Below are 115,343 nucleotides of genomic sequence, written 5' to 3'. Positions count from 1 at the left end.
AGCTGCCTGCCCTTCGCGAACGCCGTGAAGATATTCCTTTGCTGGCACGTCACTTTGCCGACCGTCAGGCAGAGATCAACGGACTACCCCGCACGGAATTTTCGGCAGATGCCCTGAACTTCCTTTCCCGTTTGCCTTATCCGGGAAATATCCGTGAATTGAAGAACCTTGTGGAGCGTACGATTCTCGTCAGCGGGAAGCCGACACTGGATGCTTCGGATTTCGATGCACAATATCTGCGTCATGATGAACCGGTGAAGGCCTCGGAATCATCGTCTCTGGCAGGCATGACGCTGGATGAAATAGAGCGTCAGACTATTTTGCAGGCACTCGATCGCCATAAGGGAAATCTCAGTCAGGTAGCTATGACACTCGGCATCAGTCGTGCCGCGCTCTATCGCCGACTGGAAAAGTTTAATATAACGGTTAATGAAAAGTGATTTAATCATTAACTCCTAATCACTACTATCGTGAGAATAAAGTTCTATTTCTCCATACTTGTCCTCTTCCTCCTGGGGTTAGGTGGTGCTCTTCTCTACTTGGCGAAGGGGATGCAGATATTGCATCTTTACATTGTAGAGGGGATCATTGCGTGTATCCTGGTGTTTTTGGTTGTCTTTTACCGTAAAATCGTGAAGCCGATGAATATTATCGGCAGCGGTATGGAATTGCTGCGCGAACAGGATTTCAGCAGCAGGCTCAGCAAAGTAGGGCAATACGAGTCGGACCGCATTGTAAATGTGTTCAACCGTATGATGGAGCAATTGAAGAACGAACGTTTGCGCTTGCGCGAGCAAAATCATTTTCTAGACTTGCTAATCCAGGCTTCGCCAATGGGAGTTGTCATTACCACACTGAACGGTGAAATATCCCAGCTTAATCCGATGGGATTGAAGATGATGGGAGTACGCCTGGAAGAGATTATGGGAAAGAAAATAGAGAATATAGACTCTCCTTTAGCTGAAGAACTGGCGAATATCTCAAAAGATCAGACGGCAGTGGTGCGTCTGAATGACTCGAATATCTATAAGTGTACCCATTCCTCTTTTATCGACAGAGGTTTTCATCATCCTTTCTATCTGATAGAGAAGATGACGGACGAGGTGATGCGTGCTGAAAAGAAAGCGTATGAGAAGGTGATCCGTATGATTGCGCACGAGGTGAACAATACGACGGCGGGTATTACATCTACTCTCGATACCGTGGAGCAAGCCCTTTCCACCGAAGAGGATATGGAGGATATCTGCGATGTAATGCGCGTTTGTACCGAACGTTGCTTCTCCATGAGCCGCTTTATCACCCGTTTTGCCGATGTCGTGAAGATTCCTGAGCCCACCTTGGTTACGGGCAAACTGAATGAATTGGCCTCAATGTGTAAACGCTTTATGGAGGGTATGTGCAATGACCGGAATATTCTTCTCTGGCTGGAATGTGATCCGAAGCTGGAACCGGTACGCTTTGACGCGGCATTGCTGGAACAGGTGTTGGTGAATATTATCAAGAATGCTGCGGAAAGTATCGAACATGCACCCGAAGGAACGATCCAGCAGGGTAGGGTTGTAGTCCGTACAATTGCTCCTACCACGATTGAAGTGGTAGATAATGGCCCTGGGATAACAAAAGAGACTGAAGCAAAGCTCTTCAGTCCTTTCTTTTCTACCAAACCGAACGGGCAGGGAATCGGTCTGGTGTTTATTCGCGAGGTGCTTACCCGTCATGGGTGTACGTTCTCTTTACGCACGTACAGTGATGGGTTGACACGGTTCCGCATTATTTTTCCGTAAATGATAATTTACCAGCGTAGCGCTGGAGCAAGGTTCTCCTTCGGCGTGCAAGTAATCTTTCAGACACGGATGACACGGATGACGCGAATTCTTTTTTCCTTCGGTGTGATATGCCGATATGTATAGCGCAGCTTTAAAAATCCGCGTCATCCGTGTCATCCGCGTCTAAAAGATTAAAGTCCGCATTCGTCCGCCTCATCCGCGTCGTCCGCGTACCAATTCTTTCACCCGCTAAATTATCATTTATCTTTCTTCCAATCCTTAGCATACTCATCCAGTATCCTTTTTATTCCCTGGCCGATGACCACATAGTCCTTTTCGTTCAGGTTGGCAAGCGAGGCGCGTATGCTCCATTCCGGACCATCGAAACCACCGCCGTTCAGCAGGACGAGAGACGTTTCTTTCGCCAGGCGGAATACGACGTTCAGCGGGCTGTAGGTACGTTTCAGGTATTCTACGAAATCATCTCCATAGAATTTCTTTGCCCATACCAGCATGTCGATCTCTGTATAATACCCTACACGGAGTGGGTCTTTTATCAACGTGAATCCCGTATTATCCCACAAGGCATACAGACGTTTTTCAATGATTTCCATCATCTTCAGTTTATATTTATTTTCCTTATCTAGCAGGGCGAAGGAAGCGAATAAACTCATTTGCATCTGTTGGGGTAATGACAGGCCGGCGGTATGGTTTAGTGCAACCTGTCGGCTGTCAGCTACCATACGGTCGATGAACTTCATTTTTTCGGGATGCAGAGTCAGACTTGAGTAACGGCGGTTCAGCGCATTGCGTTTATCTTCCGGCAGGCGGGCGATTTGCTTGTCGTAGATGTTGTCTTCGTGCAGGGCGATGACGGCATCACGCCAACCGGTAGCTCCGAAATATTTGGAGAAGGAATATACGCAAAGCGTATTGTGTGGCAGTTCAGCCATGAATGAGCGGAAGTGCGGGCTGAATGTGCCGTATACATCATCCGTGATAACCATCAGGTTGGGGTTATCATTCTTCACGATATCGACAATGCGTGCCATCGTCTCCGGGCTGAGGGCGTAACTGGGCGGATTGCTGGGATTGGTCACGAAGAGCGCTTTGATGGCGGGATTTTTCAGGCGGTCGATGTCCTTGTCATTGTATTGCCAGAGGTGGAATCCGTCATCCGTCATGCGGTCGGCATGCAGTTCTATCATGTTGAACTGGTAGCGACTCAGTTGCGGAATTTCAATGTAGGGGGTGAATGCGGGCACCATCAGGGCGATGCCGTCACCTTTATCCAGCAGGAAGTTCTCCTGGAGGGAGTCGAAGAGGTAACACATGGCGGCGGTTCCGCCTTCGGTGGCAAAGAGGTCGAATGTGCCGTGTGGAGGGCGGTTATCGCACATTTCTTGCGACAGATAATCTTGCACCAGTATTTCGGTGAAGTGCAGGATGCGGTCGGGCACAGGGTACTGGTCGCCGATGACGGCTTCTGTCCATTCATGCACCAGGGAGTCGGGATCGGCGGCATGTTGCATTAACAGGTAGTTATAGGTTTGCTCCAGGAGTTTGGCACCGTGGGCGGCGTTGTTCTTTTTGAGGAAGGCTTCGAAGCGGGAGGCAATGCCTTCTTTTTGAGGAATTCCGGCGATACCTTCGGGGAGGTTCATGACGCGGCGACATTCTTCCAGTCCGAACTGTCCCAGGAGGAAGAAAGCTTCGCGAGGGATGGTAGCTATCCAGTTAGGATTACCGCGTCCGGCGTTCAGCATCGTGCGGGCAGTTTTCTTCAGGCTTTCATCGGCCATATCGATCAATTGGTTTTTCAGCTCGAATGGGCTGATCGTTTCCATTTTCTTTTCAAAATTCTTGGTATCCATATAGTTAAGTTTTTAATTGTTATTATATTATTTCTTTGGTGCGACAAACTAATCTCCGGGATGCAAGAAACTAATCCCGGAGATGCATAAAACTATTCATACTATAATTGTTCTTGTTTCTTACAACAGTTATGTTGATATCTTACAATAGTTATATTTCTTTCTTACAACAACTGTTGTATGAATAAAAAGATGCCTCTTGAAGATTAGTTTCTTGCCTTGTAGCGATTAGTTTCTTGCATGCCGCATATTAGTTGCCTGCCACGCACTCCGGGTTAAATCAGGAGTACGATGACGACACCCCATATTATTAATAAGGTGTTGCCCACAGCATACGTTACCGTATAACCCAGCGCAGGCGTTTCGCTTTCCACTGCATCTTGTATTGCTCCCAGTGCGGCTGTCGTTGTACGTGCTCCGGCACAGCATCCCAGTGTTATTGCAGGGTGGAACTTGAAGACGTACTTACCCAGTAGTAAACCGATGATTAACGGCAGGGTAGTAGCTATGGCACCTACAATGAATAAACTGAGTCCGACATCCCGGAAACCCTGTACGAAACTCGGTCCGGCAGCTATTCCCACTACAGCGATGAACATATTTAGCCCTACATTATTCAGTACCCACAGGGAAGCTTCGGGGATACGTCCGAACGTAGGATGCTTGCTGCGCAGCCAACCGAAGAATAATCCGGCTATCAATGCGCCGCCGCTCGTACTCAGACTGATGGGGACACCACCGATGTGGATGGATAATGCACCGAACAAACCACCTATCAGAATACCTAATCCAACGAATATCATATCCGTTTGGTGGGTAGGCCGATCCACATATCCTATTTGTACAGCGGCACTTTCCACTTCTTGCTTGGTGCCTACTACTTCGATGACGTCGCCGGCATCCAATTTGGTCTGTGCCAATACGGGTATTTCAATTCCCGCACGCTTGATGCTGCGGATACTGACGCCATGCATGAATTTGTGCCGGCGGATATTCGCCACTGTCTTTCCGGCGAACGTTTTCTTTGTGACTGTGACAGGTAACGTCTCTGCCGGGAAATCAAGCAACTGTGCGTCCTGTATTTCATTGCCTATCCAGTCCTCTTCGCCGATAACGAATTCACGGCGTCCGCTGAGAACTACTTCGTCTCCTATATTCAATACGGTATTCGGGGATACATCCCGAACGACTCCTTGCTTACGCAGGCGCTCTACGAACAGGCGTTTGCCATCTTTCTGGAAGTACATTTCCAGGTCGATTACCCGACGGCCTTGTTTGAACCATTCGTTCTCTATCTTGTAGGCGCGGAAGGTTACGGGGCGTGCGGCGTGCATGAAGCCCGGTTCGTCTGCCTCGGAACTACCCATTTTGGCTTCCAGTTCTTTGCAGGCAGCTTTAACTTTCTCCAGTCCGCCCAATAGTTTGGGACCGAGGGAGGAGAGTACCCAGGCTGAACCTGCCGTACCGAAAACGTAAGTCACAGCGTATGATACGGGGATGATATTGATATAACTTTGACGTTGCGCTTCGTCCAGTCCCATGTTTGCCATGGTGTCTTCGGCTACTCCGATGACGGCGGAGATGGTCTGCGAACCTGCCAGTAATCCGGCGGCTTCACCGGGATTGTAGCCCATCACGAGGGCTAGAAGCCAGGTTACCACTAATACCGATACACACATCAGTACGGCAAATCCTACCTGGGGAAGTCCGTCCTTTTTCAGTCCGCGGAAGAACTGCGGCCCTACTTTATATCCGACGGCGAACAGAAAGAGAAGAAAGAACACGGATTTGATGGGACCTGGCACGTCAATCTTTAACTGTCCTACCAATACGCCTACAAGCAATACGCTTGTGACCGTCCCCAAGCTGAACTTTCCGATGCGTAGCTTGCCAAGCCAAAACCCCAGAAACAGGGTGAGGAATATGGCAAGTTCGGGGCGCTCCCTAAGCTGGTTTATTATCCATTCCATAATTAAGTTGTTTAGGTTATTAATTGTTTTTCGATGCTTTTCGCGTCGTTTAAGATATATACAACAGCCTGCAAAAGGAAGTGTTTCGTACAAAAGTGGTTTTTTAGAACATTTATTGAGTAAAACCGAACTTTCTAAAAAAGTTTTCTTTCGTAACTTTGCGGGCGCAGAAGAAGGGTAAATGATAATTTAGCGGGTGAAAGATTACTTGCACGCTGAAGGAGAACCTTGCTCCAGCGCTACGCTGGTAAATTATCATTTATCTTTCAACATTATATAAATAGGTATGAGGTTTACTTTTTTAAGGATTTTATTGTTCATCAGCCTTTGCTGGATGAGTTTGCCCCTGTGGGCACAATATATGGTACAAGGTGTTGTCACAGACTCGTTAACTCGTGAGCCTCTGCCTTATACATCTGTGTATCTGAAAGGTACTACCGAGGGAGGTATGACCAACGACAAAGGACAGTTTTCTTTCAAGACCTATCGTCCCCAAGCCGTGCTGGTGATTTCTGCCGTTGGATATAATGAGTATACCCGCCTCATTCACCCGGCACGCAATGTTCGCTTCAACATCGCCCTTTCTCCGGCAACATATGCGCTGAACGAGGTGGTAGTGAAACCCAAACGGGAGCGGTATAAGAAAAAAGATAATCCCGCCGTGGAATTTGTGCGACAAATGATAGAACATCGGGATGACTATTCGCCCAAAGAGTTGGACTTCTGGCAACGGGATCGTTATGAGAAGATGACCTTTGCCATCAACAATTTCGACAGCGTAAAGCAACAGAAGTGGCTTTATCGTAAATTCAAGTTCCTGACGGACTATGTGGATACTTCCGCCGTTACGGGAAAGCCCGTGCTTGCCGTTTCCAACCGTGAGCTGCTGGCTACGGACTATTACCGCAAATCTCCCAAAAGCCAGAAACAGCGCGTACATGCCCGCCGACAGGCCGGTGTGGATGAGATGCTTTCGCAGCAAGGCATGGAGCAAGCTATCAGTGTGACGATGACAGATGTAGATATTTATGAGAACAACATCACGCTGTTTACCAATAAGTTCGTGAGTCCACTCTCTTCCCTGGGGCCTTCATTCTATAAATATTATCTGATGGATACGCTTACGATAGCGGGTCAGCCTTGTGTGGATCTGACGTTCGTACCCTTCAATTCCGAGTCCTTCGGTTTTACGGGACACTTGTACGTTACTTTGGATAGTACCTATTTTGTGCGTCGTGCCACCATGAACTTTCCACAGAAAATCAATCTGAATTTTGTGGATTATATGTCTCTTGAACAGAACTTTACCCGTGGGGCAGACGGTACGCGCCAGTTGGCTGACGAGCATATCACCACCGAATTCAAGCTGGTGGACAACAGTGACGGTATCTATGCCAAGCGGGATGTATATTACAGGAACTATGTGTATAAACCTTCTGCGGATGCCCTTTCGGCCTTTAAGAAGCCGGAAAAAGTGATTGAGCCGGCCGAAGCAACGCATCGCACGGAAGCTTACTGGGACGATAACCGTCAGGTGGAAGTCAGCAAGAAGGAAACTTCCGTTGATAAAATGATGGCGCAGCTTCGCACGTATCCTGTCTATTACTGGACGGAGAAGACCTTGAAAGTGTTGTTTACCGGATACATACCCGCACCTAAAGAGAAAGAACCCCTGTTCTATATAGGTATGATGAATACCACCATAAGCGGTAACACCCTGGAAGGTGTGCGTCTGCGTGCGGGAGGTATGACTACGGCATGGCTGAATCCACACCTCTTTTATAAGGGATATATGGCGTATGGTTTTAAAGACCATCGGATGAAGGGAATGGCGGAAGTGGAATACTCTTTCCATAAGAAGAAGGAGTATGCCAACGAATTTCCTATTCACTCTTTGAAAGCACGATATACCTCGGATGTAAACCAATACGGACAACATTACCTCTATACCAGTCAGGACAACGTATTCCTGAGCTTGAAGCGCCAGAAGGACGACCGGATAGGCTATCAGCGCAAGGCGGAACTGACTTATAACAATGAGTTCCATTCCGGTTTCTCCTTTCAGCTCACATCCCGCTTCCGGCAGGATGAGTCTTCGTATCTTATCCCTTTCCTGAAACAGGATGAGATGGCAACGCCCGTGAAGAAAATATCGAATACCGAGTTTGAAGTAAAATTGCGTTATGCGCCGAATGAAAAATTCTTTCAGACGCAATGGAACCGCTTTCCGGTATCGCTGGATGCTCCGGTCTTCTCGCTTTCGCATACGATGGCTGCAAAAGGAATGTTGGGCGGTGATTATACCTATCAATATACAGAGGCAGGTTTTCAGAAACGTTTCTGGTTTTCGGCCTTTGGCTATACGGACGTTATCCTGAAAGCTGGAAAAGTTTGGAATAAAGTACCTTTCCCGCTACTGATTATCCCGAACGCTAACCTCTCTTATACCATTCAGCCGGAGTCTTACTCCCTGATGAATGCCATGGAGTTTATGAACGATGAATATGCTTCGTGGGACGTTACTTACTATCTAAATGGCTTTTTGTTCAACCGCGTACCTTTGCTGAAAAAGTTGAAATGGCGTGAAGTCCTTTCGTTTCGGGGATTGTACGGGAATTTGAGCGACAAAAATAATCCGACAGTCAGCAATGACCTTTTTCGTTTTCCCGCTACAACCTCTTATATGGGCGATACTCCTTATATGGAAGTGGGTGTCGGTGTGGAGAATATTTTGAAGGTTCTCCGTTTCGATTATGTCTGGCGATTAACTTACAGAAATCTGCCTGGAATTGATAAATCCGGTCTTAGAATCAGTCTGCACATGACCTTTTAACTTAAATCTTACTAACAGAACATTAAATCGGATAAAAAGACGAGTCTCAATTGAACAAAATAGCCTAAATTTGAGCAATTTTTTAAACTTTAAAAGATACAATGGCAATGAAAGAAAACATTAAGCCGGCAACTGGTCGTTTGGGTGTACTGGTAGTCGGAGTGGGTGGCGCGGTCTCAACCACCATGATAACGGGTACATTGGCTGCTCGTAAGGGACTGGCAAAACCTATTGGGTCTATTACACAGATGGCCACAATACGCATGGAGAACAACGACGAAAAGCTGATTAAGGACGTAGTGCCTTTGGCAGATTTGAACGACATTGTTTTCGGCGGATGGGATATCTTCCCTGATAATGCATACGAAGCTGCGATGTATGCAGAAGTTCTGAAAGAAAAAGACTTAAATCTGGTAAAAGAGGAATTGCAAGCTATCAAACCGATGCCTGCTGCCTTTGACCACAACTTTGCAAAACGTCTGAATGGTACGTACATCAAACAGGCTGCCACCCGTTGGGAAATGATGGAGCAACTGCGTGAGGATATCCGTAACTTCAAGGCTGCCAACAACTGCGAACGTATTGCCGTGCTGTGGGCTGCAAGTACTGAAATCTACGTTCCGTTGTGTAAAGAACACGAGTCGCTTGCTGCTTTGGAAGAAGCAATGAAGGCTAATAACACGGAAGTGATTTCTCCGAGTATGTGCTATGCTTATGCTGCAATTGCAGAAGGTGCTCCGTTCATTATGGGTGCTCCTAACTTGTGCGTAGATACTCCGGCAATGTGGGAATTCTCTAAGAAGATGAATGTGCCCATCTCCGGTAAGGACTTCAAGAGTGGACAGACACTGATGAAAACAGTGCTCGCTCCGATGTTCAAGACTCGTATGCTGGGTGTAAGCGGTTGGTTCTCTACCAACATCCTGGGTAACCGTGACGGCGAAGTGCTCGATCAACCCGAAAACTTCAAAACAAAAGAAGTCAGCAAGTTGTCTGTTATCGATAACATCTTCGAACCTGAAAAATATCCCGATCTCTATGGTGATGTTTACCACAAGGTTCGTATCAACTACTATCCTCCCCGTAAAGATAATAAGGAAGCATGGGATAACATCGACATCTTCGGATGGATGGGGTACCCGATGGAAATCAAAGTAAACTTCCTGTGCCGTGACTCTATTCTTGCAGCTCCTATTGCACTCGACCTCGTTATTTTCAGTGATCTGGCATTGCGTGCAGGTATGTCTGGAATCCAGACTTGGTTGTCATTCTTCTGCAAGAGCCCGATGCACGACTTTGAGCATGAACCGATTCATGATCTGTTCACTCAATGGAGAATGGTGAAAGAAACAATCCGTACGATGGTGGGTGAAAAATCACCGAGCTATCTGGATTAATAAATAATAATAAGGTGATAAGGTGGTAGAGTGATAAAGTGGTGATGTAGTATTACTTTACCGCTTTACCACTTTATCACCTTATCACTCTTTTATATCTTTTTTCAATGAGGAGACCTTCCTTCTTCCCTGTCCTGATAGGCACGGGCTTCGGCTCAGGCTTTTCTCCCTTTGCTCCGGGCACGGCGGGCGCTTTACTCGCTACGCTAATCTGGTTCGGACTTTCTTTACTCATATCAGAAACTTGTCTGTTGTGGACGACTGTCGCATTGATATCTCTGTTCACCGTAGCCGGAATCTGGGCTACCGACCGTCTGGAACCCTACTGGGGTGAAGATCCGTCGCGCGTGGTGGTGGATGAGATGGTAGGTGTGTGGATCACGCTCCTGGCAGCTCCGGCAGGTCATATCTGGTATGGACTGGCAGCATTTGTTTTGTTCCGCTTTTTTGATATTCTGAAACCGCTGGGCATCCGGCGGATGGAAAATCTTCCGGGTGGAGTGGGAGTGATGATGGACGACGTATTGGCAGGAGTGTATGGTTTCATTGTTTTAATTGTGGCGAGATGGTTGATGGAGTAGAAGAACAGAGTCGGTTTGCAGGTTGGCGCAGGGAAGTGTGGCTTTTCATGAAGGCGCAGCTTTCTGCACAGATAGCTACTGTGATCGATTTTCTGATTACTATTCTTTTGGTGAAATTATTTGGTATATATTATTTGTATGCCACATTTATAGGTTCCGTGATTGGCGGTATTGTCAATTGTGTAATCAACTATGAATGGGTATTTAAGGCGGAAGACTGCAAGAAGATACATGTGGGGTTGAAGTATTTCATTGTCTGGGGTGGGAGCATCCTTATCAATACATGGGGTACTTTTGCTTTGACGGAATGGCTGGCAGGAATGAAATGGGTGAACGGCTTGCTGGGATACTACGTCTATGACGTGTTTATCTTGTCAAAAATAATGGTTGCCCTGCTGGTTGCATTTTTCTGGAACTATTATTTGCAACGGGTCTTCGTCTACCGGAACCACGACTTAAAAAGATTTCTGAAACAACGTTTGGAGAAAAAATAGAATGAACATGAATTACAGAGATTGGCTGCAGCAGGTGATATACAAGATTATCAATCCCGTTGTGCGCGGCATGATTAAAATTGGCATTACGCCTAACTTTATTACTACTACCGGGTTGATTCTTAATATTGTGGCTGCCGGTATATTTATTTATGCAGGGTTAGTGACGGATTCAGAAGAAGACCTTTCCTTAGTGGGGTGGACAGGCGGACTGATACTCTTTGCCGGGTTGTTTGACATGATGGACGGCCGCGTGGCGCGTCTTGGCAATATGTCTTCCACCTTCGGGGCATTGTACGATTCGGTGCTAGACCGTTACAGTGAACTGTTTACTTTGTTCGGCATATCCTATTATCTTATATTGCAGGGTTATTTCTGGGGTTCCATTATCACTTTTCTTGCTTTGATCGGTTCGCTGATGGTAAGTTACGTACGCGCACGTGCCGAAGGGCTGGGACTGGAATGTAAAGTAGGTATTATGCAACGCCCTGAGCGAGTGGTGCTGACCAGTCTGGGAGCTTTGTTTTGCGGTATATTTTCCGATTGCACACTCTTCGACCCGATGTTAATCCTGATTGTTCCTCTGGCAATCATTGCCGTATTGGCTAATCTGACGGCTTTTGTCCGTCTGGCACATTGCTATAAACTTTTGAATAAATGATAAAAAGATATTTTCCTTCGGTGAGGGAGACGGTATTGCTGGTAGTCATTATGCTGATTTTTCTGTTGCTGACGGCTACTTTTATCGGACTTCGCATGGAGCATTTTCTAATGGCGGGATTGTTTCTGGTTTTGTTCTTTGCAGGAAGGACAACCCGTAAGCTGGCAGTGGCTTTGCTGCCTTTTGTTATCTTCGGAATTTCATACGACTGGATGCGGGTGTATCCCAATTATCAGGTAAATCCTATCGATGTACAGGGTTTGTATGAAGCGGAGAAATCCCTTTTCGGTATATCCCTGAATGGAGATACGCTGATTCCCTGTGAATTTTTTGCCATACATCACTGGCCGGTAGCTGATTTCTTTGCCGGGGTGTTCTATCTCTGCTGGGTGCCTGTGCCTATAGCTTTCGGTTTGTGGCTTTATCTGAAGGGAGATCGCCGGATGTATCTCCGTTTTGCCATGGTCTTTCTGTTGGTCAATCTTATTGGCTTTGCCGGATATTATGTTCATCCTGCCGCTCCCCCTTGGTATGCTATGAACTATGGGTTCGAGGCAATGCTGGATACTCCGGGAAATGTGGCGGGGTTGGGACGCTTTGACGAACTGCTGGGATGCACGGTTTTCGACTCTATCTATGGGCGTAATGCAAATGTATTTGCAGCCGTCCCTTCGCTGCATGCGGCATATATGGTTGTGGCGTTGGCTTATGCTATTATGAATCGCTGCAAGGGCTGGCTGATAGCATTGTTCGCGTTTATCATGGTGGGTATCTGGTGTACGGCTATTTATTCGGGACATCATTACCTGATTGATGTATTACTGGGAATATTCTGTGCTCTCCTGGGCATCTTTGTCTTTGAAAAAGGATTGATGAAATGGGGAGTATTCAAGCGCTTCTTCGAACGTTATAGTAAATATATCCGTTAATGAATAATTTCGTTTTTTGCAGTCCTACCGAATTTGTATTCGGTAAGGCTACGGAAATGCAAGTCGGTGCACTGGCACGGAAACATGGTGCGCGGAAAGTGATGATCGTGTACGGCGGCGGTTCTGTTGTACGGAGTGGCTTGCTGGATAGGGTGAAGCAATCCTTGCAGGAAGCAGGGATTGAATATTGTTTGATGGGTGGCGTGCAGCCGAATCCAGTGGATACGAAAGTGTATGAAGGCATTGAATTCTGCCGTCGTGAACAGGCTGATATGTTGTTGCCTGTGGGTGGTGGTTCTGTCATTGATACAGCCAAAGCTATAGCGGCAGGTGTGCTTTATGAAGGTGACTTCTGGGATTTCTATATCGGAAAGGCTAAAGTGACTAAAGCGCTGAAAGTAGCTGTTGTGCTGACTATTCCTGCTGCCGGAAGTGAAGGTTCCGGTAATACGGTTATAACGAAACTGGACGGTTTGCAGAAACTAAGTTTGCGTGTACCGGAAGTTTTGCGTCCGGTATTCTCTATTATGAATCCGGAACTTACTTATACTTTGCCGCCCTTTCAGACAGCCTGCGGTGTAGCTGATATGATGGCTCATATCATGGAACGTTATTTTACGAACACTCAGGAGGTGGAAATTGGAGATCGCCTTTGTGAAGGCACTTTGATGGCTATCATCAATGAAGCTCCCAAGGTAATGAGAAATCCCGAAGATTACGGTGCGCGTGCCAACTTGATGTGGGCGGGCATGATTGCGCATAATGGTACTTGTGGCGTAGGTTGTGAAGAAGATTGGGCTTCGCACTTCCTGGAGCATGAAATCAGTGCTATTTATGGTGTTACTCATGGTGCTGGGTTATCAGTTATTTTCCCTGCCTGGATGACGTGGATGATAGAACATAATGTGGGAAAGATTGCCCAATATGCCGTTCGTGTATGGGGTGTTCCTGAATCAGAAGATAAGAAAGCGGTTGCTTTGGAGGGTATTGGTAAGCTGAAAGTTTTCTTTAGTTCTCTTGGTCTGCCTGTGACATTTAAAGAACTGGGTATTGAAAATCCTGATATTGATCGTCTGGCGGATAGTCTGCACCGCAATAAAGGAGAGTTGGTAGGGAATTATGTGAAGTTGACAATGCAGGACAGCAAAGAGATTTATCACCTTGCATGTGCAGGGGAGTGTTGGTGAGGAAAACAAAAAAGACGGCGAAGTTTCTGATTTACTTCGCCGTCTTTCTTATTTAATTTCGAATTCTTCCTTCATGTCAATCTCTTCCCCTTGCGGGTCGTAGAATACATATTCCAGGAACGCGAGTTTCTGGCTTGGAATAATCTTGATACCAAATCCGTATTTCATCTGCCATTTCCGTTTCAGGGAAACGAGTCCTTGGTTGATGTAAGCAGCAATATACGGGTGGATGTGTAACGAGAATTTCTTAATCTTCAATTTGTTGACTAAGTAATCAATTTTACTCTCTAAAGTGTCCGTAAAGAGGATGGACGACTTGATTGTGCCTTTTCCGAAACAGGTGGGACAGATTTCTGTGGTATTGACATCCATTGCCGGGCGCACACGCTGGCGAGTAATCTGCATCAGTCCGAATTTGCTGAGCGGTAGGATGTTGTGTCTTGCCCTGTCTTTCTGCATGTTGGCACACATACGTTCGTAAAGCTTTTGTCTGTTTTCGGCTTCGTTCATATCAATGAAGTCCACCACAATGATACCACCCATATCTCTCAGTCGCAGCTGGCGAGCCAGTTCGTCGGCAGCTCCCAGATTCACTTCGAGTGCGTTGGCCTCCTGTCCGTTGGCATTTTTGGTGCGGTTACCGCTGTTCACGTCTACTACGTGAAGCGCCTCAGTATGCTCAATAATCAGGTAGGCACCACTCTTGTATGAAACCGTCTTGCCAAACGAAGACTTGATCTGCTTGGTGATACCGAAATTGTCGTAAATGGGGAGTTGTCCTTTATACAGTTTTACGATTCCTGCCCGGTCAGGGGCGATAAGAGTTACGTAATCCTTGATTTCGTGGAACACGGCTTCGTCGTTGACGTGGATGTTCTCGAAAGAAGGATTGAACAAGTCGCGCAATAAGCCTACGGCACGGCTGGTTTCTTCGTAAATCAATGTCGGGAATTTAGTAGCTTTCTGTATTTTGGTGACAGCATCTTCCCAGTGCTTTAATAAAACTTTAAGCTCTCCGTCGAGCTCGGCTACGCGTTTCCCTTCGGCAACGGTGCGGACGATCACTCCGAAATTCTTCGGTTTGATACTCATCAGCAATTGTTTGAGGCGGGCGCGTTCTTCGCTCGATTTAATTTTTTGTGATACGGAAACCTTGTCGTTGAAAGGTATCAGCACCAGGTATCTTCCGGCAAATGAGATTTCGGAAGTCAGGCGCGGACCTTTGGTAGAGATGGGCTCCTTGACAATTTGCACCACTACTTCTTGTCCCACCTTGAGTGTATTGGCTACGGTGCCATCCTTTTCAAGATCGGGAAGTATGGTTGCTTTGGTGATTTGCGGTAGTTTCTTTTTATCGCTTAAAGTTTGCTTTACGTACTTCTCTAACGAGTTAAATTGAGGACCTAAGTCCAGATAATGAAGAAAAGCATCTTTCTCGTAACCCACGTCCACGAAGCAGGCATTCAGGCCGGGCATCAATTTCTTGATTCGTCCCAAATACATGTTACCCACCGAGAAAGAAAGATTTCTTCCTTCGCTTTGAAGTTCCACCAGGCTCTTGTCTTCGAGCAGGGCGATGGAGACCTCTTTGGGCTGTACGTCTACAACGAGTTCGCTTGTCACAATTTTTTCTTGCTTTTTTAGGTTCTAAAGTCAGCGAGGGGACAAATAGCCCTGCCGACTACAATTTGTTACTTAAACAAAGAACAAACTCGCGAGACAAATAGCTTCACAAGTTTGTTCTTTATTTCTGTCCTTCAGACTAAAAATTACTTTTTGCTTTTATGTCTGTTCTTTCTTAGTCTTTTTTTACGCTTGTGCGTAGACATTTTATGTCTTTTTTTCTTCTTTCCGCTAGGCATAGCTTCAATAATTTAATAGGTTAATACTCTTGTTTATTATTTCTTCACGGAGATGGTGAATGTTTTTGCAGGCTTAAATGCCGGAATATTGTGTTCCGGAATGATAATCGTAGTATTCTTTGAGATGTTACGAGCAGTTTTCTGTGCTCTTTTCTTCACTACGAAGCTACCAAACCCGCGGAGGTAAACATTTTCATCTTTTGATAAAGATGCTTTTACTGTGTCCATGAACGCTTCAACCGTAGTAAGCACTGTTACTTTGTCAATCCCGGTGTTCTTTGTAATTTCGTTTACAATATCAGCTTTAGTCATTTTTCTTTAAAAAAAATATTATTACTATAGTTTCCTAATTTTTTGGACTGCAAATATATAGCTTTTTGCGCTCTCTAAAAAATATATTCTGGACAATTTTCTAAAAAAGTCTTTTGATTAAGGTTTGTTGGGCGAAAAAGAACTATTTTTGTGCTGTAGGAAGGGCTACACGCTTTTATATTAGGGATATAGCCATGAATTGCGAAGAAGGTAGCCGTCCGAGGCGAAAGATGTTGCCCTTTTTAGACTTTTATAACTATCTGTAATAGAGATGAATATATTTAGTGAGAAATTGATAGCCTGGTATGCCGAAAACAAGCGTGAATTGCCTTGGCGGGATACCACTGACCCTTATATTATATGGATTTCAGAGATTATACTGCAACAGACCCGGGTAGCGCAGGGTTATGATTATTTTTTGCGTTTTATCCATCGTTTTCCTAATGTGACAGCCTTGGCTGAGGCACCGGAAGATGAGGTGATGAAATGCTGGCAGGGACTGGGGTATTATTCCCGCGCACGCAATCTGCATGCGGCGGCAAAAAGCATGAATGGTGTTTTTCCGGCTACTTATGAAGGGGTGCGTGCGTTGAAGGGGGTAGGGGACTATACTGCTGCGGCTATTTGCTCATCTGCCTACGGTATGCCTTATGCAGTGGTGGACGGGAATGTCTATCGTGTGCTTTCCCGCTATTTCGGCATCGATACGCCAGTGGACAGTACGGAAGGCAAGAAATTGTTTGCTGCTTTGGCAGATGAGATGATGGATAAATCGCAGCCTGCTGTCTACAATCAGGCGATAATGGATTTCGGTGCCATACAGTGTACGCCGCAATCACCGAATTGCCTGTTTTGCCCTTTGGCCGACAGTTGCTCCGCCTTGAAGGAGGGTACGATAACGAAGTTGCCCGTAAAGCAGCATAAGACGAAAACCACCAATCGTTATTTCAACTATATATATGTACGTGTGGGCGCGTGTACCTACTTACATAAGCGGACGAAGGATGATATCTGGAAAAATCTTTTCGAATTTCCGCTGATAGAAACAGAAGCGCCTGTGACGGAAGAAGAGTTTCATGAATTGCCGCAGGTACGTGCGCTTTTTGCAGACGGGGAGGTTTCGGGATTGCGTTTAATCAGTGGAAATGTGAAGCATGTGCTCTCCCACAGGGTGATTTATGCCAATTTCTATGAAGTTGTTTTACCGGAAAATTCCACTTCTCTTTCTGCCTTCCAGCGGGTGAAAATAGAGGATTTGGAGCAGTATGCGGTCTCTCGTCTGGTGCATGCCTTTCTGGAGAAATATCTATAAAAGTTGCGCTAACTCTTGCATTGTGTGATTATTCTGTTTAATTTTGGCAGCAAATTCAAATAAAAAGAAAAAAGGCTTATGTCAGTAAATAAAGTAATATTGATTGGAAATGTAGGTAGAGACCCTGAAGTAAGATACCTTGATTCCGGTATCGCTGTGGCTTCTTTGCCTTTGGCTACTACAGACCGTGCATACACATTGGCTAACGGTACGCAAGTACCCGAACGGACGGAATGGCACAATCTGGTACTTTGGCGCGGACTGGCAGAAACAGCCGAAAAATATGTGCATAAAGGAGATAAACTTTATGTGGAAGGCAAAATCCGTACCCGTTCATACGATGACCAGACCGGCGCAAAGCGCTATGTTACGGAAATCTTTGTGGACTCTATGGAAATGCTGAGCCCCAGAGGAACAGCTGCACCGGGTGCTGCCGCTCCGCAACCAGGTGTGTCACAAGGTGCTCCTGCACAACCTATGGCGCAATCGCAGGCAACTCCTGCACAAGATAATACAACGGACGATTTACCGTTCTAATTGTTTAACTAAAACCAAGATCTTTGGACCCAGACGCTTATTTATGCCAGTTGGCAAATGTTTTTAATGGTATATCCGTACATAGCCCTACTATTTCGGCAATCATCGCCATTGTGTTGGCAGGTTTGCTGTTGCTCGTATCCGGCTTTGCCTCAGCTTCAGAAATAGCCTTTTTCTCTCTTTCTCCGTCCGACCTGAATGCCATTGACGAGAGGAAACATCCCTCAGACGAGAAAATTCGTAAACTCCTGGATGACACGGAAAGGTTGTTGGCAACCATCCTGATAACAAACAATTTTGTGAATGTGACCATTATTATGCTCTGTAACTTCTTCTTTATGAGTGTGTTTGAGTTCCATTCTCCTATTGCGGAATTTCTGATACTGACCGTCATCCTAACCTTCCTTCTGCTTCTTTTCGGTGAAATCATGCCGAAGATTTATTCAGCCCAGAAGACGTTGGCTTTCTGCCGCTTCTCCGCTCCGGGTATTTGGATGTTTCGTTCCCTTTTTTATCCGGTAGCTTCTATGCTGGTACGTTCCACTTCGTTCCTGAATAAGCATTTTGCCCGTAAAAACCATAATATTTCGGTAGACGAACTTTCCCATGCCCTTGAATTGACGGATAAGGAGGAACTGAAAGAAGAGAATAATATTCTGGAAGGTATCATTCGTTTTGGCGGTGAAACGGCGAAGGAGGTGATGACTTCCCGTCTGGACGTAGTCGATCTGGATATTCGTACTCCTTTCAAGGATGTATTGCAATGTATTATCGAAAATGCTTACTCCCGTATCCCTATTTATTCCGAGAACCGGGATAATATCAAAGGTATCTTATATATCAAGGACTTGTTGCCCCATTTGAATAAGGTGGACTTCCGTTGGCAATCGCTGATACGTCCTGCCTATTTTGTTCCGGAAACTAAGATGATTGACGATTTGCTGCGTGATTTTCAGGCCAATAAGATTCATATAGCCATTGTGGTTGATGAATTTGGCGGTACGTCGGGAATTGTGACGATGGAGGATATCATCGAGGAGATAGTCGGAGAGATTCATGACGAATATGATGACGAAGAACGTACGTATGCAGTGTTGAACGATCATACGTGGGTGTTTGAAGCCAAAACGCAGTTGACGGACTTTTATAAGATTACGAAGGTGGATGAGGAAGTCTTTGATGAGGTGGCGGGTGATTCCGATACGCTTGCAGGATTATTGCTGGAGCTGAAAGGTGAATTCCCGGTCTTGCATGAAAAGGTTACTTACGATCACTATGAGTTTGAAGTCCTGGAGATGGATAACCGTCGTATTCTTAAAGTGAAGTTCACTATCAATACTCCTCCGTCGGATTCCGATAAGAAAGATTGATTTATAAAATAATATGTCTCTTTTCATACAACATACGTATCCTTCATATAAGTGGGGAGTCTGGAAGATGGATGAAGCACTGGATGAACTGCTGAGTATGCTTCCGCAACAAGAAACATATCAGGAAGGGTTGCAACGTTTCTCTGCTGAACATCGCCGGTTGGAATGGCTGTCGGTTCGTGTGTTGCTATTCACTCTGTTGGGAGAGGAAAAGGAAGTTGCTTACTATCCCAGCGGGAAGCCGTATCTGGCAGATAAATCTGCATCCATCAGTATTTCTCATACACGCGGGTATGTATCGGTGATTATCGGTGAAGCCGGTAAGGAAGTGGGCATTGATATAGAACAATACGGTGAACGGGTACATAAGGTGGCGCATAAATATATGCGTGCTGATGAACCTCTATCTTTATATCAGGGGACGGATACCTGGGCGTTGTTACTCCATTGGTCGGCTAAAGAAGTGATGTTTAAATGTATGAACACGCCGGAGGTTGATTTCCGGGAGCATCTGCGTATTTTTCCTTTTGCGGTTGCTGAAAAAGGAGTCTTCTCAGCTGAAGAGTACAGAACGCCGGGACAGCGTAAATTTGAAATTCACTATATGTTGCATCCGGATTTTGTGCTGACTTGGCAAGTTGATTAATCTTAAAAACATGATATTATGAAACTACAACACTATTTTTGTTTTCTTCTTCTCTGCTTACCAGTGCTGGTTTGTGCACAGTCAGATAAGAATGTTACGGTGAGCTATGAACGGTCTGCCAAGGGTGAAGTGACTTTCTATGCCGAAACTCGATTGCATACGCCTTATACGGTGTCTATGACTTTTTCTCGTTTGAGTAATACAACTTCTACCGAAGGGGAGATTTATGATGCTGTTATTCATTATGGCAAAACACGGCTGTTGACTTTGCGTCCGTCTACGGAAAATGCTTCGGTTGGATTTTCATATCGCTATACCTATAAAAAAGGAAATAACCGTTTGAAGACAGATACTAATTTTGTCTACCTTTTCCCTTTGGCACCAGGTAAGGTAGTTCGTGTTAATCGAATGGTGTCTTTAGAGAAATTCCTTGGGAAGGAAGGAGAGAAACGTGTTACGGGACTCGGCTTTTCTACGACTGCCGGAGATACGATTTTTGCTGCCCGTGGCGGACTTGTGACCGAGGTTGTTGATAATGCCGCTTCCACGTCTGAAAACACATCGTTTCATGCAACGGAAAATTATCTGGAAGTTTTCCATAAGGACGGTACCTTTGCCCGTTATAAATTGTTTCAGAATGGAGGGATCTTTGTCTCTCCGGGTGAAGAGGTGATTCCGGGACAGCCGCTTGGTGTCATTGGCGGGGAGAACTACAAGCAAGGTTCCCATTTGCGTTTCAGTATCTATTGTCCTGATATGCCGGATTACTCGTATGTACCTGATTTTTGTCTTTCTCAGGAGGAAATAGGCAAGCCTGAACCTCGTGTGATGTATAAGTCCTGGCATCCTGTTGCAATTGTTGTGCGGGAGATGAGTAAGAAGGAGAAGAAGAAGTTTTTGTCAAAGGAATGATTTATTGACAAAAAGATAGTAAGGTATTTGCTAATTCTTGTATAAATGCTTATATTCGACCCGTAGAAATTCTTCTACGGGTCTTTTTGTTAACTAAATGTCAAAATAATAAGCAAGCACTATGGAATTACCTTTTGCAGAGTCTTGGAAAATTAAAATGGTGGAACCCATTCGGAAGAGTACCCGCCAGGAACGTGAACAATGGCTGAAAGAAGCCCATTACAATGTGTTCCAGCTGAAATCCGAACAAGTATATATCGATTTGATAACTGACTCCGGTACGGGAGCAATGAGTGACCGCCAATGGGCAGCGATGATGCTGGGCGACGAAAGTTATGCAGGTGCTTCCTCCTTCTTCAATCTGAAAGAAGTGATCACTCGTCTGACTGGTTTTGAATATGTCATTCCTACTCATCAGGGGCGTGCCGCCGAGAATGTGCTTTTCTCTTATCTGGTACATGATGGAGATATCGTTCCGGGGAACTCTCACTTTGATACCACAAAGGGGCATATTGAGGGGCGGAAGGCCATTGCTCTGGATTGCACCATCGATGAAGCGAAGAATACTCAGCTGGAAATACCTTTTAAAGGCAATGTCGATCCTGTGAAGCTGGAAAAAGCGTTGCAGGAACATGGTGACTGTATACCGTTTATCATCGTTACCATTACGAACAATACGGCCGGCGGACAGCCCGTATCCATGCAGAATCTTCGTGAAGTCCGTGCTCTTGCGGATAAGTATAATAAACCCGTCTTGTTTGACTCCGCACGTTTCGCGGAAAACGCTTACTTCATCAAAATGCGTGAAGACGGCTACAGCGGTAAAACGATAAAGGAAATTACGAAAGAGATGTTCGACCTGGCGGATGGTATGACTATGAGTGCCAAGAAGGATGGTATCGTCAATATGGGAGGCTTCATTGCCACACGAAAAAAAGATTGGTACGAAGGTGCTAAAGGCTTTTGCGTGCAATATGAAGGGTATCTTACTTACGGTGGCATGAATGGCCGTGACATGAATGCACTTGCCACGGGATTGGATGAAAATACGGAATTTGATAATCTGGAAACCCGCATCCGTCAGGTAGAATATCTGGCAAAGAAGTTGGATGAATACGGTATTCCTTATCAGCGTCCGGCAGGCGGACATGCCATCTTTGTGGATGCAACGAAGGTACTGACGCATGTACCGAAGAATGAATTCCCGGCACAGACTCTAACGGTTGAGCTATATCTTGAAGCCGGTATCAGAGGATGTGAAATCGGTTATATCCTAGCAGACCGTGATCCGGTTACCCGTGAGAACCGTTTTACCGGACTGGATTTATTGCGCCTGGCTATTCCCCGCCGCGTATATACGGATAATCACATGAACGTGATAGCAGTAGCGTTGAAGAATGTTTTCGACCGTCGTGAAAGTATTACTAATGGAGTACGTATTACTTGGGAGGCTCCCCTGATGCGTCATTTCACTGTTCAATTGGAACGTACATAACTACTTTCTTTTTCATAATACAAATGAGGTTACCCGAATTCATATGTTGAGGGGGGTAACCTCATTTCTTTTATTTATCTTCTTTCTCGTTATTCATTCTGTAACTTAATGCTCCCGACGGGCATTTCTTGATTTGAGCGATCAATTCTTCCGTCGTTGCATTTTCAGCCGTTATCCACGGTTTTTCTTTCGGATGATACACATTCGGAAGGGTCTTGGTACAAATACCTGCATGTTGGCACAGGCCGGGTTGCCAGATGATGGTCACTTCCCCGTTCGTATATTCTTTCTTTATATTCATTACTATTTATTATTGAATGTGAATACCTTTCATTACAATTCTTTTCCATTCGGGATGTTTGTGAATGTATCCCGCTACAAACGGGCAGAGAGGTACTAATCTAAGTCCTTGTTTTTCTATATCTTTCAATGCTTTTTCTACTAACTGGCTGCCGATGCCTTTACCACCCAATTGAGTGGGTACTTCGGTGTGTGTCAGGTAAATCTCCCCATTCGATGATTTTATATACTCAATCTTTGGAGTATATTTATCGACATGAAACTCATATTGGTGACGTTCTTCATTATCAATCAGTTCATAATCTGCTTCCATAACTTTTCGTATTAATTGTTTACTGTATGTATAACATGCGGATGATGAAATTTGTTTTGGGAAAGTTATAGAATAAAATGTCCGGGCGAAATCCCTTCGACCGGACACCATTCAAATAAACTTGGCAGAGTTTACTTTAAAATTTAATAATGTATTGAAAATCAAATATATTATTTAAAAACTCTGTATTGGTTTAAACTTTTGGTTTAAAGTTTTTAGCGCCATTTTATTTTCTTGTTTTGATGTCCGATAGCGTTAAATATTGCAAAAGTAATATTTTGAAACAAGAATAACCCTCAAATCTGAAACTGAATAGAATGAATATAATCATTAAATTCAATGCTCTTTCCTCGAAAGCAATGATGCAAAAACTACATGGCAGGTCTTCTGACTTGTTTCGTTTATAAACTGCCTTCACGGGATTTCCCATTGGCGAAAGTGTTGTTTATAACTTTTTATATGAAACTTACAGCAGCGGGACTGTTCAGGATTTACACCTGATTCCCTTTTAATTACTCCTCTCGTACGAGAGTTGCAAACCAATGTGCCGCAAAGATATGAATAAATATTGCAATTCCATAAGTTGTAACTTGGAAAAATGAAAATCTAATCAATACGCACTTTTTACGTAACTATATTTACGTATTTAAATTTGCGCACTAACAACAAAAAAGAGTATCTTTTTTAGATATTTTTTCTTTGATTTTTCCTATATTGGGAGCGATTATTAACCCTTAAAATAAAATATCATGGAAAAAGAAGTTTTAGAAGAATACATTTCATTATTTGAGAAGGTAGCCCATAAGTCTGCTAATTTGGAAGAACTTCAAAAGAAGTATGAACCCAATAGTGTTTTTGATGATTTGGAAATATGGGAACTTTATACAGCCCATATCATAGCTGAATATCTTCCTCAAAAGATTGATGTTTTGGGAGAAGAAGACGAAAGAATAATGAATATTGACGAATGGATGTTTTCATCTGCATTCCTCTTTGAGCCATATTGGATTATCAAGTACCAAGATATGTATTATGCTTTTGACTTTGAAGATGAATTAGAAGGGAAGGACGCAGAGTATTCAGAATTACGAGAATATTTATGGGAACGAATGGTGCAGGAAATCGCAGAAGAATTGGGAGGTATTATTGGTGAAGAATGTATTGTTGATAGTGATGAAGATGGTAATTCCATTATAAGATTAGATGATGAAGGTAACTAATCTGTTTGTATAAATCAAAAGAAAAGCCACATTGAGATATAGGCATATTCCTCTATGTGGCTATTTCTGTGTATAATTGATACAATACTTCACCTTTCTTACTGAATTTCTGCTCTGTATTTAATCAAATTGTCATAAATATCGGTTTTTATGTGTTCTTGCGAATCATGTAACATTTCAAAACTTACAAATGTTTTAAGAACAATAACATTGTCGGCTGTTATCTTTCCAAAAACAGCTCCTTCATTACAAGTGCCATAAAATTCATCACTATCTTCTACCACAGAAATCGTAGCTGTGGGATTTATTTTGAAGAAACGTTTTATCACATCTAAAGGAGATATACTATCATCCTTAAGGAAACGGCTTCTATATCGGGAAAAGAAATGTGGAGAGTATATATGAATACCTTTAGAGACAGTAGAGAACATCATTACATTAGTTCCACCTTGCTTTTCATATAAGCAAATAATTGTATATAATATACCTCTTTCCCAATCCTTTTTATTACGTGCTTCAAAGAAAATCAAATACCTATTGTTTTTGCGAGATACAAACTCAATTGGAGTAAAATACATTGGGAATTTATTTGATTTAATGATAGGTCGCCTATACTTGGGTATAAGTCTCTCCATATAACCATGAACTGCCCCCCGTTCACTCCATACCTCTTTAAATATTTCCATATCGGACATCTTATCTGTTATCATAGTTGTGATTTTTAATTTGATGGGTACTAAAATACAAAAAAAGGAGTAACCCTAAAACAAAGTTACTCCTAAAAAGGAACAAAATGAGGTATCACCATACCTCTACTTAAAGAATCATCTTATTTATAAATATCCCATTTCTCTTTATATTACGCATGTTTCATTCAAAATCACACTTTTATAATGCAAATCCATACCGAAACGGAGATATTACTCATTAAAAGTCAGTAATTTACCAAGTAAATAAATTTTCGTTTCTTTCAAAAGGGCATAATCAATCGGTGGAGATACGTGATGTATAAGAGCGATTTGGCACATTTTCAATATCTTACCCAAATTATTCTCACCAACAAAACAGCCCACATTATTAATTTTGCCACACTCCTCAGAAATAAGCAACTTTAAAGCGTTCTTTTTCATACCTTGATATTGCGCACATACTTCTTTCTTCTTCTCCCAACGGCATCGCTTCAATTCCTTATTTTTAGCACCCCATAATGTGGCAGTTGCACCGTGATTGTTCGTGCTGTCTTCAATAATCACAGCATCGCTTGGTACAGACAACAGCAATTCCCTAAATTCTGAATTACCAATGCACTTGCACCAAACCACATAGAGCATCCATTGCAAACGAATTTCTGCCCAATCTTGACGTACATGTTCCATATTAGCCTTCTTGATAACTTTTTTCTGAACAAAAGCGTTTGGTTCATCCATCAAATTCTGCTGAATAACTTTGTTCAAAGGTGCATCCAAAGAAAACTCCCCACAGAGATATGCACATTCACTACTTCGGAAGATATGACCACAAAATGGAAAAGGATAGCCACCACACAAATTACCCAAACTGAGAGTTATTCCGTTACGTATATCTGTAGATTTACAAAACGCCCAACAATTATGTTTTGTCGTATCATACACCTCTGTACGTCCCAATATTATTTCATTGAAAAGAAGAGTTTGAGTAGAAGTAGGGCAGTTCCCATACATGAAATTTTTATCCATATTGTTTTTTTTATAAGCACCGCTTAAAACTCCTATTATTTTACCAACATAAGTTACTATAAAACTCTGTTAGTGCACGCTAAAACACTATGGATGTTTATTATGCAAATATAAGGCATCATAAACAATAGTCCTAATTATTCGCTATAATTATTCTTAATTTTTTTGCTCATAAATTATCGTAAGTAGTCACCATTGATGTAACAACCAAATATCCGAATATAACGGTAGCTTTTTTATTTCACCTCAACCAAAACAAACTATTAATTTACAGCGATTTACATTTTACCCACAAATATAGGATACATTTTGGTTGATATTATATATCAATAAAATAGACCTGAAAGGTAACTTATAAATCATTTGATTCTTAAGTTGATGTAGCAAAGGCATAAAAAAAAGAGTAACCCCAACGGACTACTCTTAAAAAATGATGAATAAAATGAAGTATCGTTATACCTCTTAATACTTAAAGAATCAGTATATATAACTTTGAATAAGCAAATCTTACTCATGTCATATATCAATAAATATCTCATTCATTTTCATATCACGCATATATCTTTCCGAATAAGACATCGGTGAAGGATTGAGATAATAACCCCTACATACGTGAGGCAAACCATTTTCCTTTAAGCAATCTTCAAAGAAAGCATCAATTAAAGAGATTACAGAAGTACATGAAGATACTTCGCAAATAGACACCTTCTGTTGGTATTTAACCGACATTTCTGATACAAAACTTTTTAAAGTAGTAAAATCGCACTGTTCTTTACGCTTATTAAAATTGACGACAGCAAAGGTAAGCAAATAACCCTTATTCATACAGTAACCGAATATTGGAATATAACGGAAATCCTTTTCTATAATATCTGTTTGTAGTTCTTTTATTACTCCTTTCTCTACGCAATCAATATCATTAACTCCTATCAGTACAAATCCATGCTGTAAACAGCTCCATAGATTCTTAACTATCATTTCGTCAAGTAAAACCAACGGTTGTTTATTATTAGTGGAAATCCCACATATTTCTTCTATAAAGTTCATACTAATTTATAGTTATATCTTTTGATAACCCCCAAATGCTATCCTTACTTATTATGCTATAAGTAACCAACTCCTGATTATCTTCCAAGCTAATGCGTTCTTTCACTGAATTTATATCATTTTCAGGTATAATGTATTCAGGTATTTCAGGTGTATTTTCCTCTTCGCTACAAGCCGTAAAAAGCGTTGCAAACAATGTAGTCAGTAAAAGTATCTTCTTCATAATAATATTCTATCTTTTAGTATTTACTTTATATGGTTTCAAATTAAACTCTTCCGCTTCCACTGAAATCTTATATTCCATCTTGGGATTCAGGTTCACAATGTTGTTTCCCGTATTCAGTTCTATGTCACTGACCTTTCTTCCGTCTTGGAAGCATGAAACAACTCCCGTTTCTGTTGCATCATCCTTTATATTGATGATTAACTTTCCCTTATCCAAACGAATGTCAATGGGATTGGGTGACACATAACCAAAGTATGTCAAGTTCTTGGATAAGCCCCACTGTTTGTCATACTTATAATTCAAATAATATTTCTTGCTTGGTGCGACAATCTTTGCATCCTTAAACTTCATGCCAAATGAATTTTCCGCAATCTTTGGTTGCGTTGCAGAGGTTACAATGATGCTGTCAAGATTGGTATTTATTGCTCTATCCTTGATAATGTCAGAATTGAAAGCATTCTCACCAATGGATTCAAGATTTTCAGGAAGATAAATTCTTGTTGATATGGTGTTGACAAACGCATTATCCTTAATCGTTTTAAGGTTCTTCAAGTTGGAGAGGTAGATATAACCATCGAATAAGTCGTTCCAAAAACGTTTTGCGTTTGGTTTATCAGGATTTCCACTATCATTGTGAGACGAATCATCCCATTGTTCTTCTGAATCCAAGTAAAGGTCAATGATGTTCGCAAGAGCATACTCACCAATTGAAGTTATATTCTTCGGTAAGATGATTGACTTATATTGTGGCTTTTTATTCAATTTCTTGTTGTTATAACTTTTATCAAAGGCATAAGGTGGTATCTCCCCATCAGGATATTCATGATAGCCGTTTAGAGTACCATTTTCGCCCTTATAACCACGAATTTCAATATCACCACACATTCTAACTTCATACAAGTTTGGAAGGCTGTCACGCATGAATTTGAAGTCCTCTGCTGTCAGGTATGTATGATGCCAAGTTCCATCTTCGGGATTCTGCCAATCACCATAAATAAGCATATTAATTGTTTTCTTATAATCTTCATAATTTGGTTCAATACCATATTCATCCCAATAACCTTCACTTGGGTTATACCAAGTTTGCACTTTATATTGAAGTGATTCATGAGGATATTTTTCACCCATCATAATCATTGCACTTCCCCATCCAGGTCCATTACCAAGGTCAAATTCTTCATCCCCTTTTGTATTCGGGTTTAATCCTCTTGTGTTGACATTATCAATCTTGTACGTTTCAATCTTCATGGACGAAGTTTGTGCATTTGCCAATGGAAGCACAAGCATTCCAAAAAGCAATGTAAAAAGCAGTTTCTTAATCATATAATATTAATTTAAAAGTTATATATTATCTATACTGTTTATATTATCTATTGTTGTAGGTACATTTTGTACCACATCTTGTATTACATTTTGTCAATATACATATTCCAATGTAAGTGTTCCATAAACATAGTTATGCTTTTCTCCCACTCTTGGAGCAATATACCTAAGTTTTGTAATCAAATCCCCATTCTTTTCATATTCATAATGTTCACGAAACTCAGGTTGAAGATGTTTATATCTTTTCAAACTATCTTCGTCACCTTTTAATATAAGATTGGTGTTCTTTCCGCACCATTCTGTACCAAATACAACATCCATTGTATAATCCCTGCCATAACAATAAAATATGAGAAAATTAAGGTTCAAATTTGTATTGTTTATTACTTCTGATTCAGGATAATAGACAAAATTTGCTTTTCCAGGAAATTCATTATCATCATTACGAATTACTTTATCTGAAATTATATTTCCATTTTCCCAATTGATTGTTGTAACTGTTTTACTACTCCAATCTTTATCCATATTCTCACTTGTCGTTTGTGTCAGCTTTACAAGTTCCCTATTCTCGTTGTAAAACAATTGAAACGCTTGTACTAATTTATTTTGAGATGGTGCATACCAATTAATATAAGAAATTAAATTATCTTCATTAAAATTGTATTTACAAATCGCACTGAAATTCTGTTTTTCATTTACATATCGAATGAAATTCAGTGTTTTTTCTCCTTTGGAATTATAAGAGATAGAATATATTTCTTTGTATTTCTTACCACTAAGCACATAACTTTTTGTAACTACTTTTAAATTCCCATTTGGATAATATTCTAAATCCATTTTAAATGAACTATAGCCTCCATATACTTTCCATACAGCGGTTTTTACCATATATTGCCCGTGGGCATTAGTTGTTTGAGCTTTTATGCTTAAATAAAAAAGACTTAGTATCACTAATGTAATATACTTCATAATCATTGTTTGGTTAATACACATATTCAATCAAGTAATATCCTTTGGAGTAAGAACTATTCTTTTTATTGATTCTCTTCAATAGATTACCTTCATAAATGTAATCGAAAGAATTGTCACCACTTTCTTTTAAAACCAAGTTTTTAGGCTTCTTACCACACCACTCAGTCGCAAACAATATATGCGCATTATATGGGTGGGCAGTATGTTTTGTTAGTGATACCAAATTAATGTTGGTATTATCTTTTTTATCAGTATAATGGGTTTTAAAATCTTGTGTATAACCATCATCATTAGTATAGCGAAAACCTACCACATTGCCATTTTCCCAAGTATATTCCTCGTAGTTATGGATTTTATACCGATTACCCCCTTTCTCCTCAAATAAATCATCAATGCTTTTTAAATCTCCATTATCGTAATATATTAATGTAAAAAGAGTTCCTGCTTCTACACCTTTTGTAGAATAATCATATAGTTTGTCTATATATCCTTGTTCATTAAAAGTAAATTCACATTTGGTATAGGGGTCTTGTTTGCCATTCACATAAGAAATGAATTGATACCGATTATTGGAAAGGGTAAAAATTTCAACTGTCTTGTTCTTGAAATTCTGATAATACTCTTTCCGTACTTCAATCAGGTTTCCATCATCGTTATACTTGAAATGATACCACTTATCCCCTTTGTTGCCAACCTCTTTTTGAGTAAAAGCATTAACCCAATGTATGCTTTTCACCATATACTCACCTTTGTTATTCGTTTTCTGAGCGAATACGCATACACTGACACTTGTTAAAATGATTATTACTAAAATATTTTTCATACTTCTGTATTTTTAAGTGCTCGTTAATGACTATCGTTTATTATTTCATTTGAAATCTGTTTCAAATTGACAAACAGAGAATTATCACCAACCTTCCCATATCCTTTTAAATGTTCGGGAGAAGAAAAAGAAAGTTCAAAGACAATTTTCTCATTTTGATTCTCGCCAACTAACTGTAATGATTTCTCAGAAATTAATTGTCCTACCAAATCTAATACCGTACCATACTTTATATTTTGATATTCACCATTTATCATGCCATTTGACAAAACGCCAAAATCCACCTTTATAGGAAAACCTTTCATATCGCCCTCATAGCGATAAAAATATCCTTCCAACAATCTTGCATTTTCGCTTCTTCGCTCTATTGGGGGATTTTCCTCTTCATCAACAGTCCTTTTAGTCCCACCCAAATCCACTAATTTATCACCGTCATATTTGAAGACATGGTTATCTTTCACAGCAATTCTTTTTCCGTCATTCATTCTCTTCATATATTCAATGCGATAGGCATGTATTTCTCCATTGTTTATATTTTCAACAAAGAACATAGTATATAATTTTGTTGCAACAGCAAGTTTGTAAGATTTACCATTATTCAGAAAACAAAATATATAGGACTTGTCTTCATAATCATTGTCGGATATTTCTTTCGCACTCGGAGTAACGTACGCATTAACTACCGCATCATCTATACCGTCACCATCCAAATCCCCAATAAAGATATTATACCCTTCACTGCACTTTTCTAACGGAATAAGCTCTCTATCACCTTTGTAGTGTTTCCAATGTCGCAGAAATGCTTCTTTTATATCCGTTTCTGTCAGTTTTTTTATCGTTTCTGTATTCTTAATGGGGATTTCCCGTTTAAACGTATCACGTTGTTCGTTATTGGTCTGTTGTATGCCCGTGACGTTTTCTTTATTTTCATTCTGACGATTACCAACCTTATATCCAACATACACAATAAATAGGATAGTAAGAACCGCAGCAACACCCCAATATACTCTTTTGCCACTTTTTAAAATTGAAACATTGGATGTTTGCTCGCATTTCTCTGTTTCATTCTTGGATGAAGTATTTGCCGTCTGTACATTCTCGTTAGTCGGTGTGCCACACATGGGACACGCTTCCGACATGGCAGACATTTGGCAACCACACTTTTTACATGTAATGTATTCCACTTCCTATTTAATTTTAGTTGAGACCTTGTTAGTAATTAACAGAATGATACTTTGTACTGCAAGAGACAATACTATTACCAATAGAAACCAATTGTTTTCAAAAGTTTTGGAAGAAAACAATGATAATACAAACTCTATAGCTCCCAATATGGAAAACAGTACATGTAACGATATTTTAAAACCATCTTTCAATGTCACCACATTCAAACAAAATAATAACGCAGTAGTAGCGACTATAACCAAACTACTGACAAACAAGTTGAACACTTCATAAGATGGAAGTATCAAGCCAAACAGTAGATTGGCAACTAAAAGGATTATTCCTATTACTATTATAATCTGTTTCATAGCCGATAAAATTACATGGTTGGTAACTTGGGAGGTAACTCATTGAAGAAAGACGAAAATTCAGGAAGTTGGGATATAAATCCCCAATTAGCCATCCCCTTTTTCCAAATTAAAGTATTTCCCTGAATTGTCCCGTTTTCAATATTCACTTTAATAGTATTGAAGTCAAAAGCCCCTTGTTGCTGCCCATTGACCGCAATATAATATTCTTGGACGGGCAATGGGGGAGGCACTGTTAATGATGGGGGATTAACATTTAATGTGTTCATCGCCATACTACCGACTTGATTACCTATATTTAGTCCCATTCCAATTCCAACGCCTGAGCTGACAAGCCCACCTCCTTCATTGGAAGCCGCATTCTCCAAAACATTGAAACTACGCTCCATTTGGTACACATCCTTTCCCGTTATTTTTAAACGTGCTGCCAAGTCTTTAGCTTCTTTCAAACGGATAAAACTTGGGTCGTTCTCTTGAACATTAATTCCTATTACATTGAAATTTTCAAGTTTAAGTCCGTACTTCTCAAATTCAACGCCAATGCGTTGTTGGCAAAATTCGGATATGTCACTTATGTGTGAATTTATATTAATCACCGATATTCCATCTTGGGACAATTTTTCTGAAACAATATTTGTCAGTTTAGACATTATAATCCCCCTAAAATAATTGGTAAGTTTCTCTACAGTGAACGAAGTCATATTGCTTACCAAACTTTCCAAGAATTGTCGTGGGCTGATAATTTTAAACCCATACTGTCCAAATGCCCTTATTGGTACGATAATCCCATATTTCGGGTCTTCAATCTGTATCGGGCTTGCTGTACCCCATTTACAATCAAGAATGGCTATTTGATTGATAAACCAAACCTCCGCTTTAAAAGGTGTCTGCCCATTGAAAGGAAGATTTATCAGTTTACCCAATAACGGAATGTTCTCCGTTTTTAAAGTGTATGTACCACAAATAAATTCATCCAAAATCACACCGCCTTTTACAAAAAAAGCTGTCTGAGTTGGATATACAACTAATTGCGAACCTAATCGCAAATTTTCAGACGAAAACTTGTACACAAGTTCCTTGTCGTTTACCTCACACTTAATTACATCAAAAAGATTCATATTTTATACCTCCTTATCGCTAATGCAGTCCAAATACAACCTACGGGAACGGCTAACAAACAAAGAATAAGACACAAAACAAATTTATTGTAGAAAAAGCCAAATGAATTAATAAAAAAGATAGCACCCAAAAGGCACAAAACCGACCAAAAAACAGACCAACCATTAAATATTTTAGGAGAGCCTTTTTCTACAATCCTATCACCATCCATTTTTATTGTAAAGAAGTGGTTTACACCTATATCTTCCATCCCATAATAGAGGTCAAATTTACCTGTACCTTTAGATTCTATTCTATCATATCGGCAAGGTGCAATTTCTTCCCCCGTCAATTTAAACAACCCCCAATTCTCTCCATTACCCAACTTTATTCCTGCCTTTATCCAATTACTTTCTATAATAACTTTATCATAGACACATGGTAAGATTTCCGTTTTACTCTCTATGTTATATACTCCATTCTTCCCTTCTTTGCTAACAATTACATTAGGGAGAAAATCAGAAACAAACGAATATATACGTGGTAATACTTCTTGGTAGGTCTTTATATCATACAATCCTGATACAAACGACTCTCCATCCATCTTGGTAAAAGTTATGTACCGTTCTCTGTTTCCACATGTACGGATAGAAAAATGAATACAAGGATAAATTTCATGCCCACTTACATCAAATACTCCATATTTACCGTCTTTAGCAACTTTTATATACTTGTCATATTGTAGAGTTTTATCTTTACAAAATAGTGGTATAATTCCTCGCTCATCGTAAATACATGGGAGTATTTCTACTCCATTGGAGTTTATAATCCCCCATTTTCCCTTCAATTTCACCTTAATTAACCCCTTGGGATTGTATACCGCACGCCCAATCTCTTCATATCCTATATCCCTTATATCATCAAATTGGAAATCAATAAGAAATTTGCAATCATCATTCAGTAAAGCCCATTTTCCTTTTCTACAAATGGCAAATAGTCCTTCTATTCTAATTGTACTAACAATATTGTCGTATTCCAACCCAACTCGTAAATCACCATTCCTATCAATAAGCCCAAATCTTTGTCCTATTGAAACAATAGCAAGTTTTCCATGATACTCACCAACAGTCTGATACTTGGATATTTTTTCTGCATATTGTTCGCCTGAAATAGTTTTCTTTTCCGTTTTCGGGAATCCTTTTTCAAGCATTGGAGTAGATAACTGTATGACTGAACCACAATATTCACATATAGAGCCAACGCCCCCCAATCCACCACAAAAGGGGCAAGCAATTTTTTCTTGTGCCATAATATTCGCAAGAATCTGTTTCCCGTAGGCTCAAAAAGGAAGGATTATAAAAAAAGAAGTGTGAGCCTGAATAGACTTATTCCCAACCTTTGATTGGCTCTCGACTGCCGTGTAACAAATTGAGTAATAAGAAAACAGCTCACACCTTTGGCTGTATATGTTGTTTAAAAACATATATAACAAACCAAAGGAAGAACGTTCTTTATTATTCCATGTTACACAAAGATGAGGTGTCGAGATTCATCAAAGTGGAATAAAGCTAAAACGCTTCCTATAAATTATTATGTCTGTCATTGCGATGCAATGACAATGCAAATATAAATATAAAAAGCGAACTTAGCAACGTTCTGTGAACTGTTTGGGGAACAAATATATACTAAAAGGTCAAACAATCATAGGTTTGGAGTAATTCTTCTGTACGAAGCCCCAAATACCGTTTGGTAATAGCCACAGAACTGTGATTGAATAACTCCATCAACTTTATTAAGGCAAGTTCCGCATTCTCGCCATTCATATTATAAACTTGTCGTCCAAAAGTTTTACGTAAACTGTGACAACTGAAATTTTTAATTGACAAATCATATTTTGTTTTAATCTCCTTTAAAATCACATTGATACGCTGCACAGTGAATACACTTCCCTTTTGGCTGACAAGTATAGGAGCATCTACACCAATGGGGTGAATTTGTTGGTAACAGTCCGAAATATGCCTTTTCAATTGTGGGTTAATCCGTATGGTTCTACTTTTTCCCGTTTTCTTCTCAATAATACAAAATTCATCCACATGCAAAATCTGCTTCCAACGTAAAGCCAATATATCGGAAACTCTTAGTCCCCAAAAACAACCGATTGAAACGAACAAAGACATTTGAAATTTGCCATCCCGATATAGGGTGCGAATTAAATTCATTGCTTCTTTCCATTCTAAATAGTCACTTGTTGTTTGACTGTATTTTAAGCTCATAAATGTTCAATTTTGTTAGTTCTTAAATAAAAGTGAATATCATATCAATACCTCAAAATAGCAAAATTATTTAAGTTGTTGGTATTCAATATAATATTCACTTTGTGCATTAGTGAATATTAAAATACTCTTTTAATTAGTCACCACAATAAAAATTGTTACCTCTTCCATATCCCATTGCATAAGAAAGAGTTTCTGAATCAATTCCTTTATACCAATTCTCATTTGTCTTGGCTTCTTTTCTTTCGTTGTGCGCTTTCCAACTTGCGGCTATCATGGCATCAAGCTTTGCAGCTTTCTCTTCACGAACCTGAACAGCATTTTTTTCCCAACGCCATGCAGCTTTTAGACATTCACCCCAAGAACGTCCTCTGCGTTGAAAATCATTTCGATAAAGTTTATGTGCATCTCTCATTACTTGTTGTTTATTATATCGTTTCATATCTCCTACGTTTTAATAACAATGCAAAAATATGACATATATTTAATACATGCAATTTATTTGCGCTAGAAATAGTTAAAAACATGACATTTATTCATCTTATGTCATATAATTAGTATTTTTGCAAAAAACTTTTGCATTATGGAAGAAAAAGAGAAAAAAGAAAGGACTGTTATTCACCTTAATATAAAAACGAATGATACTCACCACTATTTTGGAAGCATCGCCAATGTATTTGAATACTTTTCATCCGAAGAACTTGGAATCACCTACGGCTCATTAAGAAATTATGGGCTTTCTTATGATAATCCATACCAAAATAGCAAATGTATCATCAGAAAAGGAACACTTTTGTCAAAATCAGGAAATAGAGGTAAAAAATAAATAGCCAACAGTTTACACACCTACAAAACTACATTATTAAGCCTATACAAACAAGCAATAAGTTACTAATTATAAGATATATAAGATGAATTACATAATATAAAAAAAGAAAACATATTCTATATACCGTACTTGCGTGTTTTTCTTTAACTCAAAAAGACTTTTTTGTCAATTCTAATTAAAAAAGTGGTGGTAATATGTTCTAAGTTGTATATTTGCATTGAAAATACTTGAATAGGAATCCTTTCAAGTCAGTGCGTAGATAAAAGGCTACTGCACAATAATATAAAATGATTAATAACGACAAAAAGAAAATCACGCTTGGCGTTAGCGTGCAAAAATTCAAGAACAAACCTGATAATTGGAAAGTATTAACCTATAAACGCCATACAATAACCATAGAGGAACTTGTAAACCTTATTTGCAAAGGGCATTGCATTTGTCAAAACTTCAAAACAACAAGTGAAATATTTGGACTTAGAGAAAAAACGATTGCCAATTTTGACTTTGCAGACTGCGTAGTATTGGATATTGACGATACGTTTCTATCTATGAACGACTTCTATTTATCATTAAAAGATGAACATAAGCCAACCATCATTTATACTACGTATAGCAATATTGATAACATAAATAATAGATTTAGACTGATTTATGTCTTTAACGAACCAATAAGAAGCAATGAATATTATAGGGGCATAGCTAATACTATTGTTTATAATATCCAAAAAGAGATTGAAGGTTTTGATTTAAAGGACAAAACATGTTTGAATAGTTCTCAGCAATTCGCAGGCAATGGCAATGATAACATTGTATATTATTATAATGATAATATATTTTGTCCTACGGATTTTGGATTTGATGAAAATTATTTTTCCAATTCAGATAGTATATTAAAAAAAGAGAGGAAGAACAACATACAAACTGACTTGGAAAGTCCGATTGCTAATTCTGAATTTATGAAGGACTTTTGGAGTATGGGATATAAAATGAATGAAGAAATTTTCATACGTAAGTATGCCGAAAAATACCCATTTATTGAAGCTACCCCATTACCTGAAACAGATTCGGACATACCTTATATATTGCTGCCCGACAATTATGTAAAGATTACCCGATATTGGTATAAAGAGCCACTAACCAAAGGTGACGGAACAATTGTCTATAAAAGCCATGCAGTTAAATTAAAATCAGGACACAGACGAAAACTGTTATATGATGGTTGTTTACTCCGCAAGATTATGCTGCCGAGTATTACAATGGAACATCTGTTGTATTGTCTTGTATGTGAGCGCAGATACTACGTCGATAACCAAGATAAGGTCATTTCCAACAAGATACTATATCAGATTACAAAAGACGCTTGGAATGATACCAAACGAAGTATTAATCCAAAGAAAGAAGAAAAACAGTTTGTTGTTAATCCCAAGTATTGTGAGAAATACGGAATAAGCAAACAAGCAGCCCGAAACATAGCTGCTAAAATGCTAATGGACTTACAGCTTAAACAATTATACGATACGAATTTATCAATTAAAGAGAATTTGGAATCACTGAAAAATCAGGGCATTAAAATCGGCAAAAGCAGTCTCTACAATTGGGTGAAATCACAAAAAATATAGCAAAAATTGGGACTCCACAAAGCAAACCACATGTAAAATATCCCCCATAGGGAGGACTTCCTCCTCCCTGAGTGAGGGGTTACGGTGGTATCTGTACTTATTGTTATGGTTGATTTTCCCAAGAACCTTCAATCGTTTCTTCTTGTATTGGTTGATTCTCCCAAGAACCTTCAATCGCTTCTTCTTGTATTGGTTCATTTTCCCATATTCTTAAGTTTGATTCAACTTTTCTTTTTATATTAAAATCGCCTAAATATGATTTCTCTAATGTTTTTAAATCATGTCCTGCCATATTTGCAATTTCCTCTAATGTTGCTCCTTTATCATTCAAAACATTTAAAGCCGTATGTCGTGCGGCATAGTATGTAATCCTTTTTTCTGTTAGCGAAGTTGGTGCATTATGGATGGTTGCAATGTAATCATTTAGCGCATCGGCTAAGGTGTTCCAATAGTTCGACATTCTGCTATATATTTGCTTCTTACTTAATTGAGAGTAAGTTTTTTTGTCGAATACGTTTAAAATGAAATCGTCTTCTTTTTTTTTGAAACCTACCTCATCATAATAATAGGGATATAATAGGGAATCAATAATATAACAAGGTAATTTAATATTAACTTCTCTTTTTGTCTTTTGTCTCAATAATTGTACTGAGTAATATTCAATGATTTGATTTTTATTATTGTATTCTTTCATGTATTGGGAATCTTTAATTCTTGTGTAATCAAGTGGCATTTTTTTGTATTGTTTACGTTTTAAATCCTTCATTCGTAAATGTGATAAGTCGATGGGGGCTAATCCGTCAAATGCAACCATAATTAAAAAGATATTTATCGCATTAAAATAGCTATTATTATTAAAGGTGTACGGTTCATTTAGCCAATTATTTAAATGTTCGTTTGTACCGATACTATATAGATGTTGAAGAAAAGTAAATCCTTCAAGGTCTAATGTCCTTTTTTCAATGATGCTTGTGTAGGCTCTCTTGTTATAAGATATTGGTTTATAACTTAAAATATGCCCCTCTGTGAATCCCCAATTATATGTTGTAATAAATCGTTTGATTAATTCTTTGGCTTGTTTAACCCCTTTATCTTTTAAGTTTTCCTCTAAAGTTGCAAACCATGTTTTATTAATTGATTTGATTGCGATTTCATTTCCATAGATTTTAATCAAAGCATTTTTTAATTGTCTATATTTTCTTGCACTACCTTCCTCGTATGTTTGTATTTTGGCATCAAGTAAATCAAAGAAATTAGTGTATATTGGAATAGTATCGTTGTCGTCAATTTCATTATATATAGCTGTAATTTCTTCATGGGATGCGAGAAGGTCTAAGTCGTATGGACGGTTGATTGTATCGAACTCTGTCACTCTTTGTAAGATTCGTAGATATTCGTCATTGACAATTTTATTTTTCTCTTTATATTTTTTGTCTTGACACTTAACAGCAAGTTTTTCTTTATTCCAATATTCGGCTTTGGTAGAAACTCCCGTCATTACTAATTTGGCTTTTTTATGGTGGATTCTAATGGCGATAGGGTGTTCTCCATTCGTTAATGTTTTACTTTTGAATAACTCTTTTCTGACTTTCATAATCCTATTTTTCGGGGTTCAATTTTATTTTGGTTTAAAGTTGGTTTAAACTTTTATGGTTTAAACTGAGTGATTTTAACTATTGGCAAAAATAGGAATAAATTTTGTAATATACAATATAACAGTATGTTATAAACGAAAAATGCCAACGTGATTCCCATCAAATTGGCATTCAAATAAACTTGGCAGAGTTTATTGTTCCTTACTTTCTTTGAAGCAGAGTGGATGAATGAAATGATGGGACGGTTTGCCCGTTTCATTAGACTCAACGCTTTTTCCTCGAAAGCAGTGATAAAAACAGTGCATGGCAGGTCTTCTGACTTGTTTCTGTTGCCAAGCGCCTTCCCGGAAGCGGACTTCCAGTGGCTATTGGTAGTTTGCCTGCAACCTATCATGAAACTTACAGCAGCGGGACTGTTCAGGATTTGCACCTGATTCCCTTTTAATTACCGTCTCCGAACAAAGACAGTAAACCAATGCATCGCAAAGATAAGGAAAAAAGTGATTAGTGGTTAGTGATAAGTGATTATTTTTTTATGCAATCACAAACCGCTAATCATTAATCACTTACCACTAACCACTTCTTACTTTTCCTTTGCCAGCGTGAATACGAATTCCAATCCGCCACCCTGGTTGTTCTTGGCCGAAATGGTACCTCCATGGATGATTACCGAGTTCTTTACGATAGCCAATCCCAATCCTGTGCCGCCCAGTTTGCGTGAGCGTCCTTTATCTACCCGGTAGAAGCGTTCGAATAAGCGGTTCAGATGTTCGGGAGAGACACCTACGCCGGTATCGGCAAAACTGAAATAGTAGAAATTCTCGTCCTCGCGGAAACAGCTGATGTTGATGCGTATATCCGTGCCTGCATAGGCAATGGCATTGTCCATCAGGTTGCGGAAAATGGAGTATAGCAGGGAGTAGTTTCCCCGTAGTTGTATCTTCGGTTTTAGGGAGTTGATTACGGTGATATGCTTTTCTTCCAGTTCCAGGGATACCTCGTTTACGATATTGCCTACCAACAGGCTGATGTCTACTTTCTCCATGTCGATCATGTTGGCGGCTTCGTCCATACGCGTTAATACGGAGATGTCGCGTAGCAGGCGGCTTAGCCGATTGCTTTGAGCATAGCATCGCTCCAGGAATGTCTGCATCTTCTCCCGGGAGATGTTTTCATTGTTGACGATGGTTTCCAAATAGCCCTGTATACTGCTGACCGGAGTCTTCAGTTCATGTGCGATGTTCTGTGTCAACTGGCGTTTCAGGCGTATCTGCTCTTCCTCCTGGGTGACGTCGTTGATGGATATCTCGAAGCTTAAGTCCTGGAATATAATACATTCCACAATAAACATACGTCCATTCTTATTGATGCTGATAGACATACGCTTTTCTTCCTTGCCCGGACGCTTGGGAGTCTTGTTGATGAAATCCGTGATTTTCTGGAACTCACTGATGGAGAATATTTCCTCTGTTGTTTGCAGGTTGGAGTCCGAAATCAGGTTGCTATACTGTGTAAACAGGTTGTTGACCAGGATTTCTTTCTTGTCCTTATTGAATACGCCCAATCCTTCATGCGAGGTTTGTAAGTGGGTGATCAATTTCTCCCGTTCAATGTATAGCGCCTCTTTGGTTTCTCGCAGTCGCTTGTATATCTGGATGATATGCTGTGAAATCTCTCCCAGTTCGTTGTGTGGGAAGGCGGATTGCATATCTGTTTCCACAGGCTCATTCTTATCGGCACGTTTGGCAAACTCGCGTAGCTGATTGATGGCTGTCCCCAGTTTAGAGGTGAATTTGTAGAAGATGAAAATTAATAGTAATGATACGATGAGGGTAAACCAGATGTAGTGCTGGTCTGCTGCAAGGTGTCTTACAAGGTTCAGATCATAGGGGAGGGCGGAACGTATAATGTAGCCTTCATAGAGTGTGGCAGAATAGAAGTAGGGCACTCCTGTTGTTTCGGAAGTACGGCGTACATCATATCCTTTTCCTTCTGCCAACGCTTTTTGCACTTCCGGGCGATTGATGTGATTGCCTAACTTCTGATTTTCGAAGCTGTCATATAATACGTCACCTTGTACATCAACTACTGTAATACGTAAATCCTGTTTGATGTACTTTTGCAGGTATCGTTCCAAAGTAGTGTTCCATAAGCTGTCCGGAATGTGGGCAAGCTCCTGGTGCAACCGTTCATTATAATCCTGTAGCTGTATATCCAGCAGATCTATCTTATATTCTTTTTCACGCTGGTATTGATATGCCAGGAAGCATCCGGCAAATACCAGAAACAGTGAAATGACCGAAAGAAATAACTTCCGGCTGAACGACAGGAAATGTGTGGTATTATTCAGCTTCGAAGCAGTATCCATATCCTAAGCGAGTTACGATGCATTTACCATAAATACCTATTTTCTTACGCAAACGGGTGATATTCACATCGATGGTGCGGTCCAACACATAGACCTCGTCGCTCCATATCCGTGCCAGTATATCTTCGCGGGAGAATACGCGTCCCTTGCTCTGGAGGAGTAAAAGCAATATCTCAAATTCTTTTTTGGTAAGAGGGGCTTCTTCCCCGTCGATGCTTACTTTCTTTTTTACAATATCAATGACTAACGTCTTGTAGCAGATTTGCTCCGGTGCCCGTTCCGGTTCTCCTTGCTGGGTACGACGCAATACAGCTTTGACGCGTGCGATGACTTCACGCAGAGAGAAAGGTTTGGAGATGTAATCGTCAGCTCCCAGATTGAAGCCGGTTACCGTATCATTTTCCGTATCCTTGGCAGTGATGAATATAATAGGTACTTGAGCGGTCTTCTTATCTTTTTTTAGTAAGCTGGCCATTTTGAAACCGGATATTTCTCCCATCATCACGTCCAGTAGCAACAAGCTGTAGCTACCGATATCCATTTTCAACGCCTCTTCGGCGGAGTGGGCCGTGTCCACTTCATACCCTTCATTTTCAAGGTTGAATTTCAGGATCTCGCAAAGGTCCTCTTCATCGTCTACAACTAAAATACGATAATCGTTCATTACTTTTTCTAATTAATATGAGGTATTCAAAACAAATTCTCTTACCACAAAGTTATACTTTATTTCTTTTCAGCGACAAAGGTGCGGTGTTTTTGTTACGGGAAAGTGAAACACGTGTTACAATTCAGTTACATTTTAGTGTGTGCTGAAGGTAATCCGGTCCGTATCAACTCCGTATCCGGTCCGTATTAACTCCGTATCGGGTTCGTATCAGGTCTAAGCGTATAGGTACGGAGATGGTACGGACCTGACACGGAGTTGGTAAGGCTTTGACACGGTTTTGGTAAGGTGAAGAACTGTAAACTATTACTTTTACATCCTAGTTTTTCAGTTTTTATACTTACCTTTGTCTTAATATAAATAACATTGGTATGAAAGAGTTGACTAATATAAATTTTTGGCGATATAAATGGCGTTTGCCCGCTCTGATAGCTTTATTGGTGGTTGTTGTGGCAGGTTCCTTTTGGCTGAATACGGCTCCGTTCCGTTCCGGGTTTGAGATAACGGATGAGTTGGGAGGCAACATCTTTCCTTCCAGTATTCTTTCTGTAGCGACGACGGATGCGCAAGTCATCGTTCCGGCTGATTCTTTATATGTGGGTAATTCTAAATCCTGCATTTCTATCCGGATTCGTTCGGGGAAGGCGTATAGCAGAGTACGTATTGAAGTTGCTGAAACTCCGTTCTTTTCCCGTTCCGTATCTGAGTTTGTGTTGGCTAAACCACGGACGGAATATACGATCTATCCCGATATTATCTGGAATTACGAAGCGCTGAAGAATAATAACCAGGCGGAACCGGTTAGTGTGGCTGTTAAGGTAGAAATGAATGATAAGGATTTGGGGCAACGGGTTCGTACTTTTTCTGTTCGCAGCATCAATGAATGTCTGTTGGGGTATGTTACGAATGGGACTAAGTTTCATGATACAGGAATTTTCTTTGCGGCATACGTTAATGAGGAGAATCCGATGATTGACAAATTGTTGCGTGAAGCACTGAATACCCGTATTGTCAATCGTTTCTTGGGCTATCAAGGTGGCAATGCTGAAGTGGTGGACAAGCAAGTCTATGCTTTATGGAACGTGCTTCAAAAGCGTAATTTCCGTTACAGTTCTGTTTCCAATACCAGTCTGTCTAGTAATGTGGTCTTTTCCCAGCGGGTTCGCACGTTCGATGATGCATTGGAGTCTTCGCAGATTAACTGTGTGGATGGTAGCGTACTGTTTGCTTCCCTGCTTCGTGCCATTAATATAGAGCCCATATTGGTTCGTACTCCGGGACATATGTTTGTGGGGTATTATACAGATGCCGGTCGCAAGAATATGAACTTCCTTGAAACTACCATGATTGGTGATGTGGATCTGGATGATTTCTTTCCGGATGAGAAGCTAGACTCAACGATGGTGGGTAAATCACAGAATCAGATGTCACGTCTCACATTTGATAAGTCTAAGCAATATGCTAATAATAAGTATAAGCAAAATAAAGAAGGCATCCACTCCGGTAAATTGAACTATATGTTTCTGGAAATTTCTAAGGATGTGAGAAGGAAGATACAGCCGATAGGAAAGTAAAATTATTTTTGTGATTTGTGAATTAAGTACTTTGGGAACTTGGTAGGCTCTCTCTATTGATCGCCTTAGCTGAATACGGAGAAGACATCCCAAACAATGCAAGCAACATAAAAGATAAGCAATAATTGTTTTTCATAAGCTTTATGATTTGGATTTGTTTGCAAATTTATAAATAAATTTAATATTTATCATGTGTTATGTATTAAAAATGTGTAAATGAATACTAATATATTTGTTTTTATGCTTTAGCAAAGAATATCTTTTTATTTTAGTAATAAAAATGTTTTTCCATGGAATTCTAAGTTGATGTCTATTTTTAAATATTGGCTAAAAAGTATGAATATATAGGGCTTTATTGTATGAAATATACGAAAAACAAGAGTTTTTCTTTCTATTTGATATTATATATTTGGTACTATATATAAGATCATTTGTGTTTTCTATATATAAATTCAACATATAAATATTAAATATGATAGAAAGTGAATATTGAAATCTGAAAATACAACTACCTAATTTTGCTAATTAAACCAAATATTAATAATGGATTATTAATTGGAACAATAATAAAATGCCAACTTATTCAGTTGATGACCTACTATAACTAACATAAAATTCTTATGTGAGACTGATTGTTTGTCACACATTATTAAGTAAATATCAAGTCGTCTTATAAACAGTAAAATATCAAGCCCTTTATTAAGAACATAAAAAGAACATAGCAGAGTCCGTAAGCTTTATTATACCTTGACATTATTGGACAAGTTCCCAAAGTACTCAACAAGCAAAGAAAATCACAGGTAAGGTTGTAGACACTACAGGTGAACCTATCATTGGTGCCAGTGTATTAGTGAAAGATGCAGGTACAGGTACTGTAACTAATGTTGATGGCAATTTCTTTGTGGATGCCCAACTGGGTAACACATTAGTAATTTCATTCGTAGGATATACTTCGGCTGAAATAAAAGTAGGAACAGGAAGTGTATATAATGTTACTTTGAAAGATGATACTCAGACATTGAGTGAAGTTGTTGTAACTGCGATGGGTATCAAGAAGGAACGTAAATCATTGGGCTACGCAGTGGATGATGTAAATGCAAAAGAACTGATGAAGAACAAAAGTACTAATGCTATTAATTCTTTGGCTGGTAAAGTAGCAGGTGTAACGATTACGCAAACCTCAGGTGCAGCTGGTGCAGGTTCTCAGATTATTCTTCGCGGTGGAACATCACTTGAACGTGACAATCAACCCTTGTTCGTTGTTGATGGTGTTATCTATGATAATTCAACTTCAATAATAGGCAACTCTGCATACGATGGAATGAAAGCTTCAGCCACAACAGGTTCTAATCGTGTTATGGATATTAACCCGGAAGATATTGAGAATATGTCAATTCTTAAAGGACCTGCTGCATCAGCTCTTTACGGCTCTCGTGCAGCGGCCGGGGTTGTTCTTATTACTACAAAGAAAGGTAAGGAAGGTAGTGTTGAAGTAAATTTGAGTGCAAAATATCTCACTTCATGGGTTAAATCTCTCCCCGAAACTCAGTCAAGATATAAAAGAGGCTTTTATAATGGCCTTGATTCAAATGGTAAAGCCGTAGTGGATGATTTTACTACCAATTCTTGGGGAGAGGCTTATGCGGCAGGAGAAACTGCCTATGACAATGTTGGTGATTTCTTCCAGAATGGTGGTGCGTGGGATACTAATGTGAGCGTATCTGGTGGTAACAAGACTGGTAACTTTTTCTTGTCCGGTTCATTTTATGACCAAGATGGTATAATTCCTACTACTGGTTATACAAAGACGACTTTCCGTTTCAATGCTGAGCAAAAATGGAAAATACTTACATTTAATGCTAATGTTGCCTATTCTCAGGCTCGTACTGGCAAAACCTTAACATCTGCAGGACTTCTGACTCATCGGGTACAGGCTCTATGGTTGCTCTTTATGGATGGGCTCGTAGTGATGATATGAAGCATTATTTAAATGAGGATGGTTCAAAATACCGTATATTCGAAGGCCGGCAGGAGTTATCTGCTGATGTTGAAAATCCCTATTGGATGCTTGATAACTACAAACTTAAGGATGATACAGAACGTTTTACGGGTAGTTTCAGTGTGAAAGCTGATATTACGGATTGGTGGTGGATTTCTTATCGTATGGGTATTGATTCATATACGACGGAAAATAGTAATCGAATTGCAGAGGGAGCAGCTATAAAAGATCTTTGGCAAAATGGTATGATGAGTGAAAATTCCCTTCGTTACCAATATTTGTCTACCAATTTAATGACTAACTTTAGTAAGTCGTTTGGTGATTTTAACTTCAACTTAATGCTTGGCACCGCAACAGATGCCACGAAGTCGACAACGAACTATCGTTATGGCTGGAACTTTGTTATTCCAGGTTTCTATTCATTTGGTAATATTTCAACAGCTGATAAATATTTTGTTACAAATCGTAGTAAGCACCGTCTGGTCGGAGCGTTTGGTGAATTCCGTGTCGACTGGAAAAATACAGTGTTTTTGACTGCTACAGGCCGTAATGACTGGTCTTCTACGCTTCCTATAGAAAACCGTTCCTATTTCTATCCATCCGTCAGTGGAAGCTTGGTATTTACTCAGTTCTTGCAAGACAGGGGATTGATGGATGATAGCTTTCTTAGCTTTGGTAAGCTTCGCGTAAGTTGGGCCAGAGTGGGTAAAGATGCCAGTCCTTATGCTACAACTACTTATTTGGGAGATGCGGCAACAATGCTTGGAGGGATAACCGGATATGGAACAAGTTGGAGTCGTGGTAATCCGGTATTGAAACCCGAGATGACGGAATCAACCGAAATAGGTATTGAATTACGTTTCTTAAAGAACCGTTTGCGTTTCGATTACGCCTATTATACTAATAACTCACTTGATCAGATTATTTCTCCACGTGGTCCGCAATCTACGGGTTTCATATTCTTTGCCCAGAATATCGGTGATGTTTATAATAAAGGTATGGAATTGACAATCAGCGGCACTCCGATACAAACTAAAGACTGGACTTGGGATGCAAGCCTGAATCTTTACGGGAATCGTGGTACTGTTAAGAACTTGCCTGTAGGTACAGAAGTATTGTATGTTACAGATGTGCAATTTGGTGGCGCTCAGGCTGCGTCATTCAATGACGGTCCATTCTTGGGTATCTCCGGGTATCACTATAAATATACTGATGACGGTAAGGTTATTCTCGACCAATATGGAATGCCTACCTACGATAAGGATACCCGTATACTTATAGGTAACCGTGAACCTAAAGTTCAAGGCGGTTTCAATAATACAATCAGTTATAAGAATTGGACATTCAACATGTTGTGGGAGTTCCGGATAGGAGGTGATATATATAATGGTACGGATTACTATTTGGTTGGTAAAGGTCTTAGTGATTTGACTGCTAATCGTGAGTCGTTGACTATCACAGGTGCCCAGAAAGACGGTGATACCTATAAAGATGTAACTTATACATTTAATGCCAATGAAACTTATAACCTTAATGGTGCTCAGGTTTCAGGTAAAGAAGTAATTCAGAAATATTATACGGATTATTACTATCGTGAAGGTAATAACTATATCACTAAAGTTAATTCACTTCGTCTTCGTACAATTTCTTTGAATTATGAGCTTCCTAAGGCTTTTTTAGCCAAGATGGGTATAAAACGTGCAAACATATCTGCATCAGCTAACAACTTGCTTTTATTTACTAACTATCGGGGTGATCCTGAATCTTCATCTGCAGGCTCTGGTATTTCCGGCTCTGGCGCAACGGGCATTGACTACTGCTGTGTACCACCAACTGCTAGTTTTGCATTTGGCGTTAACTTAACATTCTAATTTTATTAACTACTAAAATTTAGAAATATGAAACTATTAAAATCAATTATATTAAGCATAGCAGCATTAATGACATTTGCTTCTTGTACCGATTGGCTAGATGTCAATGAGGATCCGAACACTCCGGCCCAGGCAGCTGTTTCTGTGACAACTTTACTTCCGTGGGTTCAATACCACTTGGCTTATGCAACCGGTTCACATGGGTATCGTTCGCAATTTATTTGTCAGGCATTCACTACTACTTCCCGCACACATCGTGACGGTTGTTCTGCGCAATGGGAGGCTACAAGTTCATTGAGTACTACTTCCTATCAACAATTCTTTGTTGGCGCAGGTCCGAATTTAGTAGATATGTATGATAAAGCTATCGAATCAGGAGCATGGCATTATGCAGGGGCTGCTAAATTACTTAAAGCCTATGGCTTTCTTTTAATGGCTGATATGTTTGGTGAAATGCCTTACTTTGAGGCTAACAGTGTGAGTCCTCACCCTAAGTACGATACAGGTGAAACCATCTATGTCGAATCCTTAAAGGACATTGATGAAGCCATTGAGCAGTTAGGGAAGACTCAGGTAGTGGGACAGCCGGCGTTGTCCGAAGGTGATAGTTGGAATGGTGGTAATATTGATAAGTGGATCAAGATGGCATATTTGTTGAAGGCTCGTACTATTAATCAAATGTCAAAGAAATCCGCTTATTATGATCCTGAAACTATCCTTGATTGTATAAGTAAAGCTCAACAGAGCATTGATGACGATACTTATATTGAATGTCAGGATATTAGAGAGTCTTCAAAAGACTTTATTTCTACTGACCCTATGCAAACCAATTATAATTGGAATCAAACTTATAATGGTAACCGCCATATTACATTACCGACAAAATGGCTTGTTAACCTCTTGACAGACTTTGACAATAAAGGCATTGAAGATCCGCGTACCGACAAGATTATAGCTTGGCGTCAATTCAGTGAGAAGGGAGTTAAAGTTTGGAGACGTGGCGCAGGTGTTGATATGCAATCGGATGTTCGCATACCGAATGGTATGGCAAATTTTATCAGCCGTAAAGATGGCGGTTGGAATCCATCCATAGACACTCGTGCATCAGACTCTATTTATGTAGGTATCTATGCGGGTTCTGTAGGCGTCTACAGCACACCTAACATTTTCTATCGGGCTGTTGATAATTGGTATCCCTCATCAGGTAATGTTTATGTTCGCCCTAATAGTCCTTATTTGTGGGCTACTTATTCCGAAGCTTGCTTTATTAAAGCTGAAGTCCTCTTCAAGCAGGGCAAAAAAGCGGAAGCTTTCAATGCCTATAAAGACGGCATTAAAGCCAATATAGATGAACTGAATAAGATGTTAACGATATGGACCGGTGACGCAGCTTATGCTGACTGTCCTTCAATGGGACAAATGGAACAGGCCAAGATAGACGAATTTCTAAATGGGGCTATCGGTACTGCATTAGACATTACATTGGAGAAGATTATGAGTCAGAAGTTTATTGCAATGCTTTACTCAACTGTGAATTGGAACGATATGCGTCGTCATGATTATAAGAATTATATGGGATGGCAAATGCCTTATGAATATTCTGTAAATGCAGCTTCACTGAAGGCTATTCCACAAGGTAAACAATGGCGGCGCATAAAGCAGTGTTCTCATGAAATCAATTATAATGCGGATCAGCTTAGAGCTATTCAACCCAACTATAATGATGATGACATCTGGACATATCCTGTATGGTGGGATTCAGCCGATTGAAAGTAATTTGTTTAATATGAAATAAGATATAGTGGAGACTTTTACCGTCTTCATTCATAAATGATGATTGGGGCAGCCGGTTCGTGAGAATCGGCTGCTTTTTGGGATATTAGTCTATAAAATTCCATAGTTTATAGAACGTTAATTTAAATATCTTAAAATATTGGGAATCTATATATTTCATTGATTATCTTTGCGCTCGGAAACAGAAATATGATTTTCTTTGAAGTTTCATAGAGATTTAATAAGATATTGAAGACTGTAACGGTCTTCATTCATAGATGATGATTGGGACAGTCGGTTCGTGAGAATCGGCTGTTTTTTGTTTCTGTTTGTTTGCATATCAACGGATGTAATGTTACTTTTGCCGAACGAGGTCAGGTGGCCTCGTTATTAACCTCTGAATAGCAATGGCACAAAGCAAGAAATTTATCTCTCCGGGAGCATGGTTTTCCATGCTGTATCCCGCGGACTGGAATGAGTTTGAAGATGGGGAAGGCTCTTTTCTCTTCTATAATCCAAGTGAGTGGACTGGAAATTTTCGTATCTCTGCATATAAAGGTAACGCTATGTATGGTCGGGAAGTTACCCGTCAGGAACTGAAAGACAATCCTTCGGCAGTCTCCGTTAAAATAGGAAGTTTGGCATGTGCTTACAGTAAGGAGATGTTTGAAGAAGAAGGGGCTTATTATACTTCTCATCTTTGGATTACCGGTGTGGATGATGTTGCCTTTGAATGTTCCTTTACGGTAAGTAAGGGAGCATCCGTGGCAGAGGCCGAAGCTGTTATCGCCTCATTGGAAATACGTAAAGAAGGAGTGAAATATCCGGCAGAGCTTATACCTGTCCGCCTGTCCGAAATCTACCAGATTAATGAGGCTTTTGAGTGGGTGACCACTACTGTAAAAGAACAACTGAAAAAAGATTTCCAGGGTATGGAAGAAGATTTGGACAGCATGCAACAGGTCATTGATAGTGGAACTATCGGTCCGAAGAAGAAAGAAGCATGGCTTTCCTTCGGTATTGCCATCTGTGTGATTCTTGCCAATGAAGTAGATGGGTTAGAATGGATGACCCTGATAGATGGTAATCGTGAAGTTCCTGTATTGCAGAACCTTACTACCGGAGAATGGATTGACCCCATGAAATTAGTGTGGAGCAAAGTGAAGGCAGGGGAATCTTGTAATCTGGCAGAAACCTACAAATCCTTACTCTGATCATTTGCTGACCAACCATAAATTATAAATCATAAATCTTAAACTGTGATTAGTTATCTTCAGATAGAAAATTTGACCAAGTCATTCGGTGATTTGGTATTGCTTGAGAATATTTCGCTCGGTGTGGCCGAAGGGCAACGTATCGGACTAATTGCCAAAAACGGCAGTGGTAAAACTACTTTGTTGAATATTATTGCCGGCAAAGAAGGGTATGACAGTGGAACCGTTTCTTTTCGTCGTGACCTTAGAGTCGGATATTTGGAACAAGACCCGCAATATCCTGAAGGACTGACCGTTCTGGAAGCTTGTTTCCATCATGGCAATACTACGGTAGAACTGATAAAGGAGTACGAACGTTGCATGGAAACAGAAGGGCATCCCGGTTTGGACGAAATTCTGGTGCGCATGGATCATGAAAAAGCATGGGAGTATGAGCAGAAGGCCAAGCAGATTCTTTCCCAGTTGAAGATAAGAAACTTCGATCAGCAAGTAAAGCATCTTTCCGGTGGACAGCTGAAGCGCGTGGCGCTTGCCAATACCCTTATCACTGAGCCTGACCTGCTGATTCTGGATGAGCCGACCAACCATCTCGATCTTGATATGACTGAATGGTTGGAAGATTACCTGCACCGCACAAACCTCAGTCTGCTCATGGTGACGCACGACCGTTACTTCCTCGATCGTGTCTGTACCGAAATCATTGAAATAGACAATCGTCAGATCTATCAATATAAAGGAAATTATAGCTATTACCTGGAGAAACGTCAAGAGCGTATCGATGCAACGAATGTTGAAATAACCCGTGCCAACAATCTGTATCGCACAGAGTTGGAATGGATGCGTCGTATGCCACAAGCCCGCGGGCATAAAGCGCGTTATCGCGAAGAGGCTTTCTATGAACTGGATAAAGTAGCTAAACAGCGGTTTAATAACGACAATGTGAAACTGGAAGTAAAGGCCTCCTACATCGGTAGCAAGATATTCGAAGCAGACCATCTGTACAAGTCGTTTGGTGACCTTAAAATATTAGAAGACTTTTCTTACATTTTTGCCCGTTATGAAAAGATGGGTATTGTAGGTAATAACGGTACCGGTAAATCTACTTTTATCAAAATACTGATGGGAGAGGAGAAGGCCGATAACGGAACGATTGATATCGGAGAAACAGTACGTTTCGGTTATTATTCGCAGGATGGCTTACAGTTCGATGAGCAGATGAAAGTGATTGATGTGGTACAGGATATCGCCGAAGTCATAGAGTTAGGCAATGGTAAAAAGCTGACCACTTCCCAGTTTCTGCAACATTTTCTCTTCACTCCCGAAACCCAGCATAGCTATGTTTATAAACTGAGTGGTGGAGAGCGCCGTCGCCTGTATCTGTGTACGGTATTGATGCGTAATCCTAATTTCCTTGTGCTGGATGAGCCTACCAACGACCTGGATATCATTACCCTGAATGTGCTGGAAGAGTATTTACAGAATTTCAAGGGTTGTGTTATCGTAGTAAGCCACGACCGCTACTTTATGGATAAGGTAGTAGACCACATGTTAGTCTTCAACGGTCAGGCAGATATCCGTGATTTCCCCGGAAATTATACCCAGTATCGTGACTGGAAAGAAGAAAAAGCCCGGCTGGAAAAGGAGAAAGAAAAAGAAGCCTCTAAACCGCAGGAAGATAAAACCGCTAAAGTGCGTCTGAATGAAAAACGCCGGATGTCCTTTAAAGAGAAAAGGGAGTTTGAACAGCTGGAGCAGGAAATCGCTACATTGGAGGACGAAAAGAAAACTATTGAAGCTGCCCTGTGCAGTGGCACCTTATCCGTAGAAGAACTCACAGAGAAATCAAAGCGTTTACCCGAGATCACGGATTTGATTGATGAAAAGACCATGCGTTGGCTGGAACTTAGTGAGATAGAAGAATGATGGGGTGATAAGGTGATAGGGTAATAAGGTGTTAAAATGATAAGATGATAAAATTATGAGCAACAGGACTGGAAATTTAACGAACTATCATAGTCATAGCTTATATTGCGACGGACGTGCTAATATGGAAGACTTTATCCGCTTTGCCCTAAGCGAAGGATTTACCTCTTATGGATTTTCTTCCCATGCCCCTCTGCCGTTTTCTACAGCGTGGACTATGGAGTGGGACTCTATGGATGACTATCTGGACGAGTTCCGTCGCCTGAAGGCTAAATATGCAGGACAAATAGAACTCTATATTGGTCTGGAGATTGATTATCTGAATGAGGAGAGCAATCCGTCTGTTGCCCGTTTCCGCGAATTGCCGTTGGATTACCGTATCGGTTCTGTGCACTTGCTTTATGATGATAAGGGAGAAATAGTGGATGTGGATGTGACGGCTGATAAATTCCGCAGACTTGTGGATAAACATTTCAATGGTGACCTGGTGAGAGTGGTACATCTTTATTACGACCGCTTGATGCGTATGGTGGAATTGGGTGGCTTTGATATTATCGGTCACGCTGACAAAATGCACTATAACGCATCTGCTTATCATCCCGGCTTACTGGATGAACCTTGGTATGATGCTTTGATTCAGGAATATTTTGATGCTATTGCCCGAAAAGGATATATCGTAGAGATTAATACAAAATCTTATCTGGAATTGGACACTTTCTATCCTAATGAACGCTACTTCCCTGTATTGCTTGAAAAGGGAATCCGTGTACAGGTTAATAGTGATTCCCACTACCCGGAGCGTATAAACAACGGACGCCTGCAAGCTTTGATGGCCCTGCAAGCGTCCGGTTATCACACTGTCACGGAGATGTACAATAATGAGTGGAAAGATATGCCACTCCTCATTCATACATAACTCCAGTGACTTTTTCTTATATATTATTTCTTCTTTAACAAGAAATCTTCAATTGCCTTTTGGTAAGTGGCTTTATCAGCTGCACCACGGAAAAGCTGAGGTTCTCCTTCCATCGGAATGAATACAAAGAGAGGAATGCTGCTTGCGTTGAATAATGCGGCAAGTTCACGTTCTTTGTCCACATTTACTTTGTAGATCACGATTTTTCCGGCGTATTCTTTTGCCAGATCTTTCATGATGGGCGCTGTCATGCGGCAGGGACCACACCAGTCGGCATACAAGTCAATGATGGCGGGTTTGTCACCCTTATATTTCCAGTCCTGGGATTTCTCGTAATCGAATACATCTTTAATAAACATATCCTTGTTCATTACGATTACTTCTCCGCTCTTGGCTTCTTTCTGTTCCGGTTCATTGGGTTGTGCTTTTGCTCCATCTTTGCAGGCGAATGTCAGTACGCTGGCAAAAATCAGAATGGCAAATGTTAGTACTTTCTTCATAATGTTTGTTCTTTATGAATTTTGCTCAATGACGCCTTTCAGCTCACTGCCCTTAATAACTCCGGAATGACGCCAAACGGCTTCACCTTTCTTGAATACGATAAAAGTGGGTACCGCTTGTATACGATACTTAGCAGCCAGTTCCTCATGTTGGTCTACATCGATTTTCACGATGCGGGCACCATCACCGATTTGTCCTTTCAGCTCTTCCAATACGGGATGCATTGCCTTACATGGGCCACACCAAGTTGCAAAGAAGTCTACTAAAACAGGTTTTTCTGATTGTATAAGTTCTTCAAATTTCTCCATAATCTTTTCCTTTCTGTTATTAATTCATTTTTTTATAAATACAATATTAGTGTCGTTGTCTGTATAGTGAACAGTTCGTGGTACTTTTTGTTCACGCATCATTATTCTTTATGTCTGTTTAGGGCATGTTTTGGCTATTTTTTAGAATACTTGTCATAATGAAACATTTTCCACTGGAAATCAATTCCTCTAAAAGAAACACCCCTACAAGTACTGCGTGGTGGTATTTGTAGGGGTGAGTCTAGTATTCCAAACAGGCTTCTGACTGCTCTTATTCTGTAATTGTCAGCTCCTTGATAATATGTGAGGCACCGGCATACTTCTCTATGATAAATAAAGTGTAGCGAATGTCTACGCAAGCTGCACGCTGTGAAGAGGGGCGGAAGGCTATATCTCCTGTAAGTCCTTCATAATTGCGGTCGAAACCTGTACCGATGAGCTCACCTTTGGCATTGAATACCGGACTGCCGGAGTTACCACCGGTGTTGTCTGTATTCACGATGAAGCAGATAGGCATTTCACCATTCGGCATGGCATAGCGTCCGAAGTCCTTGGCCTGATACAGTTGTTTTAATTTGGTGGGAATCACAAACTCCCAATTGTCGGGATCTTCCTTTTCCATGGCACCTTTGAGGGTGGTATAGTAACCATATTCCACTCCGTCAGCCGGTTCATAAGGCAATACTTTTCCATAGGTGAGGCGTAGGGTAGAGTTGGCGTCCGGATAAATGGGAGTACCTGCACTCCGTTTCAAGTCCATCATACCTTTTACCCATACCTTGTGTGCGGCATTGTAATTCTTGTTGGCGTCTGCCATAGCAATGGCGGTTTGCAACAGTCCGTCTGTGATGGAATGTTTGAACAGTACCATCCAGTCAAATCCCAACTTATACGAGCCCGGTTTTCGGATGAACTTTTCAAAGTTTTCCTTCTTGCCGAAGATAGAGTGGTCGAAACAAGCATCGACAAAGGCATCACTGTTACCTTTGAAACGTTTGTCAATGACCTCAAAGATGCTGATGCGTTGTTCCGCCGGGATATATTGCATATAGGTTTGCAACATTTTCTTGGCGACTGTACGTTCCACATCAGGGAAAGGTACGGAAGCAAAGTATTTGTCAGCGGCAATCTTCAAGCTATCAGCGGCAGTCTTTATCTGTGCCTTATCCTTACTTTTCAGGGCAGCCAGCATGGCAGAAGTGTTGGGGATGCGCATAAAGTCCAGGCCTGTCACCAATGCTTCCTGAATGGCTTGCTGATGATAGAGGGCAGGGCGGCGATGCTCAACGATACTGCGTATCTGATCGAATGCTTTCTGATAAGAATCATCGCCCTGTTCACGTCCGCGAGCCAAGAGTTGTTCCTGCTGGGCACGTTTCGTGTCGAGTACTTTCAGGCGGATAAGTCCTTCGTTCATACCAATGGCATTTTTCCAATAATTGGCAGAAGAGGCATACTTACTGGCATAATGGATACGTACAGCAGGATCTTTCTGCATTTGTTCCATCAATGCTTCCTGGCGAACACCACGTACATGATGGCGCATGAAATTAGTGGTTTGCATACGTTCTTCTACTTCGTCGGAAATCATATAGCGCCAGTTGCGTCCGGGGAATCCCATGACGAAAGTAAAGTCGCCTTCTTTGTAGCCGGCAAGGCTGATGGTAAGATGCTTTTTCACTTTCAGGGGAACATTATCCTTGGAGTATTCCACCGGATTTCCGTCCTTGTCGGCATATATGCGGAACAAAGAGAAGTCACCCGTATGCCGCGGCCACATCCAGTTATCGGTATCCGCTCCGAATTTACCTATAGAAGAAGGGGGTGCACCTACCATACGGATGTCACTGTAAGTGGTTTTAACAAACAGGTAGTAGCGGTTACCACCGTAAAAAGCTTTCAGTTCGAGCTTGCGTCCCGGTGTCAGGGCAATGCCTTGTTCGGAAGAGAAGCGCTCGGCTACTTCCTTCAGGTATTTGGGCGACAGGTAGTTTGTACCGTTGGGATCCGGATCTATCTTCAACTGTTCGTTGACGTAGTCTGTTACATCCAGGATTTCATCAATGTAAGTAATGGTAAGTCCTTTACAGGGAAGCTCTTCTTCGCGGTTCATTGCCCAGAATCCATCTGTCAGATAGTCATGCTCCACTGTACTGTGCTGTTGGATAGAACCATAGCCACAATGATGATTGGTCAGTACCAATCCTTCGGCAGAGATCACTTCGCCTGTGCAACCGCCACCGAAGTGAACCACTGCATCTTTCAGGGCGATGCCGTCAGGATTATAAATCTGGTTCACCGGGATTAGTAATCCCAGTTCTGTCATAGCGACTTCGTTCTGCTTTTGCAGATCGGTCAGCATCCACATGCCTTCGTCGGCGCGGGCGAATAGCCCGGCGGATGTAATAAATAATGAAAGTAAAATTCTTCTCATACAAAAGTGCTTTAGAAGGGTTTTTAAGGGGGGGATAATGAAGTAACGGCTGAATAGGAATGAAGTAACGATTGAACCTAATTCACTCGTTACTTCATTCCTATTCACTTATAGAGTCATTCCCCAATAGAGTGGTCTGTTACTCAACTATGTTCATTTCTTTAATCAAATGTTCGCATCCTCCCAGTTTTTCAAGGATGAACAGTACATAGCGGATGTCCAGATTGATACAACGTTGCAGGTTATTATCAAAATTGATGTCACCGCTGAGAGACTCCCAGTTGCCATCGAAAGCAGTACCGATTAATTCACCGTTTGCATTCAGCACGGGGCTACCGGAGTTACCACCGGTGATGTCGTTTGTGCTGAGGAAGCAAACCGGCATATCACCGTTGGGCAGAGCATAACGTCCGAAGTCTTTTTTCAGTATCAGCTCCTTCAGTTTGGCAGGAACTACGAATTCACGGTCTTCGGGATTTTCCTTTTCCAGAATACCGTCCGTAGTAGTGTAGTACTTGTAATGTACGGCATCACGCGGGTTGTATGATTTCACGTTACCATACGTCAGTCGAATGGTAAAGTTAGCGTCCGGATAAGAAGGAACGGGTTCTTTCATTTCGCCCAGTCCGCGGATGTATGCTTTGTGCAGCAATGCCAGTTCTTGGGAAGTACTGTTCAGTTCCTGTGCCAGTGACATCAGTTTTTCAATCTTGGCGCGTGAATATTGAGTTGCCAGATCCTTTTCGATAGCTTTTACCGTAGGTTTTTTGATGAACTTGTCAAAGTTGGCCTGGTTTGCCAGGATGGAATTGTCATACATGGCATCGATATAGGCATTATAGTCGCCTTTAAACTCTTTTTCAATAACCTGGTAGAAAGCCGGGCGTTGTTCTGCCGGAATAATTTCGGCATATACCGGGAAGATAGCTTTGGCTACTTTGCGGTCTACTTCATGATCGTAGTCTTTATTATGGATGTCAGCAAAGACCTCTTTCAACTGTTCGAGAGACTTATTGATGAGAGAGTCGTTCTTTTCTTCCAATCCCTTTTTCAGGTTATCCATAACCATGTACGGGCTACCGAATTCAATGGCACCACTGAATGCTTCCATCAGGTAGTAATACTGACCGGTCACCGGCATTGTCCGGTTTACAATGGCATCGATTTTTTCTACCACACCTTCATACTCCGGTTTACCTTTAGCGAATTCTGCGAATTTCTTCTCCTGTTCTGCCTTTGTACCCAGTACATCATTATCAATGATCGCTTTATTCATACCGATGGAGTTCTTCCAGTAATTGCTGCTGCCGGCATACTTGTTGGCATATTGAATACGAGTTTTGTCGCTGGCAGCCATCACTTCTTTCAACACGGCGAGGCGTGCGCCACGTATAGTGATACGCGGTTGATTCTGTGCTTCCATACGTTCCTTTACTTCCGATACGGTGAGGTAACGGCTTGTGCTTCCGGGGAAACCCATGATCATGGCATAGTCGCCTTCTTCCAGTCCCTTGATAGAGATAGGCAGATATTTGGGGGTCTTCAAAGGTACATTTGATGCTGCGTATTCTGCGGGATCACCGTTAGCATCGGCATAGATACGGAACATGGAGAAGTCACCCGTGTGGCGGGGCCACATCCAGTTATCCGTTTCACCACCAAATTTGCCTACAGAAGAAGGAGGTGCGGCTACCATACGTACGTCTGTGTACACCTTCTTATAGAACAAATAGAATTTATTTCCGGCATAGAACGGCAAAGCTTGTACTTCGATGCCTTTTTTACCTTTCAGATCGCTCTTCTCGAACAATTCTTTAGCCAGTTTATTGAGGAACGGGCGGGTGAGTGCATTTACTTCAGTTACTTCACCGGCAGCGATCTTTTGGTTTATGATGTCCGTAATGTCTTCGATACGGTCAACGAACTGGAATTTCAATCCCGGAGTAGGCAATTCCTCACCACGGTTTTTTGCCCAGAAACCATCGGTCAGGTAGTCATGTTCCACGCTGCTATGCTGCTGGATAGAAGCGTATCCGCAATGATGGTTTGTCAGAATCAGCCCTTCCGGCGAGATGATTTCACCTGTACAACCACCGCCAAAGATACCTACAGCATCTTTCAGTGATACTCCATTCGGATTGTACAAATCATCCGCTTCCAGTTTCAAACCTTGTTTTTTCATCAACTCAATGGAGTTCTGCTGTTTCATCAGTTGCAGTAACCACATTCCTTCGTCGGCACGTGCTGTAGAGCCGAACGCCAGCGCTGCTAGCGCTACTAAGTAGGTTCTAATTTTCATTGTTATCTGTTTATACAATTTATTGTTTTATGAAATTCATTACATTGGCAGGCGGACGTTGGTTCATCAGTTCATTTTTCATGAAGTCCATGTATGGCGCTACATGGCTGAAGAAGCGATGATATCCCTTGCACAGATAATTCAGTCCCGGTTTGCCACTTGCTGTTCGTGCGAAGCGGTTTTTAGGACATTCGCCATTGCAGGCAAACAGCCATTCACACTCCCGGCATTGGGTGGGCAATGATTGCTGCTTCATTTGTCCGAAAGCCTGCTGCTTTTCACTATACATCATCTCCACCAGCGTTTTCTGGTAAATGTTGCCCAACTTATATTCGGGGAATACAAAATGGTCGCAGGAGTATACGTCTCCGTTGAACTCCATCACTCCCGCATGTCCGCAAGTCTTTGCCATGGAGCATACGCCCGGTTGTTCGCCTATCCAGTTGGCTAGGGTAGAGTCGAACAATTGAATGTAATAGGTACCTACATCCTTTTTCACCCATTCGTCAAAGAGAGTGCAGAGAAAATTACCCCATTGCTCAGGGCTGATGGAGAAATCCGCCAGTTCGGCCACCTCTTCACGATCTGCCAGTGAGGCCAGATGACGTCCGTCCTGATGCCGGAATACGCGCTCTACGATGGGGGCGAACTGTATGTAGTGGCAGCCTATTTCCTTGAAGAAGTTGTAGAATTCCAGTGGATAATCGGCATTGTAGTCGTTCACTACCGCCATGCCGTTCCATTCCACACCATGCTTTTTCAGCAGATTGATCCCTTGCATTACTTTTACGAAAGAAGGCTTACCTTGCTTATTCTTGCGATATTCGTCGTGAAATTCTTGTGGGCCGTCGATAGAGACACCTACCAGCCAGTTGTTTTCACGAAAGAATTCGCACCATTCATCCGTCAGCATGGTTCCGTTGGTCTGTATACTGTTGTTTATTGTACGTCCGCGGGCGTATTTCTTTTGCAGTTCCATAGCCTTTTTGTAGAAGGACAACGGGCGCATCAAAGTTTCTCCACCGTGCCAGGTGAACATTACCTGCGGCATGGTTTGCGAATTTATGTATTCTTCAATAAACTTTTCCAGTAACTCCTCACTCATAACGTGCTTGGGGTTATTTTGGTATAGCTTGCTCTTTTCCAGGTAGTAACAGTAATCGCATGCAAGGTTGCATACGGCGCCTACCGGTTTCAGCATGACATAAAGAGGCTTGGCAAAAGGAGCATAAGTTGACATAGGAGATTATCTTGTTTCAGTTACAGGGTTTACATTTTGTTAGTTATCACTGCAAAAATAAGTAAACTAAATGAAATATCCTTTCTTTTCTCCCTCCTTATAAGGATTATTAATGGAAAAAAGAGAGCAAAAATTAAATATTGATAAAAAGTTTCTTTACAGCCCGAATAGGTTGTACCTTTGTATCGTGTTTCATAAAAATCGTTTCCTGCATGATTAGAATGAATGTGAACCGTATTTTGCCCTTAATGCTTTTGCTTGTGCTTTTTGCTTCGTGCAGCCGCAAGTATAAAGTGGAGGGTGTGTCATCGGTGACCAGCCTCGATGGTAAGATGTTATACCTGAAAACGCTCCGCGACGGGCAGTGGATAGCAATTGATTCCGCCGAAGTGGTACACGGTTTGTTCTCTACGAGTGGTCCGTCGGACTCTGTAATGATGGTGACGCTCTACATGAATGATGAGGCTATCATGCCTCTTGTACTTGAGAACGGTAAGATTGAAGTCTCCATATCCAACTCTCAACTCACCGCTAAAGGTACGCCGCTAAACAATGCTTTGTATGAATTCATCGAAAAGCGTAATTCGCTTGAATTGAAGATTGAAGAACTGGAAAAGAAAGAGGCACGTATGGTACTGGATGGCGCCGCATTGGATGACATCCACGAACAACTGACTCAGGAGGGAGAAGCCTTGGTAAAAGAGATGAATGACTATATCAAGGAGTTCATTTCCACCAATTATGAGAATGTCCTTGGTCCCAGCGTATTCATGATGATGTGCAGTACACTGCCTTATCCCATCATGACACCGCAGATAGAGGATATCATCCGTACAGCCCCTCAAACTTTCAAGAGTAGTCCTTTGGTGAGGGAATTCCTCGATAAAGCTAAAGAGAATATGAAATTGATAGAGGAACATCGGCGTATGGAGGAGAGCGCCGCTACACAGAACTAACTACCTGTAATTATCGGTCCTGATCCTCGTTTTTCACCATTCCCTTGTATTCTTCCGGTAAAGCACTTTCTACGGCGGCGTAGGCTTCGGCCATCGTCGCCTTGATGTTTTCTATACCTTGTCCTTTGGGCGGGATCGGATCGTGAATAGTCAGTATCATGCGGTACGGATGTATCCATTTGCCCGTGCGGGGCAGAATTTTGAATGATCCGTCGATAGTGACCGGCACCACTTCCAACTGTAATTCATCTGCCAACTGGAATGCACCTTTCTTAAAATATCCCATGTGTCCGGTAAAAGTACGGGCACCTTCCGGGAATACCACCAATGATACGCCGTCTTTTAGCGAAGCCTTTGCCTGGCGAATGGTTTCCAATACTTTCTTGGGACCTGAACGATCCACAAATATGTGTCCTGCACTTTCGCAGGCTTTCCCTACGAAAGGTAACTTCCGCAGGCTCTTCTTCATCATCCACTTGAAGTTACGTCCCAGAAATCCGTAAATGAGGAAGATATCGAATGCTCCCTGATGGTTGGGTACGAATACGTACGATGTATGTTTATGTATTTTCTCCCGGCCGCGCACCTTTACAGGAATCAGCAGGAAAACACAAATCAATTGTGACCATATTTTTCCGGGATAATAGCCCCAGATATGTGCACCGCCTATCAGAGAGCCGACGATAGTCACCAAAGCCGTGAGAATAGTCAATACCAGCAGAATTGGTAAAGCAAAACATATTTGGTAAATATAATAAAGTATCTTCATAGGTGTTGGATTTTTGTTTCCGCAAAGATATATAATTTGATTTAGATATGCTACCTGGTTATCGTACTTTTAGATTATTCGGTAATTCGGCTTTTGCCAGGGCTACACCCTTTGTCCCGGATGGTGTAGCCATTTGCAATAAAGGGTGTAGCCATCCGAGGCAAAGGGTGTAGCCATTTTTAATATGCCTCACAAGAGGTTCCTGGAGGGGTAATAGGGAGATGTCGGTGAAATATTCTTCGTTTTTTCGGAATATCGAAAAACGAAAAAAAGAACAATAATTCTTCCTTCGTACCTTCCTTGTATCTTCTTCGTAGCAAGTTCGCTATTTTGTTCTTTCTATAGGAGTGAAGGAGATGCGAATAGGGTGGATGGGAGAAGAGAAATGGAACAAAGCGCGCCTAATTACGCAACGTTATCACTGTAATTTCCGGCCATGCCCCGAAGCGGAACGGTAGTCCTACATAGCCGATTCCTATATTGACATATAATCCCCGATCTCCTTCAGTGTACATCCCTCCCCATTCAGGATAAATCAGCGAAGCAAGTGAATGACCGAACATTATAGCCTGCATCGCATGAGTATGTCCGGCAAGCATCAGTTCGATGTCTGTATCCGGCAGTACTTCCCGGCGCCAGTGCGTAGGATTATGGCTTAACAGAATGCGGAACATGCTATCTGTACCTTTAGTCGCTTTTTTCAGGTCGGCAAATTGTGAGAAAGGAGGTTCGCCATCATTCTCTACACCGATAAGTGCGATGCTGTCCCCCTCATGATGTAATATATCATACTCATTGTTCAGTAGTTTCCATCCCATTGTCTTTTGCACCCGAACCAGATTGTCAATGTTATTAACCTGTTCTTTCAGGTTTTTCCAATGATAGTAACTTCCGTAGTCATGGTTACCCAGAATGGAATATACTCCATCTTTGGCATGTAATTGTGCCAGAATGTCCTGAAATCCTTCCAGTTCGCAACTTCTTTGATTCACCAGGTCACCGGTAAATACTATCAGATCGGGTTTCTGGGCGTTTACGAGTTCTACCAGTTCATTGATGGGTTTCTCATTGTCTATCCAGCTTCCGATATGTATATCCGATAGTTGCACGATACGGTAACCGTCAAATGCTTTCGGAAGATTGGGGTGGTAAAATTCGATATCCTTCACTTCAAATTTGCTGATACCCACTAGGGTGCCATAAAGTATATTAAAGAAACTGACTATACCCAATACTAACCCTACAGCCGTAAACGGTGAACGGGGCCAGCGCAGCAAATAGTGAAAAGGCAGCCCCACCAACGAACATATCATAAAGATGGTCTTGGGGATGGCAAACAGGAAAATGCAGATAGCCAGTCTTCCGATGGCTTGTGCATGGTGTGCCATCGCATTTTCGCCTATGCCCTGCATCAACAGAAAGTAGCCTGCTATCAATAAAAGAGTGGGGATCCAGTGCGCAATGCGCAGCAAGATGTTTTTAGTTTTCCGAACAATGTACATAAAGTAGATGTACAAATCGGGGATCAATAAAAAAAGGATAAGGAGTAGGGTTATTCTGTGCATATATCTTCTAATTCTTCTATATTCTTCTTGATGTCGTTAAGGAATTTGTAAGCTACTTTTTTGTATAGCAGATAGATGATGGCAATGTCACACAACACAAAGAATGCAATCAAAGTGGCCTGAACGCCGAAAGAAGCTTTGTAATAACCCATCACCCAATAATTGAGTACATTGAAAACGATCACCCATACGGAAATAGCGATAATTTCATATCTCGTCCATCGGCGGAAACTTGCCATACGTTTGCTTACTATGGCTACAGGCATTTCATCTATTTTCGTGTTTCTTATCCAGCGATAGTTTTTGTGATCCCACCAGATTCCCAGTAGAATACTGATGCCGACAAATATTACGAGTGTATTAATCTTGGGTTGCCATTCTTCGTTAATCTGAAAGATGGACGGCAGTAACCAAATAACCAGAAGGAGAGCCAGTCCCACGACTCCAATGCCTATGGAGAAGCGTTGCCAACCCGTAAGGCGCCCTATGCTTTTGCGTGCGTTTGCCTTGTATTCGGCAATCATGCCCGCAATCTGCTTTTCATCGGCAATCGGTTCTTTCTTCAATTGCTCGTCCAGCGCATTCCAAGATTTCTTTAGTTCATCCAATTCCATATTATTCCTCCTTGTTCATTTTTCTAAGTTTGTCTTTGATCCGGCTGATTTTAGTAGCGACGTTTGTTACCGTCAGACCGGTGATTTCAGCAATTTCCTCGTAGCTTTTTTCTTCCAGATAAAGCAGAATAATAGACTTCTCTAACGGACCCAGACGATTAATCATCCGGTAGAGCTGCTTTAGCATGGCTTGTGTTTCGTCCGATTCTTCCATTCGGTCGGAGTCCTGGCTTAGAGTCACGATTTCGGGAATGTTCTTTTCTTTGCGAATAAAGCTAATACAAGTATTCAGTGCGATGCGGTAAATCCATGTGGATACTTTGCACTCTCTCCGGAACTTGGGGTAGGCTCTCCACAAATTGAGCACGACGTCCTGATACAGGTCGTTAAGAGTAGCATTCGGCGTCGTGTACAGATAGCACACTTTATATATGACGCGTTCATACTCCCGTATCACGGACAAGAACTCCTGTTCTACATTCTCCATCGTCTGTTTCTTGCTTCTTGAATTGCTTTTGCTCTGTTAGTCGCAAAGGTAATTAGAAAATCACAAGGGTGTGATTAGATTTTAATCATTTAGTATTCCTTTTAGGCTATTTGGCTGTCGAAATTGCTTTTTTGACTAAATATTATAAAAAAAAGAGTTTGATAATTATAAAAGAGTACATTATCTTTGCAAGGATACTATTAACAACAATATAAGAGAACGATGATGAAATATTTTATTGGAGTGTGTTGTGCAATGCTGCTGGGCTTGTCAGCCTGTGGTGATATTGATAGCCCGGAGTTTCCGCCCTCTGAGGTTAAGAGTGAAGTAAAGGAGGTGGTGGATTTTTCATATACCGAACTGGAAAATTTAGAATCTACCCATGGTATGCATCTTAATTACCGCAATAGGGTGTATGTGTTTTCAGCTGATATAGTGCTGGATTCTCCTTATCAGTCATTCGGGCATATTGAATACTTTATATCTCCTGATAAAGACAATTTGACGGACAAGGCTTTGTTGTCATATAACTTCGATTATGACAATGTATATAGTGTCTATCCCGAGTACTATTATGGTTGGCAAAATACTAAGGCTATTTGGAATTTGGACTATTCTGATTGGCAGGCCGGTACCTATTATTATCGTGCGGTTGCTTATAGTAACAGTTGGGGTAGTGGTCCCGGTATCCTTCATGACTGTTTGCAGCAAGATAGTAGGCAAGCTACTTTGGATGATCTTAAATCATTTACGATTCCTACGAAATATCTTCCTTATGCAGATCTTGGATATGCTAATGAGAATGAAGTATCAGTTTACTTTGGCGTGGATGGATTTGAAGGAAGATTTAAAGAGGTTGGGGTTTGCTATTCCGATATAAATCAACTCCCTACCATTGCAGATAAAACGTATGTTTCTGAGTCGGCTGATGGCATGCATTTTATTGGCCCTCTTCTACAGAAGGCTTATTATATGCGTCCTTTTGTAGTAACGGAAGATAATGATACGATCTATGGATATGTTCAACGGATTCAATACTCAAGATAAGAAAGATGAAAAAACTGATTATAACCATGCTTATGACGATTGCCGGACTGACAACCCTCATGGCACAGCAGACGCACGATATAAAAGGTGTGGTAACTGACAAGAGAAACGAACCGATAGTAGGTGCTTTGGTCACCGCAGAAGGTACCGACATCAGTTCTATAACCGATATCGACGGTAAATTCCTGTTACGGGACGTACCTGTTGATGCTAAGAAAGTGATCGTAGAGTCAATCGGTATGGAGACTACCGATGCAAAGATTGATCGGCCGATAATGATGGCTGCTCGCCCGAAGCGTCTCTCGTTGGTAGTGGAAGCCGGAATAGACTGGAGCCGTTATACGGCAGAGGGCTCTGATACAAAAAATGGTTATCACTTTGGTGTAGGTATGGAAGTGCGTATGTCTAAGCGTTGGGCATTTCGTCCGATGGTGCAACTGGCCAGTCGTGGTGCGGAATATAACTTCACGGAAGGATCATACTCTTATAAGGAAACCTGGAATCCGTTGATGCTGGATGTACCGTTGAACTTTCTGGTACGTTATGACCTGGCTCGTAATATGAGTTTAGTACTTTCTTTCGGCCCGGTATTTTCATGGGGACTTAGCGGTAAAGTGAAAGTTTCAGAAACGGGTAAGGAAGATGCTGAATATGACATTTATAGTAAAGATTATGAGAGTAGCTGGGGAAATTATAAGCATGCATTGCTGCATCCGCTCGGGTTCGGTATGACTTATGGCATAGGTGTGGAATATAAGAAGCTTATGATAAACGTTTCCGGTAAGAATATGGGAATTATTGCGGAGGATGAAGGACTGGGAGATGTGAAGGAACATAACTTTGTGCTGGGTGCCAGTGTTTCATACCGTTTCTGATCCTACTTATCAAATGTTGAATTTATAAAGAATACTATATATAATGAAACGAATAATTATATTAGCAATTATAGGCCTCTGCATATCAGGAGCATCTATGGCGCAGGGACAAAAACTGAAAGGCAGACTTATTGATAAGGATCATTATCCGGTGAAGAATGCCAAAGTAACCGTAAAAGGCACAAATTTGAGTACTACTTCTGATAAGGATGGTAACTTTTTCATTGAAGATGTACCGCTTTACCTTGATTCCATTCAGGTGGAGAAAGGTAGAAAAGACATCACCGTTAACACACCTATAATGATTTCGATGGGGCGGTTGGTTATAGATAAGCGTTTTTCCTGGTTTGTGAAGGCGGGTGTAGGTGTTAGTCGCTTTTTGGGTGCTGACGAGACGAAAGATAAAGTGTCTTTTCATGTCGGAGGAGGTGTAGACATTAAAATGGCCAAGCATTGGTCTTTCCAGCCGGCAGCTTACATTGCGCACCGTGAAATGGAGGGCAACACATGGTATTATAGTAATGAAACTACCAATTATAAATTGACATATCTGGAAATACCTTTGCTGTTTGCTTATAAGTTCCGTTTAAGTTCTTCGATGAATTGGGTAATTGCTGCCGGCCCTTATGTAGATTGCGGCATTAATGGGGATATTCGTGATGTGAGACAACTTCAGAGCCCTAACCCGGATGGCTATGGCTCTCAGTATACATACGAAACAGAAGAATCTGAAGCTTTTGGTAAACGTTTTACCGGTGGAGTAGCTTATAGTATGGGAGTAGAGGGACGCCATTTCACATTCGGACTGACCGGACGTACAGGTTGGACTTCATGGCGTAGGAGTGAAGGGTTTACAAATCTGGAGTTTGAAATAGGATATAAATTCTGAATAGAACACTTGCGGTTGTATCGGCTTACACTTGCGGCTGCGTTGCCTTACACTTGTATAAGTGTGAGCTGACGCAGCCGCAAGCATATAATAACGCAACTATAAGCTGATGTTATTCTTTTTAATAGGGAGAAAGTTAGAGATTGGCCGCCAAAAACTTTCTTACTTCATTAATTGGCATTCCTCTGCGTCGTGCATAATCTTCCAATTGATCATTTCCAATCTTGCCTACTGCAAAATATCGTGCGGCAGGATGGGCCAGCATTAATCCGCAAACAGTGGCGTGTGGACGCATAGCACCGTTTTCTGTAAGCGTAATGCCTATTTGCTCCATATGAAGCAATTCATTCAACAGAAAGTTGACAGACTGATCGGGCAGAGAAGGGTAACCGACGGCAGGACGTATGCCTTGGAATTTTTCCTTTAACAACTCGGGGATGGAAAGGTTTTCGTCCTTTGCGTACCCCCAGGCAACTTTACGCACGTATTCATGCATTTTTTCGGTGGCAGCTTCGGCAAGTCGGTCGGCAAGTGTCTGTACCAACATACGTTTGTAGGGATCATCCTCATAGAGAAGTTCAACTTCTCCGTCACAGGAAGCTGCAAAAATACCCACCGTATCAGGTATACCGGAAGCAAGGGGACGGACAAAATCGCTGAGGCAGAGAAAAGGACTACCATCCGGATGGGGGATCTGTTGGCGGAGTAAAGGAAAGCGTGTGCCGTCCAGCAGTAAATTATCCCCATCGGCATTAGCCTTACAAAGACGGAAAATGGTGTGTACACGATAATTCTCATCCAACTGGTTAAGCATCCGGTTAGCTTCTTTGAGTAGCTGCATTGCCTCGGAAGCTTTAGCACGGTCCTCTTCTTTCGGCCGAAATCCCCATGCATGAAAGAAGTATATCCAGTTGATGTATGGAGTAACGTCATGGATAGCGTACGTCAACACTTTATCCGCAGGGCTGTTCATCATTTATCTTTGTAATCGAATCTCAACTCTTCGCCACGGTAAGTATCATCTACTTGTCCGTCACTGTATATCAGGTGTCCGTTAGCAAATGTTTTTTCTACTTTCCAGCGGAAAGAATTACCCTCCAGCGGGCTCCATCCGCACTTGCTGAGAATATTCTCTGAGTTGACTTCCCAACGGTCTCCGTGGCTGACAAGTACAAGGTCGGCCTTGTAGCCTTCGCGGACATAACCGCGATCACAGATACCATATATCTGGGCAGGAGCATGGCACATTTTCTCTACAATGGTTTCAATGGAGAAAATTCCTTTTTCTGCCAGTTCGAGCATGCTGACCAGAGAGAATTGAATCATCGGCATACCCGACATGGCTTTCAGTGCGCCACCTTCTTTTTCGCTGAGCAGGTGGGGCGCATGATCGGTAGCGATCACATCAATCACGCCGGTATTGACGGCATTCCGTAAAGCATCACGGTCAGCCTGTTTCTTTATAGAAGGATTGCACTTGATGCGTGTCCCCAGTTCTTTATAATCCTGTTGGCGGTATAAGAGATGTGCAACACAGGCTTCGGCTGTAATATGCTTTTCTTCCAGCGGTATATCACTGAAAAATTGCAGTTCTTTGGCTGTAGAGACATGAAGCACGTGCAGACGTGCACCCGCTAAGCTTGCCATGCGTACCGCAAGTTCTGTTGAGGCGTAACAAGCGGCTGAAGAACGTATGTTAGGATGTTTGCTGATAGGAACTTCCGGTGCATCACTGAACATTTTCTTATAGTATTCAGTGTTTTTTTTGATGATTTCCTGGCTTTCGCAATGGGTAGCAATCAGCATGTCTGTTCCATTGAATATATTGAGCAGACTGTTTGTTTTGTCTACCAGCATATTTCCGGTACTGGAACCCATGAAAAGTTTGATGCCGCATACACGATGTTTGTCCAGCTGGTTGAATTCCGTATAGTTATTATTAGTGGCTCCGAAGTAGCAGGAGTGGTTGACGATACACTTCTCATTCAGTAAATCAAACTTTTGTTCGAGCGCACTAAGGGTGGTAGTCAGAGGGTTGGTGTTCGGCATATCCATGATGGAAGTGACACCACCTGCGGCGGCTGCACGACTTTCGGTGGAAATATCCGCTTTGTGGGTTAATCCCGGATCGCGGAAGTGTACATGGTCGTCGATGATACCCGGCAACAGGCAACAGCCGGTAGCGTCTATGGTTTCATCACAAGGAACGGAGAGCTTTTTTCCATAGGTAAGTATTTCGGCAATCCGGTCGCCTTCAATCACTACGGAACCTTGTACAGAGCGTCCCTCGTTCACTATTGTTGCGTTATGTATCAGTGTTCTTTTCATCTTCACTAATCATTTATCATTAATCACTAATTGTTTTTTACTGCTTGCGGGTATTTATGGAACCAACTATGCATTTTCAGTTTGATAACACCAAAAACGGCCTCTCCAAAGATACTGCTGTTCATTTTCGAGGTACCCAGTTCCCGGTTGATAAAGATAACCGGCACTTCCACAATCTTGAAACCGCATTTGTAAGCAGTGAATTTCATTTCTATCTGGAAGGCATAACCTTTGAAGCGGATACCATCCAGGTCAATTGTCTGCAATACCTCGCGACGGTAGCACTTAAAGCCGGCAGTCGTATCATGTATCGGCAGTCCGGTGATGAGGCGTACATACTTGGAGGCAAAGTAGGACATCAATACCCGTCCCATAGGCCAATTCACTACATTGACGCCACTGACGTAGCGTGAACCGATAGAGACATCGGCACCTTCTTCGGCGCAGGCTTTGTACAGGCGTGGCAGGTCGGCAGGGTTGTGGCTGAAATCGGCATCCATTTCGAAGATGTATTCATAATTATGTTCCAGCGCCCATTTGAAGCCTGCGATATAGGCAGTACCCAGTCCCAGTTTGCCTTTGCGTTCTATCATGAACAAACGTTCGGGAAACTCTTGCTGAAGGGTCTTGACTATGTTGGCAGTGCCATCAGGCGAGCCATCTTCTATAATCAGGATATGGAATACTTTTTCCAGGGCGAAAACGGCACGGATGATGTTCTCGATGTTTTCCCGTTCGTTGTATGTAGGAATGATAACGATGCTGTCCGATGTCTGCATATTCATAAAAGGAGGTTCTAAATTGGGAACAAAGTTAAGTGTTTTCTACCACATACGAATAAAACTAAGGATTATTTAGTAATTTTGCGCCCGTTATGATGACTATTACCGAGCTACAACAACGATATGCCGCCCATCCCAATGTGGAAGCTATGAGTGGTTTACTGAAGAATCCGTCTGTCCGCACCCTTTTCTGTGGCGGACTATGTGCTTCTGCAGCTTCACTGTTTTCGTCTGTGCTGGTGCAGCGTGGAGAATTCCCTTTTGTTTTTATTCTGGGCGATCTGGAAGAGGCGGGATATTTCTACCATGACCTTACGCAGGTGCTGGGAACAGATAAGGTCTTGTTTTTCCCTTCTTCATTTCGCAGGGCAATAAAATACGGACAGAAAGATGCTGCGAATGAAATACTTCGTACTGAAGTGTTGAGTCGCTTGCAGAAAGGCGAAGAAGGACTTTGTGTGGTGACATATCCTGATGCATTGGCCGAAAAGGTCGTTTCCCGGAAAGAATTGGGGGATAAAACCCTGAAACTGCATTCGGGGGAGAATGTGGATACGAACTTCATCATGGAAGTATTGCGTAGCTATGGCTTCGAGTATGTAGATTATGTGTATGAACCGGGACAATATGCCGTACGTGGTAGCATTATCGATGTGTTTTCTTTTTCTTCCGAGTTTCCGTACCGTATTGACTTTTTCGGGGATGAAGTGGAAAGTATCCGCACGTTTGAGGTGGAGACACAGCTTTCCAAAGAAAAGAAAGATAGCATTGTAATTGTCCCTGATTTAAGCCGCAGTCTGGAGCAGGGTGGTGCGAGTGGCATGGTTTCGTTTCTGGATTTTCTGTCGGCGGATACCGTACTGGCAATGCGTGATTTACTTTGGTTGCGTGAGCGCATTCAAACAGTGCATGATGAAACACTTACTCCACAGGCAATTGCTGCCCGCGAAGCAGAAGAAAGTGGCTGTATAACCTTAGATGGCAAGCTGATTGACGGAAGCGAGTTTACACTCCGTGCATTGGATTTCCGTCGTATGGAATTTGGTAATAAACCGACAGGTACACCGGATGCTACGATTACTTTTGATACGTCTGCACAGCCTATCTTCCGCAAGAACTTTGATATGGTGGCTGAGAGTTTCAAAGAATATATGGAGAAGGGATATGCGTTGTACATCTGTAGCGACAGCATGAAACAAACTGACCGTATCCGTGCCATCTTTGAAGACAGGGGGGATCAGATTGCATTTACGGCCGTGGAACGTACGTTGCATGAAGGGTTTGCCGATAATGCCTTGCGGCTTTGTATCTTTACGGATCATCAATTATTCGACCGTTTTCATAAATATAATCTGAAGAGTGATAAAGCACGTAGCGGTAAGGTGGCTCTAAGCTTGAAAGAGCTGAACCAGTTTACTCCGGGAGATTATGTCGTACATACCGATCATGGAGTAGGGCGTTTTTCAGGGCTGGTGCGTATTCCTAACGGAGATACGACACAAGAAGTGATGAAACTGGTCTATCAGAATGAAGACGTGGTGTTTGTTTCCATTCATTCATTGCATAAAGTATCTAAGTATAAAGGTAAGGATGGTGAAGCTCCCCGCCTGAATAAATTAGGTACCGGTGCCTGGGAAAAACTGAAAGAGCGCACCAAAACTAAGATTAAGGATATTGCACGCGATCTTATCAGGTTATATTCTCAGCGTCGGGAGGAAAAAGGATTCCAGTTTAGTGTGGACAGTTTCCTGCAGCGGGAGTTGGAAGCATCGTTTATCTATGAAGATACACCTGATCAGAGTAAGGCTACGGCGGATGTAAAAGCAGATATGGAAAGTAATCGCCCGATGGACCGTTTGGTTTGTGGAGACGTTGGTTTCGGTAAAACGGAAGTGGCAGTCCGTGCAGCTTTTAAGGCGGTGGCGGATAATAAGCAGGTGGCTGTCCTGGTACCTACAACAGTGCTGGCTTACCAACATTTTCAGACGTTCAAGGATCGTTTGAAAGATTTGCCTTGCAAGGTGGAGTATTTAAGCCGTGCCCGCACGGCAGCGCAGGCAAAAGCAGTTATAAAAGGTTTGGCTACCGGAGATGTGAATATACTGATCGGTACACATCGTATTTTAGGTAAAGATATACAATTCAAGGACTTGGGATTACTGATTATTGATGAAGAGCAGAAATTCGGGGTATCTGTAAAAGAGAAACTGCGCCAGCTGAAAGTGAATGTAGATACCTTGACTATGACGGCTACACCTATTCCCCGCACATTGCAATTCTCATTGATAGGGGCACGTGATCTGAGTGTGATACAAACACCTCCGCCCAACCGTTATCCTATTCAGACTGAAGTGCATACCTTTAACGAGGAAGTGATTGCTGATGCCATCAACTTTGAAATGAGTCGTAACGGCCAGGTGTTCCTTGTGAATAACCGTATTTCCAATTTGCCCGAATTGAAAGCAATGATTGAGCGGCACATTCCGGATTGCAGAATAGCTATCGGACATGGGCAGATGGAACCGACAGAACTGGAAAAGATAATCTTTGGCTTTGTCAATTATGACTATGATGTCTTGATAGCTACTACTATTATAGAAAGTGGTATTGATATTCCAAATGCTAATACCATTATTATCAATCAGGCACAGAACTTTGGTTTAAGCGATCTTCACCAGATGCGCGGCCGCGTGGGAAGAAGCAATAAGAAAGCTTTCTGTTATTTGCTGGCACCTCCTCTTTCTTCTTTGACTCCCGAGGCAAGACGTCGTTTGCAGGCTATTGAGAACTTCAGCGATTTGGGTAGTGGAATTCATATTGCTATGCAGGACCTCGATATTCGTGGTGCAGGCAATATGTTGGGGGCAGAACAAAGCGGTTTCATTGCTGATCTTGGTTATGAAACTTATCAGAAGATATTAACGGAAGCTGTTCACGAATTGAAGACTGATGAGTTTGCAGATCTCTATGCTGAAGAGTTGAAAGCCGAAGGTGGTGTCATTAGTGGCGAACAATTTGTTGATGAATGTCAGATAGAAAGTGATCTGGAACTGTTGCTGCCCGCTACATACGTCACGGGCAGTAGTGAGCGTATGTTACTTTACCGCGAGTTGGATAGTCTGACATTGGATAAAGATGTAGAGGCTTTCCGTAACCGGCTTGTCGACCGTTTTGGTCCTGTTCCGTCAGAAACGGAAGAACTACTGCGTATTGTGCCGTTGCGTCGTCTTGCTGCCCGCCTTGGTGCGGAAAAGGTTTTTCTTAAAGGCGGACGTATGTCGCTATTCTTTATTTCCAATCCGGAAAGCCCCTATTATCAGAGTCAAGCATTCGGTAAAGTTATTGCATACATGATGAAGTATACCCGTCGCTGCGATTTGCGCGAACAGAATACCCGTCGTAGTATGCTGGTGAAGGATGTGAAGAATGTGGAAACGGCAGTTGGTGTTTTGCAGGAGATTGTGGCGATGCAGGTGGAAGAATAAAGAATAGAGATTTCATTTGTTTTATAGCGTAGATTTCTTTATCTTTGTTCATCTAATAAATTATAGCTATGTCTACAAAACCATATAATCGGCAAGAAGACGAAGAAACTTCTCAAGTCAATGATCCAATGGCTGCTTATCACCGGCTTTCTGCTGATACTAATCCTCATGTTCTTTCTGATGCGGAATTGGAAATAATTTTGCGTTCGAAAGAAGAATATGAACGGGGAGAGTACTATACACAGGAAGAAGTTAACAAGCTGATGAAGCAATGGTTAAGCTAAAAGTAGTTTGGTCTCCGACGGCTGTCGATCAGTTGCAGCAGATTATTCTTTTCTACAACACTCGCAATAATAATACGAAATATAGTCAATATATAGTTCGCATAATAAAAGAATCATTAAAACTGATTTCTTGTTTTCCTTACATGTATCGAGCTACTTCATTGCCCACTACAAGATGCTTTCCGTGTGAGTATTTCAGAGTTTATTATAGCATTTATAGTGAGCATATCTTGGTTGAAGCGGTTTTTGATACACGACAAGATCCTGAAAAAAATTCCTTTCCAATAACTTTTTTCCGGTGTGGCTGTTATCGTCCAAACTGTACCGCAAATCCCAGATTAAAGAATGTAACATTGTTCTTAAACCAACTGTGGTCTATTCCGTCATCATAATCGTATGGATTGGAAAGCCGTGCGTCGGGGTTTGCAAACCAGTCGGCTGTGAGTATATCTGCACGAAACACTCCTGATAATTTTGGGGTAATGTAGAATTCGTAACCCATGCTGAATGACAGTCCGCAATACCCTCTCTGAAAAGACATTCCATTCCGTTCACCTCGTTGGTAAGTACGTTCCTGATAGTTCATGTAGCCTATGCCGAATGAAAGAAACACCCCTTGGTTTCCCTCGCTCCACAAGTAACGGTAAGTTATATTGGGGTGTATATAATGGAGGTGCATTTTATCCGGTAGACGAGCTACCCGTAAGTAATCATACTGAAGCCCTAAGGCAAAGTTGGGCATGAAGTAGTAACGCCCTTCTGTCATCAGGTTGTATCCCGCACGGTCGCCATTTTTACAGAAAAAGTCATTACGGTTTCCTTCTACGCGCGGCAATGTTAGTCCGCCACCCAGTGAGATACTGAAGTTTTGCGGCAGGTAGTCTTGTGCTTGCAAGGTTGTGCTTGCATAACTCAAAAAGAGAGTGAAGAGAATTAAGAGTCGTTTCATCATTGGTAGATTAATTTTTATCGTTTTCCATATAGTTTGTCTATCAAATCCATCCGTCCGATACGGCGCAGTTCGTTGATGATGTTCTTTCGTTCTTCCGGTTTATACCAGAAGAAGAACTGACGCTGCGCCAGCTTTTCACGTGGCGTTTTGGCGCTGAATACAGGCTCCAATGTGTATGGATGATAACCGGTATACCAGGCTTCAGTGGCTACGGTCATAGGGGTAGGGGTAAAGTCTTGCACCTGTTCCAGATGAAACTCAAGGCGCTTGGTGATAACAGCCAGTTCTGCCATGTCCTCTTCCTTGCAGCCGGGATGGCTGGAAATGAAATAAGGAATCAGCTGTTGCCGCAACCCTTCTTCGTGGTTGATACGATCGAATATCTTCTTGAATTCCTGGAACTGACCGAACGAGGGCTTGCGCATGATACTCAATACCCGGTCACTGGTATGTTCCGGAGCCACTTTAAGGCGACCGCTTACGTGGCGGGCTATTAACTCGCGGGTATATTCACTCGTGCTTTTATTAGTTGCCGGATCTTTGCTTTGGTGCAAGAGTAAGTCGTAGCGTACACCGCTGGCGATGAAACTCTTTTTGATGCCGGGTAGAGTGTCTACCGCATGATAAATATCCAGTAAAGGCCGATGGTCGGTATTCAGGTTCGGACAAACTTTAGGATGGATACATGAGGGGCGCTTGCACTTCTTACAAATATTCTCATCCCTCCCTTTCATTCGGTACATATTGGCGGATGGACCGCCAAGGTCACTCAGGTATCCTTTAAAGTCGGGAAGCTCCATGAGTGCCTTTACTTCTTTAAGAATGCTTTCTTTACTGCGGCTTACAATAAACTTTCCCTGATGTGCCGAGATCGTGCAAAATGCACAACCACCGAAACACCCACGGTGGATATTCACCGAAAACTTAATCATATCGTATGCCGGAATTCGCTTGCCTTTGTATTTGGGATGAGGCAGACGGGTGTAGGGCAAATCGTACGAACGATCGAGTTCAGCTTCCGTCAGGGGTGGGTAAGGAGGATTGACAACAACAGTCATGTCATCCACTTCCTGTGTAATACGGGAGGCAGTATATTTATTACTCTCTTCTTCAATGTGGCGGAAATTGGCAGCCTGCTTCTTCTTGTCTTTCAGACACTCGGCATGGGAAAAGAGACGGATATCTCCTTCTTCACTGATGAAGTCCGTTGTCTTGCATAGGTAAGCAATCTGCGGAATGGTATTTAGTGATAACCGCTTATCATTGAATCTTCTTATCAGTTCCAGCACCGGTTTTTCTCCCATTCCGTAAATCAGCAAGTCGGCTCCACTTTCTATGAGAATGCTTTTCATAAGCTTATCCTGCCAATAATCGTAATGCGTCACGCGGCGCATGCTTGCTTCGATACCTCCCAATACGACTGGAACGTCGGGATATAATTTCTTCAGAATTTGAGTGTAAACAATTGAAGGGTAATCCGGACGCATATCCGGACGTGCATCCGGTGTATAGGCATCGTCACTACGTAAACGCTTGTTGGCAGTGTATTTGTTTACCATAGAGTCCATACATCCGGGACTGATGCCAAAGAACAGGCGGGGACGTCCTAACTTCTTAAAGTCGCGTAAGTCATCCCGCCAATTGGGTTGAGGTATAATCGCCACGCGCAATCCCTCTGCTTCGAGGATACGTCCGATAACAGCAGCCCCGAAAGAAGGATGGTCTACATAAGCGTCACCACTGAACAGGATAACGTCCAGTTCGTCCCATCCGCGCAACTCCACTTCTTTTTTCGTTGTGGGCAACCAATCAGTCAGTCGATATTCTTTCATGCCGCAAAGATACGCATAAAATGAAGTTCAGCCAGAAAATGCATGGTTAAATTCCTGTTGGTGATGCTTGCGATTCTTTCCCAAGTCCAGTGCAAAACGGCTTTGTGAGATGACAGAATCTCTCTCGTAAGATGGGCGTTAACAAAAACATTAAAGAATCGTCTGTTTTATCCTTATATTTTATACTTTTGTACGCTGATGGCACTAATAAAATATAAATCAATCTATATATTATGGAAATACCTCCGTATGAAGAATCAAAAGATGTGATACAACGCAAACTCGATCAGACAACTATGATTTTGCAGAATATTAATGCTTATTTTTTACTGATTGATAAAGATTTTATAGTCTGCGATACCAATTACTATTCCTTGAATAAGCTTCCTGCTCCTGAGGTTGGTATGACACAAAAGGTCGGTGACCTGTTGCATTGCCGGAATGCTGCCGAAGCCGGCGAATGTGGTATGCATCAGCAGTGTAAACTTTGTGGTATCCGCGCGGCTATTGGAAGAGCTTTTCATAAGAAAGAGAGTTTCCAAAAAGTAAATGCTTCTATGAATCTTCTGAATGACAAAGAAGACAAAGTGATCCCTTGTGATGTTTCAGTATCGGGTGCTTATGTTGTTATTGACGGGGAAGATCATATGGTATTGACGGTTTATGATGTGACGGAACTACAGAATGTTCAAAGGTTGCTGAATATTGAGAGAAAGAATTCGATATCTGCAGAGAGATTAAAATCCACTTTTATTGCGAATATAAGTCATGAAGTCCGTACACCACTGAATGCGATTGTTGGTTTTTCGGGATTGATAGCTACTGCTTCTGATGAAGAGGAAAAGAAAATGTATATGGATATTATTTCAGAGAACAATGAGCGTTTGTTACGTTTGATAAATGATATCTTTGATCTTTCGCAGATAGAAGCCGGAACTTTGAATTTTGAGTATTCTGAATTTGATGCTAATGACTTGTTAAGAGAACTGGAAGGTATGTTTAAGGTGAAACTATTCAATAATCCTTCAGTTGATTTGATTTGTGAAGACTCTGTGCAACCTATTATCATGTATTCTGAACGTCAACGCATCATTCAGGTGATGGCAAACCTGATTCATAATGCGATCAAGTTTACCAAATCAGGGGAGATACGCTTTAGTTGTCGTATGGAGGGAACGGATGAGGTTTACTTTTATGTATCCGATACTGGAATTGGAATTCCGAAAGAAGAACAGCAAGAGATATTTTCCAGTTTTAAAAAGTTGGATCGGGAAGTACCGGGAACAGGTCTGGGGTTGACACTTTCACAAACTATTATCCAAAATTTGGGAGGTAGGGCAGGTTTGGAATCTGAGATCAATAAAGGTTCTACATTTTGGTTTGTAGTACCTTTGATTATGAATCGGGAATATAATTGAATGAGAGAAAATAATATAAAGCGAATCCTGTTAGAAGCTTTCTTATGCTGAAACAGGATTCGTTTTTTTATTTCTTATTCCTGGATACGATCATGAATGATGATTTGCTATTTACTGCACAATTTATCTTTTGGTGAATTGCACCGTCATTTGTTCGCCGTCGTAAATCTCACGAAAGCCGATTTGTTGTTCTGCCAGATATTCTTTTAAATCATTGAAAGCAGCAGTATCATTCATGATAATTTCCAGTTTCTCACCCGGTGTAGCTTCGCACATGGCTTTGACGGCCGGGATGAGAGGACTGTAAAGTTTTTGACCGCACGTGTCGATTGTTTTCATTTTATTATTCCTCTTCTATGGGTTCCTGCTTTGAAAACCATTCCAGATAGAGCTTAATCAGTTGCTGTAATCCGAAAGCTTTCATGTTGTTGTGGTATATCACGTCGATGCAGAGGTCGAGCAAGTCTTTGCTGTCTTCTTCTTGTGATGCGATGAGGGAGCGGATATTCAGTCTCAGTTTTTCCAGAACAGATTCGTCTACAATGCCATTACTGTCAATAAGATGACGGAAAAGTCCGTATTTCTCAATGGTTGCCAGGTTCTCTTCGGATATCTCTAGGCTGCGGGTACCGCTGGGGTTTGCTTGTATAGTATACATAGTGTTTTATATTTAAAGGTTTATACTTTGAGAGCAAAGATAAGCGTTATTTTTAATTAGGCGTATTGTTTTCTACTTTTTTGCTTGAAAGAATTGCAGGATAGAAGCCATGACAGCGTTGCGATCCGTTTCCTGTTCAATACTCTCTAATGGGAACCCCATAACGAAGGTACGGTAGTTGCCTTGATAGGCAATGGCGGCACTTTGATTTCCGGCAGTATAGGTGAGCACCGGGAAAGCAGTACCTGTCGGTAGAATACATTCGGGAGCAGTTACGGGATAAGCGTACTCATTGGGTAGGCGGGGGATACTGAATGTACGTCCCAGACCATTAATATTTCCTGAGCGATTATCGGTGATGGATTGTCCGTAGGCATATTTCAGAATGTTTTGTGTGAACTCCCGGTCTCCCTGCGAACCGTTCATATCGCTGCCAAGATAGGAACCGCTCACAAGCAGATTTCCACCGGATTGGCAATAAGCGGTCAGTGCTCGTTGCATGGCCGAGGAAAAGGTTTTGTAATATGCATTGCTTGCCGGATTGCTTTGGCGGTCTTCTTTTTCCAGTCCGAGGATATAGTCTACGATATCGTAAGCTTCCAATGGAATACGTCCGCTTTCTACGGCTTCATCACTACATGATACAAAACTATAATCTCCGGATGCTTGTATCGCCTTTCCGTGTATGAACGGATAATCGAAGCTATTCCCGGCAATTCGCATTCCTTCCCATTCGCTACCACTGCGTCCCAGTTCCTTCCCGGTCTGTTTACGGGAGAATTCTGTTTGAGCACCACAAAGTGAGATGTCATATAAGTAAGGTACACTCGGATCTTTACTTAAATCGAATCCGGCTTCAGTGGGGGTATCAATGGCGGCCGGACCACTAAGGCGGTCGAATCCATTGACAATCAACACACGACCTTTTTCTTTTTTTGCTTTATAAGCTGCAAGAATCTCGGACGGGAAACTTTCTCCGCCCCGGTTGGCTGCGGTTACTTTAAAGGAATAGACAATACCGGGTTCTATCTTTACGGTATAAGAGGGACTGCTGACACGTACGCCATTATCAAAGCCTCCACGGCCGATGCGGGTATATACGATGTATTCGCGCGGTTTGGCTGTTGGTTCTAACAGGTCTTCTTCACCATTCCAAGAAAGTTCCAGTGTATTCTTTTTATTACCGAAGCGAATGGCGAAGTTACTTACGGGAAGAGGTTGTACCACATAATCCTTGCCATGCTGGCCGCAAAGGTATTGCAGAATGGCTTTATAAATAGAGCGTCCTACGGTGAATTTAAAGTTGGGGTCATGTCCGAGGCGCATATCGGCAAAGTTCTGGTGCGAAAGTAATTCGACAATAGTGGAAGGAACGGCGGGCAGTCGCGTTTCACTGTAATTACGGTTCCACATGCTGCGGCGAGTCCAGTCCGTGGCATAATTGGAACGGATATCCCGCTGGAGTTGGGTAAGCAGAATGTCGGAAAGGTCTCGGGAGGTATAGCGGTCTGTTCCGGCTCCGAGTACTCCGTTATTGAAATCGGTGGTATATATGCCGAGCGTACCTATGATTTTATCTTCTTTGCTGGCACCCGCATCGCTGTGCAATGCCATTGAGAGTTCAAAAGGTACTCCTAAACCTTTGTCTTTGGGATTGAATATTGAACCACCGGACAAATAGTTAATCATTCTGGAGCGTACATTAATGTCATCGGACATATCATCTTTACCTTCACGCCCGCCATAAACCGAATAAGGCATGCCGGACCATTGGGCGGAATAACGGGCACCTTCCAGATAACGAGGCATTCCACTGGTTTCTCCACCGCGTTCTATATTGCCCATTCCACCACCAAAGCGTACGGCATCAGCGCAGACTACACCTTTCTGTTTACTTTCATTGCTAAGTACCACCATGCCATAATCATTCTTTCCCTTATCAAAAGAAAAAGTACCGAGATACACCCATGTACCACCACCTATCTGCTGATTTACCTTGAACTCAGTGGTTCCTCCATTATGGAAAACAATATATTTGGCATCACTTACGCTATTAGGCAAAGTTTGATAAGAGACGTATACAGCATACTCTCCTGTTTCCGGAATATCGGGTATCCACTCGGCAAAGGCTTTGTCTTTTTTCTTTTCTGTAGGGGCAAAACGTGCGGTACCACTGACGAAGGGGTTCTCCCCGTCCCGATAAACCTGTTTGCGCCAGGCAAAGCCGGGGAGTCCTGTTTGCTCCCATTTGGCTTTACGACTTTTCACATCCAAGTAGAGGGAATTCTGCGTACCGTCATTATCGACAATGACTTCCTGCTTTTGTGTATCCCGTTCACGGGGAGTAAATACGTTGGCACCGGCATTCTCTAGCATTGGGATAACATAAGGCAGGATAAAGGATTGTGTGAACTGGTCTTCTGTGGTGCAGAATAACCGTGGCCGTTGCCAGCCCCATTCGCCTGTTTTGTTGATGAAATACTTCCCGTGGCTTTGCCATAAAGCTATATGCTTCCCTTCTAATCCCCGGCTGACGTCGTAAGGACGGGAAGTGCGTGTCACCCAAGGTTCACCTTTGTATTCCAGTCCGCTGTACAGGCGAGACTTATCTTTCTTTCCTTTCCGGTATAAGTTTGGAATGAGGTTTTCGATAGTTTGTCCGCTTGTTACTACCGTCAGATCGTAGTAGTTCACAGGACCCGGTAATATTTGTTTCAGATGTCGATAAATGGCATCCACTGTTTCCGGCCGAAAAGGCTGATAGGAAAACTTTTCATCGGCATAGATGAGCAGCTTCTTCTTTTGGTGATTGATGCGGAAACTATCCAGTTTACAAGTTCCTATATTTACGGTTGTGGTAGTATATTCCCGGAAGAAAGATTGAAGACGATCTTGTATGTTCGCCTCGATATCTTGTGCTCCCAGTTTTCCGTTGAAGGTAAAGGCAAAGCAACAAATGGCTAATAATATTCTTTTTTTCATATTCTTATAACGAATAAACTTCTGTGAGATTGATCTCTCTATGATAGAATCCCCACGCAAAAGTACGTAAAAAAAGAGTGGAAAACCTTAGCTTCCCACTCTTCTTATTTCTATTTAGCAAACATTTACAGCGGAATATATTCCACGAATGCTTCCATTGCCTCGTAAGATGCCAAACCGAGATTGTCATACAATGCGGCGGTACCACGATTGCGGTCTTCACTGCGTTGCCAGAACAAACGTTCGTCGTTGCCCAGAAATGGTGCACTTTCCATCTGAGACTGGTGTTTCAGGATTGAATTACGTTTTGCACGCAGTTCTTCCGGACTGATAGGTACTGCCATTTCAATGTTTTCAATTTCCCACTCGGCCCACGCACCACGATACATCCAAATACGGCAATCTTTCAACCATTTTGCACCTTCTTCTTTTTCCAGATCGATAGCAGCAAATACGGCATCCGTGCAGACACGGTGTGTTCCATGCGGATCGGCGAGGTCGCCGGCAACGAATATTTGATGAGGTTTCACTTCACGCAGCAGGTTACGCACAATTTCCACATCAGCTTCGGTCAACGGACCTTTCTGTATTCTACCTGTTTCGTAGAATGGCAGGTCAAGGAAGTGGCAATGATCCAGAGGGATGTTATTGTACGTACAAGCGGTGCGCGCTTCACCACGACGTATCAAGCCCTTAATTGTGAGGATGTCACGTGTATCGATGTCACCGTCTTTCTTCTCTTTCAGGAATTTACGGATTTCTGCATATTTATCAACAACTACCTTGTCTTCGCTATTATTGAAGATCTGGTTGAAACCATTGATGAAATGCAGGAAACGGATTACTTCTTCATCACCTACGGCAATGTTACCGGAAGTTTCGTAAGCCACGTGTACGTCATGCTTTTGTTCTACCAAGCGGCGGATTGTACCACCCATGGAGATTACGTCATCATCAGGATGCGGAGAGAATACGACGATACGTTTCGGATACGGTTTCGCACGTTCGGGACGGTAGGTATCGTCTGCATTCGGCTTACCACCCGGCCATCCGGTGATGGTGTGTTGCAGATCGTTGAAGATCTTGATATTCACATTATATGCTGAACCAAACAGAGCCAGCAGTTCGCTCAAACCATTTTCATTGTAATCCTTGTTTGTCAGTTTCAGGATCGGCTTGCCTGTCAGTTGGCACAACCAGACGATGGCGCTACGAATCAGTTTGTCGTTCCATTCGCAGGAAGTCACTAGCCATGGACGGTGGATACGTGTCAGGTTACCGGCAGCAGAAAGGTCGATAACTACATGAGCATTGTTGTGAGTTTGCAGGAAAGATGCCGGAATGGTATCAGTTACAGTACCTTCTACGCACTCTTTTACCATTTTGGCTTTGTCTTCACCCCATGCCATCAGATAGATTTTCTTGGCAGCCAGGATGGTAGAAACACCCATTGTAATGGAACTGATCGGAGTGCTTTCGATGCTACCGAACATTTTGGATGCTTCATTGCGTGAATCGTTGTCCAGTAAAATCAAACGGGTGGTGGAGTTCAGGCGAGAACCCGGTTCGTTGAAACCAATGTTACCTACGCGCCCGATACCCAGTAATACGGCATCCAATCCGCCGAAACTTTCGATGCGTTGCTCGTACAGGCGGCAATATTCAAAGATGGTATCTTTAGGAATTGTACCGTCCGGGCTAAAGATATTCTGCTTGTCAACATCTACATGATCAAGGAACATTTCCTTCAAGGCATTCAGATTGCTGTTGATGGCATCTGATGTAAGAGGATAATATTCGTAAAGGTTGAATATGATAACGTTGCGGAAACTCAGACCTTCTTCTTTATGTATACGGATAAGGGCTGAGTATACGTTGCGGGGAGAATTACCGCCCGGCAATGCCAATACACAGAAGCGTCCGGCTTTCTGTTTATCACGAATAAGTTGAGCTATTTCGTAGGCAACGTGGTTGGCGCCTTCCTCTGCCGATTCGTAGATGTCGGTTGGGATTTTTTCCAGTCGGGTCAATACCGACCTTTCAAATGCATTCTCAGGCCTATAATACCTGGGGGAGACTCTGTTGAGAGTGATTTGAGAACTAAGATTGGTTTTCATAACTTAATTGGTATTAATAAATTGATTAAAGCTTGTCGCTTCTAAGATTTAACAAATATACAAAAAACAATGTTCACTAATTCTAGTGTCGGGGTTGTCTTTTGGAACAAGGTGTTTTCTTCTGACACTGTTTCGGGATACAAATGTAGCCACTTTTTGGTAACTATGCACTCACTTCTTTTAGGTATTTTCATTAAAAAGACTAAAATGGAATCTTTTTGTACAAAAACATCACCTGTTCGAGGGAGGGATGGGTACACTGACCGGTTTCATCAACAGATAATCTTAATTGATATAAAATGTAGTGGTTACTGTATTTCCTGCTTCGTCTACCGCTGTTAGTGAATGTTTTCCGGGCGTGGGTTGTAGTGAGATCTTATGAAAGTCTTGTGTCTGGGTAAGATAAGTGTTATCAAGGTGCCAGAAAATGGTGGTACTCGGATTGCCGTGGGCCAGTTCGGCGGTTAGAAAGCCCGGACTTCCATCCATTTGTTTAGGTAACACAATACGGGCATTCATAGGTGGATAGATGAATTGCATGGGTTGCAATGCATCCTCTCCGCAGCCCGGTTTGAAGGGAGGGAGCGGATTGTATTCCGGATGATGCTGTTTGTAATACCATTCCCATACAGGTGGCAAAGTGAACCAGGACTTCTGGATAGTTGGTTCCAAATTTGCGCAATTCTCGTAGATACGGTGAGTTTCATCGGCTGAAAGGGTGATAAGGTGATGATAAGGGCAAGCTTCTGTCTTTAGTCCGGCAGGAAGAATCAGTAAAGTATCTGTTTCTTCGCAAAACCTACCCTTCAAGTGTCCGGATTTCCGGCATATCTCAGCCTTGACAAAGACATCTCCCGGACGCCTGAACCACCGTGTCGGAGGTAGCAGACCAAATACATCAAACAAAACCGGACCGGCTGTCCGTGCTCCTACAAGACCAGGTTTACCTTCTCCTGTAGCATTTCCTACCCATACACCTACGGTATAGTGAGGAGTGACTCCTACGGCCCAGGCATCGCGGAATCCGTGGCTTGTTCCGGTCTTCCAGGCAATGGGGTGCATGGAGGGGATTGATTTCCAGTCTATTTCTTCGGGACGATTCACCTCGGTTAACGCATTGAAGGTTTGCCATACGGCTCCCGGTTGGAAAGTATCCGTCGATTTTCCCGAAGCGAAGACTTCTGGTTCTCCTGATCCTTCAGCGTCCGCAAGCAGCAAACTACATTCTGTTTGTGGAAGCTGCAATAAACTCCGCCCCATGTAAGCATACGCATTTGTCACATCCCACAGGGTAGCCTCCGCACCGCCCAGAATGAGTGATAAACCATAATGAGAAGCCGGGCGATTGATAGTTTTTAAGCCTATTTGCCTCAGGAAAGTATGAAACTTGGGAACACCATATCTTTGTAGCATCGTCACTGCCGGGATATTCAATGAACGTGCGAGCGCTTCCGAAGCAGGAACGGCACCTTCGAATTGCAAACTGAAGTTTTGAGGTGTAAAGCCATTAATATTAACTGGTATATCGGGCAGTAGCGTATGAGGCAACAGACTGCCTTCCTGCAACATGGCGTAATATAAAAATGGTTTCAGAATACTTCCCGTGCTTCTGGGTGCCTGAATAACGTCTACCTGGTTACCAGCTTGCTTCCGTTCGAAATTGACATTGCCGCAATAAGCCACAACCTGATTGGTTCGGATATCAATCACCAGAATTGCCAGATTGCGTATATCACTCCGGTTAAATTCATTGCTCCAACGTTCGGCTGCGTTCTCTATCTGGGTTTGAATACCCTTGTCGATGGTTGATACGGAATATTTCCCGTTTCGTTCCTGATAGAAGCGACTGACCAAATGGGGAGCGGTTTGGGGGAGTGGATGAGGCTCGTCGGGGAGTGGTTCGCTGATAGCCAGTTCGTAAGTGGAGTTATCTATAATCTTTCGTGCATATAATTGTTTTAGCAGACGGTTTCTTTTATTAAGTAATAATTGCCGTGATTTGGAGAGATGAATCATGGCGGGTGCGTTTGGAAGTACTGCCAGCATGGCTGCTTCTGCCCAGGACAGTTCTTCAGCGGGGTGTCCGAAATATCGCCAGGCAGCGGCATCGAGCCCTACTACGTTTCCTCCGAAAGGAGCGTGTGAAATGTACATGGACAGGATTTTCTCTTTTGAAGCGCGAAACTCAAGTCGGGTGGCCAGGATCATTTCTATGAACTTTTCTCCAAAGGTACGCGACTCGTTTCTTGCCAGACGGATCGTTTGCATGGTGAGGGTACTTCCTCCACTTACAATGCGCTTATTCTTTAGGTTTTGGTAGGCGGCTCTACCAATGGAGACAGGATTGACTCCCCAATGGTGATAAAAGTGCCTGTCTTCGAAAGTGATGAGGCATTGCTTTATTTTCTCCGGAGTAGTGGTCCGGGGTGGAAAGCGCCATTGGCCGTCGGATGCAATGCGTGCGCCCAGTAATTCACCGTTCCGGTCAGTGACGACGGTGGAGTAGGGCACATGGAAAAGTTGCCGGGGGAGGCAAAAGATATAGGCTATCACCAGAATTGTAATAAGTATGAGTATTACTTTTCTGGTGATAGACAGTTGTTTGAAGTACTTTATAATCTTAGTCCCCATGAAATGAACTTAACGGCTGACAGTCGTTCTTCCCGCCTTGGTCCGTGCCTGTGCCGAACCGTCATACATGGCTTCGCACTGGATAGCCGGCAGAATGAAATTACCTGCATATGTAGCTTGCAGTCTTATGGTGAACTTTTTCAGTTCGCTGCGACGCAAGTCGAAGTAAGTCAGCACGCGGTCGTCACGAATATCCTGGTAAGTATACTCACGGGTAAGCGTCGCTTCCGGAGTCATCAACCGGTCATTGTAAATTTCCCAACCTGACGGCAGGATATGTGTCAATGCTAAATTGCTGTAAGCAGTGCTTCCACTGATATTACCTACAGTGATGACTGCCATAAAGTCTGTTCCTTGCTTGATATCATCTATAGATATCGTCGCTCCGTTCATATCCGTATATTTTACGTCCAGGCGGAGGTTATTGGATATTGCGGGTAACGTATCATTAAGTAATTGCGTGCGTGTAATGAGGTCCACACTTAATGCGCCTTTACCTTCATTCTTTACTATAATATTACCCGAAACCGGTGAAGTGGACAGCTCCTTTGCAAATACAGCCTTGGCTGATTTCACTACGGGTTGCTGCTTTCCGTTCCAGGTCCAGGTGAAATCCAAAGTACCTGAAAGCTTCTCAGCCAGGCGTCCCATCGCCATCAGAGAGAAAGCAGTGGATTGTGTGCTGAACCAATTCTCTTCGGCCAAATTCTTGGATACCTTTTTCGCCTGTTGCAATGCCGCCTGGTCGCGGTTCATCAGGAGTAAAGTTTCCAATATCATAGCTTCGTCACGATCATACGAACCATAGATGTAGTTCTGTGAGGAATAAGGGGCAACGGTGGTTTCTGCCTTAAATACCAGTTCTTCAGCCGGTTTCATCTTACCTGTCAGGGCATAAGCGGCTGCCAGTCTCCATTTGGCTTGCAGAGGCAGGTTAGCTTGTTCTTTCATCCGGTTCATGGCACCCAGTTCAGGTGCACCGGCTAATGCCAGTGTGTACAATCTGTATGCTTGTTGCACTCCCGTTTGCCAGTAACCCCAACTGTCATCCTGATCCGGCATCCGCCAGTTCTGGGCAGCAGCACGTTGGAAGCGTTTCCACTTATTCAGTACATTCGAATTGACAGCGTAGCCTTTCTCCTGCGCCAATACAAGGAACATGCCCGCATAAGAAGTAATCCACTCATCAGCACTGGCATTTCCCGGCCAGTAAACAAAACCGCCGTTCGGAAGCTGGCGTGCGTAGAGTTGCCGTATCGCTTCCTGTACGTTGGCCTTAATCTTTTGAGCTTCTTCCTCATCCACTGCTTTAAACTGGCTGACGAACAATAGCGGCAGAGCTTTGGAAGTCAGTTGTTCCGTGCAATGATGCTGATAATTATACAGGTAGTCGAACCTGCGGCTGATATCTACCGAAGGAATACGTGAGACTTCCAGCAGCATACGGGTATTTGCCGGAGAAGCACCATTCAATGCATAAGGAAGTGTTACACTTTCTCCTTTTTCCACCCATTGGCTGTTGCGGAAGGTCACTGCCGGATTCGGATTCCGGACTTCGATTTCAATGGTCTCTTTCGCCTGCTGACTGCCACCGCTGGCAGTGATATGTATCGTTGCTTTTCCTGTTTTATTTCCGGTCTTTATTTTAAAGTAAACGAGTTGGTCACCCGGTTGACTGAAAGTAATGGATTGTTTATTGGGATCGAGCACTTGTACACCTCCACCTGAAGCCTGGATGGATACCGATACATTCTTCACTTCCTTCTCCATGGCAAAGACATTTACCGGAACAGTAATCTCTTCTTGTGTGCTCAGCACACGGGGCAGTGTTGACAACAACATCAATGGTGTCCGCACGAAAGAAGTCTTTTCCGCTTTTCCATAAGCTCCGTCTTGCCCCGCTACCACCATCGTACGTACAGAACCTACGTACATCGGTAGTTTCAGCGTGTGCGTCTTCTGTTTTCCTTTATCCAGATAGAACGGACCGATAAATTTCACTACCGGCTTGAAGCGGTTCGCTTTTGCATCGGCCGGTTTCAATGTCTCGTCGCCACCCGTACTGAACAATGAGCTGTAGCGTCCGGCAGATGCTCCGAGTACATCGTCATACATATCCCAGGTGCGGATGCCCAATGCTTCGCGTGCATAGAATTCATTCCACGGATCGGGAGTCTTGAAATTAGTCAGGTCGAGTAATCCGTCGTCTACAATGGCCAATGTGTATGTCATCTGCTTGCCGTTCTTTTCGCTGACGGTAACGGTGAAGTCCGTTTCCGGCCGCAACACTTCCGGCATTTTAATTTGCGGTTGCAGTATAGTTTGTTTATTAGTCACCAATACCGGAACCACACCGTACATACGTATCGGCAAATCGTTCACCGTTTGTGCATGAGGTTGCAACAGGCTGATGTGCAGGTAAACGTTCGGAGCCATTTCCGGAGTCACTTTGAAAGAATATTTTGTGTCTCCGTTGTTGGAAACTTCAATCCATTCACGTTGTAGAACGGTTGAACCGTTTTCCAGGGCCACCAGTGCACGTCCTCCCGCAGCGGCAGGAATGATGGCTGTTGCCGTTTCACCTATTTCATACGAGTCTTTATCCAGAGAGAAAGCGAGCATTTTAATGCCGCTGGGGTCCGTCTTGCTTGAACGTCCGCGCCAATCCGGCCAGTCTATATAAACAGTTCCGCCGGTGGCATGCCCACTTTCCTTATCCTTTACATAAACCAGGTAACGTCCCCAGTCCGGATAGTTTACCCGGAATTTAAAGGTTGCCTTTCCGCCTGTAGTCTGTATATTACCACTGGCTACGGGAGTGATGGAACTACTGTTGACATAAGTTCCGAATGATTCGTCCCGGTTCTCCCACCACCAGCTCCAGGAGATACGGTAAATCTTATATTCCAAATTGGAGCGGTTCACTAATTGTCCTTCCGCATTTACGGTGACAATATCGAATACATGATCCTGGTCGGTCTCGATGTATTTTCCTTTCGGCTGGTTCAGATTAATACCTACATAAGATGAGAATGGAGAGAATGGAATGCTTTGCGTGTAAATACTGGCGTCTCCTCCCGGTTCGAATACACGGCTGGTTAAGATTGCATTCAGCATTCCCGGGGCATTGGTGGCAGCCGGAAGTTTCAACATAAAGTTAGTTTTTCCTTCCGCATCCAGCATTCCGTCGAATACATCATTTTTTACAGTTGTAAATTCGGTAGCCGGATTATTGAATATGTATTGCCCGTAGTTCTTGAATTGCGTATTTACTTTTGACAGGGACATTTCCACTTTGGTTTTCAACCGTGAAGCGGTGGCGCCTGTCAGCCATGTGGAAGTAAGCATTACCGGCATTTCTTTGGTAGAAGCCTGGATTACTTTCTCCGGTAGTTTCAGATTAATTTTCAGGAGGTTTGGTTTCACAGTTTCTATGCGAAGGCTTTTGTGGAAAGCGGTTCCACCTACTTTGACGTAAGCGTTCCATAATCCCGTTGGGTCTTCCGGACGTGTCGGCAGGTCAAATGTGTAGAAACCATTTACACCTTGCGTGGAAATCATTTTGGTATAGAATTGTCCTCTCGGATTATACAATTCCAATGCTACAGGGTGTTTATCCGGAATTCTTTTTTCACGGTCTTCCATAATAAAGCTTACATGCAGCGTATCTCCCGGTCGCCATACCCCTCTTTCGCCATAGACGAACCCCTTCAATCCTTTCTGAATATCTTTTCCGCCTACATCGAACCGGCTGACAGATTGTTCTTCACCATCTGCCACACGAACATAAGCTTTCTGTTTCTCTACTTCGGCCACCACAATGAAAGGAACACCTTTCGGAGTGATTTCTGTAAATCCTTCACTATTGGTTTCACCGGTTCCGATGGCTTGCAACTGGAAGTTGTAAACAGTCACTTTCGCTTTCTCCATCGGTTTGGTATCCAAGATGTTGCTTACGGCAATCCACAGCTTGTTCAGTGAATTCCGTTTTACAATCATTCCTACATTGGAGGCAAATACGTTGCACGATGCTGCCCGGTCAGAGTCCATATAGTAGGAGGCATGGCAAGGATTATTGCGTTCCCGCCAGTTATACTGGCTCCAGTCCATCTTTACATTACCATTGTAGTAGAAATAAGTTTCCGGTGTATCCCATTCAGCTTCATTTTCTTCGAAAGTACTACTTCCGCTGACTTTCGTCAATCCCTCTGAAGCAGTATTGTCTGTAAAGCTCATCTCTTGTTTTTCTGTTCCGCTGCAAGGATAGGCTGAGTATTCTTGCCGGAAAGAAAGTATGACACGGTAGATAGCACCCGGTTCTTGCCGAATCAGTTCGGCAAGGTCTATCGAATAATCTTCCCATCGGTGCACGTCTTTTGTACTGTCCTTGCTCAGCCACAATGTGTTCTGATAAACCAATCGTCCGGAACGGCGCAGTTCACTGGCGGATGAGAGCGTATTGGTCTGCATGAACATCAGTACATTGTTTTCAAAAATACGGATTACACTTAAATCTACCGCATAGAGATTGACTGCCCGGAAAGGGATGATCAAACTTTTGGAGTCGGGCAGGATAGCGGCTGATGTAGACATGCTCACTTGTGGTTTCAGATTCAGTTCGCTGAATGCGATGGAGTGTGATGTTCCGAGCGATTTATCCCGGTTGTTTTTCACTCCTTCGTGTATATTCAAAGTCAGTTTGCTCAGTTGGTTGGCTTCAAAGTAAACATATACTTTATTATTCTCCACTTGAAATATGGAAGATGATACTTCGGGGATTTCAATCAATCCGTTCAGGTCTTGTGTAGTAGAAACAGGATCGGAGAATACTATTTCAATTCCATTCTCCGGTTCGTCAATGCGTTTGGCAGAGAGGAAACGGAAATTATTCTTGGCAGGGATCAGTACGTTTTCTGTCTGTTTACGGTCGATTCCTGCAGGACTGCCGTTGGCGGTGATTTCCAGCTGGTAGTCTTCCGCTGCGCGAATGACACCGGCTATTTCAAACTGATAACGCGTCGGATGATCTGTCGAAGTGATACTGACCGGATAGCTTTGCCCGTTTCCGCCTTTGGCAGAGAGCATTTTCTCAACTGCTTCTTTGGGAGTGGCATCACTGAAACGTACTTCACCTTTCAATGTCACCAAGTCGCCATGGCTATCTATGTCGATGGTTGTCAGTGGTTCGATATACAGTGTGAAATTGGGTTCCTGTACTCTGAAAGAGAATTTGAATTCTTGCAGGCGACTGTCCACTTCTACAAACCTGCCTAATTGGAACGTACCTTCATAGAATTCTCCCGGCTTTAAAGTTCCTGGTTCAGGAACGAATTCAATTGTATTGTTGCTGATCCAATACGCTTTACCTTTCAGGGACGGGGAGAAGCTAAACGGATTTTCTTTCAGTTCATTGTTCAAATCTACCATAGGCTGATCTTGCGTCAGTTCTATACGTATGTTCGAAGTTTGCGAGATAACTCCTCCCGTATATGCATTCACAAAAGGTGCATACTCGGCAGAAGGAATAATATCCTTTTTGCTGTTTGCGCAAGAGGAAAAAACTAAGATGGTCAATAACAGAAAGAATAACCTGTCAGCTATGCGGTGTTTAGCTTTCATTCGTTCCATAGTGCTTTAATTGTTAATTATTAATTCTTAATTAGGAAACATTCAGCGTCTTTCCATGCGGGGAATTTTTGTCTGAAATCTCTCAGGACAGAGAGGTCGAGAGTTGCGGTGGCGGTTCCTTCTTCATGGTCGGGTACGCTGGCAAGCAAATCGCCCTTTGGTGAATAAATGACGCTGCCGCCATTATATAGCATTTGATTTCCATCCGTACCGATACGGTTGACACCGCAAACATAACTGATATTTTCGAGTGCACGGGCTTGTAACAGAATGTCCCATACCCGGCGGCGGGGAACAGGCCAGTTGGCAACGTATATCAGAAGATCATATTCATTATTTACGTTCCGGCTCCATACCGGGAAGCGAAGGTCGTAGCAGACTAACAACAGTATATTCCACCCCCGGTAAGAGATAACAAGCCGCTGGTTACCGGCTGTAAAATGCTCCGTTTCCTGGCCCATACGAAAGAGATGTCGTTTATCGTAGTAATAAGCTTCTCCTTCGGGAGTCAGGAAAAAAGCACGGTTATAATAAGGCTTATCAGGACTGGGAACAGCATTTTTATTTGCATCGGCTTCTTCATCACAAGCTATATAACTACCTGTAATGGCGAATTGGAATTCTACCGCCCATTGACGCAGGAGGGTAATGGTTTCACCCGATACCGGCTCAGCCAGTCTTCGGCTATCCATACTGAAACCGGTAGAGAAGGTTTCGGGTAAGACAACAATCTCCGCTTCTCCGCGAAGCTTTATCAGCTTTTCCCGGAGCAAGCGGAGATTTTCTTGTTTATCTTCCCAAACGATGTCTGTCTGTAATAGAGTTACACGCATAATACTTAGTTAAGAAAATGATTATCGGTTTTATACGTTCAATTGTCAGTCAGAAGCGTATCCGGTTCGTGTCTGCTCCGTAGCATCTCCGTATCAACTCCGTATCTAAGAGTACGGAGATGCTACGGACCGGATACGGAGATACTACGGAGCAGACACGGAGTTGATACGGAGAAACTACAAGGAAGATACGGGATTAAGAACTTTAAATGTTTCCTAAAGCAAAGTTCTTCGGGTTCTTCCCTTTGAAATCCTTATAATAGAGCTTTACCTCGCGCATATCCTTTTCGATATCTCCCGATGGCATGATCGCCTTTGTCGCAGAAATCGTTTTAGTGGTATAATCGATACCTATCATTACAATAGGTACCTGCGCTTTCAATGCAATAAAATAAAATCCTTTCTTCCAATTAGGATTCGCTTTACGGGTTCCTTCCGGTGTAATGGCGAGTTGGAATTTCTTGCTTTTGGCGAATCTTTCCGCCATCTGGTCTACCAACGATGTTTTGCGTCCCCGGTCCACCGGTATGCCACCCACGGCTTTGAATATTAATCCCAGCGGAAAGAAGAACCATTCTTTTTTCATCATGAAGCAGGTTTTCCGTCCGATAGCTCCGTAAAATAGTTTGCCGATAAATAAATCCCAATTAGATGTATGAGGTGCTGCAGTTATCACGCATTTATCATAATCCGGCACAGTTACGTTTGTCTTCCATCCCAAAATGCGATAGTAGATAAAGCTGTATATTGCTTTTTTCATTCCCGGTGCTTACTTCAGGTTGCCGATAGCGTCAATAATTGCGTCTACTTCTTTATTAAAGTCTTCGCGGAATTTCTTGTAGAAACCTTTTACATTTCCAGGTTCGGTATGGCTGATTCGGCTGATAAATTCATCTTGCACACTCAGGATTCTGCCCATCAGCTCGTCGGCTTTAGTTTTATCGGTTCCGGGTACGTATAAGCTGTTTACCAAACACTCCATGAACAGTTCACCTGCGATATAATTGACGTTTTTCTTAAGTTCTCTTCTACTTGCCATAATCTTTACGTTTTAAGTGAATAAATTGAAATATTTCCGGTAAAGATAAGTACTTTCCACGGTATAAACCAACATTTCATATTTTTTTTGATGTGCGCTTCCTTTCATAATTCAGAAAAAAACACGAAATTTGCGACGCTTTTGAACGAAACTTTACTAACACCTTTAAATAATTAGATAAAATGACAAAAAGTGCATTGCAAATTGCAAGGGCTGCTTATCAGCCCAAACTTCCGAAAGCGCTGAAGGGTGCCGTTAAGGCGGTAGCTGGAGTAGCTACTCAATCTGTAGCCGATCAGGAAGCTATCCAAAAATTGTTCCCTAACACGTACGGAATGCCTTTGATCAAGTTTGAGGCTACTGACGAAGTGGTTAACTTCCCCGCTATGAATGTGGGGGTTATCCTTTCCGGTGGTCAGGCTCCCGGTGGTCACAATGTGATTTCCGGTATCTTCGACGGTATCAAGAGTTTGAATAAAGACAGTAAGTTATATGGTTTCATTCTTGGCCCCGGCGGTTTGGTTGACCATAACTATATGGAACTGACTTCAGATATCATTGACGAATACCGTAACACGGGTGGTTTCGATATCATCGGTTCAGGTCGTACTAAATTGGAGAAAGAAGATCAGTTTGAAAAAGGTCTGGAAATCCTGAAGCAACTTGATATCAAAGCATTGGTTATCATCGGTGGTGACGACTCTAATACAAATGCTTGCGTACTGGCTGAGTACTATGCAGCTAAGAAGTGCGGCGTACAGGTAATCGGTTGTCCGAAGACTATCGACGGTGACTTGAAGAACGAAATGATTGAAACTTCTTTCGGTTTCGACACAGCTTGCAAGGTTTACTCTGAAGTTATCGGTAACATTCAACGTGACTGTAACTCAGCTCGTAAATACTGGCACTTCATCAAGTTGATGGGACGTTCTGCTTCTCACATTGCACTGGAATGTGCTTTGCAGGTACAACCTAACGTTTGTATCGTATCAGAAGAAGTTGAAGCTAATGATATGTCTCTGGACGATGTAGTAACTTACATTGCACAGGTAGTAGCCAACCGCGCTGCTCAAGGCAACAACTTCGGTACGGTTTTGATCCCTGAAGGTCTTATCGAGTTTATCCCGGCTATGAAACGTCTGATCGCTGAGTTGAACGACTTCCTTGCTGCAAATGCTGAAGAATTCTCTCAGATCAAGAAGTCACACCAACGTGATTATATCATCCGCAAACTCTCTCCGGAAAATGCTGCTATCTATGCCAGCCTGCCTGAAGGTGTTGCACGTCAGTTAACGCTGGACCGCGATCCGCACGGAAACGTACAGGTATCTTTGATTGAAACGGAAAAACTGTTGTCGGAAATGGTAGCTACCAAGCTCGCTGCATGGAAAGAAGAAGGTAAGTTCGTAGGTAAGTTCGCTTCCCAACATCACTTCTTCGGTTACGAAGGCCGTTGCGCAGCTCCGTCTAACTACGATGCTGACTATTGCTATTCACTGGGTTATACAGCTGCTTCTCTGATTGCTAACGGCAAGACAGGCTATATGTCTTCTGTACGCAATACTACGGCTCCTGCTGACCAATGGATTGCAGGTGGTGTGCCCATCACGATGATGATGAACATGGAACGCCGTCACGGTGAAATGAAACCGGTAATCCAGAAAGCTCTGGTGAAACTGGATGGTGCTCCGTTCAAGGCATTTGCTGCTCAGCGGGAACAGTGGGCTATCAATACAGACTATGTATATCCGGGACCGATCCAGTACTTCGGACCTACAGAAGTTTGTGACCAGCCGACGAAGACTTTGCAGTTAGAGCAAGCTAAGTAAATCGGCAAGTTGACGAAGAGTTAATAAAAAGAACGCAAATTATGCGAATTACACAAATTTGAATAAACTATTTGCGTAATTTGTGTAATTTGCGTTCTGTTTTGAATATTACATGGCAACTAAAAGAAAATCTGCTGCACGTCGCGGTAAAAAGAAAAGCGAAGCGCGTATCATGTCTGCATGGTTACGTACAATACTTGCTGTTTGTATCATTGCCGTATTTTCTGCCGGGTTTTATTGGTTTTTCATTCGTCCGTATGCCTATCGTTGGAAACCCTGTTATGGTCAGAAAGGATATGGGGTCTGTATGCCCTGCGACTATGAAGTGCATGGCATTGATATCTCTCATTATCAAGGCAGTATTGACTGGGTGCAACTGACAACTAACAAAACAACCAAATTTCCTATCCATTTTGTCTTTATGAAAGCTACCGAAGGTGGTGATCATGCTGACGATACTTTCCCGTTTAATTTTGATCAGGCGCATCGTTATGGGTTCATTCGTGGTGCTTATCATTTTTTCTCTCCTAAAACAGATCCGCTAAAACAGGCCGATTTTTTTATTCGTACGGTCCAGCTTATTCCAGGAGATCTGCCACCTGTGCTTGATGTCGAAACTATTGGTAAAAGCACGGCCCATGACTTAAAGATTGCTGTCAAAACCTGGCTCGACCGTATAGAATCGCATTATGGTGTGAAGCCGATTCTTTATACATCTTATAAATTCAAGAACCGCTATCTTAGTGATTCGGTATTCAATACTTACCCCTACTGGATTGCCCACTATTACGTAGACTCTGTCAAATATGAAGGCCCATGGCACTTCTGGCAACATACTGATGTGGGCAATGTTCCCGGTATCAGGGAAGAGGTCGATTTGAATGTGTTCAACGGATCTTTGGAACAATTGCGGGCGCTTACTCTACAGAGATAGTTTCGCATAATAAGCTGTTGCTTTTAATATGTATTTCAAATCATTTATGGTTTGCATAAACTTTTTGTAATAAGCGTGCTCCGAGTATTGATCTATAATGTCCTCTTTCGTAGTAGTTATGAATATCGTTCGTATATTCATTGATACCACTGAAATCGAATACATTTTCATAGCCAAAAATGTCTTTCAATATTTCCACATCTGCCGGATTTATGCTGATCTGGTTATAGTCGGGACTGATGATGATTTTAACTGAGGTGTTATGTTTCCGGCAGATTTGATCTATTTCTTTTAGTAATCCGGTCTGTGTTTCCCATAGGAATTGCTCACCTTCCCGGTATTCACCATTTCTGTAATTACAGTCTCTGACTTTCACAAACTCTTTTTTGTGGTTTTCCCAATATGCTTCTCCTTCATCCCGGATCATCCTCTCTCTGGGATTGATTGCATCATTTGTTACTGCATCTCTGATTGCGCCATAAGGGTTTATCACTCCTTGCATATAGGGACGATATTGATGAAATATTTTATAATCGAGATAAGGAAACAGGAAATTAGGGAAGAAGAAGGCCTGACAGAATTTCTCCTGGAAACTAAAGTTGCTGATTCCTGAGATAGCTGGAGGCAACACATGGTTATGATTGCTTGAAAGCTGGTCTTTACCCAATGACTCTTTATCCAGAATCAGGAGCAGATTCTTTATCTCTGCACCATTTCTTTCCAGAGCCTGCAACTTCTTACTGATGGTGGCTATGCTTTCTGCATTTCCGAACAGACGTACCGCCCTGCCACCATCCAGGTATTTTTCCCATTCATGACATTGATAGGCCATGGTGCAGGAATTGCCCATGATAAAAGAATCAAATGCAATGGAATCCCGGTTGTTCATATACATTTGCCAACTGATATAGCCTTCATTCAACATGACGGATGAGTTATCATAACGGTTATAATGCCTTAAAACCATAAAAGGATCATTGAGGAAATACACCACTAGTAAGGCTATAAATGGCGTCAGGAGTATAGATAGTTTCATCGTGAAGCGCATAGCTGCACTTCGCTCACTGTTTTTCTTCATTCTGCTATCTTTGTTTTTAGATTAAAATTGCAAATAAATAAAACTGTCGGAATTGAACTGTCCCAAGGTAAAGAACATAATGGCCAGCAGATAATAAATGCCCCATCTGACAAGCATGGGTTGTTTTTCCAACGCTTCTAACAGATCTCGTTTCGACATAAAATATTCGTAAACTAAAATCAGTACAAGAGCGCTACCGGCCACAATACAATTATGATCCGGAATTCCGATGCTTACTTCTTTCCAGTTGGCATGGGTGCTGAACGAGATGTTTCTGATGTAATAGAGTGCATCACTCACCGACTCTAAGCGAAAGAAGATCAAAGAAAAGGCGAAAAGCAGATAAGTGCGGAGGATGGACAGGGTTGCAAACATCCTGCACCATGCCAGGCGCCTAATCCTGCAAATGTCAGACTCAGGAATACGCCCCACTGTCCCCAGCGGCGCATGCCCGAAGATAGGGGCAGATATAAGTAATCCCTAACCCAAAATGAAAGAGATATGTGCCATCTTCTCCAGAATTCGGCAGTGGTTTGTGCTATGAATGGGCGGTTGAAGTTAGGGCTGAGTTTGAATCCCAACATACAGGCACCTCCAAGTGCAATATCCGTATAACCGGAAAAGTCACCATACAATTCTACCGGATACAAAAGGCATGCCATGAGTAATTGGATACCGGATGCCGTATGTATAGAGTTAAAAATACCATCTATATAAGGGGAAATATAATCGGCAAGAATCAACTTCTTTATCAGTCCCACTACGATCAGTTTCATTCCGTAGACAATGGATGGATATGCTACCGGTTTACCCGATTTCAATTGTGGAAGCATATCTCTCGCCCGTTCTATAGGTCCTGACAGGAATTTCATGAAAAAGAGCATATATATCATGAAGTCTGCAAGGTTCTCTTCCGGTTCTTCTTCTTTCCAATAGATTTCTGTCAGGTATGAAAGGGCCTGAAAGGTATAAAAGGAGATGCCTAAGGGGAATAGCCAGTGCACGCCTGGCAGGAGGTTGGCATATCGGAATGCCAACCAGCCTGTAATTAGAAAACACAAGCCCGAAATATAGATTCTTTTCGTATCCTTCTCATGTTTTGATTGTCCCACCCATTTTCCGAGAAAAAAAGTTGCCAGTGAAATGAGAAGGGCTATGATTAGGAAAGCTATGTGGTAATAGCCTATGAAAATACAGCTTGACAACAAGAGTATAGCTTTTCTATATTTAGGTGGAAGTGTGTAGTACAAAAGGAAGGTACATACAAACAGCGTGACAAAATTCAAAGATATGAATGACATGTCTTATTTGGTTTTGGTGAGAATGGCATTGCAAATATCTCCTACATTCTTGAATCGGACAATGTCTCTGAAGGTGAAGTGAACATTGAAATCTTTCTCTATTCTGCTTATCAGCAACATATTGGTTAATGAATTCCAACCTTCCACATCCTGGGCGGTGGTTTCACTGGCAAGAACGATGTTGTCTCTCTTCAATATCTCCTGAAAAATCAGGCTCAGTTCATTTAAAATCATCTGCGTATTCATATTAGTTTAGTTTTATATTAGTTCCAGTATTCTTTTTCTATCGGTTTTGCTGCTGGTGTTCAGTGGGAAATGTTCCATACAATGCTTCCCTTCGATGAGGCATTCTTTGGTCTTTTTAGGAGCGTTCCAATAGCCGTTCATCACTTGTCTGCCACTGATCCAGAGTTCTCCGGTTTCGCCTGTGGCGACGGGGCTACCGTTATTATCCATAATTAGAACATCTACTCCTTCGAATGGCTTGCCTATAGCAATCATACCGTTATGATGTTTGCATGAGGTGGTCGGTATCCGGTAGGCTGTGCAATAAATTGTTCCTTCTGTGGGACCATACAGGTTCACAAAAGAGGCGTTGGGAGCACAGGCTCTGAAGGCAGATAGTAATTCAACATCCGATGCTTCGGCGGTAACTATCAGGTATTTGAGTTCAGGAAGTTGTATCTCAGAGAAATAGGGTAATAATAACTGGAGTAGGGAGGGGGCTACGGCAGCAAATGTGAGGTTGTATTTTTCCAGGGTTTCAATGACATTGATATACTTTACGCCTTCCGGAGAGACTGTATATATGCATGCACCTATTGCCAGGGGAAATAAGAAAGAAACGATAGAAACGTCAAAGGTTAGTTCGAACATTTGCAGCATACGGTCGTTCTCGTCCAATTGCCAGTCCAGATGGCTGTATGCGTTATAGAAAGCGTTTAGGTTGTTGCGGGAGATGGGAACTCCTTTCGGCTCTCCCGTACTGCCGGAGGTGAAAATGATATAAGCATTTTCATTCTTTTCCGGATGTATGCCGGAAGAAGACGGAACTATTTCCTGTAACTCCGAAGTGCATATAACATCTACGTGTTCAGTATCCAGGTTCAATACACGGATGTCCTTTGTATATAGAATTAAATGAATATCGGCGAGTTCCGCAATCTTTCTATTCCTGTGTCTGGATAGGCCGGATGTAGAATGACATACGTTTTCCCGCTGATTAATACTGCCAGTATGGAGGCATAAGTCTCCAATTTATCTTCGGCTATAATGCCGATGATTTTATCTTCTCTGTTATTAATCAAAGCGGATATTCTATATACAGTTTCAGACAGCTGACGATAGGTATAGGTGATGTTGTTAATAACAAATGCCTGATGCTCTGTGTACTTCTCAAAAGCCTTTATGATCTCATCGATCATATCTTTTTGATTCTTTTCCATCCTGTTCGTGGTTTTATAGTTTATAGTAAATGTCTAATTCGTTTTCTGTGTAGTAAAGACAGTAGGAATTGATATTCTCCCTATTGAGGAGGGCTTAATGTGTGTTAAAACGGAAGGAAGGCATCGGGAGGTCATTTTTACTCTTTTGATGTAATGGCTATTTCTCTGATTTATAGACAAATAATAGAATGGTTTTGACCTTTTTTATTATAGGTGGAAAATATGAAAAGAGGAATTTCTGAAAAGTATTTAGAGTAATGTTAATGCGTTGATATATAGTTGTATATCATCTTAAATAAGGGGTGTACAAAAAATGTTCGTTTAATGTGCGCAAAGATAATGGGTATTTTTCGAATGTACAAGGTGTTTAATAAAAACATTTCTAATAAATTTTATTTCAGACATTATCTTATTGATAATCAATATATTTATATCAGAGATAAATGGATTTAATATCTTCTCATTTTTATAATTCTTGGTATCCATTTTTTATGCTTAAGATTGCGCACATTAAACGAACGATTAAAAGACACTTCGTCTTCTTTTACCTCTTCGTTAATAGCCTTTTTACATAACTGTTTCACTGCTTTTTGATCGAGATGACGAAACGCTTTGGAATAAGATGAATGCTGAATAAGTTGTTGAAAACAACTGCATTACATAAAATGATCGGTAAGTATTTCACTACACCGGTGTCCCCAAAGAATATTCTGACGTGAACATCACCCCTCGTCTCCACTGGTTTGCAGTACGTGTCACGTACGGCCGTGAACTGGCTCTGAAAGCTTTTCTGGATGAAGAGAAGATAGAGAATTTTATTCCGATGCGTCGCGATTATGTCGTGAAAGATGGCCGTCGCATTTGTAAGTTTGTTCCTGCTGTGCATAATCTTGTTTTCATTCGTTCTACTCGTAAGCGTATCGATGCATTGAAGGATAAAGGCGGTATGAACATCCCTATACGTTACATTATGAATCGCGAAAATCATCTTCCTGTTATCGTTCCGGAAGATCAGATGCGTAGTTTCATTCTTGTTGCTGGTACCTACGAGGAATCGGTTATTTATGTAGAGCCTGCTGAATTGCAACTGGTAAGAGGTCAGAAAGTGCGTGTCAAAGGGGGAGTGTTCGAGGGTGCAGTGGGAGAATTTGTCCGTATCCGTCGCGACCGTCGTGTGGTTGTCAATATTGAAGGTGTCATGGCTGTTGCAACGACTTTTATTCACTCTTCGCTTGTAGAACCGATAACTGACTGATTTCAGTGTCTTAAATCATAAATTCTAAATCATAATTAAATATATGAGTGATCAAGTTTCATCCTTATTTTCCCTGGCTCACAGTCTTCTCACTCTAGGTCAGGATGGCAGTCCGATTTATGTTGATAGTTTCACCCGTCTGAATCGCGATGTTTATGAATCAGCCCTAAACTCGTATGGAAAACATGGCTCAACTCCTGAAGCTGAAGCCGAGCTTTGTTTAGGTCTTTTGGTGGCCTTCAATGCCACAATGTATGATAATGGACATAAACAGGAATATATTCAGAAAGTTTTGGAGCGTAGTATTAACGTTCTTCCACTGATCCCTGCTTCATTGTTGAAAGTTCGTCTGCTGACTTATTGCTATGGTGAGGTTTATGCAGAGGAGTTGGCTAAAGAGGCTCATGCTATTATTGATAGCTGGGGGACTTTCCGACTGACTGCTGAGCAGGAGGAAGCAATAGAGGAACTGAAGAATATTGAAGAAAATCCTTATCCATGGGAAGACGTTGACTTATAAATATAGTATATTGTAATTATTAATTATATATGTTTATGGACTTAAAAGAATTTATAGAGAAATTTGCAGAGGTAATTGAGGTAGAGGATGTAGAATCTTTGAATGGCGATACTGATTTTCGTGATTTAGATGAGTGGTCCTCTCTTTCGGTAATGTTACTTGTCGCCTTTTTTGATGAAGAATTTGAAAAAGAAATAGGCGACTCAGTTATAAAGGAATGTTCTACGATTGAAGACCTCTATAAGATAGCAATTAGTTAAATATATATTGAGGGATAATGGCTTTTCTTACGTATCAGAATATTGGCATATCAGCTATGGCTGCTGCTGTACCTAAACGTGTAATAAATAATTATGAATACACAGAGTGCTTTCCTGCAGATCAAGTAAAAGAGATTGTTGATAAGATAGGCATTTTTGAGCGCCGTTTTGCTGATGAAAATACTTGTTCTTCTGATCTTTGCTTTGCAGCAGCAGAAAAACTGTTGAAGGATAATAATATTGATAGATCTGAGATAGACCTTCTTGTCTTTATATCACAGACACCGGATTATCGTATGCCAGCTACCTCACTTATTCTTCAGGAGCGATTAGGGCTTTCGCATAATTGTATAGCCTTCGATATAACTCTTGGTTGTTCTGCTTTCTGCTATGGCCTTTCTGTAGTATATGCTATGATGCAAGGTGAGAATATTCGTAAAGCTTTAATTCTTGATGGAGAGACACGTAGTAAAGTGTATTCTCCTAAAGACCGGCGTAGTGCTTTTATTTTTGGCGATGGTGGTGTTGCAGCTCTTGTAGAGCGTGATGTAAAGTATGGCAAGAGCATCTTTTCACTCAATTCAGATGGTTCTCGAGCAGATTTGATTATGATACCTGGTGGTGGCTATCGTCATATGAGTAGTGCAGATACTATTCGGGAAAAAGTAGTTGATGAATATGGTAATATTCGGAGCGATGAACAAGGTTATATGAAAGGTGGTGATGTGTTCAATTTTGTTATTCGTGAGATCCCGCGTGACATAAAGAAGACACTTGAATTTTCTCAAATGTCTACAGATGATTTTGATTATATTGTTTTTCATCAGGCCAATAACTTTATCAATTCTTACATAGCAAAGAAAATGAAACTTAATCCGGACAAGATGCCTGCTACTATTGCCAAGTTTGGCAATACATCTTCTGTTTCTGTACCTCTAACAATTGTCAGTGAGTTGAAGGATAAGCTTGATGGCAAGAAAAATATTTTGATGAGTGCTTTTGGGGTAGGTATGACTTGGGCTACCGCTATTGTTCCCTTTGTGGACTGTAGAATTAGCAGCATTGTAGAAGTAGAGAATGGTGAGTTGGTAAGATAATATGTATAATCCTTTTTCACTTGAAGATAAAACTGTATTGGTGACTGGTGCTTCTTCTGGCATTGGACAACAGTGTGCAATAGATTGTAGTAGGATGGGGGCTAAAGTTATACTTATAGCTCGTAATGAAGCTCGTTTGCAAGAAACATTGTCATTATTAGATCATCCGGAAAGACATTGTTATTATATGTTTGATTTATTTCAGACAGACCAGATAAAAACTCTTGTAGATGAAATAGTTGAAAAACAGGGTAAGATTGATGGTCTGGTCTATGCAGCTGGTGTTGAAAAAACTTTGCCAATAAAATTGTTGACTCCTGATGACTATATGAATGTATTTAAAGTAAATACTTTAGGTGCTTTTGAGTTTATCCGTTATTTTAGTAATAAGAAATATTTCAGGGATGGTGGGCATATTGTGTTGATATCATCTATTACTTCAATTATAGGGCGTGGTGGAGTATCGGCCTATGCTGCCTCTAAAGGGGCAATGGTTAGTGCTGTTCGTTCCATAGCATTGGAATTAGCAAAGAAGAAGATTTGTATCAATTGTATTTCTCCTGGAACTATTTTAACTCCTTTAATGCAAAATTTTCTTTCAGATCTTTCGGAGGAAGATTATCAGAAACGTGTAAGTGGTTTTCCTTTGGGATTGGGTGAAGTTGTAGATGTTTCTAATGCTTGTATCTATTTACTTAGTGATGCATCTCGTTGGGTTACAGGGCAAAATTTAATTGTGGATGGAGGTTATACAGCGAGGTAATCTGCTCTGTGTTGGCATCTAAATGTAAAATTTGATGATAAATATTAAAGAAAAGAGAAATTGTTGTGGATGTAATGCTTGTTATGATGTCTGTCCGAAAGATGCTATTACGCTTTCCACTGATATAGAAGGATTTTGGTATCCTCGGGTTGATATAGATAAATGCATTAACTGTGGACTTTGTGAGCGTACATGTCCTCAGTTGCACATTGAAACTCTGAAAAAGAATGATTTTGAGTATCCTGTTTGCTTTGCTGCTATACATAAAAATATAGAAGTCCGTTTTGGTAGTACTACAGGAGGACTTTTTTCTGCTCTTGCAGAACAAATGTATAGAGAGGGAGGTTATGTTGGTGGTGCTATTTATAATAAAGATTTTTCAGTCTCACATTTTATTTCTAATAATCCGTCGGATCTTACCCTGTTGCGTCAGAGCAAGTACTCTCAGAGCCAGACCTGTGGAATCTATAAAGAAGTAAAACGACTGTTGGTGGCAGGTGAGAAGGTCTTAATTTGTGGTACCCCTTGTCAAATGGCTGCTCTTCGCCGTTTTCTCAATAAAGATTATGAGAATCTTATTATTGTGGATTTTATTTGCAAGAGTATCACATCTCCTAAATTTTATGCTAAATATCTTGATTATTGGGAGCGGAAGGTTGGAAGTCAACTTGTTTCTTTTAAGTTTAAAGATAAAGAATTAGGTTGGCGTAGTCTTGTAAAACGTTTTGATTTTAAGAATGGTAAGACAATGTACAGTCGGGCACAAGATAATGATCTTTATTCAATGGCTTATCATGGTAATATTGTAAGCCGTCCGTCTTGTTATTCTTGTCAATTTAAGGGTTTTCCTCGTATGTCTGATATTACTATTGCAGATTTTTGGGGAGTGGAAAAATATGCTTATCTGAAAGATATTGATGATAATGCTGGCACATCGGCAGTTATGTGCAATAGTTCTAAGGGATTGACTTTTTATAAGCAGCTTAAAAATATCACATCTTTAGAAACAACTATTGAAAAGATATTGCCTGGAAATCCCGCATTATTGCATGAACAGAAAATGCCGATGATGAATAGGGATGCCTTTTTTCGTGATTTAGATAGGAAGGCTATTGAGGAAGTCGTTCCTCAATATTTTTCTTTCCATGAAAAAGAACGAAGGTTCAAAACCCAATTCAAGAAGAAAATTAAATCTATAATTAAACCTTTTATATTAGCTCTGAGGTATAGTCAATATAACCCGTGGGTTTTTTCTCGTTTTTTATATTTCAATTTTTTTTGTAGACATGTAAAAACAGATTGGACTAATAACGGATTTATATATATCACTCCCTATTCAGTGATTGAGTTTCATACTGGATCGAAGCTTGAATTACATGGGCCATTCATGCTTGGAGTAAAGAGATTTCGAAAATCGAAAGAAGAGACACGTTTACTTCTTGAAAAGAATGCTCATATGTTGGTTACAGAACGTTTTTGTCTAGGTTATGGTTCAAATATAGAAGTCTTTGCTAATGCTTATCTTGGTATTGACAATTGTGGAACAAATTATAATACTACAATTATCTGTGGAAAAAAAATAGAATTGAAAGGGCGTGTTTCTCTCGGCAGAGATGTAAGTATTCGTGATACAAATGCTCATATTATTGCTATAGAAGGCTATAAAGTTTTACGCCCTGTCATTATTGAAAACCATACTTGGCTTTGTAGTGGTGCTGTTATTTGTCCGGGTGTGAAGATAAAGGAGGGCGCAGTTGTGGGGGCCTGTTCTTATGTTATTCAGAATGTGCCAGCTCACACTTTGGTAAGTGGGCATCCGGCTAAAGTAGTAATGAAAAATATTGCTTGGAAATTGTAGTGACTTTTGAAATGCATAGAATATTATGAATGAAGTTCAATTAAATAATGGTGTATCTATTCCAGCTATTGGTATTGGTCCTGCAGCGGCTCGTAGTGGAAATTTGAATTTGAAGTCAGACATTCCTATAATCAATTTAGGGTTTAGAGCTTATAATAAATTTTGTTTGCGTCCTGTACTATATCATAATTATGTCAATTCTGTGGCGCATGCTTTTCAAGCAGGTTTTAGATTATTGGATTTTTCTTCCTCATATGGAGATGGCGTTTTAATAAATAAAGCTATAAGAAAAAGCCGCATTGATCGAAAAGATTTGTTTTTGACAACAAGAGTGAGTAACCAGGCGCAAAGGAGTGGTAAGATTCGAGAATGCTTATTTCAGCAATTGGAGGGTATGGGGACTGATTATGTGGATTTATTAATGTTCCATTGGCCTGTTACTGATTTATATTTGGATACATGGAAGCAGATGGTTCAATTGTATAAAGAGGGTTACTGTCGGACACTTGGGGTTGCTAATTGTCATAAGCATCATTTGGAAGCATTGTTAAGTGTTTCTGAAGTTGTTCCTGCGATAAATCAAATAGAAGTTCATCCTCTTTTTACACAAAAGGAATTAATAAAATATTGTAAGTCTTGTGGTATCCAAGTAGAAGCTTATACTCCTATTGCACGTATGGACGTAAGGTTGACTCGTTTGCCTTTGCTTAAACGTATGTCTGAGAAATATCATAAATCTATTGCTCAAATCATACTTCGCTGGCATATTCAAAATGGTTTAATTCCTGTTGTGCGGTCTTTGAATAAGAAACGCCAATTGGAAAACATCTCAATTTTTGATTTTGAGTTGAGTGCAGATGAAATGATTGCTATTGATAATCTAAATATCAATTCACGGCTTCGTTTTGATCCCGATAATTGTGATTTTTCCATATTATAGAAAATGGTCCTATAATCATACTTATTCCTACTAATTTTGATCTCTGTACCTTCTACAAATAAAACCATAGCCAAAAATACCGCATTCCTGTATTTTCGTATGATGTTTACAATGATAGTTTCATTGTATACTTCACGTGTGATACTACAAACGTTAGGAGTTGACAATTATGGTATTTATCAGTCCGTAGGTGGAATTGTTGGCTTTTTGTCTTTTATTAATAGTGCGCTCAGCACAGGTTCGTCTCGTTTTTTAACTTACGAACTGGGAACAGGCAATCTTGAAAAGTTGAAGAGAACTTTCTCTACAACATTGACTATTCATATAGCAATTGCTCTCTTTGTTGTTATAGTTGCAGAAACGCTCGGAGTATGGTTTCTTTATAATAAATTGGTGATACCGGCTGAGCGGATGGACGCTGCAGTTTATACTTTTCATATATCCATATTAACTGCTGTGTTTACATTGACACAAGTTCCTTATAATGCAAGTATTATTGCACATGAGAAAATGTCGGTTTTTGCATATATGAGCATTATAGAAGTTTCGGCAAAACTAGGAATAGTCTATCTTTTATCCATTGGCAGTTATGATAAATTAAAATTGTATGCCACTTTATTATTCATAGTTCAGGTAGGACTCATTTGTATCTATCGTTTGTATTGTAGTCGGCATTTTAAGGAAACGGTTTATCGTTTTGTCTTTGATAAGGCTATATTCAAAGAAATAGCGGGATTTTCGGGCTGGAGTTTATTTGCCAGTAGTTCAACGGCTCTTAATAGCCAAGGCATTCTGATTTTGTTGAATATGTTTTTTGAACCTGCCGTGGTTGCAGCACGATCTATTTCTATTCAGGTAAATATGGCAGCCAGCCAGTTTGTCGATAATTTTCGTACGGCGGCTAATCCACAGATAGTAAAGAAACTGGCAGCAGGCGACTTGATGGGTTCTAAAAGGCTACTATTGGCATCCACCAAATATTCTTATTATATGATGTTTATAATCTGTTTTCCTGTCTGTCTTCTCGCACATCCTTTATTAAAAATATGGCTGGGTGTTGTGCCTGATTATACAGTTATATTTCTTCAGATTATAGTTATTCAGAGTCTGTTTCAAGTTTTTGATACTTCTTTTTATACAGCTTTGTATGCTAAAGGACGGTTAAAGGAGAATGCTTTGATATCACCAACTTTGGGCTTAATAAGATTTCCTATAATCTATTTCTTATTTAAAGCGGGATATTCTCCTGTCGCTCTTTCATGGGCTAGTTTATTGACTTATGCCGTATTGGGGTTAGTAGTAAAGCCTATATTGGTAGTGAAAATAGCAAATTATTATTGGAGAGATGTCTGGAATGTTTTTAAGCCCTGTTTGTTGGTTACTGTGGTAGCTTTACCTGTACCTGTTTTTTTATATCATATAATAGGCGTTGATAGTATTCCACACTCCATTTTTATAGGTTTTATAACTGTTATTATAATTATATTCGCAATATATTGGATTGGGATTGACATGTTGACCAAACAAAAAGTTTGGTTATATGTAAAACGAAGATTTAGAAGATGATATCGAATTTTATAACAGTTTTTTTATAAGGCATCTGATAAGATGCCTTATAAAAAGGAAATGTTTTACGGTATAATTTTATAATTCCCTATATTCCTTTGCCGCATCAAAACAAGGACAGTTTTTCATCGGGTTGAGGTCGTGATGACCTACTATCAATGCCCGTGGAAATACCCGTTTCAGTTCGCGCAGTAAAGCTACTAACGAAGCTTTCTGATGTAAGGTGCGTGTATCAGCCGATTGTCCGGAAGCGGTAAGTCCACCTTCGTAGCAGATACCTAAGGAATGGCGGTTATGATTCCGGCAATGTGCTCCAATGCGTTCGTAAGGTCGTCCACGGTGAATCTCACCGTCGCGTGTCACGTAGAAGTGATAGCCAATGTCATTGAAGCCACGGTGGCGGATGTGATCCCGCCGACAGTCGTCAAAACTCAGGCGCACGCCCTGAGGCGTGGCTGAGCAGTGAATGATAATGAGTGTGATGGTTCTCATCAGTGCATGCAGGAGGTTATACCGAATACACCGGCCAAGGCAGTGACCACCGTGACGATAACTTTGAGGACAATGCCCCATACTGATTTTGATTTTTTTTCCATAAACCGTAATTTAGTGATTAATTATTAGTGATAAGTGATTAGTAATTGGTAATTGGAATCTGCGCAGCCTTTCATTGTTAATTTCTGAAGGCTACGCTTTTAAATTCTATCCCAGCGGGTTTTCATCCAGTCCTCCGCCACCGGTGTTGCCACCGTCATCCGGTTTACTGCCGGAATTTCCACCGGAAGAGGGCGTTTTTGAAAAGTCCACTGTCGTCTGTCCTGCCTTTTGAGCTTTGAGCAGCAGACGTGTGGCAGCACGGGTAGGTACGGGTGAAAACTCAAGACCGGAGAATATATTTTTCAAGTCTTCGCCCGGAATGAACTGGATATTAACTCCGGTGATGTTGGCAGCCGTGAATTTTTCTGCGGTTTCCGCACCCCGGCTGGTGATTTGAAGACGAAATTTTCCCAGATCTCCGAAGTCTACTTGTTCGCCCGCACGCAGGCCGTCAATCATATTTTCCACGGTAGCGATGATAACCGCGGTGACATCGGCACGACTGGCGGTGGTCTGCGCGGCTACACGGCGGCTCAGTTCTTTCAGGGACAGTTCCCTTGTGATTTGTGACTTGGCATACGCCTTTGCGTTCTCATCCTGGTTTTGCGGGTTCTTGAGCATTGCGATACTGTAATTCAATCCCATAATAGATAAATTGAAAGGGTTAATAATTGAAGAATTATATTCTCACGGGAAGACATGGAACTGTTCGGGAAAAAACTCGGTGAAGCTCTGAGTCCTCCGTGGTGAGCAATACAAAGATACAACCTCCCGGACCTATGAAAATGAGTGACATTGACACCTGATAAAATTGTTACGGAATAGGTGATATCCGATGACTTTTTTGTACCTTTATAGCATAAACAGTACTCTAAAAGTTATCGTAAAATGAAGAAAATTACATGTAGTCATGATACGGATGTACCCGTAGAAGAATGGTCTGTCCGTCCTTATTCCAAAAGTGAGTTAGCGCGTGCATACGCGCCTGAAATCGGGGAGCGTTCGGCTCTTAACCGCCTTTCGCGCTGGTTGCACGGGAACGTGCTTCTGTATCAGGCTTTGTTGGATACGGGTTACCGCTCCGCCCAACAGATTTTTACCAGCAAACAGGTGGAACTGATTTTTGAGTATATAGGGAAACCTTCGTAATTTTAAGCGTTACTGAAGGAGTTGAGAAGGGAGGAATTGAAAGTGGCACTTGTGAAGTTTGACACTTGCGGCTGCGAAGCCTGACGCTTGCGGCTGTGTAAGCATACACTTGCACAAGCATAGCTCGGCGCAGCCGCAAATGTTATTCCCCTCAACTTTCGATGAGACTGATCCAAGGTGAATGATCCTTACTCATGACTTTGCCTTGTGCTTCCGCTATTACTTGCTCTTCAGACTCCCGTTCGTCGTAACGTCCGCAGGCTTGTCGGACATATAGGACGCTTCCTGTCTGGCACAGGTCCTGGTCGCGCACCTTCAGCATGTCGAGTCGGGTATAGTTGCTGTCCTGCCGATTGATGCGGGATATGGAAAATATGAAATCGGCCAGATTGGCCCAGTTGGCACTGCCTGCGATGGTATACATGTCAATCTCTTCCAGCTCGTTCTTCCCGTTGAGTTTGGTGAGTTTGCGCGGATGGGCTACGATGATGACCCATATATTGTTGGTTCTGCCCCATGCCTGCATCTGCGTCAGCATGGCTTTTATGGCTTGGGTTTCGGTGTTGTACCGGTTGGTTTCCACCTCCATGAAGAGGTATGGATCGATAATGAGATATTTCAGTGGAAGAGTGCGCCGCACCATGTCCGCTCTCGCGATGATATTGTTGGGAGTGGGGGATACTTCATGCAAGTCGAGGTGCACCATGTGGCTATCCAGAAAACTGACAATAGGTTTCAACTGTTCTTGGGTATAATTTACAGTGTTCACTTTTCCCAGCATGAGCTGCACGAGATGGGCGATATGCTTGTCTTTGTCGGGCACTTCGAAAGAGAGGTAGCATACATAGCGTCCGGTCTTGGCCATGAGCCGGCACGTGAGGTCGTTCAGAAAATCGGTCTTTCCGCTGTTGGGTACTCCGGTCTCGATAATCAGACCTCCCTGGTCGGTGGGGTGGAATACATGGTCGGTCAAGGGGCCGTAACCTACGTCGTATCCGTGGTCGTATTCTCCGTGCAGTACGTTCAGAATCCCGTTTGCACGTTCGCTTACGGTGACGATGTCCGCTGTGTGTTGCGGTCGGGCGGATTCGATGATTTCGTGTACGACTTCGATGCCGTATGTGGCGAGTACGTCGGAAATGTCCTTGCAGTCGCCGGGTAGTGTGGTGAGTAGGCAACGCTCTCCGAAGTAGTCGGTGAGGTGCTTCACCAGGGTTCTTCCCGGTAGGTCGATGTCTCCGCAGATCACGATGTCCCTCACTTGGTCTATCCAGGGTTCGAAGGCTTCGAAACTTTTAGAGAGATCGCTTGCCGCTCCGTTGGGTACGCTAATAACGTAATGATAGCCTGCTTCTTTGAGTGTAAGCACATCTTTTTCACCTTCGGTGATGATGAGTCGGAGGATGGTTTCCTCGGCTACCTTCAGGGGATTGATGCAGTCGATGTGGTAAGGTGGGCAAGGGGTGGTTGGTGAATCCTGGCTCCAGAATTTGGTATATCCGGCAGCTTTTTCCCTGCCGGTTGTTTCTCCTTCATCTGTGGCCTTGATAGTTGAGGGATCGCACGAGCGATATTTGACATTTATGGGCTGTCCGTTCAGAAAGTTGACGTAGGCTATGCAATGATACATGGTTCCAGTGCTCTTGTTGTCTTCATCCTTGCCGTAGCAGCGATGCATGAGACAGCCGATATGGGCTTCAATAGCCGTTTTCAGTGAGATGCCTTGATCTGCAAGATAGCGTCGGGCAGCGAGTTGATTCTGGTCCTTAGTCTCGGGATCATCTGTCAGCGGTTTGATTTTGGAGAATACTTCGGGAGGTAATTTTTTGTAATCTTCGGGAATCATAGGTACTTCGGATGTGGCTTTTCCACTGCCGTTTCCCGATTCTCTTTCCTGGCGGATATTGCGGGTAGGATAATTTGTACCCATAAATTTATCACCGGCTGTTCCGGTAAATGACGAATTATAGCTCGGTCTTTCTTCCCAGAAGTCTTTGAGCTTTCCTTTGAAGTCGCAACCACTGGAGAAGCAATGAAAAGCTCCTGTCGTTTTGGAAATATAAAGATGTTTTTTGCCGCATTTAGGGCACTCTGTTACGAAGTTCTTTCCTGCATTCTTACGTTCGGGAAAGTCACATAGATAATAAAATGGTTTCATTGGATTTATGAATTATAAATTATGGTTTATGGGAATCTTATACCCATTTGTTGCTTAACACATTCCATGTCGCTTCTGCTGATGGTCTTGATGGTGCATCCTCGGGTATATTTACTGTTCCTTCCATCTCATCGTCGTAGAATCGCATTTCGGATTCGGGATCTGTCCATTCGAATTCGCTGAGAGGATGATTGTTGCGTTGATTACTTCTTATTTCATGAACTGCTTGTTTTCGTTTCTCTCTGTTTGTTCTTGCAGCGTCGTTTAACAGATGTTGTCCGTGGGCTGATTTCAACAGATTGTTCAACCAGCAGAGCCGTCCGGTGTGATTGGATTTCATGAATCGTGCCTGCGAAGCAAAATAAGGAATTAGTAGTTCGTTGACCAGATAAATGAGATTCTCACATGCGTGTTTGCGTGTGAGTCCTTCGTGCAGTTGGAACCAATTGATGAGTGGCGTCAGTATCTGTGCTTTCTGCGTGGAATCCTTATTGATAAGATGAAAAAACTCTTTGGCGGCAGCTAAAGATTCCGGTGTAACAATATTTTTTTTAGAAGGAAAGTTCTTGGAAGGTGGTTCGCTAATAGGCGAAAGTTCTTCGTCAGAAGAACTCCCTTTAGTATATATATTATCTACCACAAGAGTTTGCGCAAAAGCTTGTGATAAAGTTGGTGATGTACTGGTTGTACTTATAATCTCATTTGTTTCATTTTTAGAATTTGTATGATACCAGAGTGGTGAATAAAATGCTTTAATCTGTTTTGCTTTATTATCTTGAATGAATTCAAATGATTGGCTTCTCTTTATGGCCTCTATGAGTGATTGCGTGGTAGAAAACCTTAATGACATCTTAATGTCATAGAAGTTTTCTATCGGATAAACCTTCTCCTCATTCATATAAGCTGTTAGTCCGAGATATAAATCGAGTAATTTGGAGATGGTTGAATCTGTGATTTTTCGACTCCTCCATTGCTTGATTATCTTTTGTAATTCCATAACGGAAATACTCGTTTTAAGTGCTTTCATTGTTTGCTGTTTTTTAATTTGTGGTGAAGGTACATTAAATGAAAAAATGTATCGTACCGACATGTTGGTACGATAGTCAATATAATTATAGAATTTTAATGATTAAGTTATAGAAAATCATGCTTGAAACAACAGAAAAATCATGTAAAAATAAAAGTTTGGGTGAATATATTAATCAGTTCCGAGTCAGTCTTGGGGTAAGTATTGAACAGCTTTGCAGCGACTGTCATATCAGTCGTCGCACTTACTACGAGAGTTCGGGCTGGTAAAGATATGAAGTTGAGCTTCTATATTCGTATCTTCAGTGCTTTTCATGAGTATGCTACAGAGGATGAGTTCGTGGAGATGTGGAGAGAAGTTTCTTCGTTGTTGTTTTGAGTTATGAAAAAGTAAACCCTTTGACGAAAGATTTAGAAGGTAGTTTTGAAATAGTATAATGGTTTCAGTTATCATTATTGATGAATTGCATTTATAATGCTATAGGAGAGGTTCTATCTCAGACTTTATTGTTACTATGGAACTGATTGTTTGTGAAATTGTCAATGTATTTATTTTTTAGACGTTTATGTCCAATTTTTAAGAGGTAATTATATTTGAATTACGACTTTCGAATAGCTGGAAATAAATATACTGAAAGTATTATGGAATTATTTAAATTGTAAATTAGATGAAAATAGCATTATTGAACCTTCCATTTGATAATAATTATGGAGGGAATTTGCAGCGTTATGCTTTAGTGAAAGTTCTGCAATATATGGGACATGATGTTGTTCATATTTATCTTAGAACTGTATATTTTTTACCTTGGTATCTTAAACCATATTCATATCTTAAACGTATTATTAAGAAATATATTTTTCGGCAGGACATTTGCATTTTATATGAAAAATATCAAAATGCAGAGATAGATAAAAGTTGCGAAATGGTACTTCCCTTTTATGATCACTATATACCACATACTACTCCAGTGAGATCGATAAAAGAGATTAAGCAAATCTGTAAAAATGGTTTTGATGCATACATTGTTGGCTCTGATCAGGTATGGAGAAAGAGTATGACCACTGCGCTAGGGATTAAAAACTATTTCTTTAAGTTTCTTGATGATAATGGAGCTAAACGTATCGCTTATGCAGTGTCTATGGATACATCTTGTTGTGAATTCAATAATAGTGACATTAGATGTTTATCAAAACTTTATGCGAAATTTGATGCAGTATCTGTTAGAGAAGTCTCTGCTCTAAAACAATTAAATATTTATGGTTGGAATACTGTGAAAGCAGAGGTGACG

The 115,343-nt window shown here is 41.8% G+C and carries 96 protein-coding genes, 2 pseudogenes and 2 riboswitches (2 of these 100 running past the window's edge); of the genes and pseudogenes, 45 read left to right on the top strand and 53 right to left on the bottom strand.

Annotated features, from left to right (window positions below):
- A protein-coding gene (locus VYM24_RS22715; protein ID WP_007664058.1) for a sigma-54-dependent transcriptional regulator crosses the window boundary here: on the top strand, positions 1-440 show its 3' end. The gene continues 922 nt to the left of window position 1, outside the view; 440 of the gene's 1,362 nt are visible here — the last part of the coding sequence; its start codon lies off the left edge, out of view; its stop codon occupies positions 438-440.
- A 30-nt stretch (positions 441-470) separates the two neighbouring features.
- Entirely contained in the window at positions 471-1,784 is a 1,314-nt protein-coding gene (locus VYM24_RS22710) for a sensor histidine kinase (protein WP_299087545.1), read from the top strand.
- A 239-nt stretch (positions 1,785-2,023) separates the two neighbouring features.
- Here the strand turns inward: VYM24_RS22710 and aspD are convergent, their stop codons facing one another.
- Positions 2,024-3,640: an aspartate 4-decarboxylase gene (aspD, locus tag VYM24_RS22705; protein ID WP_299087620.1), complete on the bottom strand. Its 1,617-nt coding sequence runs from the start codon at positions 3,638-3,640 to the stop codon at positions 2,024-2,026.
- A 275-nt stretch (positions 3,641-3,915) separates the two neighbouring features.
- Positions 3,916-5,610 carry an aspartate-alanine antiporter gene (gene aspT, locus VYM24_RS22700; protein ID WP_022210688.1) on the bottom strand — a complete coding sequence of 565 codons (1,695 nt, stop codon included), beginning with the start codon at positions 5,608-5,610 and terminating at the stop codon, positions 3,916-3,918.
- Positions 5,611-5,896: 286 nt separating this feature from the next.
- Between aspT and VYM24_RS22695 the strand changes: the two genes are divergently transcribed.
- The 7 genes from VYM24_RS22695 to VYM24_RS22665 all read left to right on the top strand — a co-directional run bounded on the left by VYM24_RS22695 (position 5,897) and on the right by VYM24_RS22665 (position 13,692).
- Positions 5,897-8,443 carry a DUF5686 and carboxypeptidase-like regulatory domain-containing protein gene (locus tag VYM24_RS22695; protein ID WP_291552320.1) on the top strand — a complete coding sequence of 849 codons (2,547 nt, stop codon included), beginning with the start codon at positions 5,897-5,899 and terminating at the stop codon, positions 8,441-8,443.
- A gap of 107 nt (positions 8,444-8,550) precedes the next feature.
- The gene (locus tag VYM24_RS22690; protein WP_022210690.1) at positions 8,551-9,840 is read left to right on the top strand and encodes an inositol-3-phosphate synthase; all 1,290 of its coding nucleotides are present in this window, start codon (positions 8,551-8,553) and stop codon (positions 9,838-9,840) included.
- Positions 9,841-9,947: 107 nt separating this feature from the next.
- Complete coding sequence (locus VYM24_RS22685; RefSeq protein WP_007217634.1) at positions 9,948-10,421, top strand: phosphatidylglycerophosphatase A family protein; 474 nt, start codon at positions 9,948-9,950, stop codon at positions 10,419-10,421.
- The gene (locus VYM24_RS22680; RefSeq protein ID WP_291552325.1) at positions 10,406-10,915 is read left to right on the top strand and encodes a GtrA family protein; all 510 of its coding nucleotides are present in this window, start codon (positions 10,406-10,408) and stop codon (positions 10,913-10,915) included. Before VYM24_RS22685 ends, VYM24_RS22680 begins: the two co-directional genes overlap by 16 nt.
- Positions 10,916-10,922: 7 nt before the next feature.
- Positions 10,923-11,576 (top strand): CDP-alcohol phosphatidyltransferase family protein, encoded by a 654-nt coding sequence (locus VYM24_RS22675; protein ID WP_044155256.1) that lies wholly within the window; start codon positions 10,923-10,925, stop codon positions 11,574-11,576.
- Complete coding sequence (locus tag VYM24_RS22670; protein ID WP_299087654.1) at positions 11,573-12,505, top strand: phosphoinositol dihydroceramide synthase; 933 nt, start codon at positions 11,573-11,575, stop codon at positions 12,503-12,505. The genes VYM24_RS22675 and VYM24_RS22670 overlap by 4 nt, the downstream gene beginning before the upstream one ends.
- Positions 12,505-13,692, top strand: coding sequence for an iron-containing alcohol dehydrogenase (locus VYM24_RS22665; protein ID WP_330940990.1), 1,188 nt, complete (start codon positions 12,505-12,507; stop codon positions 13,690-13,692). The genes VYM24_RS22670 and VYM24_RS22665 overlap by 1 nt, the downstream gene beginning before the upstream one ends.
- Positions 13,693-13,740: 48 nt before the next feature.
- Here VYM24_RS22665 and VYM24_RS22660 read toward each other — a convergent pair whose 3' ends face one another.
- Both VYM24_RS22660 and VYM24_RS22655 read right to left on the bottom strand, forming a co-directional pair.
- Positions 13,741-15,315: an Rne/Rng family ribonuclease gene (locus VYM24_RS22660; RefSeq protein WP_007214496.1), complete on the bottom strand. Its 1,575-nt coding sequence runs from the start codon at positions 15,313-15,315 to the stop codon at positions 13,741-13,743.
- 275 nt (positions 15,316-15,590) lie between these two features.
- Entirely contained in the window at positions 15,591-15,866 is a 276-nt protein-coding gene (locus VYM24_RS22655) for an HU family DNA-binding protein (protein WP_007214495.1), read from the bottom strand.
- Positions 15,867-16,137: 271 nt separating this feature from the next.
- Between VYM24_RS22655 and mutY the strand changes: the two genes are divergently transcribed.
- The 6 genes from mutY to tnaA all read left to right on the top strand — a co-directional run bounded on the left by mutY (position 16,138) and on the right by tnaA (position 22,138).
- Positions 16,138-17,178, top strand: coding sequence for an A/G-specific adenine glycosylase (gene mutY, locus VYM24_RS22650; protein ID WP_291552338.1), 1,041 nt, complete (start codon positions 16,138-16,140; stop codon positions 17,176-17,178).
- A gap of 78 nt (positions 17,179-17,256) precedes the next feature.
- Positions 17,257-17,715 (top strand): single-stranded DNA-binding protein, encoded by a 459-nt coding sequence (locus VYM24_RS22645; RefSeq protein WP_291552341.1) that lies wholly within the window; start codon positions 17,257-17,259, stop codon positions 17,713-17,715.
- Between the two features lie 23 nt (positions 17,716-17,738).
- The gene (locus tag VYM24_RS22640; protein ID WP_291552343.1) at positions 17,739-19,085 is read left to right on the top strand and encodes a gliding motility-associated protein GldE; all 1,347 of its coding nucleotides are present in this window, start codon (positions 17,739-17,741) and stop codon (positions 19,083-19,085) included.
- A 13-nt stretch (positions 19,086-19,098) separates the two neighbouring features.
- Positions 19,099-19,731 (top strand): 4'-phosphopantetheinyl transferase family protein, encoded by a 633-nt coding sequence (locus VYM24_RS22635; RefSeq protein WP_291552344.1) that lies wholly within the window; start codon positions 19,099-19,101, stop codon positions 19,729-19,731.
- 18 nt (positions 19,732-19,749) lie between these two features.
- Positions 19,750-20,643: a M23 family metallopeptidase gene (locus VYM24_RS22630; RefSeq protein ID WP_330940989.1), complete on the top strand. Its 894-nt coding sequence runs from the start codon at positions 19,750-19,752 to the stop codon at positions 20,641-20,643.
- Between the two features lie 121 nt (positions 20,644-20,764).
- Positions 20,765-22,138 carry a tryptophanase TnaA gene (gene tnaA / locus VYM24_RS22625; protein WP_330940988.1) on the top strand — a complete coding sequence of 458 codons (1,374 nt, stop codon included), beginning with the start codon at positions 20,765-20,767 and terminating at the stop codon, positions 22,136-22,138.
- 70 nt (positions 22,139-22,208) lie between these two features.
- On the opposite strand, the gene VYM24_RS22620 is transcribed toward tnaA, so the two are convergent.
- Together VYM24_RS22620 and VYM24_RS22615 are read right to left on the bottom strand one after the other, a co-directional pair.
- Positions 22,209-22,439: a (4Fe-4S)-binding protein gene (locus VYM24_RS22620; RefSeq protein ID WP_007214486.1), complete on the bottom strand. Its 231-nt coding sequence runs from the start codon at positions 22,437-22,439 to the stop codon at positions 22,209-22,211.
- A 9-nt stretch (positions 22,440-22,448) separates the two neighbouring features.
- Positions 22,449-22,751: a GNAT family N-acetyltransferase gene (locus VYM24_RS22615; protein ID WP_291552351.1), complete on the bottom strand. Its 303-nt coding sequence runs from the start codon at positions 22,749-22,751 to the stop codon at positions 22,449-22,451.
- 360 nt (positions 22,752-23,111) lie between these two features.
- A riboswitch (cobalamin riboswitch) is annotated at positions 23,112-23,311 on the bottom strand.
- Between the two features lie 189 nt (positions 23,312-23,500).
- Here VYM24_RS22615 and VYM24_RS22610 point away from each other — a divergent pair.
- Positions 23,501-23,971 (top strand): hypothetical protein, encoded by a 471-nt coding sequence (locus VYM24_RS22610; protein ID WP_278717378.1) that lies wholly within the window; start codon positions 23,501-23,503, stop codon positions 23,969-23,971.
- Between the two features lie 98 nt (positions 23,972-24,069).
- Here VYM24_RS22610 and VYM24_RS22605 read toward each other — a convergent pair whose 3' ends face one another.
- The 12 genes from VYM24_RS22605 to VYM24_RS22550 form a co-directional block, all read right to left on the bottom strand.
- Positions 24,070-24,681: a hypothetical protein gene (locus VYM24_RS22605; protein ID WP_278717377.1), complete on the bottom strand. Its 612-nt coding sequence runs from the start codon at positions 24,679-24,681 to the stop codon at positions 24,070-24,072.
- Between the two features lie 210 nt (positions 24,682-24,891).
- Positions 24,892-25,686 (bottom strand): NADAR family protein, encoded by a 795-nt coding sequence (locus VYM24_RS22600; RefSeq protein ID WP_278717376.1) that lies wholly within the window; start codon positions 25,684-25,686, stop codon positions 24,892-24,894.
- Between the two features lie 516 nt (positions 25,687-26,202).
- Positions 26,203-26,733, bottom strand: a complete 531-nt coding sequence (locus tag VYM24_RS22595) for a hypothetical protein (protein WP_301221011.1) — start codon at positions 26,731-26,733, stop codon at positions 26,203-26,205.
- 1 nt (position 26,734) lies between these two features.
- Positions 26,735-26,956 (bottom strand): hypothetical protein, encoded by a 222-nt coding sequence (locus tag VYM24_RS22590; RefSeq protein WP_016275721.1) that lies wholly within the window; start codon positions 26,954-26,956, stop codon positions 26,735-26,737.
- A 9-nt stretch (positions 26,957-26,965) separates the two neighbouring features.
- Positions 26,966-28,282: a leucine-rich repeat protein gene (locus tag VYM24_RS22585; protein WP_301221012.1), complete on the bottom strand. Its 1,317-nt coding sequence runs from the start codon at positions 28,280-28,282 to the stop codon at positions 26,966-26,968.
- A gap of 93 nt (positions 28,283-28,375) precedes the next feature.
- On the bottom strand, positions 28,376-29,251 hold the full coding sequence (locus VYM24_RS22580; protein WP_016275723.1) for a hypothetical protein: 876 nt from the start codon (positions 29,249-29,251) through the stop codon (positions 28,376-28,378).
- 13 nt (positions 29,252-29,264) lie between these two features.
- Entirely contained in the window at positions 29,265-30,077 is an 813-nt protein-coding gene (locus VYM24_RS22575; protein WP_151875141.1) for a hypothetical protein, read from the bottom strand.
- Positions 30,078-30,100: 23 nt separating this feature from the next.
- Positions 30,101-31,261 (bottom strand): zinc ribbon domain-containing protein, encoded by a 1,161-nt coding sequence (locus tag VYM24_RS22570; RefSeq protein ID WP_240058541.1) that lies wholly within the window; start codon positions 31,259-31,261, stop codon positions 30,101-30,103.
- Positions 31,262-31,620: 359 nt separating this feature from the next.
- Positions 31,621-32,727 carry an SPFH domain-containing protein gene (locus tag VYM24_RS22565; RefSeq protein WP_151875142.1) on the bottom strand — a complete coding sequence of 369 codons (1,107 nt, stop codon included), beginning with the start codon at positions 32,725-32,727 and terminating at the stop codon, positions 31,621-31,623.
- Positions 32,724-34,016: a WG repeat-containing protein gene (locus VYM24_RS22560; protein WP_301221013.1), complete on the bottom strand. Its 1,293-nt coding sequence runs from the start codon at positions 34,014-34,016 to the stop codon at positions 32,724-32,726. The genes VYM24_RS22565 and VYM24_RS22560 overlap by 4 nt, the downstream gene beginning before the upstream one ends.
- 376 nt (positions 34,017-34,392) lie before the next feature.
- Positions 34,393-34,980: a tyrosine-type recombinase/integrase gene (locus VYM24_RS22555; RefSeq protein ID WP_151875144.1), complete on the bottom strand. Its 588-nt coding sequence runs from the start codon at positions 34,978-34,980 to the stop codon at positions 34,393-34,395.
- Positions 34,981-35,116: 136 nt separating this feature from the next.
- Positions 35,117-35,422 carry a hypothetical protein gene (locus VYM24_RS22550; RefSeq protein ID WP_250708743.1) on the bottom strand — a complete coding sequence of 102 codons (306 nt, stop codon included), beginning with the start codon at positions 35,420-35,422 and terminating at the stop codon, positions 35,117-35,119.
- 141 nt (positions 35,423-35,563) lie between these two features.
- Here VYM24_RS22550 and VYM24_RS22545 point away from each other — a divergent pair, with 141 nt between their 5' ends.
- On the top strand, positions 35,564-35,806 hold the full coding sequence (locus VYM24_RS22545; RefSeq protein ID WP_330940987.1) for a hypothetical protein: 243 nt from the start codon (positions 35,564-35,566) through the stop codon (positions 35,804-35,806).
- 290 nt (positions 35,807-36,096) lie between these two features.
- The gene (locus tag VYM24_RS22540; RefSeq protein WP_301221016.1) at positions 36,097-37,428 is read left to right on the top strand and encodes a hypothetical protein; all 1,332 of its coding nucleotides are present in this window, start codon (positions 36,097-36,099) and stop codon (positions 37,426-37,428) included.
- Positions 37,429-37,531: 103 nt separating this feature from the next.
- On the opposite strand, the gene VYM24_RS22535 is transcribed toward VYM24_RS22540, so the two are convergent.
- From VYM24_RS22535 to VYM24_RS22525, 3 genes are all read right to left on the bottom strand, one after another.
- On the bottom strand, positions 37,532-39,022 hold the full coding sequence (locus tag VYM24_RS22535) for an Arm DNA-binding domain-containing protein (RefSeq protein WP_196005134.1): 1,491 nt from the start codon (positions 39,020-39,022) through the stop codon (positions 37,532-37,534).
- 289 nt (positions 39,023-39,311) lie between these two features.
- A riboswitch (cobalamin riboswitch) is annotated at positions 39,312-39,516 on the bottom strand.
- Positions 39,517-39,606: 90 nt separating this feature from the next.
- A complete protein-coding gene (locus VYM24_RS22530) occupies positions 39,607-41,391 on the bottom strand; it encodes a two-component system sensor histidine kinase PhoR (protein ID WP_291552354.1) in 1,785 nt (594 codons plus the stop codon).
- Positions 41,366-42,055 (bottom strand): two-component system response regulator PhoB, encoded by a 690-nt coding sequence (locus VYM24_RS22525; RefSeq protein WP_299087687.1) that lies wholly within the window; start codon positions 42,053-42,055, stop codon positions 41,366-41,368. The genes VYM24_RS22530 and VYM24_RS22525 overlap by 26 nt, the downstream gene beginning before the upstream one ends.
- A 371-nt stretch (positions 42,056-42,426) precedes the next feature.
- Between VYM24_RS22525 and VYM24_RS22520 the strand changes: the two genes are divergently transcribed.
- The 7 genes from VYM24_RS22520 to VYM24_RS22490 all read left to right on the top strand — a co-directional run bounded on the left by VYM24_RS22520 (position 42,427) and on the right by VYM24_RS22490 (position 53,325).
- Complete coding sequence (locus VYM24_RS22520) at positions 42,427-43,629, top strand: hypothetical protein (RefSeq protein ID WP_044264371.1); 1,203 nt, start codon at positions 42,427-42,429, stop codon at positions 43,627-43,629.
- Positions 43,630-44,479: 850 nt separating this feature from the next.
- Positions 44,480-45,607 (top strand): TonB-dependent receptor plug domain-containing protein, encoded by a 1,128-nt coding sequence (locus VYM24_RS22515; protein WP_330940986.1) that lies wholly within the window; start codon positions 44,480-44,482, stop codon positions 45,605-45,607.
- Positions 45,604-47,499 (top strand): TonB-dependent receptor domain-containing protein, encoded by a 1,896-nt coding sequence (locus tag VYM24_RS22510; protein WP_330940985.1) that lies wholly within the window; start codon positions 45,604-45,606, stop codon positions 47,497-47,499. Before VYM24_RS22515 ends, VYM24_RS22510 begins: the two co-directional genes overlap by 4 nt.
- Positions 47,500-47,526: 27 nt before the next feature.
- Positions 47,527-49,269, top strand: a complete 1,743-nt coding sequence (locus VYM24_RS22505; RefSeq protein WP_330940984.1) for a SusD/RagB family nutrient-binding outer membrane lipoprotein — start codon at positions 47,527-47,529, stop codon at positions 49,267-49,269.
- A gap of 410 nt (positions 49,270-49,679) precedes the next feature.
- Positions 49,680-50,486 carry a DUF3805 domain-containing protein gene (locus VYM24_RS22500; RefSeq protein ID WP_291548820.1) on the top strand — a complete coding sequence of 269 codons (807 nt, stop codon included), beginning with the start codon at positions 49,680-49,682 and terminating at the stop codon, positions 50,484-50,486.
- 45 nt (positions 50,487-50,531) lie between these two features.
- Positions 50,532-52,409, top strand: a complete 1,878-nt coding sequence (locus VYM24_RS22495) for an ABC-F family ATP-binding cassette domain-containing protein (protein WP_330940983.1) — start codon at positions 50,532-50,534, stop codon at positions 52,407-52,409.
- A 55-nt stretch (positions 52,410-52,464) separates the two neighbouring features.
- Positions 52,465-53,325: a histidinol-phosphatase gene (locus tag VYM24_RS22490; protein WP_291548824.1), complete on the top strand. Its 861-nt coding sequence runs from the start codon at positions 52,465-52,467 to the stop codon at positions 53,323-53,325.
- A gap of 23 nt (positions 53,326-53,348) precedes the next feature.
- Here the strand turns inward: VYM24_RS22490 and VYM24_RS22485 are convergent, their stop codons facing one another.
- The 5 genes from VYM24_RS22485 to VYM24_RS22465 form a co-directional block, all read right to left on the bottom strand.
- Complete coding sequence (locus VYM24_RS22485) at positions 53,349-53,825, bottom strand: thioredoxin family protein (protein ID WP_007214478.1); 477 nt, start codon at positions 53,823-53,825, stop codon at positions 53,349-53,351.
- Positions 53,826-53,837: 12 nt separating this feature from the next.
- Positions 53,838-54,134, bottom strand: a complete 297-nt coding sequence (trxA, locus tag VYM24_RS22480) for a thioredoxin (RefSeq protein ID WP_007214477.1) — start codon at positions 54,132-54,134, stop codon at positions 53,838-53,840.
- A gap of 271 nt (positions 54,135-54,405) precedes the next feature.
- Positions 54,406-56,568, bottom strand: coding sequence for a S46 family peptidase (locus tag VYM24_RS22475; RefSeq protein ID WP_291548826.1), 2,163 nt, complete (start codon positions 56,566-56,568; stop codon positions 54,406-54,408).
- Between the two features lie 139 nt (positions 56,569-56,707).
- Positions 56,708-58,867: a S46 family peptidase gene (locus VYM24_RS22470; RefSeq protein ID WP_330940982.1), complete on the bottom strand. Its 2,160-nt coding sequence runs from the start codon at positions 58,865-58,867 to the stop codon at positions 56,708-56,710.
- A 19-nt stretch (positions 58,868-58,886) separates the two neighbouring features.
- Complete coding sequence (locus VYM24_RS22465; protein WP_330940981.1) at positions 58,887-60,107, bottom strand: anaerobic sulfatase-maturation protein; 1,221 nt, start codon at positions 60,105-60,107, stop codon at positions 58,887-58,889.
- Positions 60,108-60,319: 212 nt separating this feature from the next.
- Between VYM24_RS22465 and VYM24_RS22460 the strand changes: the two genes are divergently transcribed.
- Positions 60,320-61,063, top strand: a complete 744-nt coding sequence (locus VYM24_RS22460) for a DUF4369 domain-containing protein (RefSeq protein ID WP_044264325.1) — start codon at positions 60,320-60,322, stop codon at positions 61,061-61,063.
- A 10-nt stretch (positions 61,064-61,073) separates the two neighbouring features.
- Here the strand turns inward: VYM24_RS22460 and VYM24_RS22455 are convergent, their stop codons facing one another.
- From VYM24_RS22455 to VYM24_RS22440, 4 genes are all read right to left on the bottom strand, one after another.
- Positions 61,074-61,832, bottom strand: coding sequence for a lysophospholipid acyltransferase family protein (locus tag VYM24_RS22455; RefSeq protein ID WP_217714372.1), 759 nt, complete (start codon positions 61,830-61,832; stop codon positions 61,074-61,076).
- 401 nt (positions 61,833-62,233) lie between these two features.
- Complete coding sequence (locus VYM24_RS22450; RefSeq protein WP_330940980.1) at positions 62,234-63,397, bottom strand: metallophosphoesterase; 1,164 nt, start codon at positions 63,395-63,397, stop codon at positions 62,234-62,236.
- Positions 63,385-64,011: a hypothetical protein gene (locus VYM24_RS22445; protein ID WP_007214468.1), complete on the bottom strand. Its 627-nt coding sequence runs from the start codon at positions 64,009-64,011 to the stop codon at positions 63,385-63,387. Before VYM24_RS22445 ends, VYM24_RS22450 begins: the two co-directional genes overlap by 13 nt.
- Position 64,012: 1 nt before the next feature.
- Entirely contained in the window at positions 64,013-64,498 is a 486-nt protein-coding gene (locus VYM24_RS22440) for an RNA polymerase sigma factor (RefSeq protein ID WP_007214467.1), read from the bottom strand.
- Positions 64,499-64,720: 222 nt separating this feature from the next.
- On the opposite strand from VYM24_RS22440, the gene VYM24_RS22435 reads away from it, so the two are divergent.
- From VYM24_RS22435 to VYM24_RS22425, 3 genes are read left to right on the top strand one after another with little or no spacing between them, the layout of a single operon-like run.
- Entirely contained in the window at positions 64,721-65,545 is an 825-nt protein-coding gene (locus tag VYM24_RS22435; protein ID WP_291548833.1) for a hypothetical protein, read from the top strand.
- 5 nt (positions 65,546-65,550) lie between these two features.
- Positions 65,551-66,420 (top strand): porin family protein, encoded by an 870-nt coding sequence (locus VYM24_RS22430; protein ID WP_291548834.1) that lies wholly within the window; start codon positions 65,551-65,553, stop codon positions 66,418-66,420.
- Positions 66,421-66,463: 43 nt separating this feature from the next.
- Positions 66,464-67,309: an outer membrane beta-barrel protein gene (locus VYM24_RS22425; protein WP_291548837.1), complete on the top strand. Its 846-nt coding sequence runs from the start codon at positions 66,464-66,466 to the stop codon at positions 67,307-67,309.
- 136 nt (positions 67,310-67,445) lie between these two features.
- Here VYM24_RS22425 and VYM24_RS22420 read toward each other — a convergent pair whose 3' ends face one another.
- Genes VYM24_RS22420 through VYM24_RS22410 form a run of 3 tightly spaced genes read right to left on the bottom strand, consistent with a single transcriptional unit; the run spans position 67,446 to position 70,416 of the window.
- Positions 67,446-68,285: a vitamin B12 dependent-methionine synthase activation domain-containing protein gene (locus tag VYM24_RS22420; RefSeq protein WP_330940979.1), complete on the bottom strand. Its 840-nt coding sequence runs from the start codon at positions 68,283-68,285 to the stop codon at positions 67,446-67,448.
- A complete protein-coding gene (locus VYM24_RS22415) occupies positions 68,282-69,637 on the bottom strand; it encodes a dihydroorotase (protein WP_291548841.1) in 1,356 nt (451 codons plus the stop codon). Before VYM24_RS22415 ends, VYM24_RS22420 begins: the two co-directional genes overlap by 4 nt.
- Positions 69,638-69,663: 26 nt before the next feature.
- Positions 69,664-70,416, bottom strand: a complete 753-nt coding sequence (locus VYM24_RS22410; protein ID WP_044264364.1) for a polyprenol monophosphomannose synthase — start codon at positions 70,414-70,416, stop codon at positions 69,664-69,666.
- Between the two features lie 98 nt (positions 70,417-70,514).
- Between VYM24_RS22410 and mfd the strand changes: the two genes are divergently transcribed.
- The 3 genes from mfd to VYM24_RS22395 all read left to right on the top strand — a co-directional run bounded on the left by mfd (position 70,515) and on the right by VYM24_RS22395 (position 74,580).
- Positions 70,515-73,904, top strand: a complete 3,390-nt coding sequence (mfd, locus tag VYM24_RS22405) for a transcription-repair coupling factor (RefSeq protein WP_291548998.1) — start codon at positions 70,515-70,517, stop codon at positions 73,902-73,904.
- A 68-nt stretch (positions 73,905-73,972) separates the two neighbouring features.
- Positions 73,973-74,188: a hypothetical protein gene (locus tag VYM24_RS22400; protein ID WP_291548842.1), complete on the top strand. Its 216-nt coding sequence runs from the start codon at positions 73,973-73,975 to the stop codon at positions 74,186-74,188.
- A complete protein-coding gene (locus tag VYM24_RS22395) occupies positions 74,176-74,580 on the top strand; it encodes a type II toxin-antitoxin system RelE/ParE family toxin (RefSeq protein ID WP_330940978.1) in 405 nt (134 codons plus the stop codon). The genes VYM24_RS22400 and VYM24_RS22395 overlap by 13 nt, the downstream gene beginning before the upstream one ends.
- On the opposite strand, the gene VYM24_RS22390 is transcribed toward VYM24_RS22395, so the two are convergent.
- Together VYM24_RS22390 and VYM24_RS22385 are read right to left on the bottom strand one after the other, a co-directional pair.
- Positions 74,496-75,137, bottom strand: coding sequence for an outer membrane beta-barrel protein (locus tag VYM24_RS22390; protein ID WP_291549000.1), 642 nt, complete (start codon positions 75,135-75,137; stop codon positions 74,496-74,498). The genes VYM24_RS22395 and VYM24_RS22390 overlap by 85 nt on opposite strands.
- 17 nt (positions 75,138-75,154) lie before the next feature.
- A complete protein-coding gene (locus VYM24_RS22385; RefSeq protein WP_330940977.1) occupies positions 75,155-76,972 on the bottom strand; it encodes a YgiQ family radical SAM protein in 1,818 nt (605 codons plus the stop codon).
- A 233-nt stretch (positions 76,973-77,205) separates the two neighbouring features.
- Between VYM24_RS22385 and VYM24_RS22380 the strand changes: the two genes are divergently transcribed.
- On the top strand, positions 77,206-78,390 hold the full coding sequence (locus VYM24_RS22380; RefSeq protein WP_291548845.1) for a sensor histidine kinase: 1,185 nt from the start codon (positions 77,206-77,208) through the stop codon (positions 78,388-78,390).
- Positions 78,391-78,513: 123 nt separating this feature from the next.
- On the opposite strand, the gene VYM24_RS22375 is transcribed toward VYM24_RS22380, so the two are convergent.
- The 9 genes from VYM24_RS22375 to VYM24_RS22335 all read right to left on the bottom strand — a co-directional run bounded on the left by VYM24_RS22375 (position 78,514) and on the right by VYM24_RS22335 (position 94,278).
- Entirely contained in the window at positions 78,514-78,729 is a 216-nt protein-coding gene (locus VYM24_RS22375) for a sulfurtransferase TusA family protein (RefSeq protein WP_224320065.1), read from the bottom strand.
- A 4-nt stretch (positions 78,730-78,733) separates the two neighbouring features.
- Complete coding sequence (locus VYM24_RS22370; RefSeq protein WP_007214455.1) at positions 78,734-79,048, bottom strand: hypothetical protein; 315 nt, start codon at positions 79,046-79,048, stop codon at positions 78,734-78,736.
- Positions 79,049-79,120: 72 nt separating this feature from the next.
- Entirely contained in the window at positions 79,121-82,030 is a 2,910-nt protein-coding gene (locus VYM24_RS22365) for a golvesin C-terminal-like domain-containing protein (protein ID WP_330940976.1), read from the bottom strand.
- A 125-nt stretch (positions 82,031-82,155) separates the two neighbouring features.
- Positions 82,156-84,147 carry a glucosamine-6-phosphate deaminase gene (locus VYM24_RS22360; protein ID WP_044264264.1) on the bottom strand — a complete coding sequence of 664 codons (1,992 nt, stop codon included), beginning with the start codon at positions 84,145-84,147 and terminating at the stop codon, positions 82,156-82,158.
- A 285-nt stretch (positions 84,148-84,432) separates the two neighbouring features.
- Positions 84,433-86,778, bottom strand: coding sequence for a penicillin-binding protein 1C (gene pbpC / locus VYM24_RS22355; protein WP_330940975.1), 2,346 nt, complete (start codon positions 86,776-86,778; stop codon positions 84,433-84,435).
- Positions 86,779-86,787: 9 nt separating this feature from the next.
- A complete protein-coding gene (locus VYM24_RS22350) occupies positions 86,788-92,397 on the bottom strand; it encodes an alpha-2-macroglobulin family protein (RefSeq protein WP_330942284.1) in 5,610 nt (1,869 codons plus the stop codon).
- Positions 92,398-92,426: 29 nt separating this feature from the next.
- Positions 92,427-93,239, bottom strand: coding sequence for an amidohydrolase (locus tag VYM24_RS22345; RefSeq protein ID WP_291548850.1), 813 nt, complete (start codon positions 93,237-93,239; stop codon positions 92,427-92,429).
- 205 nt (positions 93,240-93,444) lie between these two features.
- Positions 93,445-93,999, bottom strand: a complete 555-nt coding sequence (locus VYM24_RS22340) for a 1-acyl-sn-glycerol-3-phosphate acyltransferase (protein ID WP_291548851.1) — start codon at positions 93,997-93,999, stop codon at positions 93,445-93,447.
- A 9-nt stretch (positions 94,000-94,008) separates the two neighbouring features.
- Entirely contained in the window at positions 94,009-94,278 is a 270-nt protein-coding gene (locus VYM24_RS22335; RefSeq protein ID WP_007214429.1) for a hypothetical protein, read from the bottom strand.
- Positions 94,279-94,460: 182 nt separating this feature from the next.
- Between VYM24_RS22335 and VYM24_RS22330 the strand changes: the two genes are divergently transcribed.
- Both VYM24_RS22330 and VYM24_RS22325 read left to right on the top strand, forming a co-directional pair.
- The gene (locus VYM24_RS22330) at positions 94,461-96,107 is read left to right on the top strand and encodes a diphosphate--fructose-6-phosphate 1-phosphotransferase (protein ID WP_330940974.1); all 1,647 of its coding nucleotides are present in this window, start codon (positions 94,461-94,463) and stop codon (positions 96,105-96,107) included.
- 112 nt (positions 96,108-96,219) lie between these two features.
- Positions 96,220-97,041 carry a glycoside hydrolase family 25 protein gene (locus VYM24_RS22325; RefSeq protein WP_330940973.1) on the top strand — a complete coding sequence of 274 codons (822 nt, stop codon included), beginning with the start codon at positions 96,220-96,222 and terminating at the stop codon, positions 97,039-97,041.
- 40 nt (positions 97,042-97,081) lie between these two features.
- Here the strand turns inward: VYM24_RS22325 and VYM24_RS22320 are convergent, their stop codons facing one another.
- From VYM24_RS22320 to VYM24_RS25485, 4 genes and pseudogenes are all read right to left on the bottom strand, one after another.
- On the bottom strand, positions 97,082-98,119 hold the full coding sequence (locus tag VYM24_RS22320; protein ID WP_330940972.1) for a histidine kinase: 1,038 nt from the start codon (positions 98,117-98,119) through the stop codon (positions 97,082-97,084).
- 21 nt (positions 98,120-98,140) lie between these two features.
- Positions 98,141-99,420: pseudogene (locus VYM24_RS22315) on the bottom strand (MBOAT family O-acyltransferase).
- Between the two features lie 3 nt (positions 99,421-99,423).
- On the bottom strand, positions 99,424-99,666 hold the full coding sequence (locus VYM24_RS22310; protein ID WP_007214424.1) for an acyl carrier protein: 243 nt from the start codon (positions 99,664-99,666) through the stop codon (positions 99,424-99,426).
- 90 nt (positions 99,667-99,756) lie between these two features.
- Positions 99,757-100,865: pseudogene (locus VYM24_RS25485) on the bottom strand (AMP-binding protein); the annotation flags it as partial.
- 715 nt (positions 100,866-101,580) lie between these two features.
- Here VYM24_RS25485 and VYM24_RS22300 point away from each other — a divergent pair.
- The 8 genes from VYM24_RS22300 to VYM24_RS22265 all read left to right on the top strand — a co-directional run bounded on the left by VYM24_RS22300 (position 101,581) and on the right by VYM24_RS22265 (position 109,124).
- Complete coding sequence (locus VYM24_RS22300) at positions 101,581-102,120, top strand: UpxY family transcription antiterminator (protein WP_330940971.1); 540 nt, start codon at positions 101,581-101,583, stop codon at positions 102,118-102,120.
- Positions 102,121-102,163: 43 nt separating this feature from the next.
- Positions 102,164-102,640 (top strand): UpxZ family transcription anti-terminator antagonist, encoded by a 477-nt coding sequence (locus VYM24_RS22295; protein WP_291548861.1) that lies wholly within the window; start codon positions 102,164-102,166, stop codon positions 102,638-102,640.
- Between the two features lie 35 nt (positions 102,641-102,675).
- Positions 102,676-102,900 (top strand): acyl carrier protein, encoded by a 225-nt coding sequence (locus VYM24_RS22290; RefSeq protein WP_291548863.1) that lies wholly within the window; start codon positions 102,676-102,678, stop codon positions 102,898-102,900.
- A gap of 17 nt (positions 102,901-102,917) precedes the next feature.
- Positions 102,918-103,997 (top strand): 3-oxoacyl-ACP synthase III family protein, encoded by a 1,080-nt coding sequence (locus tag VYM24_RS22285; RefSeq protein WP_330940970.1) that lies wholly within the window; start codon positions 102,918-102,920, stop codon positions 103,995-103,997.
- 1 nt (position 103,998) lies between these two features.
- Positions 103,999-104,760, top strand: coding sequence for an SDR family NAD(P)-dependent oxidoreductase (locus tag VYM24_RS22280; protein ID WP_291548867.1), 762 nt, complete (start codon positions 103,999-104,001; stop codon positions 104,758-104,760).
- Positions 104,761-104,794: 34 nt separating this feature from the next.
- The gene (locus VYM24_RS22275) at positions 104,795-106,618 is read left to right on the top strand and encodes a Coenzyme F420 hydrogenase/dehydrogenase, beta subunit C-terminal domain (RefSeq protein ID WP_330940969.1); all 1,824 of its coding nucleotides are present in this window, start codon (positions 104,795-104,797) and stop codon (positions 106,616-106,618) included.
- 25 nt (positions 106,619-106,643) lie between these two features.
- Positions 106,644-107,558, top strand: a complete 915-nt coding sequence (locus VYM24_RS22270; RefSeq protein WP_291548871.1) for an aldo/keto reductase — start codon at positions 106,644-106,646, stop codon at positions 107,556-107,558.
- A gap of 111 nt (positions 107,559-107,669) precedes the next feature.
- Positions 107,670-109,124 (top strand): MATE family efflux transporter, encoded by a 1,455-nt coding sequence (locus VYM24_RS22265; RefSeq protein ID WP_330940968.1) that lies wholly within the window; start codon positions 107,670-107,672, stop codon positions 109,122-109,124.
- A gap of 78 nt (positions 109,125-109,202) precedes the next feature.
- Here VYM24_RS22265 and VYM24_RS22260 read toward each other — a convergent pair whose 3' ends face one another.
- From VYM24_RS22260 to VYM24_RS22250, 3 genes are all read right to left on the bottom strand, one after another.
- On the bottom strand, positions 109,203-109,616 hold the full coding sequence (locus VYM24_RS22260; protein WP_330940967.1) for an N-acetylmuramoyl-L-alanine amidase: 414 nt from the start codon (positions 109,614-109,616) through the stop codon (positions 109,203-109,205).
- On the bottom strand, positions 109,616-109,720 hold the full coding sequence (locus VYM24_RS22255) for a smalltalk protein (RefSeq protein ID WP_165361061.1): 105 nt from the start codon (positions 109,718-109,720) through the stop codon (positions 109,616-109,618). Before VYM24_RS22255 ends, VYM24_RS22260 begins: the two co-directional genes overlap by 1 nt.
- Before the next feature lie 106 nt (positions 109,721-109,826).
- The gene (locus tag VYM24_RS22250) at positions 109,827-110,366 is read right to left on the bottom strand and encodes an HU family DNA-binding protein (protein WP_330940966.1); all 540 of its coding nucleotides are present in this window, start codon (positions 110,364-110,366) and stop codon (positions 109,827-109,829) included.
- A gap of 243 nt (positions 110,367-110,609) precedes the next feature.
- Between VYM24_RS22250 and VYM24_RS22245 the strand changes: the two genes are divergently transcribed.
- Entirely contained in the window at positions 110,610-110,870 is a 261-nt protein-coding gene (locus VYM24_RS22245) for a DUF4248 domain-containing protein (RefSeq protein WP_291548873.1), read from the top strand.
- Between the two features lie 151 nt (positions 110,871-111,021).
- Here the strand turns inward: VYM24_RS22245 and VYM24_RS22240 are convergent, their stop codons facing one another.
- A complete protein-coding gene (locus tag VYM24_RS22240; RefSeq protein WP_330940965.1) occupies positions 111,022-113,028 on the bottom strand; it encodes a bifunctional DNA primase/helicase in 2,007 nt (668 codons plus the stop codon).
- Between the two features lie 37 nt (positions 113,029-113,065).
- On the bottom strand, positions 113,066-114,055 hold the full coding sequence (locus tag VYM24_RS22235; protein WP_330940964.1) for a hypothetical protein: 990 nt from the start codon (positions 114,053-114,055) through the stop codon (positions 113,066-113,068).
- A gap of 667 nt (positions 114,056-114,722) precedes the next feature.
- Here VYM24_RS22235 and VYM24_RS22230 point away from each other — a divergent pair.
- Positions 114,723-115,343 carry the 5' portion of a polysaccharide pyruvyl transferase family protein gene (locus tag VYM24_RS22230; protein ID WP_330940963.1) on the top strand. 465 nt of this gene lie beyond the right edge of the window, so only the first 621 of its 1,086 coding nucleotides appear in the window; its start codon is at positions 114,723-114,725; its stop codon lies beyond the right edge, outside the window.

Origin of the sequence: Bacteroides sp. MSB163 (genome assembly GCF_036416795.1) — a bacterium.
Lineage (GTDB): Bacteria > Bacteroidota > Bacteroidia > Bacteroidales > Bacteroidaceae > Bacteroides > Bacteroides maternus.
The sequence above is the reverse complement of the archived record's forward strand: the minus strand, read 5'-3'. Positions and strand labels throughout refer to the sequence as shown.

Coding starts and splice junctions, on each gene's coding strand:
- aspD (WP_299087620.1), bottom strand. CDS start 3,640: ATGGATACCAAGAATTTTGAAAAGAAAATGGAAACGATCAGCCCATTC.
- aspT (WP_022210688.1), bottom strand. CDS start 5,610: ATGGAATGGATAATAAACCAGCTTAGGGAGCGCCCCGAACTTGCCATA.
- VYM24_RS22695 (WP_291552320.1), top strand. CDS start 5,897: ATGAGGTTTACTTTTTTAAGGATTTTATTGTTCATCAGCCTTTGCTGG.
- VYM24_RS22690 (WP_022210690.1), top strand. CDS start 8,551: ATGAAAGAAAACATTAAGCCGGCAACTGGTCGTTTGGGTGTACTGGTA.
- VYM24_RS22685 (WP_007217634.1), top strand. CDS start 9,948: ATGAGGAGACCTTCCTTCTTCCCTGTCCTGATAGGCACGGGCTTCGGC.
- VYM24_RS22680 (WP_291552325.1), top strand. CDS start 10,406: ATGGTTGATGGAGTAGAAGAACAGAGTCGGTTTGCAGGTTGGCGCAGG.
- VYM24_RS22675 (WP_044155256.1), top strand. CDS start 10,923: ATGAATTACAGAGATTGGCTGCAGCAGGTGATATACAAGATTATCAAT.
- VYM24_RS22670 (WP_299087654.1), top strand. CDS start 11,573: ATGATAAAAAGATATTTTCCTTCGGTGAGGGAGACGGTATTGCTGGTA.
- VYM24_RS22665 (WP_330940990.1), top strand. CDS start 12,505: ATGAATAATTTCGTTTTTTGCAGTCCTACCGAATTTGTATTCGGTAAG.
- VYM24_RS22655 (WP_007214495.1), bottom strand. CDS start 15,866: ATGACTAAAGCTGATATTGTAAACGAAATTACAAAGAACACCGGGATT.
- mutY (WP_291552338.1), top strand. CDS start 16,138: ATGAATATATTTAGTGAGAAATTGATAGCCTGGTATGCCGAAAACAAG.
- VYM24_RS22645 (WP_291552341.1), top strand. CDS start 17,257: ATGTCAGTAAATAAAGTAATATTGATTGGAAATGTAGGTAGAGACCCT.
- VYM24_RS22635 (WP_291552344.1), top strand. CDS start 19,099: ATGTCTCTTTTCATACAACATACGTATCCTTCATATAAGTGGGGAGTC.
- VYM24_RS22630 (WP_330940989.1), top strand. CDS start 19,750: ATGAAACTACAACACTATTTTTGTTTTCTTCTTCTCTGCTTACCAGTG.
- tnaA (WP_330940988.1), top strand. CDS start 20,765: ATGGAATTACCTTTTGCAGAGTCTTGGAAAATTAAAATGGTGGAACCC.
- VYM24_RS22620 (WP_007214486.1), bottom strand. CDS start 22,439: ATGAATATAAAGAAAGAATATACGAACGGGGAAGTGACCATCATCTGG.
- VYM24_RS22615 (WP_291552351.1), bottom strand. CDS start 22,751: ATGGAAGCAGATTATGAACTGATTGATAATGAAGAACGTCACCAATAT.
- VYM24_RS22610 (WP_278717378.1), top strand. CDS start 23,501: ATGGAAAAAGAAGTTTTAGAAGAATACATTTCATTATTTGAGAAGGTA.
- VYM24_RS22605 (WP_278717377.1), bottom strand. CDS start 24,681: ATGATAACAGATAAGATGTCCGATATGGAAATATTTAAAGAGGTATGG.
- VYM24_RS22600 (WP_278717376.1), bottom strand. CDS start 25,686: ATGGATAAAAATTTCATGTATGGGAACTGCCCTACTTCTACTCAAACT.
- VYM24_RS22595 (WP_301221011.1), bottom strand. CDS start 26,733: ATGAACTTTATAGAAGAAATATGTGGGATTTCCACTAATAATAAACAA.
- VYM24_RS22590 (WP_016275721.1), bottom strand. CDS start 26,956: ATGAAGAAGATACTTTTACTGACTACATTGTTTGCAACGCTTTTTACG.
- VYM24_RS22585 (WP_301221012.1), bottom strand. CDS start 28,282: ATGATTAAGAAACTGCTTTTTACATTGCTTTTTGGAATGCTTGTGCTT.
- VYM24_RS22580 (WP_016275723.1), bottom strand. CDS start 29,251: ATGAAGTATATTACATTAGTGATACTAAGTCTTTTTTATTTAAGCATA.
- VYM24_RS22575 (WP_151875141.1), bottom strand. CDS start 30,077: ATGAAAAATATTTTAGTAATAATCATTTTAACAAGTGTCAGTGTATGC.
- VYM24_RS22565 (WP_151875142.1), bottom strand. CDS start 32,727: ATGAATCTTTTTGATGTAATTAAGTGTGAGGTAAACGACAAGGAACTT.
- VYM24_RS22560 (WP_301221013.1), bottom strand. CDS start 34,016: ATGGCACAAGAAAAAATTGCTTGCCCCTTTTGTGGTGGATTGGGGGGC.
- VYM24_RS22555 (WP_151875144.1), bottom strand. CDS start 34,980: ATGAGCTTAAAATACAGTCAAACAACAAGTGACTATTTAGAATGGAAA.
- VYM24_RS22550 (WP_250708743.1), bottom strand. CDS start 35,422: ATGAAACGATATAATAAACAACAAGTAATGAGAGATGCACATAAACTT.
- VYM24_RS22545 (WP_330940987.1), top strand. CDS start 35,564: ATGGAAGAAAAAGAGAAAAAAGAAAGGACTGTTATTCACCTTAATATA.
- VYM24_RS22540 (WP_301221016.1), top strand. CDS start 36,097: ATGATTAATAACGACAAAAAGAAAATCACGCTTGGCGTTAGCGTGCAA.
- VYM24_RS22535 (WP_196005134.1), bottom strand. CDS start 39,022: ATGAAAGTCAGAAAAGAGTTATTCAAAAGTAAAACATTAACGAATGGA.
- VYM24_RS22530 (WP_291552354.1), bottom strand. CDS start 41,391: ATGGATACTGCTTCGAAGCTGAATAATACCACACATTTCCTGTCGTTC.
- VYM24_RS22525 (WP_299087687.1), bottom strand. CDS start 42,055: ATGAACGATTATCGTATTTTAGTTGTAGACGATGAAGAGGACCTTTGC.
- VYM24_RS22520 (WP_044264371.1), top strand. CDS start 42,427: ATGAAAGAGTTGACTAATATAAATTTTTGGCGATATAAATGGCGTTTG.
- VYM24_RS22510 (WP_330940985.1), top strand. CDS start 45,604: ATGAAGCATTATTTAAATGAGGATGGTTCAAAATACCGTATATTCGAA.
- VYM24_RS22505 (WP_330940984.1), top strand. CDS start 47,527: ATGAAACTATTAAAATCAATTATATTAAGCATAGCAGCATTAATGACA.
- VYM24_RS22500 (WP_291548820.1), top strand. CDS start 49,680: ATGGCACAAAGCAAGAAATTTATCTCTCCGGGAGCATGGTTTTCCATG.
- VYM24_RS22490 (WP_291548824.1), top strand. CDS start 52,465: ATGAGCAACAGGACTGGAAATTTAACGAACTATCATAGTCATAGCTTA.
- VYM24_RS22485 (WP_007214478.1), bottom strand. CDS start 53,825: ATGAAGAAAGTACTAACATTTGCCATTCTGATTTTTGCCAGCGTACTG.
- trxA (WP_007214477.1), bottom strand. CDS start 54,134: ATGGAGAAATTTGAAGAACTTATACAATCAGAAAAACCTGTTTTAGTA.
- VYM24_RS22475 (WP_291548826.1), bottom strand. CDS start 56,568: ATGAGAAGAATTTTACTTTCATTATTTATTACATCCGCCGGGCTATTC.
- VYM24_RS22470 (WP_330940982.1), bottom strand. CDS start 58,867: ATGAAAATTAGAACCTACTTAGTAGCGCTAGCAGCGCTGGCGTTCGGC.
- VYM24_RS22465 (WP_330940981.1), bottom strand. CDS start 60,107: ATGTCAACTTATGCTCCTTTTGCCAAGCCTCTTTATGTCATGCTGAAA.
- VYM24_RS22460 (WP_044264325.1), top strand. CDS start 60,320: ATGATTAGAATGAATGTGAACCGTATTTTGCCCTTAATGCTTTTGCTT.
- VYM24_RS22455 (WP_217714372.1), bottom strand. CDS start 61,832: ATGAAGATACTTTATTATATTTACCAAATATGTTTTGCTTTACCAATT.
- VYM24_RS22450 (WP_330940980.1), bottom strand. CDS start 63,397: ATGCACAGAATAACCCTACTCCTTATCCTTTTTTTATTGATCCCCGAT.
- VYM24_RS22445 (WP_007214468.1), bottom strand. CDS start 64,011: ATGGAATTGGATGAACTAAAGAAATCTTGGAATGCGCTGGACGAGCAA.
- VYM24_RS22440 (WP_007214467.1), bottom strand. CDS start 64,498: ATGGAGAATGTAGAACAGGAGTTCTTGTCCGTGATACGGGAGTATGAA.
- VYM24_RS22435 (WP_291548833.1), top strand. CDS start 64,721: ATGATGAAATATTTTATTGGAGTGTGTTGTGCAATGCTGCTGGGCTTG.
- VYM24_RS22430 (WP_291548834.1), top strand. CDS start 65,551: ATGAAAAAACTGATTATAACCATGCTTATGACGATTGCCGGACTGACA.
- VYM24_RS22425 (WP_291548837.1), top strand. CDS start 66,464: ATGAAACGAATAATTATATTAGCAATTATAGGCCTCTGCATATCAGGA.
- VYM24_RS22420 (WP_330940979.1), bottom strand. CDS start 68,285: ATGATGAACAGCCCTGCGGATAAAGTGTTGACGTACGCTATCCATGAC.
- VYM24_RS22415 (WP_291548841.1), bottom strand. CDS start 69,637: ATGAAAAGAACACTGATACATAACGCAACAATAGTGAACGAGGGACGC.
- VYM24_RS22410 (WP_044264364.1), bottom strand. CDS start 70,416: ATGCAGACATCGGACAGCATCGTTATCATTCCTACATACAACGAACGG.
- mfd (WP_291548998.1), top strand. CDS start 70,515: ATGACTATTACCGAGCTACAACAACGATATGCCGCCCATCCCAATGTG.
- VYM24_RS22400 (WP_291548842.1), top strand. CDS start 73,973: ATGTCTACAAAACCATATAATCGGCAAGAAGACGAAGAAACTTCTCAA.
- VYM24_RS22395 (WP_330940978.1), top strand. CDS start 74,176: ATGGTTAAGCTAAAAGTAGTTTGGTCTCCGACGGCTGTCGATCAGTTG.
- VYM24_RS22390 (WP_291549000.1), bottom strand. CDS start 75,137: ATGAAACGACTCTTAATTCTCTTCACTCTCTTTTTGAGTTATGCAAGC.
- VYM24_RS22385 (WP_330940977.1), bottom strand. CDS start 76,972: ATGAAAGAATATCGACTGACTGATTGGTTGCCCACAACGAAAAAAGAA.
- VYM24_RS22380 (WP_291548845.1), top strand. CDS start 77,206: ATGGAAATACCTCCGTATGAAGAATCAAAAGATGTGATACAACGCAAA.
- VYM24_RS22375 (WP_224320065.1), bottom strand. CDS start 78,729: ATGAAAACAATCGACACGTGCGGTCAAAAACTTTACAGTCCTCTCATC.
- VYM24_RS22370 (WP_007214455.1), bottom strand. CDS start 79,048: ATGTATACTATACAAGCAAACCCCAGCGGTACCCGCAGCCTAGAGATA.
- VYM24_RS22365 (WP_330940976.1), bottom strand. CDS start 82,030: ATGAAAAAAAGAATATTATTAGCCATTTGTTGCTTTGCCTTTACCTTC.
- VYM24_RS22360 (WP_044264264.1), bottom strand. CDS start 84,147: ATGAAAACCAATCTTAGTTCTCAAATCACTCTCAACAGAGTCTCCCCC.
- pbpC (WP_330940975.1), bottom strand. CDS start 86,778: ATGGGGACTAAGATTATAAAGTACTTCAAACAACTGTCTATCACCAGA.
- VYM24_RS22350 (WP_330942284.1), bottom strand. CDS start 92,397: ATGAAAGCTAAACACCGCATAGCTGACAGGTTATTCTTTCTGTTATTG.
- VYM24_RS22345 (WP_291548850.1), bottom strand. CDS start 93,239: ATGCGTGTAACTCTATTACAGACAGACATCGTTTGGGAAGATAAACAA.
- VYM24_RS22340 (WP_291548851.1), bottom strand. CDS start 93,999: ATGAAAAAAGCAATATACAGCTTTATCTACTATCGCATTTTGGGATGG.
- VYM24_RS22335 (WP_007214429.1), bottom strand. CDS start 94,278: ATGGCAAGTAGAAGAGAACTTAAGAAAAACGTCAATTATATCGCAGGT.
- VYM24_RS22330 (WP_330940974.1), top strand. CDS start 94,461: ATGACAAAAAGTGCATTGCAAATTGCAAGGGCTGCTTATCAGCCCAAA.
- VYM24_RS22325 (WP_330940973.1), top strand. CDS start 96,220: ATGGCAACTAAAAGAAAATCTGCTGCACGTCGCGGTAAAAAGAAAAGC.
- VYM24_RS22320 (WP_330940972.1), bottom strand. CDS start 98,119: ATGAAGAAAAACAGTGAGCGAAGTGCAGCTATGCGCTTCACGATGAAA.
- VYM24_RS22310 (WP_007214424.1), bottom strand. CDS start 99,666: ATGAATACGCAGATGATTTTAAATGAACTGAGCCTGATTTTTCAGGAG.
- VYM24_RS22295 (WP_291548861.1), top strand. CDS start 102,164: ATGAGTGATCAAGTTTCATCCTTATTTTCCCTGGCTCACAGTCTTCTC.
- VYM24_RS22290 (WP_291548863.1), top strand. CDS start 102,676: ATGGACTTAAAAGAATTTATAGAGAAATTTGCAGAGGTAATTGAGGTA.
- VYM24_RS22285 (WP_330940970.1), top strand. CDS start 102,918: ATGGCTTTTCTTACGTATCAGAATATTGGCATATCAGCTATGGCTGCT.
- VYM24_RS22280 (WP_291548867.1), top strand. CDS start 103,999: ATGTATAATCCTTTTTCACTTGAAGATAAAACTGTATTGGTGACTGGT.
- VYM24_RS22275 (WP_330940969.1), top strand. CDS start 104,795: ATGATAAATATTAAAGAAAAGAGAAATTGTTGTGGATGTAATGCTTGT.
- VYM24_RS22270 (WP_291548871.1), top strand. CDS start 106,644: ATGAATGAAGTTCAATTAAATAATGGTGTATCTATTCCAGCTATTGGT.
- VYM24_RS22265 (WP_330940968.1), top strand. CDS start 107,670: ATGATAGTTTCATTGTATACTTCACGTGTGATACTACAAACGTTAGGA.
- VYM24_RS22260 (WP_330940967.1), bottom strand. CDS start 109,616: ATGAGAACCATCACACTCATTATCATTCACTGCTCAGCCACGCCTCAG.
- VYM24_RS22255 (WP_165361061.1), bottom strand. CDS start 109,720: ATGGAAAAAAAATCAAAATCAGTATGGGGCATTGTCCTCAAAGTTATC.
- VYM24_RS22250 (WP_330940966.1), bottom strand. CDS start 110,366: ATGGGATTGAATTACAGTATCGCAATGCTCAAGAACCCGCAAAACCAG.
- VYM24_RS22245 (WP_291548873.1), top strand. CDS start 110,610: ATGAAGAAAATTACATGTAGTCATGATACGGATGTACCCGTAGAAGAA.
- VYM24_RS22240 (WP_330940965.1), bottom strand. CDS start 113,028: ATGAAACCATTTTATTATCTATGTGACTTTCCCGAACGTAAGAATGCA.
- VYM24_RS22235 (WP_330940964.1), bottom strand. CDS start 114,055: ATGAAAGCACTTAAAACGAGTATTTCCGTTATGGAATTACAAAAGATA.